General features: G+C 67.4%; 110 protein-coding genes, 2 tRNA genes and 2 pseudogenes (1 of these 114 cut by a window edge). 69 read left to right on the forward strand and 45 right to left on the reverse strand.

The features are described from left to right. The 16 genes from BPET_RS14385 to ggt all read right to left on the reverse strand — a co-directional run. Positions 1-45 carry the start of an O-antigen ligase family protein gene (locus BPET_RS14385; RefSeq protein WP_012249747.1) on the reverse strand. The gene continues 1,215 nt to the left of window position 1, outside the view, so only the first 45 of its 1,260 coding nucleotides appear in the window; it begins with the start codon at positions 43-45; its stop codon lies off the left edge, out of view. Between the two features lie 28 nt (positions 46-73). Next, positions 74-1,063, reverse strand: a complete 990-nt coding sequence (locus BPET_RS14390; protein WP_041863981.1) for a glycosyltransferase family 9 protein — start codon at positions 1,061-1,063, stop codon at positions 74-76. A gap of 308 nt (positions 1,064-1,371) precedes the next feature. Continuing rightward, positions 1,372-1,575: a cold-shock protein gene (locus BPET_RS14395; RefSeq protein ID WP_012249749.1), complete on the reverse strand. Its 204-nt coding sequence runs from the start codon at positions 1,573-1,575 to the stop codon at positions 1,372-1,374. A gap of 341 nt (positions 1,576-1,916) precedes the next feature. Further along, positions 1,917-1,993 (reverse strand) — tRNA-Val (locus BPET_RS14400). A gap of 27 nt (positions 1,994-2,020) precedes the next feature. Further along, positions 2,021-2,683, reverse strand: a complete 663-nt coding sequence (locus BPET_RS14405; protein WP_012249750.1) for a phosphoribosylanthranilate isomerase — start codon at positions 2,681-2,683, stop codon at positions 2,021-2,023. Positions 2,684-2,689: 6 nt separating this feature from the next. Beyond that, positions 2,690-4,357 (reverse strand): TRAP transporter large permease, encoded by a 1,668-nt coding sequence (locus tag BPET_RS14410; protein ID WP_012249751.1) that lies wholly within the window; start codon positions 4,355-4,357, stop codon positions 2,690-2,692. Positions 4,358-4,359: 2 nt separating this feature from the next. After that, complete coding sequence (locus BPET_RS14415; RefSeq protein ID WP_012249752.1) at positions 4,360-4,980, reverse strand: TRAP transporter small permease subunit; 621 nt, start codon at positions 4,978-4,980, stop codon at positions 4,360-4,362. Between the two features lie 210 nt (positions 4,981-5,190). Beyond that, the gene (locus BPET_RS14420; RefSeq protein WP_041862936.1) at positions 5,191-6,288 is read right to left on the reverse strand and encodes a TRAP transporter substrate-binding protein; all 1,098 of its coding nucleotides are present in this window, start codon (positions 6,286-6,288) and stop codon (positions 5,191-5,193) included. Positions 6,289-6,436: 148 nt separating this feature from the next. After that, the gene (gene truA / locus BPET_RS14425; protein ID WP_012249754.1) at positions 6,437-7,243 is read right to left on the reverse strand and encodes a tRNA pseudouridine(38-40) synthase TruA; all 807 of its coding nucleotides are present in this window, start codon (positions 7,241-7,243) and stop codon (positions 6,437-6,439) included. Positions 7,244-7,248: 5 nt separating this feature from the next. Further along, positions 7,249-8,943, reverse strand: a complete 1,695-nt coding sequence (locus BPET_RS14430) for a type IV pilus assembly protein FimV (protein ID WP_012249755.1) — start codon at positions 8,941-8,943, stop codon at positions 7,249-7,251. Between the two features lie 186 nt (positions 8,944-9,129). Beyond that, entirely contained in the window at positions 9,130-10,260 is a 1,131-nt protein-coding gene (gene asd, locus BPET_RS14435) for an aspartate-semialdehyde dehydrogenase (RefSeq protein ID WP_012249756.1), read from the reverse strand. Between the two features lie 636 nt (positions 10,261-10,896). Continuing rightward, positions 10,897-12,768 (reverse strand): dipeptide ABC transporter ATP-binding protein, encoded by a 1,872-nt coding sequence (locus tag BPET_RS14440; RefSeq protein WP_085970213.1) that lies wholly within the window; start codon positions 12,766-12,768, stop codon positions 10,897-10,899. Positions 12,769-12,782: 14 nt separating this feature from the next. Next, positions 12,783-13,661, reverse strand: coding sequence for an ABC transporter permease (locus tag BPET_RS14445; protein ID WP_012249758.1), 879 nt, complete (start codon positions 13,659-13,661; stop codon positions 12,783-12,785). Further along, entirely contained in the window at positions 13,658-14,602 is a 945-nt protein-coding gene (locus BPET_RS14450) for an ABC transporter permease (protein WP_012249759.1), read from the reverse strand. The genes BPET_RS14445 and BPET_RS14450 overlap by 4 nt, the downstream gene beginning before the upstream one ends. 89 nt (positions 14,603-14,691) lie before the next feature. Then, positions 14,692-16,206 (reverse strand): ABC transporter substrate-binding protein, encoded by a 1,515-nt coding sequence (locus tag BPET_RS14455; RefSeq protein ID WP_012249760.1) that lies wholly within the window; start codon positions 16,204-16,206, stop codon positions 14,692-14,694. Positions 16,207-16,287: 81 nt separating this feature from the next. Next, positions 16,288-17,916, reverse strand: coding sequence for a gamma-glutamyltransferase (ggt, locus tag BPET_RS14460; RefSeq protein ID WP_012249761.1), 1,629 nt, complete (start codon positions 17,914-17,916; stop codon positions 16,288-16,290). 113 nt (positions 17,917-18,029) lie between these two features. Between ggt and BPET_RS14465 the strand changes: the two genes are divergently transcribed. The 10 genes from BPET_RS14465 to gspN all read left to right on the forward strand — a co-directional run bounded on the left by BPET_RS14465 (position 18,030) and on the right by gspN (position 24,767). After that, positions 18,030-18,932, forward strand: coding sequence for a LysR substrate-binding domain-containing protein (locus tag BPET_RS14465; RefSeq protein ID WP_012249762.1), 903 nt, complete (start codon positions 18,030-18,032; stop codon positions 18,930-18,932). A gap of 129 nt (positions 18,933-19,061) precedes the next feature. After that, positions 19,062-19,505, forward strand: a complete 444-nt coding sequence (locus BPET_RS14470; RefSeq protein WP_012249763.1) for a general secretion pathway protein GspC — start codon at positions 19,062-19,064, stop codon at positions 19,503-19,505. 87 nt (positions 19,506-19,592) lie between these two features. Next, complete coding sequence (gspG, locus tag BPET_RS14475; protein ID WP_050978245.1) at positions 19,593-20,021, forward strand: type II secretion system major pseudopilin GspG; 429 nt, start codon at positions 19,593-19,595, stop codon at positions 20,019-20,021. Beyond that, positions 19,993-20,484: a GspH/FimT family pseudopilin gene (locus BPET_RS14480; protein WP_012249765.1), complete on the forward strand. Its 492-nt coding sequence runs from the start codon at positions 19,993-19,995 to the stop codon at positions 20,482-20,484. The genes gspG and BPET_RS14480 overlap by 29 nt, the downstream gene beginning before the upstream one ends. Then, positions 20,471-20,848: a type II secretion system minor pseudopilin GspI gene (gene gspI / locus BPET_RS14485; protein ID WP_012249766.1), complete on the forward strand. Its 378-nt coding sequence runs from the start codon at positions 20,471-20,473 to the stop codon at positions 20,846-20,848. Before BPET_RS14480 ends, gspI begins: the two co-directional genes overlap by 14 nt. Continuing rightward, entirely contained in the window at positions 20,848-21,450 is a 603-nt protein-coding gene (locus BPET_RS14490) for a PulJ/GspJ family protein (RefSeq protein WP_012249767.1), read from the forward strand. Before gspI ends, BPET_RS14490 begins: the two co-directional genes overlap by 1 nt. Continuing rightward, positions 21,447-22,388, forward strand: coding sequence for a type II secretion system minor pseudopilin GspK (gene gspK, locus BPET_RS14495; protein ID WP_012249768.1), 942 nt, complete (start codon positions 21,447-21,449; stop codon positions 22,386-22,388). Before BPET_RS14490 ends, gspK begins: the two co-directional genes overlap by 4 nt. Then, the gene (gspL, locus tag BPET_RS14500; protein ID WP_012249769.1) at positions 22,367-23,407 is read left to right on the forward strand and encodes a type II secretion system protein GspL; all 1,041 of its coding nucleotides are present in this window, start codon (positions 22,367-22,369) and stop codon (positions 23,405-23,407) included. Before gspK ends, gspL begins: the two co-directional genes overlap by 22 nt. Further along, positions 23,404-24,018, forward strand: a complete 615-nt coding sequence (gene gspM, locus BPET_RS14505; protein ID WP_041862937.1) for a type II secretion system protein GspM — start codon at positions 23,404-23,406, stop codon at positions 24,016-24,018. The genes gspL and gspM overlap by 4 nt, the downstream gene beginning before the upstream one ends. Further along, entirely contained in the window at positions 24,015-24,767 is a 753-nt protein-coding gene (gene gspN, locus BPET_RS14510) for a type II secretion system protein N (protein ID WP_012249771.1), read from the forward strand. The genes gspM and gspN overlap by 4 nt, the downstream gene beginning before the upstream one ends. Positions 24,768-25,024: 257 nt before the next feature. On the opposite strand, the gene gspE is transcribed toward gspN, so the two are convergent. Together gspE and gspD are read right to left on the reverse strand one after the other, a co-directional pair. Next, positions 25,025-26,455, reverse strand: coding sequence for a type II secretion system ATPase GspE (gene gspE / locus BPET_RS14515; protein ID WP_012249772.1), 1,431 nt, complete (start codon positions 26,453-26,455; stop codon positions 25,025-25,027). Beyond that, a complete protein-coding gene (gene gspD / locus BPET_RS14520; RefSeq protein WP_012249773.1) occupies positions 26,452-29,040 on the reverse strand; it encodes a type II secretion system secretin GspD in 2,589 nt (862 codons plus the stop codon). The genes gspE and gspD overlap by 4 nt, the downstream gene beginning before the upstream one ends. Positions 29,041-29,164: 124 nt before the next feature. Between gspD and gspF the strand changes: the two genes are divergently transcribed. Continuing rightward, entirely contained in the window at positions 29,165-30,367 is a 1,203-nt protein-coding gene (gspF, locus tag BPET_RS14525; protein WP_012249774.1) for a type II secretion system inner membrane protein GspF, read from the forward strand. A 34-nt stretch (positions 30,368-30,401) separates the two neighbouring features. On the opposite strand, the gene BPET_RS14530 is transcribed toward gspF, so the two are convergent. The 3 genes from BPET_RS14530 to BPET_RS14540 are packed head-to-tail and all read right to left on the reverse strand — an operon-like array spanning position 30,402 to position 33,792. Continuing rightward, positions 30,402-30,740 (reverse strand): P-II family nitrogen regulator, encoded by a 339-nt coding sequence (locus BPET_RS14530; RefSeq protein WP_012249775.1) that lies wholly within the window; start codon positions 30,738-30,740, stop codon positions 30,402-30,404. A gap of 40 nt (positions 30,741-30,780) precedes the next feature. After that, on the reverse strand, positions 30,781-32,415 hold the full coding sequence (locus BPET_RS14535) for an NAD+ synthase (protein WP_012249776.1): 1,635 nt from the start codon (positions 32,413-32,415) through the stop codon (positions 30,781-30,783). A gap of 39 nt (positions 32,416-32,454) precedes the next feature. Continuing rightward, on the reverse strand, positions 32,455-33,792 hold the full coding sequence (locus tag BPET_RS14540) for a mechanosensitive ion channel family protein (protein ID WP_012249777.1): 1,338 nt from the start codon (positions 33,790-33,792) through the stop codon (positions 32,455-32,457). A 109-nt stretch (positions 33,793-33,901) separates the two neighbouring features. On the opposite strand from BPET_RS14540, the gene argH reads away from it, so the two are divergent. After that, a complete protein-coding gene (argH, locus tag BPET_RS14545; protein ID WP_012249778.1) occupies positions 33,902-35,317 on the forward strand; it encodes an argininosuccinate lyase in 1,416 nt (471 codons plus the stop codon). 114 nt (positions 35,318-35,431) lie between these two features. Here argH and BPET_RS14550 read toward each other — a convergent pair whose 3' ends face one another. Further along, on the reverse strand, positions 35,432-36,010 hold the full coding sequence (locus BPET_RS14550) for a nitroreductase family protein (RefSeq protein ID WP_012249779.1): 579 nt from the start codon (positions 36,008-36,010) through the stop codon (positions 35,432-35,434). A gap of 110 nt (positions 36,011-36,120) precedes the next feature. Beyond that, the gene (gene cadR, locus BPET_RS14555; RefSeq protein ID WP_012249780.1) at positions 36,121-36,555 is read right to left on the reverse strand and encodes a Cd(II)/Pb(II)-responsive transcriptional regulator; all 435 of its coding nucleotides are present in this window, start codon (positions 36,553-36,555) and stop codon (positions 36,121-36,123) included. 101 nt (positions 36,556-36,656) lie between these two features. On the opposite strand from cadR, the gene BPET_RS14560 reads away from it, so the two are divergent. From BPET_RS14560 to BPET_RS14575, 4 genes are all read left to right on the forward strand, one after another. Further along, on the forward strand, positions 36,657-38,894 hold the full coding sequence (locus tag BPET_RS14560; RefSeq protein ID WP_041862939.1) for a heavy metal translocating P-type ATPase: 2,238 nt from the start codon (positions 36,657-36,659) through the stop codon (positions 38,892-38,894). A gap of 168 nt (positions 38,895-39,062) precedes the next feature. Then, positions 39,063-39,845 carry an amino acid ABC transporter substrate-binding protein gene (locus tag BPET_RS14565; RefSeq protein ID WP_012249782.1) on the forward strand — a complete coding sequence of 261 codons (783 nt, stop codon included), beginning with the start codon at positions 39,063-39,065 and terminating at the stop codon, positions 39,843-39,845. A 57-nt stretch (positions 39,846-39,902) separates the two neighbouring features. Beyond that, the gene (locus BPET_RS14570) at positions 39,903-40,583 is read left to right on the forward strand and encodes an amino acid ABC transporter permease (protein WP_012249783.1); all 681 of its coding nucleotides are present in this window, start codon (positions 39,903-39,905) and stop codon (positions 40,581-40,583) included. Beyond that, the gene (locus tag BPET_RS14575) at positions 40,580-41,320 is read left to right on the forward strand and encodes an amino acid ABC transporter ATP-binding protein (RefSeq protein WP_012249784.1); all 741 of its coding nucleotides are present in this window, start codon (positions 40,580-40,582) and stop codon (positions 41,318-41,320) included. Before BPET_RS14570 ends, BPET_RS14575 begins: the two co-directional genes overlap by 4 nt. 31 nt (positions 41,321-41,351) lie before the next feature. On the opposite strand, the gene BPET_RS14580 is transcribed toward BPET_RS14575, so the two are convergent. The 3 genes from BPET_RS14580 to BPET_RS14590 all read right to left on the reverse strand — a co-directional run bounded on the left by BPET_RS14580 (position 41,352) and on the right by BPET_RS14590 (position 44,402). Continuing rightward, a complete protein-coding gene (locus BPET_RS14580; protein WP_012249785.1) occupies positions 41,352-42,359 on the reverse strand; it encodes a Bug family tripartite tricarboxylate transporter substrate binding protein in 1,008 nt (335 codons plus the stop codon). A 61-nt stretch (positions 42,360-42,420) separates the two neighbouring features. Continuing rightward, positions 42,421-43,230, reverse strand: a complete 810-nt coding sequence (locus BPET_RS14585; protein ID WP_012249786.1) for a citryl-CoA lyase — start codon at positions 43,228-43,230, stop codon at positions 42,421-42,423. Positions 43,231-43,259: 29 nt separating this feature from the next. Continuing rightward, positions 43,260-44,402, reverse strand: coding sequence for a CaiB/BaiF CoA transferase family protein (locus tag BPET_RS14590; RefSeq protein ID WP_012249787.1), 1,143 nt, complete (start codon positions 44,400-44,402; stop codon positions 43,260-43,262). A 117-nt stretch (positions 44,403-44,519) separates the two neighbouring features. Here BPET_RS14590 and BPET_RS14595 point away from each other — a divergent pair, with 117 nt between their 5' ends. The 16 genes from BPET_RS14595 to BPET_RS14645 all read left to right on the forward strand — a co-directional run bounded on the left by BPET_RS14595 (position 44,520) and on the right by BPET_RS14645 (position 55,572). Then, on the forward strand, positions 44,520-45,422 hold the full coding sequence (locus tag BPET_RS14595; protein ID WP_012249788.1) for a LysR substrate-binding domain-containing protein: 903 nt from the start codon (positions 44,520-44,522) through the stop codon (positions 45,420-45,422). Between the two features lie 322 nt (positions 45,423-45,744). Next, the gene (locus BPET_RS14600; protein ID WP_012249789.1) at positions 45,745-46,953 is read left to right on the forward strand and encodes a tyrosine-type recombinase/integrase; all 1,209 of its coding nucleotides are present in this window, start codon (positions 45,745-45,747) and stop codon (positions 46,951-46,953) included. A gap of 90 nt (positions 46,954-47,043) precedes the next feature. Next, positions 47,044-47,247 (forward strand): helix-turn-helix transcriptional regulator, encoded by a 204-nt coding sequence (locus BPET_RS26030; protein WP_012249790.1) that lies wholly within the window; start codon positions 47,044-47,046, stop codon positions 47,245-47,247. Between the two features lie 15 nt (positions 47,248-47,262). After that, entirely contained in the window at positions 47,263-47,655 is a 393-nt protein-coding gene (locus BPET_RS14605; RefSeq protein ID WP_012249791.1) for a hypothetical protein, read from the forward strand. Next, positions 47,649-49,262: a primase-helicase family protein gene (locus BPET_RS14610; RefSeq protein WP_012249792.1), complete on the forward strand. Its 1,614-nt coding sequence runs from the start codon at positions 47,649-47,651 to the stop codon at positions 49,260-49,262. Before BPET_RS14605 ends, BPET_RS14610 begins: the two co-directional genes overlap by 7 nt. 192 nt (positions 49,263-49,454) lie before the next feature. Beyond that, positions 49,455-49,637: a hypothetical protein gene (locus BPET_RS14615; RefSeq protein ID WP_041862941.1), complete on the forward strand. Its 183-nt coding sequence runs from the start codon at positions 49,455-49,457 to the stop codon at positions 49,635-49,637. A 237-nt stretch (positions 49,638-49,874) separates the two neighbouring features. Beyond that, a complete protein-coding gene (locus BPET_RS14620; RefSeq protein ID WP_151208967.1) occupies positions 49,875-50,801 on the forward strand; it encodes a hypothetical protein in 927 nt (308 codons plus the stop codon). Continuing rightward, positions 50,801-51,091, forward strand: a complete 291-nt coding sequence (locus BPET_RS14625; protein ID WP_041862942.1) for a hypothetical protein — start codon at positions 50,801-50,803, stop codon at positions 51,089-51,091. The genes BPET_RS14620 and BPET_RS14625 overlap by 1 nt, the downstream gene beginning before the upstream one ends. Positions 51,092-51,099: 8 nt before the next feature. Then, complete coding sequence (locus BPET_RS26920; RefSeq protein WP_158310082.1) at positions 51,100-51,273, forward strand: hypothetical protein; 174 nt, start codon at positions 51,100-51,102, stop codon at positions 51,271-51,273. Positions 51,274-51,400: 127 nt separating this feature from the next. Beyond that, complete coding sequence (locus BPET_RS26925) at positions 51,401-51,550, forward strand: hypothetical protein (RefSeq protein ID WP_158310083.1); 150 nt, start codon at positions 51,401-51,403, stop codon at positions 51,548-51,550. Further along, the gene (locus BPET_RS26930; protein ID WP_158310084.1) at positions 51,543-51,719 is read left to right on the forward strand and encodes a hypothetical protein; all 177 of its coding nucleotides are present in this window, start codon (positions 51,543-51,545) and stop codon (positions 51,717-51,719) included. Before BPET_RS26925 ends, BPET_RS26930 begins: the two co-directional genes overlap by 8 nt. 100 nt (positions 51,720-51,819) lie before the next feature. Further along, positions 51,820-52,263, forward strand: a complete 444-nt coding sequence (locus BPET_RS26035; protein ID WP_012249794.1) for a terminase small subunit — start codon at positions 51,820-51,822, stop codon at positions 52,261-52,263. Beyond that, positions 52,247-52,504, forward strand: coding sequence for a hypothetical protein (locus tag BPET_RS14630; protein WP_041862943.1), 258 nt, complete (start codon positions 52,247-52,249; stop codon positions 52,502-52,504). The genes BPET_RS26035 and BPET_RS14630 overlap by 17 nt, the downstream gene beginning before the upstream one ends. Further along, on the forward strand, positions 52,497-54,434 hold the full coding sequence (locus tag BPET_RS14635) for a phage tail tape measure protein (protein ID WP_012249796.1): 1,938 nt from the start codon (positions 52,497-52,499) through the stop codon (positions 54,432-54,434). The genes BPET_RS14630 and BPET_RS14635 overlap by 8 nt, the downstream gene beginning before the upstream one ends. Positions 54,435-54,565: 131 nt before the next feature. Next, entirely contained in the window at positions 54,566-55,348 is a 783-nt protein-coding gene (gene xth / locus BPET_RS14640) for an exodeoxyribonuclease III (protein ID WP_012249797.1), read from the forward strand. A gap of 148 nt (positions 55,349-55,496) precedes the next feature. Continuing rightward, positions 55,497-55,572 (forward strand) — tRNA-Ala (locus BPET_RS14645). A gap of 191 nt (positions 55,573-55,763) precedes the next feature. On the opposite strand, the gene BPET_RS27090 is transcribed toward BPET_RS14645, so the two are convergent. The 3 genes from BPET_RS27090 to BPET_RS14655 form a co-directional block, all read right to left on the reverse strand. Further along, positions 55,764-55,934: a hypothetical protein gene (locus tag BPET_RS27090; RefSeq protein WP_012249798.1), complete on the reverse strand. Its 171-nt coding sequence runs from the start codon at positions 55,932-55,934 to the stop codon at positions 55,764-55,766. 15 nt (positions 55,935-55,949) lie between these two features. After that, a complete protein-coding gene (locus BPET_RS14650) occupies positions 55,950-57,032 on the reverse strand; it encodes a YeeE/YedE thiosulfate transporter family protein (protein WP_012249799.1) in 1,083 nt (360 codons plus the stop codon). 224 nt (positions 57,033-57,256) lie between these two features. Beyond that, positions 57,257-58,198 carry a sulfurtransferase gene (locus tag BPET_RS14655; protein WP_012249800.1) on the reverse strand — a complete coding sequence of 314 codons (942 nt, stop codon included), beginning with the start codon at positions 58,196-58,198 and terminating at the stop codon, positions 57,257-57,259. 11 nt (positions 58,199-58,209) lie between these two features. Between BPET_RS14655 and BPET_RS26645 the strand changes: the two genes are divergently transcribed. The 6 genes from BPET_RS26645 (at position 58,210) to pdxK (ending at position 62,612) form a co-directional block, all read left to right on the forward strand. Next, positions 58,210-58,434 carry a hypothetical protein gene (locus tag BPET_RS26645; RefSeq protein ID WP_151208968.1) on the forward strand — a complete coding sequence of 75 codons (225 nt, stop codon included), beginning with the start codon at positions 58,210-58,212 and terminating at the stop codon, positions 58,432-58,434. Continuing rightward, positions 58,425-59,030, forward strand: coding sequence for a flavodoxin family protein (locus BPET_RS14660; protein ID WP_012249801.1), 606 nt, complete (start codon positions 58,425-58,427; stop codon positions 59,028-59,030). Before BPET_RS26645 ends, BPET_RS14660 begins: the two co-directional genes overlap by 10 nt. 91 nt (positions 59,031-59,121) lie before the next feature. Next, the gene (locus tag BPET_RS14665; protein ID WP_012249802.1) at positions 59,122-59,604 is read left to right on the forward strand and encodes an RrF2 family transcriptional regulator; all 483 of its coding nucleotides are present in this window, start codon (positions 59,122-59,124) and stop codon (positions 59,602-59,604) included. 47 nt (positions 59,605-59,651) lie between these two features. Then, on the forward strand, positions 59,652-60,887 hold the full coding sequence (locus BPET_RS14670; RefSeq protein ID WP_012249803.1) for an MFS transporter: 1,236 nt from the start codon (positions 59,652-59,654) through the stop codon (positions 60,885-60,887). Between the two features lie 109 nt (positions 60,888-60,996). Beyond that, positions 60,997-61,779: a YggS family pyridoxal phosphate-dependent enzyme gene (locus BPET_RS14675; RefSeq protein WP_012249804.1), complete on the forward strand. Its 783-nt coding sequence runs from the start codon at positions 60,997-60,999 to the stop codon at positions 61,777-61,779. Continuing rightward, complete coding sequence (pdxK, locus tag BPET_RS14680; RefSeq protein WP_012249805.1) at positions 61,776-62,612, forward strand: pyridoxine/pyridoxal/pyridoxamine kinase; 837 nt, start codon at positions 61,776-61,778, stop codon at positions 62,610-62,612. Before BPET_RS14675 ends, pdxK begins: the two co-directional genes overlap by 4 nt. 167 nt (positions 62,613-62,779) lie before the next feature. Here pdxK and BPET_RS14685 read toward each other — a convergent pair whose 3' ends face one another. Continuing rightward, on the reverse strand, positions 62,780-62,977 hold the full coding sequence (locus tag BPET_RS14685) for a hypothetical protein (protein WP_012249806.1): 198 nt from the start codon (positions 62,975-62,977) through the stop codon (positions 62,780-62,782). A gap of 468 nt (positions 62,978-63,445) precedes the next feature. Here BPET_RS14685 and BPET_RS14690 point away from each other — a divergent pair, with 468 nt between their 5' ends. The 4 genes from BPET_RS14690 (at position 63,446) to BPET_RS14705 (ending at position 67,571) form a co-directional block, all read left to right on the forward strand. Continuing rightward, on the forward strand, positions 63,446-65,317 hold the full coding sequence (locus BPET_RS14690) for an ABC transporter ATP-binding protein (protein ID WP_012249807.1): 1,872 nt from the start codon (positions 63,446-63,448) through the stop codon (positions 65,315-65,317). A 118-nt stretch (positions 65,318-65,435) separates the two neighbouring features. Continuing rightward, complete coding sequence (locus BPET_RS14695; RefSeq protein WP_012249808.1) at positions 65,436-65,807, forward strand: VOC family protein; 372 nt, start codon at positions 65,436-65,438, stop codon at positions 65,805-65,807. A gap of 96 nt (positions 65,808-65,903) precedes the next feature. Continuing rightward, positions 65,904-67,097, forward strand: a complete 1,194-nt coding sequence (locus BPET_RS14700) for an MFS transporter (protein ID WP_012249809.1) — start codon at positions 65,904-65,906, stop codon at positions 67,095-67,097. Positions 67,098-67,238: 141 nt separating this feature from the next. Beyond that, positions 67,239-67,571, forward strand: coding sequence for a YegP family protein (locus BPET_RS14705; protein ID WP_012249810.1), 333 nt, complete (start codon positions 67,239-67,241; stop codon positions 67,569-67,571). Positions 67,572-67,610: 39 nt separating this feature from the next. Here the strand turns inward: BPET_RS14705 and BPET_RS14710 are convergent, their stop codons facing one another. After that, positions 67,611-68,753, reverse strand: a complete 1,143-nt coding sequence (locus BPET_RS14710) for a mandelate racemase/muconate lactonizing enzyme family protein (RefSeq protein WP_012249811.1) — start codon at positions 68,751-68,753, stop codon at positions 67,611-67,613. Between the two features lie 8 nt (positions 68,754-68,761). Next, entirely contained in the window at positions 68,762-69,487 is a 726-nt protein-coding gene (locus BPET_RS14715) for a GntR family transcriptional regulator (RefSeq protein ID WP_041862946.1), read from the reverse strand. An 89-nt stretch (positions 69,488-69,576) separates the two neighbouring features. Here BPET_RS14715 and BPET_RS14720 point away from each other — a divergent pair, with 89 nt between their 5' ends. The 4 genes from BPET_RS14720 (at position 69,577) to BPET_RS14735 (ending at position 73,831) form a co-directional block, all read left to right on the forward strand. After that, positions 69,577-70,344: an ABC transporter permease gene (locus tag BPET_RS14720; protein ID WP_041862947.1), complete on the forward strand. Its 768-nt coding sequence runs from the start codon at positions 69,577-69,579 to the stop codon at positions 70,342-70,344. After that, on the forward strand, positions 70,341-71,156 hold the full coding sequence (locus BPET_RS14725; RefSeq protein WP_012249814.1) for an ABC transporter ATP-binding protein: 816 nt from the start codon (positions 70,341-70,343) through the stop codon (positions 71,154-71,156). Before BPET_RS14720 ends, BPET_RS14725 begins: the two co-directional genes overlap by 4 nt. Positions 71,157-71,515: 359 nt before the next feature. Then, on the forward strand, positions 71,516-72,205 hold the full coding sequence (locus BPET_RS14730) for an ABC transporter substrate-binding protein (protein WP_231852600.1): 690 nt from the start codon (positions 71,516-71,518) through the stop codon (positions 72,203-72,205). A gap of 15 nt (positions 72,206-72,220) precedes the next feature. Next, entirely contained in the window at positions 72,221-73,831 is a 1,611-nt protein-coding gene (locus BPET_RS14735) for a GMC family oxidoreductase (protein ID WP_012249816.1), read from the forward strand. 68 nt (positions 73,832-73,899) lie between these two features. Here the strand turns inward: BPET_RS14735 and BPET_RS14740 are convergent, their stop codons facing one another. Then, positions 73,900-74,904: a Bug family tripartite tricarboxylate transporter substrate binding protein gene (locus BPET_RS14740; protein WP_012249817.1), complete on the reverse strand. Its 1,005-nt coding sequence runs from the start codon at positions 74,902-74,904 to the stop codon at positions 73,900-73,902. A 245-nt stretch (positions 74,905-75,149) separates the two neighbouring features. Here BPET_RS14740 and BPET_RS14745 point away from each other — a divergent pair, with 245 nt between their 5' ends. Next, a complete protein-coding gene (locus BPET_RS14745; protein ID WP_012249818.1) occupies positions 75,150-76,901 on the forward strand; it encodes an IlvD/Edd family dehydratase in 1,752 nt (583 codons plus the stop codon). 21 nt (positions 76,902-76,922) lie between these two features. Here BPET_RS14745 and BPET_RS14750 read toward each other — a convergent pair whose 3' ends face one another. Beyond that, on the reverse strand, positions 76,923-77,825 hold the full coding sequence (locus tag BPET_RS14750; protein ID WP_012249819.1) for a LysR family transcriptional regulator: 903 nt from the start codon (positions 77,823-77,825) through the stop codon (positions 76,923-76,925). A gap of 105 nt (positions 77,826-77,930) precedes the next feature. On the opposite strand from BPET_RS14750, the gene BPET_RS14755 reads away from it, so the two are divergent. After that, positions 77,931-78,896, forward strand: coding sequence for a 3-hydroxyacyl-CoA dehydrogenase family protein (locus BPET_RS14755; protein ID WP_012249820.1), 966 nt, complete (start codon positions 77,931-77,933; stop codon positions 78,894-78,896). On the opposite strand, the gene BPET_RS14760 is transcribed toward BPET_RS14755, so the two are convergent. From BPET_RS14760 to BPET_RS14770, 3 genes are all read right to left on the reverse strand, one after another. Continuing rightward, positions 78,830-79,372: a DNA-deoxyinosine glycosylase gene (locus tag BPET_RS14760; protein WP_407921188.1), complete on the reverse strand. Its 543-nt coding sequence runs from the start codon at positions 79,370-79,372 to the stop codon at positions 78,830-78,832. The two genes, BPET_RS14755 and BPET_RS14760, sit on opposite strands and share 67 nt — an antisense overlap. A 62-nt stretch (positions 79,373-79,434) precedes the next feature. Then, entirely contained in the window at positions 79,435-80,064 is a 630-nt protein-coding gene (locus tag BPET_RS14765) for a class I SAM-dependent DNA methyltransferase (protein WP_012249822.1), read from the reverse strand. Positions 80,065-80,233: 169 nt separating this feature from the next. Continuing rightward, positions 80,234-82,090 carry a phosphoenolpyruvate carboxykinase (GTP) gene (locus tag BPET_RS14770; RefSeq protein ID WP_012249823.1) on the reverse strand — a complete coding sequence of 619 codons (1,857 nt, stop codon included), beginning with the start codon at positions 82,088-82,090 and terminating at the stop codon, positions 80,234-80,236. A gap of 223 nt (positions 82,091-82,313) precedes the next feature. On the opposite strand from BPET_RS14770, the gene BPET_RS14775 reads away from it, so the two are divergent. From BPET_RS14775 to BPET_RS14790, 4 genes are all read left to right on the forward strand, one after another. Then, a complete protein-coding gene (locus BPET_RS14775; protein WP_012249824.1) occupies positions 82,314-83,735 on the forward strand; it encodes an MATE family efflux transporter in 1,422 nt (473 codons plus the stop codon). A gap of 69 nt (positions 83,736-83,804) precedes the next feature. Then, positions 83,805-85,067, forward strand: a complete 1,263-nt coding sequence (locus BPET_RS14780; protein ID WP_012249825.1) for a Zn-dependent hydrolase — start codon at positions 83,805-83,807, stop codon at positions 85,065-85,067. 72 nt (positions 85,068-85,139) lie between these two features. Next, positions 85,140-85,475 carry a thioredoxin family protein gene (locus BPET_RS14785; RefSeq protein ID WP_012249826.1) on the forward strand — a complete coding sequence of 112 codons (336 nt, stop codon included), beginning with the start codon at positions 85,140-85,142 and terminating at the stop codon, positions 85,473-85,475. A 4-nt stretch (positions 85,476-85,479) separates the two neighbouring features. After that, positions 85,480-86,385 (forward strand): DMT family transporter, encoded by a 906-nt coding sequence (locus BPET_RS14790; protein WP_012249827.1) that lies wholly within the window; start codon positions 85,480-85,482, stop codon positions 86,383-86,385. Positions 86,386-86,406: 21 nt separating this feature from the next. On the opposite strand, the gene BPET_RS14795 is transcribed toward BPET_RS14790, so the two are convergent. Continuing rightward, complete coding sequence (locus tag BPET_RS14795; protein ID WP_012249828.1) at positions 86,407-87,120, reverse strand: GNAT family N-acetyltransferase; 714 nt, start codon at positions 87,118-87,120, stop codon at positions 86,407-86,409. 65 nt (positions 87,121-87,185) lie between these two features. Between BPET_RS14795 and pdxR the strand changes: the two genes are divergently transcribed. After that, the gene (pdxR, locus tag BPET_RS14800; RefSeq protein WP_012249829.1) at positions 87,186-88,673 is read left to right on the forward strand and encodes a MocR-like pyridoxine biosynthesis transcription factor PdxR; all 1,488 of its coding nucleotides are present in this window, start codon (positions 87,186-87,188) and stop codon (positions 88,671-88,673) included. 12 nt (positions 88,674-88,685) lie between these two features. Here the strand turns inward: pdxR and BPET_RS14805 are convergent, their stop codons facing one another. Further along, positions 88,686-88,982 (reverse strand): hypothetical protein, encoded by a 297-nt coding sequence (locus tag BPET_RS14805; protein ID WP_012249830.1) that lies wholly within the window; start codon positions 88,980-88,982, stop codon positions 88,686-88,688. 201 nt (positions 88,983-89,183) lie between these two features. On the opposite strand from BPET_RS14805, the gene gorA reads away from it, so the two are divergent. Beyond that, complete coding sequence (gorA, locus tag BPET_RS14810) at positions 89,184-90,542, forward strand: glutathione-disulfide reductase (RefSeq protein WP_012249831.1); 1,359 nt, start codon at positions 89,184-89,186, stop codon at positions 90,540-90,542. Between the two features lie 70 nt (positions 90,543-90,612). After that, positions 90,613-91,245 carry a LysE family translocator gene (locus tag BPET_RS14815; protein WP_012249832.1) on the forward strand — a complete coding sequence of 211 codons (633 nt, stop codon included), beginning with the start codon at positions 90,613-90,615 and terminating at the stop codon, positions 91,243-91,245. A 163-nt stretch (positions 91,246-91,408) separates the two neighbouring features. Here the strand turns inward: BPET_RS14815 and BPET_RS14820 are convergent, their stop codons facing one another. Then, positions 91,409-92,392 carry an IS110 family RNA-guided transposase gene (locus BPET_RS14820; RefSeq protein WP_012247065.1) on the reverse strand — a complete coding sequence of 328 codons (984 nt, stop codon included), beginning with the start codon at positions 92,390-92,392 and terminating at the stop codon, positions 91,409-91,411. A 408-nt stretch (positions 92,393-92,800) separates the two neighbouring features. Here BPET_RS14820 and BPET_RS14825 point away from each other — a divergent pair, with 408 nt between their 5' ends. The 7 genes from BPET_RS14825 to alkB all read left to right on the forward strand — a co-directional run bounded on the left by BPET_RS14825 (position 92,801) and on the right by alkB (position 99,692). After that, positions 92,801-93,928, forward strand: coding sequence for a 3-deoxy-7-phosphoheptulonate synthase (locus BPET_RS14825; protein ID WP_012249833.1), 1,128 nt, complete (start codon positions 92,801-92,803; stop codon positions 93,926-93,928). 132 nt (positions 93,929-94,060) lie between these two features. Continuing rightward, positions 94,061-94,519: a (2Fe-2S)-binding protein gene (locus BPET_RS14830; RefSeq protein WP_012249834.1), complete on the forward strand. Its 459-nt coding sequence runs from the start codon at positions 94,061-94,063 to the stop codon at positions 94,517-94,519. 15 nt (positions 94,520-94,534) lie between these two features. Continuing rightward, positions 94,535-96,796, forward strand: coding sequence for a xanthine dehydrogenase family protein molybdopterin-binding subunit (locus BPET_RS14835; RefSeq protein WP_012249835.1), 2,262 nt, complete (start codon positions 94,535-94,537; stop codon positions 96,794-96,796). A gap of 40 nt (positions 96,797-96,836) precedes the next feature. Then, positions 96,837-97,799, forward strand: a complete 963-nt coding sequence (locus BPET_RS14840; RefSeq protein ID WP_173376874.1) for an AraC family transcriptional regulator — start codon at positions 96,837-96,839, stop codon at positions 97,797-97,799. Positions 97,800-97,881: 82 nt separating this feature from the next. Then, on the forward strand, positions 97,882-98,217 hold the full coding sequence (locus BPET_RS14845; protein ID WP_012249837.1) for an I78 family peptidase inhibitor: 336 nt from the start codon (positions 97,882-97,884) through the stop codon (positions 98,215-98,217). A gap of 68 nt (positions 98,218-98,285) precedes the next feature. After that, complete coding sequence (locus tag BPET_RS14850; RefSeq protein ID WP_012249838.1) at positions 98,286-99,011, forward strand: 2OG-Fe(II) oxygenase; 726 nt, start codon at positions 98,286-98,288, stop codon at positions 99,009-99,011. Positions 99,012-99,041: 30 nt separating this feature from the next. Further along, positions 99,042-99,692 carry a DNA oxidative demethylase AlkB gene (gene alkB / locus BPET_RS14855; RefSeq protein WP_012249839.1) on the forward strand — a complete coding sequence of 217 codons (651 nt, stop codon included), beginning with the start codon at positions 99,042-99,044 and terminating at the stop codon, positions 99,690-99,692. 29 nt (positions 99,693-99,721) lie between these two features. Here alkB and BPET_RS14860 read toward each other — a convergent pair whose 3' ends face one another. After that, entirely contained in the window at positions 99,722-100,555 is an 834-nt protein-coding gene (locus BPET_RS14860) for a ParB N-terminal domain-containing protein (protein ID WP_012249840.1), read from the reverse strand. 101 nt (positions 100,556-100,656) lie between these two features. Between BPET_RS14860 and BPET_RS14865 the strand changes: the two genes are divergently transcribed. Genes BPET_RS14865 through BPET_RS14875 form a run of 3 tightly spaced genes read left to right on the forward strand, consistent with a single transcriptional unit; the run spans position 100,657 to position 103,187 of the window. After that, on the forward strand, positions 100,657-101,076 hold the full coding sequence (locus BPET_RS14865; RefSeq protein ID WP_012249841.1) for a VOC family protein: 420 nt from the start codon (positions 100,657-100,659) through the stop codon (positions 101,074-101,076). A gap of 27 nt (positions 101,077-101,103) precedes the next feature. Continuing rightward, entirely contained in the window at positions 101,104-102,564 is a 1,461-nt protein-coding gene (locus BPET_RS14870) for a DHA2 family efflux MFS transporter permease subunit (RefSeq protein WP_012249842.1), read from the forward strand. After that, the gene (locus tag BPET_RS14875) at positions 102,561-103,187 is read left to right on the forward strand and encodes a DUF937 domain-containing protein (protein ID WP_012249843.1); all 627 of its coding nucleotides are present in this window, start codon (positions 102,561-102,563) and stop codon (positions 103,185-103,187) included. The genes BPET_RS14870 and BPET_RS14875 overlap by 4 nt, the downstream gene beginning before the upstream one ends. Positions 103,188-103,294: 107 nt before the next feature. On the opposite strand, the gene BPET_RS14880 is transcribed toward BPET_RS14875, so the two are convergent. From BPET_RS14880 to BPET_RS14895, 4 genes and pseudogenes are all read right to left on the reverse strand, one after another. Beyond that, the gene (locus tag BPET_RS14880; protein ID WP_012249844.1) at positions 103,295-105,007 is read right to left on the reverse strand and encodes a SulP family inorganic anion transporter; all 1,713 of its coding nucleotides are present in this window, start codon (positions 105,005-105,007) and stop codon (positions 103,295-103,297) included. 26 nt (positions 105,008-105,033) lie between these two features. After that, positions 105,034-105,963, reverse strand: a complete 930-nt coding sequence (locus BPET_RS14885) for a ZIP family metal transporter (protein WP_012249845.1) — start codon at positions 105,961-105,963, stop codon at positions 105,034-105,036. A gap of 36 nt (positions 105,964-105,999) precedes the next feature. Further along, complete coding sequence (locus BPET_RS14890; RefSeq protein ID WP_012249846.1) at positions 106,000-106,446, reverse strand: GNAT family N-acetyltransferase; 447 nt, start codon at positions 106,444-106,446, stop codon at positions 106,000-106,002. Between the two features lie 298 nt (positions 106,447-106,744). Next, positions 106,745-107,564: pseudogene (locus tag BPET_RS14895) on the reverse strand (NYN domain-containing protein); the annotation flags it as partial. Between the two features lie 127 nt (positions 107,565-107,691). Between BPET_RS14895 and BPET_RS14900 the strand changes: the two are divergent. From BPET_RS14900 to BPET_RS14915, 4 genes and pseudogenes are all read left to right on the forward strand, one after another. Continuing rightward, complete coding sequence (locus tag BPET_RS14900; RefSeq protein WP_012249847.1) at positions 107,692-108,045, forward strand: YciI family protein; 354 nt, start codon at positions 107,692-107,694, stop codon at positions 108,043-108,045. Between the two features lie 122 nt (positions 108,046-108,167). Beyond that, positions 108,168-108,544: pseudogene (locus BPET_RS14905) on the forward strand (YciI family protein). A 64-nt stretch (positions 108,545-108,608) separates the two neighbouring features. Further along, positions 108,609-109,019, forward strand: coding sequence for a VOC family protein (locus tag BPET_RS14910; RefSeq protein WP_012249850.1), 411 nt, complete (start codon positions 108,609-108,611; stop codon positions 109,017-109,019). Then, positions 109,016-110,305 carry an RNA polymerase sigma factor gene (locus BPET_RS14915; protein ID WP_041862950.1) on the forward strand — a complete coding sequence of 430 codons (1,290 nt, stop codon included), beginning with the start codon at positions 109,016-109,018 and terminating at the stop codon, positions 110,303-110,305. Before BPET_RS14910 ends, BPET_RS14915 begins: the two co-directional genes overlap by 4 nt. Positions 110,306-110,415: the final 110 nt, after the last annotated feature.

Below are 110,415 nucleotides of genomic sequence, written 5' to 3' on the forward strand. Positions count from 1 at the left end.
TAGCAGCGCGAGTATCGCGACACTACGCAAATAAAAACCAGGCATGGAAGACTATTTCGTCGAAAACTGAGGTCTACTGGTCAGAATGACTAACCGCGGCACGCCAGCCGATATTCTGTTCATGGGTGCGTACGAATCGCTTGAATGCTGAAACCACGCTGCCCGGCCTGAGCCATTCGCGCCAGTAGCGGTCGCGTAGGCGCCCCCCTGGGATATAGGCCGGATAGACGATGCAGGAAGGCGCCCAACCAGGACGCCATGCCTTCGTCCGAGTGGGGCGCCCCGTCAAGGTCAAGGTGGGCACGCCAACATTTGATGCCAGGTGACCTATGCCGGATTCGTTGCCAATGAACCAACCGCACTCATGAATGAATTCGGCCACGCCAGACAATGTTGAAGAGTCGAGCACGCTCAAACCGGCGTCAACCAGGCAAGACCAGCGCTCTCGTTCATGTGCCGCAAGAATATACACCGGATCAAAACCTAGACGGCTAAGCCGATGGCCGAGATCCACGAAATGCCGAGCGGCCCAGCAACGCTGTTCGCTGGTAGATGCAGGGTGTATTGCGACGCGCTGCCGGTGCGAGCGCAGACGCCCAGCCATCAGAGGCCTCAGGCCATTGTCCGTCGACGCATTTGGCAACTTCAATGCGTCGCGACAGTAGTCGCGTATTTGGTTGACTTTGATGAATCCCTTACCCGTCACAACGACGTGCGCATCGTAGTAAAAATAGGAACGCGCCTGATCATGCAGCGCATACGCCGGCCATCCCGCGTGCATCTGCGCGGCGCAATCAAAGTCGATTAGAGTCTGGCGGGCCTCGTTTTGCGGCAACGAGGGCCGGATGTCCATACCTGGAAACCAGGCCCGCAAAGCATAGGCGTAATCACCGAATATGGTCACTTCTCGCCCATGGCTAATCAGATTGCGTGCCATCGTCATCATTAACAGGGTATCCCCCAGACGCGGCGCCATGAGCAGTGCGACCCGCTTGGCCTCGGCCAGAGCGCGCACATGGTCAGGTTTGTTGTAAGGGGGCAAGTCGAGAACGGGCTTGATCATATATGTAGCGCGAAAACTGAGCGGCATTGGCGGGCCGCGCATGCGCCCCCAAAAAAACCACGGATGTAACACTCCGCCCCTAAAAAGCAGCGCTTTCTCAGAATTCTGACCAGAACGCCATTCTCTACTTTTTGAGACTTTTTATATCATAATTGTACTATATTGATTCACCCCCTCTCAGCCGCGCAGAACACCGTTTTGGGCGCTGTAGCCAAGGGCCGCGCACGCGATCCCGCGCCCAGCCTGCTGGTTATGACCTGCCATGAAAAAAGCCCTCCGGAGAGGGCTTTTTAAGGGCGCAGAACCGCTTAAAGAACGCGGATCTTGGTGGCCTGCGGCCCCTTGGCGCCTTGCGTCTGCACGTAGCTGACGCGCTGGTTTTCTTCCAGGGACTTGTAGCCTTCGCTTTCAATGCCGGAGAAATGCGCGAACAGGTCCTTGCCGCCGTTCTCGGGCATGATGAAGCCGAAGCCCTTGTCTGCGTTGAACCACTTGACGATACCGGTTTCCATAGTTACTTCCTTAATTTGACAACATGCGAGCGATCGCTCGGAAAGACGATCAAGGAAGGACTGTGGACAATGATGGCACGTTAACCGTGCATGACCGCACGACGATCACGACACTTGAAGATCAACGGCCACTATGGGCGCCTTATGGCCGGAAGTCAATCGAAGTTTCAAATGCCTTGCCGCGAGGGTAATGCAGCATGACCGCCCGCTTGGGAAGCGCTTCGGACAGTACGCGCATCCATGGCGGGTGGCGAGCATCTTTCTGGCGACGCCAGAAAACAAAAAACCGCCCGGCTGAAGGCCTGGGCGGCAATGTAGCGGGCGGGAGCCCACTGGAATTCTGGTAGGCGGTATTGGAATCGAACCAACGACCTCTACGATGTCAACGTAGCGCTCTAACCATCTGAGCTAACCGCCTGCAAAGAAGAAAGATTATATATGGCTTTTATAGGCCACGCAAGCGGTCATCGGCTTGGCGCACGGCGTCGAGCAGAGCGCGGATTTTGTCCGGCGATTTCTCGCCCGGCGCGGTTTCGACGCCGGAGCTGACATCGACAGCCCAGGGACGGCAGGCTTCGATGGCGGTCCCGACGTTGGCGGCGTTCAGGCCGCCGGACAGGATGAGCGGCCGCGCGGCGGCATCGGCGCGCACACCGGCCAGCAAGGCATGGTCGAAGGCCTGCCCGCTGCCACCGTAGCCGGCGCTGTAGCTGTCGAACAGCCAGCCCGCCGCCGCATCATATGCACGGCAGGCGGCGGCCAGATTGCCGGGCGTATCCAGGCCTGGGGCGCCCGTGCGGAATGCGCGCAGAAAGCGCGTGCCGTAGCGGGCGCATTCGGCCGCGGATTCATCGCCGTGGAACTGGATCAAGTCGGGGCCGACCTGGTCCAGCACGGCCTGCACGTCGGCTGGCGCGGGATTGACGAACAAGGCCACGACGTCAACGAACGCCGGGACCGTGCGGCGCAACCGAGCCGCCAGGACAGGCTGCACATAGCGCTTGCTGCCCGGATAGAACACGAACCCGATCGCGTCCGCCCCGGCCTGCACGGCCGAGGCGATGTCTGCTTCGCGGGTCAGACCGCAGATCTTGACGCGGGTACGCATGGCGATTTACTTGAATGCCGCGGCCGGGTCGGCCGCATCGTTGCCATATATATTAGTACCGTACGTGGACTCGATCTCGATCTTGACCGTGCTGGGATCGACGGTGGACACACCGGACTTGTAGTGCATGACGATGCCGGGGAAGACCATGACCGTGACCACCATGGCCAGCTGGATCACAATGAACGGCACCGAGCCCCAGTAGATCTGCCCGGTAGTCACCGGCTCGATGCGCTGACCCGTGACCTTGTCCCGGTACGCGTCCTTGGGCGCGACCGAACGCAGGTAGAACAGCGCGAAGCCGAACGGCGGGTGCATGAACGAGGTCTGCATGTTCACCGCCAGCAGCACCCCGAACCAGATCAGGTCGATGCCCATCTTGTCGGCCACCGGACCCAGCAGCGGCACGATGATGAACGCCAGCTCGAAGAAGTCCAGAAAGAACGCCAGCACGAAAGTCAGCAGGCTGACCACGATCAGAAAGCCCCACTGCCCGCCCGGCACGCTGGTCAGCAGGTGCTCGACCCACAGATCGCCGCTGACCCCGCGGAAGGTCAGGCCGAACACCGTCGAGCCCACCAGGATGAACACCACGAAGCACGACAGCTTGGTGGTGGTGTCCATGGCCTGGCGCATCAGGTCCAGCGTCAGCCGGCGGCGGATCAGCGCCATGATGATCGCGCCCACCGCGCCCATCGCCCCGCCCTCGGTGGGCGTGGCCACGCCGATGAAGATCGTGCCCAGCACCAGGAAGATCAGCGCCAGCGGCGGGATCATCACGAACGTCACCCGCTCGGCCAGCGCCGACAGCAGCCCCAGCTTGAACACCTTGTTCACAATGGCGATCACGAACGCCGTCAGCCCCCACAGCAGCAGGCTGAGCACCACCTGCTCGTCGACCGGCGCGGTGTCCTTCTCTAGCCACTGCGTCAGCACATAGGCCGAGACTGCCGAAATCAGCATTAGCACCAGCAGCGAACGGCCGCCGCGCGAGCCGTTGGGCTCGCGAAACGCCCGTGCCTCTTCGGGCAGCGCCGGCGCCATCGACGGCTTGATGATCGACACCACCACCACGTACAGAATGTACGACCCCGCCAGCAGGAACCCCGGCACCATCGCCGCGCGGTACATGTCGCCAATCGAGCGGCCCAGCTGGTCGGCCAGGATGATCAGCACCAGCGACGGCGGAATGATCTGCGACAGCGTGCCCGAGGCCGCGATCACCCCTGTGGCCAGCCGCCTGTCATACCCATAGCGCAGCATGATCGGCAGCGAAATCAGCCCCATCGAGATCACCGAGGCCGACACCACCCCCGTGGTCGCCGCCAGCATCGCGCCCACCACCACCACCGCGATGGCCAGCCCCCCGCGCAGCGGCCCGAAGACCTGCCCGATGGTCTCAAGCAGATCTTCGGCCATGCCCGAGCGCTCGAGCACCAGCCCCATCAGCGTGAAAAACGGCACCGCCAGCAGCGTGTCGTTGGCCACGATGCCAAACACGCGCTGCGGCAACGCCTGAAACAGCGACGCGTTGAACAGCCCCAGCTCCATACCCACCAGGCCGTACAGAATGCCGTTGGCCGCCAGCGCGAACGCCACCGGGAACCCCAGCAGCAAAAACACCACCAGCGTGCCGAACATGATCGGCGCCAGGTTCGCAATAAAAAACTCCATGATCAGCGACCCTTGTTTTGTTGTTGCTGGGCCGCTTCGCGCGCCTGCGCTTCACGGGCAATTTCCTCGGCAAGCTGCTCCTCGGCGCTCTTGCCTTCGGCGCGCGCCAGCGGATCGGGCGCCTGTCCGCGCAGATACCCCACGCACTTGATCAGCCGCGAAATACCCGCCAGCACCAGCAGCGCAAAACCCACCGGAATCATCAGCTTGACCGGCCAGCGCACCAGCCCGCCCGAGTTCGACGACTGCTCGTTGCTCACGTACGAATCCATGAACATCGGCCACGACAGGTACATGATCAGGATCGCCATCGGCAACAGGAAAAACAGCACCCCGAAAATTTCGATGTAGATCTGCGTGCGCTTGGACAGCCGCGACGACAGGATGTCCACGCGCACGTGTTCGTTCTTCAGAAGGGTATAGCCCGCCGTCAGCAGGAACATGGCGCCAAACATGTACCACTGCAGCTCCAGCCACGCGTTCGAGCTCATCTCGAACACCTTGCGGACCACCGCGTTGCCGGCGCTGACCAGCACCACCAGCAGCGTGATCCATGTGACAGCCCGGCCAACCCGCAGATTCAGCGCGTCTATGCCGCGCGATAGAGCGAGTAATGCTTTCATGATGGAAATAAATATCTGGAAAGAGAATGAGCCCCGCGCCCGATTTCGGCGGAGGTCTGGGCATGCGGGAGGGCCTCGGGGTGTCCGGCGGCTGGGGTCGGCATGCGGCACCCGTGCAGAACCGGCTTGTGGCGAGCGCTGCGGCGGGCTGAACCGGCGATTTTATAACGCCGAGTCAACCCGCCCGTTTGCTTCCCGTGGGCGGCCCGCCTACTTGTTGCGGCCGATGGTGCCCATGAAGCCGTCGAAGCTGCCTTCGGCGACGCGGAACCAGGGGATTTCGTTGTCGCGGAAAGCCACCATGTCGTCATAGACCTTCTTGAACATGGGGTCTTTGGCCGAGAATTCGGCGTAGACCTTGTTCGCCTCGGCGTAGCACGCGTCCATGACGGCCTTGGGGAACGCCTTGAGCTGCGCGCCTTGCGACACCAGGCGGCGCAGAGCGGCCGGGTTCTCGGCGTCGTACTTGGCGATCATGTCGGCCGTGGCGGCCGCGGAGGCCTGCGCCAGCGCCGCCTGGTAATGCTTGGGCAGCTTGTTGTAGACGTCCTGGTTCACGTACAGCGACACCTGCAGCGTGCCTTCCCACCAACCCGGGAAGTAGTAGTTCTTGGCAACCTTGTGGAAGCCCAGTTTTTCGTCGTCGTACGGGCCGATCCATTCGGCGGCGTCGATGGTGCCCTTTTCGAGCGAGGGGTAGATGTCGCCGCCGGCGATCTGCTGCGGCACGACGCCCAGACGCGACAACACGGCGCCCGCGAACGCGCTGGCACGGAACTTCAGGCCCTTGAGGTCATCGACGGTCTTGATCTCGTTGCGGAACCAGCCGCCCATCTGCGTGCCGGTATAGCCGCAGGGGAAGTTCACGATGTTGTACTTCTGGAACAGTTCGCGGGTGAGCTTCAGGCCGTTGCCATGACGCATCCAGGCGTTCATCTGGCGGGTATTCAGGCCGAACGGCACGGCGCCGTCGAAGCACAGCGCGGGGTCTTTGCCAAAGTAATAATACGAGGCGGTGTGGCCGCACTCGATAGTGTTGTTCTGCACCGCGTCGAGCACTTGCAGCGCGGGAACGATTTCGCCCGCGGGGAAGGCCCGGATGTTGAATTTGCCATCAGTGGCTTCGGCCACGTACTTGGCCAGGTTTTCCCCGCCGGTATAGATGGCATCGGCACTGCGCGGGAAGCTGGAGGCCAGGCGCCAGTTGAGCGTGGGGGATTCTTGCGCCAGGACCGGCGCGGCGAGCGTAGCGCCGCCAGCGGCGGCGGCACCCAGGGTGGCCTTTTTGAGGAACGAACGACGTTGCATTACGGGAGTCTCCTGGTTGGAAGCGGTGCATGCGCGCGCCATTCGTGTAAAACGGCCGCGCAAACGGCAGCTCGTGTAGAGGCTGCCGTTTTTTTTTCGTTCGCAATCATATAGGGATTCTTGATTGGTGCCTTCCTGCTGATAACCCTTAAGCAAATGTAAAAGGCGACAGTAGCTGCCCGCTGCCGTCCGTGTCGTTCAGCTTGTATTCAGGCGGATATTCGATCGCGGACAGATACAGCCCATCGGCCGCGAAGGTGGGCGCGGCCAGGCGGCGATCGCGCGCCGCCAGCACGGCCGGCATCCACGCCACAGGCTGGCGGCCCTGCCCTATTTGAAGCAGCGCCCCCATGAGATTGCGCACCATGTGGTGCAAGAAGGCATTGGCGCGCAGCGTAAAAACCAGGAACGGCCCGCGCTCGTCGATGTCCAGGCGGTGCAGCGTGCGCACCGGGTGACGCGCCTGGCATTGGGACGAACGGAAGCTGGAAAAATCATGCTCGCCCAGCAAGGCGGATGCCGCCTGCCGCATGGCCTGCACGTCGAGCGGCTGAAAGCACCAGCCGGCCCGCCCGGCCCACAGCGGCGGGCGGACCCGGCCGCGCCACAACAGGTAAAGATAAGTGCGCGAACGCGCCGAAAAGCGCGCATGAAAATCGTCGGGCACCGGCTGCGCCCACTGCACCGCGATGCTGGGCGGCAGGAAGGCGTTGACGCCGCGCACCCACGATTCGGCGCGCCGCTCCAGGCGGGTGTCCAGATGCACGACCTGCATGGCCGCATGCACGCCCGTATCGGTGCGGCCCGCGCACACGGTGGGCAGCGAGCCGTCGATGCCGGCGAAGCGGGCCAGCGCGGCTTCGAGCGTGTCCTGCACTGTCTGCCGGTGCGGCTGGGTTTGCCAGCCTTGCCAGGAAGAGCCGTCGTATGCCAGCCCCAATGCCATGCGCGGCATGCGGATCAGCGCGGCCCGCCGGGGCGCGGCTCGTCAGTGGGAGGCTGGTCGAGGTCGAGGCTGATGCCGTCGAGTCGGCGATCAAGCGCCGCTTTGTCGAAGACCGGCTCGCCGTACGATTCGTCTTCGTCGGCGCGGCGCGCGCCGGCTCGACGCAGCAGCCATGCCACGATGAGCACGATGATGGCCAGCGCGGCCGTCACGACGACCAGCAGGTTATCGGCCAGCCAGCCGGGGATCGAACCGGGCACGGCTTCATTCTGCGTCTTGCCTGCCGCCGCTGCGCCATCGGCCTGGGCGGCCGCTGACCCGGGTGCGCCCGTGGAGCCTGAAGCATTGGCGGCACTGGCAGCGCCTGTAGCGCCGGCGTTGCCTGTCGAACCTGCTGCACCGGTACTGCCTGCCGCACCGGTACTGCCTGCCGCACCGGCAGTGCCCGCCGCACCGGTAGTGCCTGCTGCACCGGTAGTGCCTGCTGCACCGGTACTGCCTGCTGCACCGGCAGTGCCCGCCGCACCGGTAGTGCCCGTTGCACCGGTAGTGCCCGCCGCACCGGTAGTGCCTGCCGCACCTGCCGGACCTGCCGCACCTGCTGCGCCAGCCGCGCCTGCCGCACCGGGAGTCCCGGCTGCGCCGGCGGCCCCGCTGCCCGCCGCACCCTCGGAACCGCCATCGGCCGCGGCCCCCTGCCCGTCCGCGGCGCGGTTCAGGGCATCGACGTTGCCTTGCAGCGCATTGACGCGTTGCTGGGCGTCACGCATGGCGTGCTCGCTGGAGGTGCGCGCATCGGATTGCGCCTCGTCGGGCGTCGCCGCGCTCAGGCGCAGGCGGTCTTGGGGCGTCGATCCCGTGGCGGCCTGCTGCGCGGGCGCCTGGCCCACCTGACCCGACGCGGCTCCGCGCCCCGCATTGATGGCCGAGCCGCCGGCGACATCGGCGCCCGCGCGGCCGCGATAGCGTGCAAAGGCCTCGGCCTGCTCGGCGAAAATGCGTCGGGCCTCAGCGGGATCGATGGCACGCACGGTGGCCGCGTCCGGGATGGACAGCGTCTCGCCGGCGCGCACGAGGTTCATGTTGTTCTGGATGAACGCCTGCGGGTTGGCGCGCCACAGCGCCACCAGCATCTGGTACACGCTGGCGTCCGGCACCGCGTTGCGGCGTGCAATGCGAAACAGCGTATCGCCCGATCGCACCGCGACGGAACCGGATGTGGCCGGCTGACTGCTGCCCGTGCCCACTCGCGCCGGCTGCACGCCCGCCGCGGCGCCGCGCTGGGGCACCAGGATGGTGACCTGCACCTGCCGCTGGCCGGCGCTGGACTGCAGATTAAGCAGCAAGTCGACCGCCGGCGTGGCCAGCGGTTGCGACGAGACGATGCGGACGTTCTTGTGCGTGGCGTCGGCCCCGTCCTGGATGGCCACCCGCACGCTGTCCAGCGGCACCGGGGGACGCAGGCCGGCGCGCTGCCACGCCCCGGCATCGGCCAGCGAGACCCGCAGTGAAGCGACTTCTTCGGGGGTCAGGCCGTTAAGGGGAACCACCACCTGCAGCGGCGCGCCCGGCGCGGACACCACGCGCGAATGGCCCACGGTGGCCGCTTGCGCCGCCGTGCCCATTGACGCGCCGATAGCCAGGGCCACGGCCCAGTTCAGGGCTTTGATACGACGGGTGTGGGAATAGCGGCGCGAGCGCAAGGTCATGGTGGGAAATCCTGCTATACGTATCGGTTTACCGGCCAATGCTGGCAAAGTGTAAAGGATCGAACGCGATTCACAAATTGGCAAACCGCCGCACGGCCTGCGGCGCGGCCCATATAGCGCAAAGGCACCCGCAGGTGCCTTTGCCGTGCCCTTGCGGGCCGCGCGGTGCCGGCAGCGCGGCGAAGCTCAGGCTTCGGCCAGCGCAATGCGCAGCATGCGCCGCAGCGGCTCGGCCGCGCCCCACAGCAACTGGTCGCCCACGGTGAAGGCGCCCAGGTATTGCGAACCCATCGACAACTTGCGCAGGCGGCCCACGGGGATATCGAGGGTGCCGGTAACGGCCACCGGCGTCAGCGCGCGCATGCTGTCTTCTTTGGTGTTGGGCACGACCTTGGCCCATTGCGTGCCCTGCGCGATCAGGGCCTCGATTTCGTCAAGCGGGACGTCGCGCTTGAGCTTGATGGTCAGCGCCTGGCTGTGGCAGCGCATGGCGCCGATACGCACGCACAGGCCGTCGATGGGCGTGGCCGGCGTGCCGAACGCCTGGCCGCGGCCGAGGATCTTGTTGGTTTCGGCTTCGGCCTTCCATTCTTCACGCGACATGCCGTCGCCCAGGTCTTTGTCGATCCAGGGGATCAGGTTGCCGCCCAGGGGCACGCCAAAGTGCTCCTGGGGCAGCGCCGGATCTTGCTGGGCCTGCAGCACGCCCCGGTCGATGTCGAGAATGGCCGAGGCGGGGTCGTCGAGCAAAGGCTTGACGGACTGGTTGAGCAGGCCGAACTGGGTAAGCAGTTCGCGCATGTGCTGGGCGCCGCCGCCGGAGGCCGCCTGGTAGGTCATGGAGGTCATCCATTCGACCAGGTCGTTGTTGAACAGGCCGGCCAGGCCCATCAGCATGCAGCTGACGGTGCAGTTGCCGCCGATGAAATTACGCACGCCGCGCTTGAGCGCCGCGTCGATGACCGGGCGATTGACCGGGTCGAGCACGATGATGGCGTCGTCTTTCATGCGCAGGGTGCTGGCGGCGTCGATCCAGATGCCGTTCCAGCCGGCGCCGCGCAGCTTGGGGTACACCTCGGTGGTGTAGTCGCCGCCCTGCGCCGTGACGATGATGGGCAGTTTTTTCAGAGCGTCGATGTCGTAGGCATTTTGCAGCGGGCCCGCGCCGTCGGCCCAGGTGGGCGCGGCGCCACCGGCATTGCTGGTGGAGAAAAATACGGGGTCGATCAGGGCGAAGTCGTTTTCGTCGCGCATGCGTTGCATGAGAACGGAACCGACCATGCCGCGCCAGCCAACCAGGCCTACTGCTTGCGTCATGTTCAATGCTCTTGAAGTGAAAGATGAGAAAAAGCCGTCGATCCCATCACTTTATCAAAATGCGGGGTAGAAATGTTGCACTGCAGGGAAAAATCGGGGACGGGCTTTGGAGGACTGGCCTTTGGGGAGGGCCGAGGAGCGCCGGGGGGCCTGCTTTCGCAGGGGCCGGACACTGTGCGATTGAGGAGGCTCTGCCCGCCTCGGTGTCTGACACCTTACGGAGTCAGACACCTGATGAACTATTGAGATGGCTCCTGCGCATTTCTATGTCTGACACCTTACGGAGTCAGACACCTGATGAACTATTGAGATGGCTCCTGCGCATTTCTATGTCTGACACCTTACGGAGTCAGACACCTGACGAACTATTGAGATGGCCCCTGCACATTTCTATGTCTGACACCTTACGGAGTCAGACACCTGACGAACTATTGAGATGGCCCCTGCGCATTTCTATGTCTGACACCTTACGGAGTTAGACACCTGATGAACTATTGAGATGGCCCCTGCGCATTTCGGTGCCTGACACCTGCGGAGTCAGACAGCTGGTGGGCGCCTGTCCGGCGGGCCGAGGACGCCTGTTCTGCGCGCCGGACACCTGTGCGGCCAGGCTGGGACCGGGGGGCCGGCCTGGGTTCAGGCGTACACGCCCACCGGGTGGCGCGCCACGTAGTGGCCGTCGGCCACCTGCACCAGCGGCGCCACCACTGGCTCGTCGCCCACCTTGCGCACCGGGCTGGGAATTTCGTCGACCAGCAAAGAGCGCGCGCGGTGACGGCGCTGCGGATCGGCGATGGGCACGGCGTCCATCAGTTTGCGCGTATACGGATGCTGCGGATTCTCGAAAATGGCGCGGCGCGGGCCGATTTCGACGATCTGGCCCAGGTACATGACCGCCACCCGGTGGCTGATGCGCTCGACCACCGCCATGTCATGCGAAATGAACAGCAGCGAGACGCCCAGCTCGCGCTGCAGGTCGAGCAGCAGGTTGACGATCTGCGCCTGGATGGAGACGTCGAGCGCCGACACCGATTCGTCGGCCACGATGACCTTGGGGTTCAGGGCCAGGGCCCGCGCGATACAGATGCGCTGGCGCTGCCCGCCCGAGAATTCGTGGGGATAGCGGTCGATCATGTCGGGCGACAGCCCGCATTTGTCCATCAGCCAGCGCACACGCTCTTGCGCGGCCTTGCCCTTGGCCACGCCATGGATCAGCAACGGCTCCATGATGGAATAGCCGACCGTCATGCGGGGATCGAGCGAAGCGAACGGGTCCTGGAAAATGAACTGGATGTGGCGGCGCAGGTGTTGCATGGCCGCGCCGCGCAGCGCGCCGATGTCCTGGCCGTCGAACTCGATGCGGCCGCCCTGGCTCTTGACCAGCTGCAGCAGCGAACGGCCGGTGGTGGTTTTGCCGCAACCCGATTCGCCCACCAGGGCCAGGGTTTCGCCGGGGTAAAGGTCGAAGCTGACGCGCTCGACCGCGTGCACACGCTTCTGCACGCGGCCCAGGAGGCCGCCCGCGATGTCGAAGCGGGTGACCAGGTCTTTGACCCGCAACACCGGCCCGCCGTCGCGGCGCACCGTGCTGGCCGCGCGGGTCGCGCCGGGCGCATCGACCGCTGGCCGGGCGCCGGCCTCGGCATCTTCGACGCGCAGCAGCGGGAACGGCGCGGGTTCGTTGGTGCCCCGCATGGCTCCCAGGCGCGGCACGGCCGACAACAGCGCGCGCGTATAGGCATGGCGCGGCGCGGCGAAAATGGCATCGGACCCGCCTTCTTCGACCTTGTCGCCACGGTACATCACCAGCACGCGGTCGGCCACTTCGGCCACCACGCCCATGTCGTGCGTGATGAAGATCACGCCCATGTCCATTTCTTCCTGGAGCTGGCGGATAAGCTGCAGAATCTGCGCCTGGATGGTGACGTCCAGCGCGGTGGTGGGCTCGTCGGCAATCAACAGTTGCGGCTTGCACGACAGCGCCATGGCGATCATGACGCGTTGGCGCATGCCCCCCGACAACTGGTGCGGATAGCGGTCGAGAATGGCGCGCGCTTCAGGAATGCGCACCCGTTCGAGCATGCGCAGGGTCTCGGCGCGCGCCGCCGACGCATCCAGGCCCTGGTGCAGTTGCAGCGCCTCGGCGATTTGCGCCCCCGCCGTGAAGCTGGGATTCAGCGAGGTCATGGGCTCTTGGAAGATCATGGCGACATCGGCGCCGCGCACCCGTTGCAGCACGTTTTCGCCGGCATGCGCCAGGTCGAGCACGTCGCCATTGCGCCGGCGCAGCTGCATGTCGCCGCGCACGATGCGCCCGCCTCCGTATTCCACCAGGCGCATCAGCGCCAGGGACGTGACCGACTTGCCGGAACCGGACTCGCCCACGATGGCCAGCGTCTCGCCGCGATCGACGTGAAAAGAGACATCGCGCACGGCTTCGACCACGCGCTCCGGAGTGTTGAAGCGGACGGTCAGGCCTTCGACCTGCACCACCCTTTTGGCATCCATGCTAGTCATCGCGTTCATTTCTCTTGCCTGGGGTCGAGGGCATCGCGCAGGCCGTCGCCCAGCAGGTTGAATCCCAGCACCGCCAGGAAAATCGCCGACCCGGGAAAGATCGACATCCAGGGGGCCTGGGTCATGAAGTTCTTGGCCGTGTTGAGCATTGAGCCCCACGACGGATTGGGAGGCTGCAGGCCCAGCCCCAGAAACGACAGGCTGGCCTCGGCAATGATGGCGGTGGCGATGGTGATGGTGGCCTGCACGATCAGCGGCGGCATGATGTTGGGCAGGATATGGCGCACGATGATGCGCGTATCCGATGCCCCCAGCGCGCGCGAGCTTTGCACGTAGTCTTCGTTTTTCACGGCCAGCACCTGTCCGCGCGCCAGCCGGATGAACTTGGGCGCGGCCGACACGCCGATGGCGATCATGGCGTTGGTCAGGCTGGGGCCCAGGAAGGCCGCCAGGGCGATCGCCAGAATCAGGAACGGAATGGCCAGCAGTGCTTCGGTGCAACGCGACACCACGCTGTCGATCCAGCCGCCGAAATAGCCCGATACCAGGCCGAACGGCACGCCGACGATCAGCGCGATCAGCACCGACACCAGGCCTGCCATCAGCGAGGCGCGCGCGCCGAACAGCATGCGACTGTAGATGTCGCGGCCCAGCTCGTCGGACCCCAGCCAGAAGGTCGCCGATGGCGCCTTGCGGATCGACATGAAACTGGTTTGCAGCGGATCGTGCGTGGCCAGCAGCGGCGCGAACAAGGCCAGCACCACCACGGCCAGCACGATGGCGGCGCCCAGCAGCGCGACGCGGTTGCGTTTGAACTTGCCCCAGGCGCGGTTGCGGCTGCGGGGCGGCGTGACGGCAGCGGCCGTGGCAGATTGTGCGCTCATGCGTGCCTCAGGCGGGGGTTGACCAGGATATACAGAATGTCGGCCAGCAGGTTCATGACGATGAAACCCACCGCCACGCACAGCACCACGCCCTGCACCACTGCATAGTCGCGCGTGAACACCGCGTCGACGATCAGCTTGCCGAAACCGGGAATAGTGAACACCTGCTCGGTCAGGACGGCGCCGGCCAGCAGCTCGCCGAACAGCAGCGTGACCAGGGTCACGATGGGCATCAGCGCATTGCGCAGCGCGTGCCGCAGCACCACGCGGCGCGGCGACACGCCCTTGGCGCGGGCCGTGCGCACGTAGTCGGCGCTAAGCGCCTCGAGCATGGCCGAACGCGTATGCCGCATCAGGTACGCCGCGATGGCGGTGGACAGCACCAAGGCCGGCATCAGCATGGTTTTCATCGACATCCAGAAGTCTTCGAAGGGCGAGACATAGCCCGACGCCGGCAGCAACCGCCATTTGACCGACACCAGCATGATGAGCAGGATGCCCAGCCAGAAGTTGGGTATGGACATGCCGGAAAGCGCCGCGACGTTGGCCCCCATTTCAGTGGCGGTGCCTTTGCGCACGGCCGCCACGATGCCCATGGGCACGCCGATGATCAGGGCGAAGAACATGGCCATGGCGGCCAGTTGCAGTGTGACGGGCAGCTTCTGGGCGATCAGCCGGGTGACCGGCACGTCGGTGCGCAGCGACTTGCCCAGGTCGCCCTGCAGCACCTGCGACACCCAGGCGCCGTACTGCACCGGCAAGGGGTCGTTGAGACGGTATTTATCGCGCAGGTAATCGAGCACGGCCGGGTCGCGCTCTTCGCCCGCGAGCGTCAGGACCGGATCGCCGGGCAGGATTTTCTGCAGCATGAAGACGATCATGGACACCAGGATCAGTGTCGGGATCGCCACCAGCACGCGGCGCAAGATGATTTTGAACATGGAAGGAACCTGGAATTCGGGTTGGCGCCAAGCGCGCGGGCCGTGCGTTGCGGCACGGCCCGGCGGTCAGGCGCGCGACTCGGCCCCGCTTATTGCGCGAAGGTCACGCCCTTGAGGCGGATCATGCCGTCGGGATAGGGCTTGAAGCCCTTTACCTTCTTGGCCAGCACGAACGGCCAGGGCTGGTAATAGATATACACCGCCTGGGCGTCGGCCTGCAGGATTTCCTGGGCCTGATCGTAGATGGCCTTGCGCTTGGTTTCGTCGGGCACGGTGCGGGCCTGGGCCAGCAGCTTGTCGACTTCCGGATTGCAGTAGCGGCCATCGTTGAGCGCACCCTTGCAGGTGACGAACTGGTAGATATTGCCGTCGGGATCGACCCGGCCCGACCAGCCGCGCATGAGCAGTTCGAAGTTGCCGCTTTGCGCTTCGTTCAGCAGCGCCGCGTATTCGGTGGGGCGCAGGCTGAGCTGGAAGCCGGCTTCAGCCGCCATGGCCTGCACCATTTCGGCGATAGCCGAGGTGGTGGTGTTGTTGCCGAAGGCCAGCTCCGCCTTGACCTGCTCTTTACCGGCCTCTTTCAGCAAGGCGCGAGCCTTGGCCACGTCGCGCGCGGGAATGGGGAACTTGTCGCTATGGTACGGGCTGGCGGGCGGAAACGGCTGGTTGGCCGGATCGAAAATGCCGCCGCCGACCACTTCGTTGATGACGTTGCGGTCGAGCGTGAGCTCGAAGGCGCGGCGCACCCGTTCGTCGGTGAACGGGTTGGTCTTGGCGCGTTCGCCATTGGCTACGTTGAAATAGAACTGCTGGTAGCCCAGGCCCGAAATGGGCGCGAACTGCAGGCTGGAGTCGGATTTGACCTGCTGAGCGTCCGACGGGTTCATGCGCTCGAGGATGTCGAGCCCGCCGGCGCGCAGGTTGGACAGGCGCACGGTGGTGTCGGGAATCGGCAGGAAGATCACCCGCTTGAACGCGTAGTCTTTCGCGTTGTAGTACTGGTCGAATTTGTCGAGCACGATGCGGTCGTTCTGCACCCGCTCGACGAACTTGTACGGCCCCGAGCACACCGGCTTGCGACCCACCGCGCCAATGTCGTCGGAAAAGATCTTGGGCGACAGCATCATGCCGGCGCGGTCGGACAGCGAGGCGAGCAGCGTGGCGTCGGGCTGCTTGAGCGTCAGCACCAGGGTTTGCGGATCGGGCGTGTCGATCTTGGAGATAGAGGCGAGCTCGCCCTTGCGCATGCTTTCTTTGAGCGTCATGGCGCGTTCGAGGTTGGCCTTGGCTGCGGCCGAATCGAACTTGCTGCCGTCATGGAACAAGGCGTCAGAGCGCAGCTTGAACGTCAGCACGGTGTTGTCGTCGTTCCAGGACCACGATTCGGCCAGTTGCGGCACGAACTGCAGCTTTTCGTTGACGTCGACCAGCTTGTCGCACAACGAGGTAAAGACGATGCGGCCGACATACGTGCGCGCGCGATGGGGGTCGAGCACGTCGGGGTCTTCTTGCAGGCCGATGCGCATGTCCTGCGCCACCGCGGCGCCCGACGCGGCTGCCAGCAGCGCGGCGCACAACCCCAGCTTGAAGTGCGTGAGCTTCATGATTTTTTCCCTTGTGTGAGCGTTATGGGTATGGAACCGGCGCCGCGAGCCCGACGCCGGTTCAGGATGCCATGGTTCGGCCTAGAAACCAACCGCCTGGCCGTCGCGACGGCTGTCGCTGGCGGCGACGTAGCCGTGCTCGTTGTCGCTTTCGTGCAGGCGCCAGATGAACTGGCCCGCGCCGAAGTCCATGTAAGGGTCGTCGACGGATTTCATGACGTGGCCCAGCGCGCGCAGGCCGTCGACGGTGGCGCGGCTCATGGTGGACTCGATGTCCAGCGAAAAGTCGCGGTTGACCTTCCAGCGCGGCGCGCAGCAGGCGGCCTGGGGCTGCTGGTGGTAGTCGAGCATGCGCACCACCGTTTGCAGGTGGCCCTGCGGCTGCATGTCGCCGCCCATGACGCCGAAACTCATGACGGGCTTGCCGCCGCGCGTCAGGAAGCCCGGGATAATGGTGTGGAACGGCCGCTTGCCGCCGTCGACCACGTTGGGCGACTTCGGATCCATGGAAAAGCCCACGCCGCGGTTCTGCAGGCTGATGCCGGTGCCCGGCACCACCACGCCCGAGCCGAAGCCCATGTAGTTGGACTGGATGAACGAGATCATCATGCCGTTTTCGTCGGCGGCGCTGAGATAGATGGTGCCGCCCGCATGCGGCCGGCCGGCTTCGAACTGCGTCGCGCGGTCCAGGCGGATGAGCTTGGCGCGGCTTTCCAGGTAGGCATCCGACAGCATCTGCTGCGGCGTGACGTCCATGGTGCGCGGGTCGGACACATAACGGTACAGGTCGGCGAAGGCCAGCTTCATGGCTTCGATCTGGACGTGCTGCGACAGCACCGAATCGACCTGCATGCTGCCGAGGTCGAAGTGTTCGCAGATGCCCAGCGCCATCAGCGCGGCGATGCCCTGCCCGTTGGGCGGGATTTCATGCAGCTCGTAGCCGCGATACGACTTGGAGATGGGCTTGACCCATTCAGGGCGGTAGTTGCGCAGGTCGTCGAGCGTCATGGCGCCGCCGCATTCTTTGCTGAACGCGGCGATTTTCTCGGCCAGTTCGCCTTCGTAGAAGTCGCGCCCGCCGCTGGCGGCGATGCGGCGCAGCGTGTAGGCCGCGTCGGGAATGCGGAAGTGTTCGCCGATGGCCGGCGCGCGGCCGTTGGGCAGGAAGGCCTGGGCATAGCCCGGCTGGTCGCGCAGTTCGTCGGCGGCGGCCGCCCATTTGTGGGCCACCACCGGCGGCACGGCATAGCCGCGCTCGGCGATTTCAATGGCGGGCTCGAACAGGTCGGCGAACGGCAGCTTGCCCAGTTTCTGGTGCAGCGCGGCCCAGCCGGCCACCACGCCGGGCACCGTGGCGGCATCCCAGCCGCGTTTGGGCTGCTTGGCCAGGCCATCGGGGCCGGTGCCGTACTTGCGCTTGAAGTATTCGACGTTCCAGGCGGCCGGCGCCACGCCCGATGAATTCAGGCCGTGCAGTTCCTTGCCGTCCCAGACGATGGCGAAGCAGTCGCCGCCCAGGCCGCACGAGACCGGCTCGACCAGCACGATGGTGGCGGCCGCGGCAATGGCCGCGTCCACCGCGTTGCCCCCTTTGAGCATCATACGCAGGCCGGCCTGCGCCGCCAGCGGATGCGAGGTGGACACCACATTGCGGGCGAACAGGGGAATGCGCGCCGTGGGATAAGGATTGTTCCAGTCGAAGGTTTTCATGGACGCTGCAGCTCGAGGCTCGAAGTTGGAAAACGGAGAAAAGACGATCGAAATTACTCTTGTGCTCTAATTAAATCAATTTGAATAATTGATTTAACGTACAAAATTATTTTATGAGTAGCATTCGCTTCCTGCGCAGCTTCCTGGCGGTGGCCCATCATGGCTCGTTTTCGGAAGCCGCCGAACAGGTCGCCCTGACGCAGGCGGCCATCAGTTTCCAGATGCGCTCGCTGGAAGCCGAGCTGGGCCGCGAGCTGTTCGACCGCAGCGGCCGGCTGGCCATCCTGAACGCCGCCGGGCGCGAGCTGCTGCCCGACGTCAAGCAGCTTGTCGACCTGTACGACCGCCTGAAATCGCCGCGCAACGCGCCCGGCATGCTGGCCGGCGCCGTGTCCATCGGCGCGGTGGTGTCGTGTATGGGCACGCTGTCGAAGGTGGTGTCCAGCATGAAGCGCGAATACCCGGGGCTGGACGTGCGCGTGTTGTCGGGCAAGGCCAGCGAACTGGCCGGCAAGGTCGAGGCAGGTGAGCTGGACGCCGCCTTCCTGGTAGAAAGCCGCCGCAAGATGGCCAGCACGCACTGGACCCCCCTGTACGAAGAACCGCTGGTCGTGGTGGCGCCGCCGTCGGCCACCGGGCAGACAGCGCTCGCGGTGCTGGCGGCCAACCCGTTCCTGCGCTTTGACCGCACCCAGCGCACGGGCCGCCAGATCGACCGGGTACTGCGCCGCCTGGGCGTGCCGGTCAGCGAGTTCCTGGAACTGAACGCCATTGAAACCTTGGTGGAACTGGTGCGCCAGGAGGTCGGCGTGAGCCTGCTGCCGCTGCTCAATGGCTCGAACTGGCAGGCGAGCCCCGACCTGCGCATCTTGCCGCTGCCCGAAGAGGCCGGGCATCCGGCCCGCTGCCTGGGCATGCTGGAACGGCGCGACCACGCGCGCCAGGACATTACGCGCGAGATCTGCGCGCAAAGCCTGGCGATGTTCCGGCTGCGGATGCAGCCTTTGCCGGCTTGACCACTACGAGCCAATTCGCAGCGTTGCTCCACTTCGCCGCCCCCCGCCGCGCGCTGCCGGAGAACGCTCACATGGTTGTCATGTCGATGGGTTAGGGTCTGGCTTCGTCCGTTGACCTGCCCTGCCCGCATGCGCCTGCTTCCGTCACTGAGCCTGCCTTATGCGCCGCGCGCCTTGCGCGTGCTGGCCATTGCCGCCACGGCCGCGGGAGCCGGCCTGTGGGGCGCGATTCTGCTGGCGCCCCAGCCTGCCGACTTGCCGCCAGCCCTGGCCGCCGCGCCGGAGCCCGTGTCGGACACGCAGGCCCTGGCCGCGCTGTTCGGCCAGGATCGCGCCATCGACACACAGGTTGCGGTGCTGGGCCTGATCGCGGCGGGCGCGCAGGGCTCGGCGGTGCTGAGCGTGGATGGCGGGCCCGCGCGCGCCTACCGGGTCGGCGCGCAGATCGCGCCGGGCCTGGCGCTGGCCGACGTATCGCCGGCGGGCATCGAACTGGATCGCAACGGCGCGCGCGTCAGCGCAGCCGCCCCGGCACGGGCCGCCGCGCCGCCGGGAATCGTGCCCGCGCCCTGAGCTGGACCAGCGTTAAACCGGGCAACAGCATTACTGTCATATTCCTGACGCATCATGTTCGCTTCCATGTATGAGCGGAGAGTCTTCGTGCGTCAATTCCAGCGCCCGCGAGCCAGGCAGCAGGGCTTCACACTGATCGAGATCATGGTGGTGATCGTGATCATGGGCATTCTGGCCGCGCTGGTCGTGCCCCGCGTGCTGGACCGCCCCGACCAGGCGCGGCGCGTGGCCGCGCGCCAGGACATCAGCGGCCTGATGCAGGCCTTGAAGCTGTACCGCCTGGACAATGGCCGCTACCCGAATGCCGCGCAGGGCTTGCAGGCGCTGGTGCGGCGCCCGGATGGCGCGCGCAACTGGCGGCCTTACCTGGACCGCCTTCCCGACGACCCATGGGGTCATCCGTATCAGTATCTGAATCCCGGCGTCAAAGGAGAGATCGACGTATTCACGTTCGGACCCGACAACAAGGCGGGCGGAGAAGAGGACGATGCGGACATCGGTTCGTGGGATCTCTGAACGCGGCTTCACGCTGATTGAAATGCTGGTGGTGGTGGCGATCATTGCCATTGCCGCGTCGATGGTGGGCCTGTCGGTAACGTCGTCTTCGGGGCGTGCGCTGCGCGCCGACGCCGAACGCCTGGTCGATGCCTTTGCCGTGGCGCAGAGCGAAGCGCGCAGCGACGGCCGCGCCATCCTGTGGCGCGCCGACGAGCGCGGCTGGTCGTTCGAGCGCCGCGGCAGGCCGGCCCGCGTGTCGGCCCAGGACGACGGTCCGCAAACGCCTGACCGATTCGTTCATGACGAGGTTCTGCGCGCGCAGGCCTGGAGCGCGCCGCCGGTCGGCGTGCGGCGCACGCCGGACCATCCGGTGGTGTTCGGCACCGAATGGATTGCCGATGCGCTGGCGCTGGAACTGACTTCGCATGGCGAGGCGGTGCGCATCGAACGCGACGCGGCGGGCGGTTATGCCATCCAGTAGACAACAGCGCGGCTTCACGCTGATCGAAGTCCTGGTGGCGCTGGCCATCATCTCGGTGGCCATGGGCGCGGCGATGCGCGCGACCCAGGTCATGCTGGACAACAGCCGGGCCATTCGCGACAAGACACTGGCGCTGCTGGCGGCCGACAACACATTGGCCCGGTTGCGGCTAGAACAGGCCTTTCCACGCGCCGGCACGCAGACCATGCCTTGCCCGCAGGGCGCGCTGGCCCTGCGCTGCGAGATGGAAGTGCGCAACTCGCTGAACCGCAATTTCCGCCAAGTCACCGTGCGGGTGCTCGACCCCGGCCGCAACGGCGCCGTCCTGGCCGAACTGACCGGCCTGCTGTCACGGATACGCTGATGCGCGCCCGCCGCCGTTGCGCCCCGCAGCAGGGGTTTACGCTGATCGAAGTGCTGATCGCCATCGCACTGATGGCGCTCGTGAGCCTGCTGTCGTGGCGGGGCCTGGAACACGTGTCGACGGCGCGCAACTGGCTGGGCGCGCAGGCGCGGGACCAGGCGGTGGTGTTGCGCACGCTGGGCCAGGTCGAGCGCGACTTGAACCGTGCCTATGTTGGCGCGCCGGCCCAGGGCCGCGCCGCTGCGCTGCTGCCGCCCGGCATAGAGGTCGCGCAATCGTCCGGCGCGGCGCTGCTGCTGGACATCGTGCGCGCCACGCCCGACGGCGGCCTGTGGCAGCGCATCACGTGGCGCGTGCGCCCCGAAGGCCTGTGGCGCTACAGCGGCGTGCCGGCGGCGCGCTATCCGTTGCCTGAACCCGCCGACGGCGTGCTGGTCATGCCGGGCGCCACCGGGCTGACGGTGCGCGCCTGGGTGCCCGGTCGTGGCTGGCGCGATCCGCTGCAACCGGAAACCGGGCGCGCCGCCGGGCTTGAAGTGGCGATCGAGCGCCCTGGCCGCGGCCAGCCCGAGCGCTACACCCGCATCGTGGTGCTGCCATGACGGCGCGGGCGGCGCGGCAGCAAGGCATGGCGGTGGTCAGCGCGCTGATCGTGGTTGCCATCGTGGCTGCCCTGACCAGCGGCCTGTTCTTGCGCCAGACGTCCGCCATCCGGCAGATCGAGAACGAGCAGGCGCGCGTACAGGCGCGCTGGCTGCTGCTGGGCGGCATTGACTGGGCGCGCCTGCTGCTGCTCGACAACGCCCGCCAGGAAGCCACCGTCAGGCGCGACCAGCTGTGGTCGACACCCGTGCTCGACACCCGCGTCGAAGGCGACGACAGCGGACGAGCCGCGGTGTTCTCCGGTGGCATACAGGACGAACAGGGCAAGTACAACCTGTACAACCTGGCCAGGCGCGGCATGGTGGACCAGACCCAGGTCGAGGTGCTGGCGCGCCTGCTGGACATGCTGGGCCTGCCCGCCACGCTGGCGCCGCGCCTGGCCGCCCAGGTGGCCCTGACACAGGAGCGCCTGCGCGACGGTGGCGCACAGGCATCGCCCGCGGACACGCGGGGCGGCGCAAGCGCCCCGCAACCGCGCGGCATCGGCGACCTGGCCGCGCAGCTGGGCATGGATGCTGCGAGCCGGCAGGCCATGCAACGCACCATGACGCTGCTGCCGGCCGCCACCAAGCTCAACGTCAATACCGCCGAACCGGAAGTGATCGCCGCGCTGGTGCCGGGCCTGAGCCTGGCGCAGGCCCGCGCCGTCGTGGGCGAGCGCGACCGGGGCCGCTGGTTCAACGACAGCGGCGACTTCGCCAACCGTCTGGCGGCAGGCGGCAAACCCTTGCAAATACCGGCGGTCGCCACGACCAGCGAATGGTTCCTGGCCGACGGCACCGTAGCCTACCAACGCGCCCGCGTCAGCATGCGGGCCCTGCTGGCGATTCCCGGACAGCGTCCTCCTGAAACCGTATGGATAAGAGAAACACCGTAAGAAACGTGTTGCGCGTCGCGCTGCCACCCCTGGCGGCCTGGTCGGACTCTACGCCGCTGGCCTATGCCTGGCTGGACCGGCAGGGACGCGCCGCGCGCGGCGGCTCGCTGCCGGCCGCCGCGCTGGCCGCCGCGTTTGCCCAGGCGCGCGTGCAGGCCATCCTGCACCCCGACGATGTGATCATCGCCCCCATCGCGGTGCCCGCCGTCCCCGCCAACCGCGTTGCCGCCGCCGTGCGCGGCACGTTGGAAGGACTGGTGCTGGGCGACCTGGAAGCGCTGGCGGTGGGACACGGCCCGCGCGCCGCCGACGGTACGGTGCTGGCCGCGTGGATGGCGCGCGATGCGCTGCGCGCGGCATGGCGGCGCCTGTCGTCGGCGGGGCTGGCCGTGCAGGCGTTCTATCCCTTGCAGGTCTGGTCCGAAACGCCCGAACAAGCGCGGCCGGCGGCGCTCGACGACATCCGCGACCCACGCTGGCGGGCGCCCGGGCCGGGTTGGTCGCTGGCGCTGCCGCAACTGGCGCCCCGGCAGCCTTCGCGCTGGCGCGGCGCATGGGCCTGGCTGGCGGCAGCCGCAGCGGTGTGGATCGCGGGCCTGAACCTGTACGCCGCGCAGCTCCGCCACGAAGCCACGCGGCTGCGCGAACGCATGGAACAGGATGTGCGCGACGCGCTTCCGGATATTCCCGTCGTGCTGGACCCCGTGCGCCAGGCCCGGCAGGCCCGCGATGCGTTGCGGGCCGGCCAGGGCGAAGCCGCGGGCAACGATTTGCTGTCACTGGCGCGCGTGGCCGTGCAAGTGCTGCCCTTCGCGGCCGACACGGTCGACCGGCTGGAATACGGCGACGGGATACTGACCCTGCGCCTGCGCGACAGCAACGCCGCCGCATCCGGCGGCGGCAAGGCCGCCGACCGGCTGGCCGACACAGCCGCCATACTGCAACGCGCCGCAGCGTTGAGCGCGCGCGTAGAGCGCGACGACAGCGGCGCGTGGCGCATCCAGCGAGCCCAGCCATGAATGCCATCGCATCCTTGCGCGGCAAACTGGCTCCCTGGGCGGCGCGCGCGGCCGCCTGGCGCCAGCGCGCCCTGTCCTGGTATGCGCTGCGGCCCCGGCGCGAACAGCGGTTGCTGGCCTGCGCCGGCGCGCTGCTGGCCGCCGCGCTGGTTTTCCTGCTGCTGGTTGAACCTGCCTGGTCTACCATGACGCGGACCAGGCAGGAACTGCCCGACCTGCGCGCGCAAACCGCCACGGTGGCCGAACTGACGGCCCAGGTGCGCGCCCTGCGGCGCCGTGATGCGGGCGCCGCAACCGCCAGCCCCAGCCCCGGCGAGCTGACCGCCAGCCTGCGCCGCGAGGGGCTGCCGGACAGTGTCTGGTCGCTGGAACTAAGCACGGCCAAAGCCCCGCAGCCGAACGCTGAAGCCGCCGCACCCGCTTCCGCCATCAGGCTGAACCTGCGCGAAGCGTCCGCGGCCGCGCTGTTCCGCTGGCTGGACACTGCGGCGCGCGACTGGCGGCTGTCGGTGGCGGATGCCGAGCTCGCGCGCGCAACAAACCCGGCAGGCCAACGGTTGCCCGGCCGCCTGAACGGCGCCCTGACCCTGCTGCCCGCCCCTGGCCCATGATGCGCCGCCTGTTGCCCACGAGCTTTTCGCCGCCGCTGGCGGCGTTGGCGCTGTGCTGCGCGCTGCTGGCGGCGCTGGTGGTGCTGCCGGCGCGCTGGCTGCTGCTGGTCCAGCCCGACGACGCGATGGCGGCACTGGCCGATGCCGACGGCACCCTGTGGCGCGGCAGCGCCCGCGTGGCGTTGGGCCCGCCAGGCGCCCGCCGCTTATTGCCCGAGCCGCTGCACTGGCAATGGCGCCACGGCGCGCTGGAAATTTCACATGCGTGGTTGCGCGGCCCCGTGCGCGCGCAGCCAGGTTGGTCCGGCATCGCCGTGTCTGGCCAGAACCTGCGCTTACCCGCCGCAACCCTCGCGGCATTCGGCGCGCCGCTGAATACCGTGGCCCCCGGCGGCCAGCTCGAGATCGACTGGCAGCCCTTCGTGCTGGGCCACCTGTCCGCCGGCGGCGCCCTGGCGACCGCCCGCTGGACCAATGCCAGCTCCGCCCTGTCGCACGTGCGGCCGCTAGGCGACTACACCTTGCGCATTACGGCCGACCAGGACACGCTGCGCCTGGCGCTGGGCACCGATTCCGGCGTGCTGTCGGTCACCGGACAGGGCCGGCTGCGGCATGGCCGCCTGCGCCTGCGCGGCGAGGCCGCCCCAGCCGACAACGCCACCCCACCCCAACGCGCCGCCCTGGCCGGCCTGCTGAGCGCCCTAGGCCCGGTATCGAACGGCAAAACCCACTTCAGCACCCCACCCTGACCCAGCCACAGCCTCGTCAACACCGGCTGGTGCGCCTAACACCCACAGCTGCGCGCGCCCTCTTTGAATACACCGCCCCCAGTCCCGCGGCATCCGGCCACGCGCGGGCGGCGCGTTGGGCGGCGGGGCAGCCTGCGCAGCAGGCCGAGGGCGCGTGGTTGCGCCCGAGCCCGACGCACGGGCGCCGCCCGCGCGTGGCCGGATGCCGCGGGACGACGCAAGAACTCACCCCCCCCGCAAAGAACCCCTCCTTCCCCTTAACCCTCCCGAGTCACCCGCAAAATCTCCTCCGGCGCGGTCACCCCCGCCGCGACCCAGCGCTGCCCATCGTCCCGCAACGTCCGCATGCCGCTGCGCAAAGCCTGAGCCCGCAGCGCCTGCTCGTCGCGCCCCTCGTGAATCAGGCGGCGCACCTCGTCATCCACTTTGAACAGCTCGTGAATTCCCGAGCGCCCGCTATAGCCGGTGTGATTGCAGGCTTCGCAGCCCACCGGCCGGTACACCACCCGCCCGTCCGGCAGCGTGTCGGGCCGGCGGCACTGCTGGCACAAGCGGCGCACCAGCCGCTGCGCCAGCACGCCCAGCAGCGACGACGCCAGCAAAAAAGGCTCGACCCCCATGTCCACCAGGCGCGTCACGGCCGAAGTCGCATCATTGGTGTGCAGCGTGGCCAGCACCAGGTGGCCCGTCAGCGAGGCCTGCACGGCGATCTGCGCGGTTTCCAGGTCGCGGATCTCGCCGATCATGATCACGTCCGGGTCTTGCCGGAGAATGGCCCGCAGCGCCAGCGCGAAGGTCATGTCGATCTTGGCGTTGACCTGCGTCTGGCTGATGCCGGGCAGGTCGTACTCAATAGGGTCTTCTACGGTCAGGATATTCGTGGTGGAGGCGTCCAGCCGCGCCAGCGCCGCGTACAGCGTGGTGGTCTTGCCGCTGCCGGTGGGGCCCGTCACCAGCACGATGCCGTGCGGCTGGCGGATCAGCTCGTCGAGCTGGGCCAGCACCCGCGGGCTCATGCCCAGTTTGTCGAGCCGCAGCCGCCCGGCCTCTTTGTCGAGCAGGCGCAGTACGGCACGCTCGCCATGCCCGGTGGGCAGCGTCGATACCCGCACGTCGATGGGCCGTCCGCCCACGCGCAGCGCAATGCGGCCGTCCTGCGGCAGGCGCTTCTCGGCGATGTCCAGGTTGGCCATGATCTTGATGCGCGATATCAGCGCGGAATGCAGCGCCTTGCGCGGGCTGACCACATCGCGCAGCACGCCATCGACCCGATAGCGCACCACCGAATGATTCTCGTACGGCTCGATGTGCATGTCGCTGGCGCCGTCGCGCGCGGCCTGCGTGAACAGCGCGTTGATCATGCGGATCACCGGCGCGTCGTCCTGCGTTTCGAGCAGGTCGGCCACCTCGGGAATATCCTGCAGCAGCCGGTCGAGGTCGATCTCGTTCTCGGCCACGCCGATCACCGATGCCGCGTCGGCGGTGTCGCTGTAGGCGGTGTTAAGCAGCGTGTCGAGCGCTTCGTCGGACACCTCGATCACCGGCACCTGGCCATGGCAGCGCAAGACCTCGCGCACCGCCCAGGCCGGCGTGCGCGCGCTGACGGTCAATTGCGATGCGCCGGGCCGCAACAACAACACCGCCCGCTGCGCGCGAGCCCAGCTGTACGGCAAGGGATAGGCATTCACAGGTGCGTCACCAGCTCGGCGCGATAGCCCAGCTCTTTGAGCAGCGCCACCGCCGTATCAACCGTGGTGGCGTCGCGCGCCACATCGGATCGCACCACATAGCCCTGCCCGCCCGGGCCAACCTGCACGTAGGCGCTCAGCCCGCTGATGCGCACGCGCCTGGCGATGCCATCGGCTTCGGCCTCGCTGGCCGTCATTGCCACCTGCAAGATCGTGGTGTCCTGGCGGGTTTCGGCATACAGGGCCGACGGGTCGGTAGCGATGCTCACGCCCAGCGGCAGGTTGGCGCGTATCGGGCGGCCAGGGTCCGAACCGCCCGGCGGCGCCGGCAGCTGGCGCACCCGGAACGTCTGCGTGGTGGCCGGCGGCTGGCGTCGCAGCGTGTCGGCCGCGGCCTCGGGACGCAAATCATAGTCGGCGCCGCCCACGGCCTGCACGCGCGCCGGGGGCAACAAGGGCGCCTGCACGTCGGGCAACAGCCAATGCTTGCCTGGTTGCGCCTGGCTTTGCGCGCGGCGCATATAGTCGTAGCGGTTCAGGGTGACATTGGCGCTGTCGCGCGCATCGCGCACCACGAACGGCCGCAAGAAAACCATCAAATTACTCTTGGTGCGCTGGCGCTTGTCGTAGCGAAACAAGGCCCCCAGCAACGGAATCGAACTCAAGCCCGGCACTGCACTGGTGGTGGACGTAACCCGGTCTTCCAGCAGGCCGCCCAGCACAATGATCTGCCCGTCGTCAACCAGCACGCTGGTGTCGATGGCCCGCTTGTTGGTCACCAGCCCGGTGGTCTCGCTGGAGCTTGCCTCGTCGATGCTGCTGACCTCCTGGTAGATATCCAGCTTGACCGCGCCGCCTTCCGAGATCTGCGGGCGAATGTTCAGCTTCAGCCCGATGTCTTCGCGTTCAATGGTCTGGAACGGATTATTGCTGCCGGCGCTGCCGGACGTGACGTACTGGCCGGTGACAAAGGGCACGGTCTTGCCCACCAGGATGCTGGCGGGCTCGTTATCGAGCGTCAACAGGTTGGGAGTGGACAGAATGTTGGCTTCGCCGCTGTTCTGCAGCGCGCGCGCCAGCACGTTCAGGTTGATCACCTGGTTGCCCAGCACGTCGACGGTGCCCTTGACCAGGCCCAGCGTCAGGCCGCGGCCCAGCGCGTCAAGCGTGGTCGCGCCCGTGCCGGCGCTGCCTATACCGCTGCCGCCCAGATTGGTGCCGCCGATAAAGCCGCTGCCGTCCAGGCTGCCGGCGCCCGTCATCCACTGGATGCCGAATTCGGCCGCCTTTTCCTGGCTGACTTCGACGATCAGGCTTTCCACCAGCACCTGCGCCCGGCGCTGGTCGAGCTGGTCGATCACCTCGCGCAGGCTGCGGTACAAAGGCTCGGGCGCCGAAATTATCAGAGTGTTGGTGGAGGGATCGGCCTGCACCGTGGCGCCTCCGCCCGAATAGGACACTGCATCGCCCGCGCCGTCGTCATCGCGCTCGATGGGTTGCTGGTTGAACGCCCCTCCGCCCGAGCTGCCCGAACTGCCGCTGGCCATGCCCACCGGCGTGCCAGAGGTGCGCGGCGCGGACGCACGGCCGCCTGCCCTGCCCGCGACGCCCATGGCGCTGCCGCCAGCCCCGCCGCCCTCGCGCCCCGCGCCGTTCAAGGCCTGGCTGGCCAGCAAGCCGCCCAGCACCTCGGCCATGCGCGAGGCCTGCGCGTTGCGCAGGTACACCACATGCAAATTGCCGGGTCGCGCCTGCTCGGAATCCAGCTTGCGGATTAGGTCGCGCGCCAGGCGGGTGCGGGCCGGGCTGCCCGCGCGCACCAGCACGCTGTTGGTGCGCGGGTCCGCCACCATGGCAATGCGCTGGGCGGTATCGCCGCCCTGCGCATCGAGCAACTGCGTGGCCAGCGAGGCAAGGTCGCTGGCCACCCCATACTTCACCGGCACCACATCGGTATCGATGGCGCTGGGCACGTCCACCTTGGCAATCACGCGGGCGATGCGTTCCAGGTTGTCGGCATAGTCCGTGACGACCAGCGTGTTGTTGCCCGGATAGGCGTTGATGGGATTGTTGGGAGGCACCAGCGGCCGCAGCACCGGCAGCAAGTTGGCGGCGTTCTCGTACTTGAGCGAGAACACCCGCGTTACCACTTCGCTGCCGCGCGCGCCGCGGGCGAAGTCCGCCATGGGCATCGGCCCCGCCGCGCCGCGGGCCGCGTCGGCAACGACCGCGCTGCCTTGCAGCTTGGCGTCGGCCTCGGGCACCACGCGCGTCACCCCGTCGACCTCGACGATGGCAAAGCCCTGCATGCGCAGCGCGCCGGCCAGCATCGTCAACGCCGTGTCGCGATCGACCGGCCGTTCCGACACGAGCGTCAGCTTGCCTTTGACGCGCGGATCCACCAGGTAATTGCGCTGCGTGAACAGCGACAGCGCGCGCAGCACGGCCGGGATGTCGGTGTCGACGAAGTTCAGGCTGACATGCTGATCGGCGGGCCGTGCCTGCGCCAGCGCGGGCAACGGCAATGCCATCGCACACGCGGCGGCAAGCAGGACGGCCAGGGAAGTTTTTCTGAAGCGGCGCATGGGTTCTCGACAGCGAGGACAGTGAATTTGCGGCCGAGTATACGGGGTACCCCTGCAACACTACGGTCATAATTCGCGCTCAATGTGGCGGCTTGAAAACCCTTGAAATCACGAGCTTTTTCGCATGCCGTCGTTCCGCTACGAAGCCACCGACCTGGTGGGAAAAATCATCCATGGCACGCTCGATGCCGACACCGAGCGCAGCGCGCGCAACCAGCTGCGCGCGCGCGGCCTGCTGCCGCTGTCGACCACGCCGGCGGCATCGCGCCAGGGCGGCTCGCGCCTGCAGCGCCGCTTGTCCGACGGCGAACTGGCGTGGCTGACGCGCCAGTTGGCCAGCCTGCTTGCCGCGCGCCTGCCGCTGGATGCCGCGCTGAACGCCACGCTGGAACAGGCCGAAAGCCGGCACGTGGCCGGCGCGCTGGCCGGCGTGCGCGACGAAGTGCGGGCCGGCTACCGCCTGGCCGATGCGCTGGCCACGCGGCCGCGCGATTTTCCCGAAATTTATCGCGCGCTGGTCGCGGCGGGCGAAGAATCGGGCGACCTCGCGCAGGTGATGGAAAAGCTGGCAGGCTACATCGAAGAACGCAATGCACTGCGCGGCAAAGTGATGACGGCGTTCATTTATCCCGCGGTGGTCGCGTGCGTGTCAGTGGTGATCGTGGCGTTCCTGTTGGGCTATGTGGTGCCGCAGGTCATCACGGCGTTCGACCACGCCCACCAGCAGTTGCCGCTGCTCACGCGCATCATGCTGGCGTTAAGCGATTTCGTGCGTCAATGGGGCTGGGTCGCCGCCGTTGGCATTGTCGCGGCAAGCACGCTATGGCGAGCCGCGCTGCGCGCGCCGGCGCGCCGCGAGGCCTGGCATGCCCGTCTGCTGCGCCTGCCGCTGGCCGGGCGTTTCGTGTTGGGCGTGGATGCGGCGCGCTTCGCTTCCACGCTGGCGATCCTGAGCGGCAGTGGCGTCAGCCTGCTGGGCGCGCTGAACGCGGCGCGCCGCACCCTGGGCAATGACCGCCTGCGCCGCGCGGTGGACGAGGCGGCCGAACGCGTGCGCGAAGGCGCTCCGCTGGCCTCGGCGCTGGCCGCGCAAAAAGTGTTTCCGTCGTTGCTGATCCACCTGATCGCCAGCGGCGAAAAAACCGGCCGCCTGCCCGAACTACTGGAGCGCGGCGCGCAGAACCTGTCGCGCGACCTGGAGCGGCGCGCCATGGCCATGACGGCATTGCTGGAGCCGCTGCTCATCTTGCTGATGGGGGGCTTTGTGCTGCTGATCGTGCTGGCGGTGATGATGCCGATTCTGGAGATGAATCAGCTGGTCAGGTAGCCCCCGAAGCGCCGCGCGCTTGCCCGATAACAAGCTACAGGGCTTGCTCGCCGTTTTCGCCGGTGCGGATGCGGATGGCCTGCTCCACCGGGGTGACGAAGATCTTGCCGTCGCCGATCTTGCCGGTGCGGGCCGCCTTGATGACAGCTTCGATGGCGGGCTCGACCATGTCGTCCGCCAGCACGACCTCGACCCGGATCTTGGGCAGGAAGTCCACCACGTATTCAGCGCCCCGGTACAGCTCGGTATGCCCTTTCTGGCGGCCGAAGCCCTTGACCTCGGTGACCGTCAGGCCGCTGACGCCGACCTCGGCCAGCGCTTCGCGCACTTCGTCGAGCTTGAAGGGTTTGATGATGGCAGTGACTTGTTTCACGTTGGTGTGGTCCTGGATGTGAGCGAATGGCGGCGCGGGTTCAAACGGTTTCCCGGAATCCGTTGGTGACAGGATAGCGCCAATCCCGGCCGAAGGCGCGCGGCGTGATGCGCGGCCCTGGCGGCGCCTGGCGGCGCTTGTATTCGTTGATGCGGATCAGCCTTACCACCTGCTCGACCGCCGGCCGCGGGAAGCCCGCGGCCACGATCTCGGCGGCCGACTGGTTGCGTTCCATGTAGCGTTCCATGATGCCGTCGAGGATGTCGTACGGCGGCAGGCTGTCCTGGTCGGTCTGGTCGGGGCGCAGCTCGGCCGAGGGCGGGCGCGTGATGATGCGGCGCGGAATGACTTCGTGCTCGCGGTTGCGCCATTCGGCCAGGCGGTACACGAGCGTCTTGGGCACGTCTTTGATGACCGCGAAGCCGCCGGCCATGTCGCCATACAGCGTGCAATAGCCGGTGGTGAGCTCGGACTTGTTGCCCGTGGTGAGCACCAGGTGGCCGGTCTTGTTGGACAGCGCCATCAGCAGCGTGCCGCGCACCCGCGCCTGAATGTTCTCTTCGGTGGCATCGACCGGCAGGCCGGCGAACTGCGGCGCCAGCATGGCCTCGAAGGCGTCGACCGCCGGGCCGATGGCGATATCGTCGTGGCGCACGCCCAGCCGCTGCGCCATGTCGCCGGCGTCGGTCTGCGAGATGTCGGCCGTGTAGCGCGACGGCATCATCACCGTGCGCACGTTGGCCGCGCCCAGGGCGTCCACCGCCACCGCCAGCACCACCGCCGAATCGATACCGCCGGAAAGCCCGATGATGGCGCCGGGAAAGCCGTTCTTGCCCAGGTAGTCTCGCACGGACAGCACGAGCGCATTCCAGACCTGCTCTTCGAGGCAGTACGGAGCCACGTCGGCATGGCGCGACAGCGGACGCACGGCGCCCGCGGCGTCGACCTCGACCACGTCCACGCCTTCGGTGTAGTCGGGCAGCCGCGCCGCCGGCTGGCCCTGCGCGTCGAGCGCGAACGAGGCGCCGTCGAACACGAGTTCATCCTGGCCGCCCACCAGGTTGGCGTAGACCACGGCGCAACCGGTGTCTTGCGCGCAGCGGCGCGCCACGCGCAGGCGCTCATCCTGCTTGCCGGTGTTGTAGGGCGACGCGTTGGGCACCAGCAGCACTTGCGCGCCAGCCTGCGCCGCGGCGCGCGGGGCGCGCTCGAACCACATGTCTTCGCAGATGTTCACGCCGAAGCGCACACCCTTGACCTCGAACACCAGGGGTTGGTCGGCCTCGGCGAAGTAGCGCTGTTCGTCGAACACCGAATAGTTGGGCAGCTCGCGCTTGCAATACACGCCCACGACCCGGCCCTCGCAGAGCACCGTGGCGGCGTTGTACAGTTTGCCGCCGCGGGCCAGCACGTGCCCCACCAGCAGGTGCAGCCCGGCCAGGCCGGCGGTGTCGCGGCGCAACTGGTCGAGCGCGGCTTCCTGGGTTTCGACGAAGTGCGGCCGCAGCAGCAGGTCTTCGGGCGGATAGCCGGTCAGCACGAGCTCGGGGGTGACCAGCACGTCGGCGCCCTGTTGGTGCGCCGAATGGGCAGACTGCAGCACGCGGGCAGCGTTGCCCTTGATATCGCCTACACAGGCGTTGATTTGCGCAATTGCAACGCGGGCAGCGCTCATGGACGACGGTTCCGGATCGGTTGAGAAATAGAACGAAAATTATCGCACGCCGGCGCCCGCGTCCGCCCCCGGGCGGGCGCCGGCGTCTGCCAGCGCCCGCTCGCGCGCCATGTCGCGCCGCAGCGCCTGGCCCAGGCCTTCGCCCATGGCGCCGATGTCGGCCCCCGAGGGCTGCTGGTACAGCCGCAGGCCCAGCTCGGGCAGGATGGCCAGCAGGTGATCGAACACATCGCCCTGGATGCGCTCGTACTCTACCCAGGCCGTCAACGCGGTAAAGCAATAGACTTCGATGGGAATACCGTCGGACTGCGGTTCCATCATGCGCACCATCATGGACATGTCCTGGCGGATTTCCGGGTGCCGCTTCAGGTAGGCCAGCGCGTAGGCCCGAAACGTGCCGATGTTGGTCAGCCGGCGCCGGTTGACCGGCAACTGGGCCAGTTCTGCGCCCAGTTCGCTGTTGGCCTGCCGCAGGTCGGACTGCTTGGCTTCGAGGTAATCGTGCAGCAGCCGGAAGCGCATCAGGCGCTCGGGCTCGTCGTCGGCCAGGAAGCGCACGCTGGTAGCGTCGACCCTCAGGGTGCGCTTGATCCGGCGGCCCCCGGATTCGAACATGTGGCGGTAGTTGCGGTAGCTTTCCGAGAACAGCTTGTAGGTGGGCACCGTGGTGACGGTGTTATCCCAGTTCTGCACCTTGACGGTGTGCAGCGCGATGTCGCGCACAAAGCCGTCGGCGTTGGACTGCGGCATCTCGATCCAGTCGCCGATGCGCAGCATGTCGTTCGAGGTGAGTTGGGTGCTGGCCACCAGAGACAGCAGCGTGTCTTTGAACACCAGCAGCAGCACCGCCGACAGCGCGCCCAGGCCGGAGATCATCCACAGCGGCGAGCGGTCGAGCAGAATGGACAACACCAGCACCGTGCAGATGGCAACCAGCATCAGCTTGCCGATCTGGATATAGCCCTTAATAGAGCGGGTCTGTGCGCGGGTGGTGGCCGAATACGTATCTTGCCAGGCGCTCAGCCCACCGCTGACCGCCATGAATATGCAGATCCAGGCGCCGGCATGGGCCAGCCGCCCGACCACGGCCACGGCCCGCTCGGCGTGGGGCACCAGGCCGATGCCCACCGACACCACGGCAAAGGGCACGGCGTACCAGAAGTTGTGATACGCCCGCCGGCGGCGCAATGCCTTGTCCCAGTCTTCGCGGCCGGTGAGCACCAGGAGCCGGTGCGCGCAGGCCAGCACGATGCGCGCGCCGACCCATTGCGCCAGCAGCGCCACCACCACCAGCGCGCCTATGCCCACCAGCGTCTGCGCCCACGCCTGGGTGGGCACGTATTCGCCCAGCCGCGTTACCAGCCGATCCCATTCCATCGCCAAAACCGGGCTCCTTTGTATGCCTGCCCGAATTATCCAACAACTGGCCCGCCGCGGGCGTCCCGGCGGCAGGGGAAGCGGGGCTGGCCCTATAATTCCGCCCATCATGGCAAAAACACCCTCTTCCGACCAAAACCAGTTCGCCAACAAGGCGCAAGCCTGGTCCGCCCGGTTCTCCGAGCCGGTTTCCGAACTCGTCAAGCGCTACACGGCGTCCGTGGACTTCGACCAGCGCCTGGCGCGCCACGACATCCAGGGCTCGCTGGCGCACGCCGAAATGCTGGCCGCGCAAGGCATCATCCCGGCACAGGACCTGGCCGACATCCAGCGCGGCATGGCCCAGATCCTGGCGGAAATCGACGCCGGCACCTTCCAGTGGCTGCTCGACCTCGAAGACGTGCACCTGAATATCGAGAAGCGCCTGGTCGAGCTGGTGGGCGACGCCGGCAAGCGCCTGCACACCGGACGCTCGCGCAACGACCAGGTGGCCACCGACATCCGCCTGTGGCTGCGCGCCGAAATCGATACGCTGGTCGACCTGCTGCGCCAGCTGCGCCGCGCCCTGGCCACCGTGGCGCTGGAAAACGCCGCCACTATCATGCCCGGCTTCACCCACCTGCAGGTGGCCCAGCCCGTCACGTTCGGCCACCACCTGCTGGCCTACGCCGAAATGTTCGGCCGCGACGCCGAACGCCTGGCCGACTGCCGCAAGCGCATCAACCGCCTGCCCCTGGGCGCGGCCGCGCTGGCCGGCACCACCTTCCCCATCGACCGCGAGCGCGTGGCCAAGACCCTGGGGTTTGACGGCGTGTGCCGCAACTCGCTGGACGCCGTGTCCGACCGCGACTTCGCCATCGAATTCTGCGCGGCCGCCGCACTGATCATGACGCACGTGTCGCGGCTGTCGGAAGAACTGGTGCTGTGGATCAGCCCGCGCGTGGGCTTTATCGACCTGGCCGACCGTTTCTGCACCGGCAGCTCGATCATGCCCCAGAAAAAGAACCCCGACGTGCCCGAGCTGGCGCGCGGCAAGACGGGCCGCGTCAACGGCCACCTGATGGCCCTGCTGACCCTGATGAAAGGCCAGCCGCTGGCCTATAACAAAGACAACCAGGAAGACAAGGAAGGCCTGTTCGACACGGTGGACACCCTGCGCGACACGCTGACCATCTTCGCCGACATGGCCGGCGGCATCAAGGTCAAGGCCGACAACATGCGCGCCGCGGCGCTGCAGGGCTTTGCCACGGCCACCGACCTGGCCGACTACCTGGTCAAACAGGGCGTGCCGTTCCGCGACGCGCACGAGGTGGTGGCGCACGCCGTGCGCGACTGCGAACAGCGCGGCTGCGACCTGGCCGACCTGCCCCTGGCCGACCTGAAGGCCTACCATCCCACCATTGGCGACGACGTGCATGCCGTGCTGACGCTGGAAGGCTCGGTGGCGGCCCGCAAGCACATCGGGGGCACGGCGCCGGAACGAGTGCGGGAAGAGGCGCAACGGGTATTGCAGGAGACTGCCTGACCCCGCGGTCTGAGCGATCGTTTGTTCTACTGATGGCGCCGGGGCGGGTTAGAGGAAGAGCGTCTTGCGGGCCGGGCCGGCACGATCACGGCCCGGCGGCAACTCGAACCGGGCTTATTCGCCGGTCCACTCGGTGACGAATTCCCTGTAGTCGGGCCGCACGGCTTCGGGCATGGCGCAGGCGGGGGTGCCGATGGCCAGGAAACCCAGGAAGCGGTAGTCCAGGGGATCGAAGCCCAGCGCTTCCTGCACCTCTTCCACGTAGGTGCCCATGCCGGTGCTCCAGAAGGCTCCGTAGCCCAGCATGTGCACGGCGTTCAGGATGTTCATGACCGACGCGCCGGTGGCCAGCAGTTGCTCTTGCTCGGGCACTTTGGGGTTGTCGTGGTCGATTTTCTGGGCCAGGCCTACGAATAGCGGCACCTCGCTCATCCATTGCCGCACCGATTTTTCTTTTTCGGGCGTCATGCGAGGGTCGCCGCTGCGCTTGACCGCGTCCAGCGCGCGGTCGGCCAGGCGGCCGATGGCCGCGCCACGGATCAGCGCGAACCGCCAGGGGCGCAGCTTGCCGTGATCGGGCGCGCTCATGGCGGCCTGCAAAATCTGGTCGAGTTCGTCCGGCTTGGGCGCGGGCGCGCGCAGGAATTTCATCGAGCGGCGGGAAGTCAGGGCGTGCAAGGGGGAAACGGTCATGGAAGCCAAGGTAATGATGGGGTCTATTCGAGAAACGTTCTCATCATACGCCAGGCGAAGGGGCCATCCGGCCTATCTCCCCGCGCCAGCCAAGGTCATCGCGGTGGGGTTCAACCCAGATGGGTATGGCGTTCGGGGCGCTCTTGCACCTGCATTTCCGAAAGACCATGCAAGATGCCGCAATCGTCGGTGTCGGGCCGCGCCGACAGGCAGCGCTGGCGCAGTTCTGTGAGCTGCGCCTTCAGTTGCGCCAGCTCGGCAATGCGCGCGTCCACGTGGGCGATGTGCTCGTCGAACAATTCATTGATCGGCCCGCAGCCGGCGCGGTGGTCGTCGGCCAGTTGCAGAATGGCGCGGATTTCGTCCTGTGTCATGTCCAGCGCACGGCAGTTGCGGATCAGTCGCAGGCGTTCCAGGTGTGGCGCGCCATAGCTGCGGTAATTGTTCAGGCCGCGCTCGGGCGCGGGCAGCAGGCCCTCTTTTTCGTAATAGCGCACCGTTTCGACAGTGGTGCCGGCCGCCTTGGCGAGTTCACCGATTTTCATGGCTGCCTCCGGATAGAATGCGCCGCGACGGACGCCTTGACCCTATAGTAACTCCAGGGTGTGGAATACGGTCATCCCATCCAATCGACCGAAATCCGCCGATGCCGTTCTCTGCCTCCGATACCCCAGCCTGCTGCGGACACGACCACCCGCACCAACACCCGCAAGGCCACGCGCATGATCACGCAGCCGCCTCGCGGGACGATGCCGCGCCGCTGCGCGCCGGCCCCGGCCAGCAGCTGGCGCGGCTGCGCATCGGGCAGATGGACTGCCCCACCGAAGAAACCCTGATCCGCAAGAAACTGGGCCAGCTGCCGGGCGTGCACGACCTGCATTTCAACCTGATGCAGCGCGTGCTCACCGTAGTGCACGCCGATGGCGCGCTCGATCGCGTGGTGGCGGCCATCCGCTCGCTCGACATGACGCCGGAAATCATGGCGCAGGAAGAAGCAGCCGGCGCCGTGCCCGCCGCCGCGCCCCGCCGTGGCCATGCCCTGCTGGCCGCCGCGGGCTTGCTGGCCGCACTGTCGGAAGCCGCGCATTTCGCCGCCCTGCCCATGGCAGTGACCGCCGCGCTGGCGGTGGCGTCGATCCTGGCCTGCGGGCTGGGCACGTACCGCAAGGGCTGGATCGCGCTGCGCAACGGCAACCTCAACATCAACGCCCTGATGAGCATTGCCGTGACCGGCGCGGTGCTGATCGGCCAATGGCCCGAAGCGGCCATGGTCATGTTCCTATTCAACGTGGCCGAAATGATCGAAGCGCGCGCCCTGGACCGCGCGCGCCACGCCGTGCGCGATCTGCTGGACCTGGCGCCGCAGGTTGCCACCACGCGCCAAGCCGATGGCACATGGGTCGAAGCGCCGGTGGCGCAATTGCGGCACGGCGACTGGGTGCGGGTGCGGCCGGGCGAACGCATCGCCGCCGATGGCACGGTGGCGGAAGGCAGTTCGGCGGTGGACCAGTCCGCCATCACTGGCGAAAGCCTGCCGGTGGACAAGGCCGTGGGCGATGTCGTCTACGCCGGCACCGTCAACACCACCGGCGCCTTCGATTACCGCGTCACCGCGGCGGCCGGCGAAACCACCCTGGCGCGCATCATCCATGCCGTCGAGCAGGCCCAGGGCGCGCGCGCGCCCACGCAGCGCTTCATCGACCGCTTCTCGCGCATCTACACACCGGTGGTGGTGGCGCTGGCGGTGCTGGTGGCCGTGGGCCCGCCGCTGCTGTGGGGCCAGCCGTGGCTGGACGCCATTTATCGCGCGCTGGCCCTGCTGATCATCGCCTGCCCCTGCGCCCTGGTCATTTCCACTCCGGTCAGCGTCGTCAGCGGCCTGACCGCGGCGGCGCGGCGCGGCATCCTGATCAAGGGCGGCGTGTACCTGGAAGAAGGCCGCAAGCTGACCTGGCTGGCGCTCGACAAGACCGGCACGCTGACCCACGGCAAACCCGTCTGCACCGACCTGGAAACGCTCGCCGAAGCCCTGCCTGAACCCGCCGCCTTGCTGGCCGCCAGCCTGGCGGCCCGCTCCGACCATCCGGTATCGCGCGCCGTGGCGCAGGCCCATGCCGCCGCCGGATCGGCCGCCTTGCTGGAGGTGCGCGACTTCGCCGCCCTGCCCGGCCGCGGCGTGCGCGGCCGCATCGGCGACACGGTGCTGCACCTGGGCAACCTGCGCCTGATGCGCGAGCTGAACGTGGCCACGCCCGAACTGCAGGACCGCATGCAGGCCCACGAGCAGCAAGGCAAGACGGCCATCGCCCTGACCGACGGCACGCGCGCCCTGGCGCTGGCGGCGGTGGCGGACACCCTGAAGCCCGGCAGCGCCGATGCCGTGGCGGCGCTGCACAAGCTGGGCGTGCGCACGCTGATGCTGACCGGCGACAACGCGCGCACCGCGCAGGCGGTAGCCCGGCAGGCCGGCATTGACGAGGCGCACGGCGAACTCCTGCCCGAAGACAAGCTGCAGGCGGTACAGGCCAAGCTGGGCCCCGCCGGCAAGGTCGGCATGGTGGGCGACGGCATCAACGACGCGCCCGCGCTGGCGCGCGCCGACATCGGCTTTGCCATGGGCGCGGCCGGCACCGGCACGGCCATCGAGACGGCCGATGTGGCGCTGATGGACGACGACCTGCGCAAGATCGGCCAGTTCGTGCGCCTGTCGCGCGCCACGCACCGCGTCCTGGTGCAGAACATCGCGCTGGCGCTGGGCATCAAGGTGGTGTTCCTGGCGCTGGCGGCCACCGGGCACGCCACGCTGTGGATGGCCGTGTTCGCCGACGTGGGCGCCAGCCTGCTGGTGGTGGCCAACGGGCTGCGGCTGCTGCGCGCGCGCTGACGGGAGACCGCCGGGCCAGCCGCGCTCGTTAATAACAAAAAGAAATATTCTTAATAATCTTTATGCTTTGTGGAAGAATGGGCAACTTGTTACAGTGCCGTATTCATTGCCCAGGGCGGCCCACAAGGCCGCTTTCGCGCGCATGATGACATCCCACTGGAGCACCTCATGAAACCCCTGCGTTCCATTCTGCTGGCCGGCCTGCTGCAACTGGCCGTCGCCGCCGGCGCCCATGCCCAGGACGGCCTGGCCGCCATCAAATCGGCCGGCGTGTTCAAGATCGGCACCGAGGGCACCTACGCCCCCTTCACCTACCACGATGCCTCGGGCAAGCTTACCGGCTTCGACGTCGAGATCGGCGAGGCCATCGCCCAGCGCCTGGGCGTCAAGGCCGAATTCGTCGAAGGCAAATGGGACGGCCTGATCGCCGGCCTGGACGTCAAGCGCTACGACGCGGTCATCAACCAGGTGGGCATTACCGATGCCCGCAAGGCCAAGTACGATTTTTCGGACCCCTACATCGCGTCGCAGGCGGTGCTGATCGTGCGCGACGACAACACGGACATCAAGAGCTTCGCCGACCTGAAGGGCAAGCGCTCGGCCAACACCCTGACCAGCAACTTCGGCAAGCTGGCCCAAAAATACGGCGCCCAGGTGGTGGCCGTGCAAGGCTTCAATGAAAGCATCGACCTGCTGACCTCGGGCCGCGTGGACGCCACCATCAACGACAACCTGTCGTTCCTGGACTTCAAGAAGCACAAGCCCAACGCCAAGGTGAAGATCGTGGACAGCGACAAGAGCGCCGAATTCAGCGAATCGGGCGTGCTGATCCGCCAGGGCAACCCGCAGTTGCGCGAAGCCATCAACAAGGCGCTGGCCGACATCAAGGCCGACGGCACCTACAAGAACATCTCGGTCAAGTACTTCGGCACCGACCTGTCCGCCCAATAAGCGCCAGCGCCGCCGTTTCCGCCCCGCCCGCACCGATAACAAGGAACCCACGCCACCGTGCCCGCCTGGCTGCAGTTGATGATCGATTCGTTCTGGCCCCTGCTGCATGCCGGGCTGGTGTTCACGGTGCCGCTGACCTTGCTGTCGTTCGCGGGCGGGCTGGTGCTGGCGTTCATTGTGGCGCTGATCCGGCTGTTCGGGCCGGCGCCGCTGGTGGCCCTGGTGCGGTTCTACGTGTGGCTGATTCGCGGCACGCCGCTGCTGGTGCAATTGTTCGTGATTTTCTACGGACTGCCCAGCGTGGGCATCGTGCTCGACCCGCTGCCCGCCGCCCTGATCGGCTTTACCTTGAACGTGGGCGCGTACAACTCGGAAGTGATCCGCGGCGCCATCGAATCAATTCCGAAAGGCCAGTGGGAAGCCGCGTATTCGCTCAGCATGACGCGCGGCCAGGCCATGCGCCGCACCGTGCTGCCGCAGGCGGCGCGCGTGGCGGTGCCGCCGCTGGCCAATTCCTTCATCTCGCTGGTCAAGGATACGTCGCTGGCCGCCGTGCTGACCGTGCCCGAGATCTTCCAGGCCGCCCAGCGCATCGCCGCGGTCACCTATGAGCCGCTGATCCTGTACACCGAAGCCGCCCTGATCTACCTGGTGTTCAGCTCGGCGCTGTCGGCCGCCCAGACGCGCCTGGAGCGCCGCTACGGCCAGCATGCGGTGTTTTCCGAGAGAAACCGATGATCTCGCTGACGCAGATCGACAAATTCTTCGGCGACAACCACGTCTTGGACAAGGTCGATGTCGCCATTGCCGAGGGCAGTGTCACAGCGCTGATCGGCCCGTCCGGCAGCGGCAAGAGCACGCTGCTGCGCTGCGTGAACCTGCTGGAAATTCCCGAAGGCGGCACGCTGCAACTGGGCGATGAAACCATGCACTTCGCGCCCGGCCACCGGCCCGCGCGCGAGGCCGTCCAGCGGGTGCGCATGCAGACCGGCATGGTGTTCCAGAACTTCCAGTTGTTTCCGCACCAGACTGTCATCGACAATGTCATGGAAGGCCTGGTCACGGTACAGAAGTGGCCCCGGCCGCGGGCCCGTCAACGGGCCGAGGAACTGCTGGCGAAGGTCGGCATGCAGGGCAAGGCCGATGCCTGGCCGCTGAACCTGTCGGGCGGCCAGCAGCAGCGCGTGGCCATCGCCCGCGCGCTGGCGCCGTCGCCGCGCGTGCTGTTGTGCGACGAGCCCACTTCGGCGCTCGACCCCGGCCTGGCGGCCGAGGTGGTCGACGTGCTGAAGCAGCTGGCCGGCGAAGGCATGACCATGCTGATGGCCACGCACGACCTGCGCCTGGCCGCCGCCATTTCACGCGAAGCCGTCTTCCTGCAGGACGGCCGCGTGGTGGAATCGGGCGCGTCCGCCGAGCTGTTCACCCGCCCGCGCGACCCGCGCACCGCGGCGTTCATTTCCACGCTGAAATAAACGCCGCAAGCCGCCGGCCGCGGGGCCGCGCTCAGTTCACCTGCGCGCCGGACTTGCGCACCAGATCCGACCACTTGGCGATCTCGGCCTGCTCGAACTTGTCAAGGTCGCGGGTCGACTCGCCTCCCGGCTCGACGCCCTGCCCGCTCAGCCGCTTGGCCACCTGCGGATCGGACAATGCGGCCTGCGCCGCCTGGCGCAACGCGGCCAGCACCGGCGCGGGAGTGGAATCGGGCGCGTACAGCATGAACCAGGCCACCAGGTCGAAGTCGCTGCCGGTCTGTTCGGCAATGCTGGGCACGTCGGGCGCGGCAATGCTGCGGCGCGCGCTGGACACTCCCAGGGCGCGCAGCTTGCCGGCCTTGATGTGCGGCAGCACCGCGGCGGGATGGTAGAACATGAACTGCACCTGGCCCGACATCACGTCGGATACCGCCAGGCCGCCTTCTTTATAGGGAACGTGCAGCATTTCGCCGCCGAGCCTTGCCTTGAGCAATTCGCCGGCCAGGTGGCCCGAGGTGCCGCTACCCGCCGAGGCAAAGGCCACGCCGGGCGGCTTGGCCGCGGCGGCGGCCAGGTCTTTCAGCGACTCGATGCCCGAGCCGCTGCCCGTCACCAGAAAGGTGGGCGTCTGGCCCACGAAGGCCACGGGCGCGAAGTCTTTCACCGGATCGTAGCCGGGGTTCTTGTACAACGCCTGGTTGATGGCATGCGTGCCGACCGTGCCCATGACCAGCGTATACCCGTCCGCATCCGCGCGCGCCACCTGGGCGGTGCCGATGGTGCCGCCGCCGCCCGACTTGTTCTCCACCACGACCTGCTGGCCCAGCGGCTTGGCCATGGCGTCGGCCACGATACGGGTGATCGTGTCGGTGGTCGTGCCCGGACCGAACGGCACCACGATGCGCACCGGGCGATCGGGAAAATCCGCGGCCTGGACCGGCGCGCCGGCCAGCCCCAACATGGCGGCGGCCAGCGCGGCCCCAAGCAGATTGCGACGCGCCTTGCCGGAGCGGGAAGAATGTTCGAGCGGTTTCATGGTTGTCTCCTTATCGTTGATATATGCGGCGCGCCGCGCGCGGCCCGCCGGTAAGCCGGCGCTATGGCTGCGCCGCCCCGAAGCCGGGGGGAACTGCGCCTTCGTATTGCACTTCGCGCGTAGCCTGGTAAGACAGCGCGAAGCCAATCGGAGTCTCTTGCTCTTCAGTCAGGTGGGCGATAAGCCCGGCCGCGCGCGCCAGTATCGGCACGCCCCGCAGCGCGGACAAGGGAAAACCGATACCCAGCAGCACGGCGGGAATCGCCGCCGAGACATTCAGCCGCAGGTCCTTGCCCACGACTTCTGGAATCACCTGCTCCACCGCCTCGGCAATGGCCACGTACCGCAAGCCCGCGCCGCTATCGCGCGCCACCTCGAACAGCCGCGCCACGCGCGGATCGCGCGCTTTGTGCAGCGGATGCCCATAGCCGGGGATGGCGCGCCGCGCCGCGCGATATTCCGCCACAACGGCGCGCGCCGCGGCCACGACGTCGCCGCCCTGTCCGGCGCGCGCCTCGATTTCATGGAACAGCCGCCCGGCCGTCTCGGAAGCGCCCAGGATCACCGAGCCGCAGCCCAAAATGCCAGCCGCCACGGCCCCCTGCAGCGAGTCGGGCGCGGCCGCCAGCGTCATGCGGCTGGCCTGCACGCTGGGCACCAGCCCGTGCTCGGCAATCGCCACCAGCGTGGCGTTGAGAACCTCGCTGGCCGGCGCATCCGGCCGGCGGCCGGTGACCAGCAGGTAGAAATAATCGCCGAACGCCATCTTGCCGATCAGGTCCTGGCACAGGTCGGCGCCGCGCACCACGATGGTGTGCTCGTCGGATGTGCAGATCGAGGTGCGAGGCACGGTTTCCTTGCCGATTTTCATAAGAAGTCCTTGAACTAATGGGGGGGCGCCTATGCGCGGCCGGCGCGCAACCAGGCGCGGATTTCATCGTTATGCTCGCCCAATTCGGGCGGCGGGCGCACCTGCGTGGGCCGCTGGCCGTCGAACGTTACGGGCGAGCGCACTGTCTTCCAGGGGCCGCGCCGCGGATGGACGCCTTCGATTTCGATCTGCAGGTGGCGCGCCTGCGGGTCTTGCAAAGCTTCACGGGTGTCGTACATGGGCGCGTGCGGCACGTCGCGCTCCAGCAGGCGGGCGCACCAGGCCTCGCGTGTACGCGTGGCGAAGATTTCGCCGAGCATTTCGATTAACTGCTCCTGGTGCGCGATGCGGCCCTCGCGCGTGGCAAAGCGCGCGTCGTCGAAAATGCCTGGCCGCTCGATGGCCTCGGCCAGGCCGCGCCAGAATTTTTCGGGCGACGACATGTGCAGCGCGATCCACTTGCCATCGGCACAGCGCAGCGTGTACGACTGCGAAACACTGGGCCGGCTGTACGGCCCCATGACTTCGCCTTCGGACAGGAAGTGCGTGAAGGCATCCAGGTTGAAGTGGCACATGGCCTCGAGCATGGACACTTCCACGCGCCGGCCCAGCCCGGTGCGGGCACGCTCCACCAGCGCGCCCAGTATGCCGTAGGCCGCGTAGAACCCGGTGAGCGAGTCCGCGATGGCCGGCCCCACCACCCGCGGGTTGGCCGGGTTGACCAGCAGGTTCAGGAAACCGCTGGCCGCCTGCGCCACCGTGTCGTAGGCCGGCCGCCCGGCGGCCGGGCCGCTCTGGCCGAAGCCGCTGATGGCGCAATACACCAGCCCGGGGTTCAGCGCCCGCAGCCGCGCCTCGCCAGCGCCCAGGCGCTCGGCCGTGCCGGGCCGGAAATTCTGGATGTAGACATCCGCGCTCTCGATCAAGGCGTCGAACACCTGGGCGTCGTCCGGGTCGCGCGCGTCGAGCTCGATGCTGCGCTTGTTGCGGTTGTAGGTCTGGTAGTGCGGACTGTACAGCCCGCCCTTGAAAGCCCGGAACGGATCGCCGGTGCCTGGTTGCTCGACCTTGATCACGTCGGCGCCCAGGTCCGCCAGCAACATGCCCGCCGCGGGACCGGTAATGAAGGTGCCCTGCTCGATGACCCGAATGCCTTCCAGCACTTTCCCCATGGGAGCTCCTTACTGCAGATTCCTGTATTGCCGTAAGCCTATCCAACACCACCAAATGATGAAAATGATAAATTTCGTCAGTTATTATTGATACCATCGATTATTCAAGGCGTTTCCATGGAACTGCGGCACTTGCGCTATTTCATCGCCCTGGCGGGCTCGCTGAATTTCACGCGCGCGGCCGAGCGCGTGCATGTCACGCAATCCACGCTGTCGCACCAGATCCGCCAGCTTGAAGAAGAAATCGGCCAGCGCCTGTTCGACCGCGTGGGCAAGCGCGTTGTCATCACGGCCGCCGGCGAAACCTTCCTGGCCTATGCAGCGCGCGCCCTGCGCGAAATCGACCAGGGCCTGAGCGAACTGAAGCAAAGCGCCGCCTCGCTGACCGGCGAGCTGCGGGTAGGCACCACCCATACGTTCAACCAGAGTTTCATCCCCGACTGCATGGCGCGCTTTCTGCAGCACCATCCCACGGTCAGGGTCATCATCGAAGAGCTGGCGGCCGACGCCATCGCCGCGCGCCTGGAGGCCGGCCAGCTCGACCTGGGCGTGGCCTACCGCCCGGAGTCGACCAGCGGCCTGCAGTTCGAGCCGCTGTTCAACGAAGAACTGGTGCTGGTGGTGTCGGCCGCGCACCCGTTGGCCGCGCGCAAGCGCATACGCATGATCGAGCTGCATCGCGAGCCCCTGGTGCTGCTGACGCCCGGTTTTTCCACCCGCCGCCTGCTGGACGAGTGTTTCGCCGCCGCCGGCGCCGAGCCCAGCGTCGTGGCCGAAACCAACACCATCGCCGCCATGTTGGGCATGGTGACGCGGCTGCCGGTAGGCGCCATCGCCGCCCCCAGCGCCGTCGCGCCCAGCCCGGCGCTGCGCATGATTCCCATGGAAAACCCCACGCCCATGCGCACGCCCGGCCTGCTGCTCAATCGCGAGGTGCCGCAAAGCCGGCCAGGGCGGGCCTTTGCCGCGCTGCTGCGCAAGCAGGCGATGCGCGCATACCAGACCCACGCGGTTTCTTGAGTGTTCTTGTGCTCGGAGTTTGCCGCAGAATGCCGGAAGCAGCGTGCGACTAAAGCCAGCGTTTGCTGGCTGCTGGTACCGCCACTGATACTATTGCGCAAAACAACACGCACCAGCCATTGCTCATGAAACTCGCCACCTGGAATCTACACTACATTCATTCCAGATCACGCCGGCTCATCCTGATTCATCGAGGCACACCGGAAAGCTAGTATTCGCGCGGGTTTACGTCTTTCGGTATGTTCAAGGTCGTCTAATGCCGATTATTGAAATCTAGATAAATTGGGGGTACCGTTGGGGGTATCTAACGGATCATCCCCTCATGAGCAAAGACGATTTCGCCCGTGCCCTGTCCGACCGTGCCGTAAAGAACGCCCGCCCCAAGGACGCGCCATATAAACTCGCCGATGGCGGCGGCCTGCACTTGCTGGTGCAGCCGAACGGGTCTCGGCTGTGGCGCTACAAGTTCCGCTTGGGCGGGAAAGAACAGGTATTCGCCATCGGCCGATACCCGGACGTTGGTCTCGCCGAAGCGCGTGAACGTCATCTTGCTGCGCGGCGACTGGTGGCAGATGGGGTTAGCCCGACCGCCCAACGCCGCGATGATCGTGCGCGCATGGCGGAGGACGCCGCGCGCGCCAAGGCCGGAACGTTCAAGGCTGTTCTCGATTCATGGAAGGCGACGCCAGCGCGCGCCCTTGCGCCGGCCACGATCCGTCAGCGGGATCGGGAAATCGACCGATACCTAGAGCCGAAACTAGGTGCGCGCCCAGTCGGCGAAATAACGCGCCGCGAACTGGCTGATTTGCTGAAGACAGTGGCGACCGATACACCAGAAGTCGCGCGGAACCTGCGCACGCACATGAATTCGATTTTCGAGCATGCCGTCGACGTTGGACTGATTGCTGGCAACCCAACACCAGGCCCGCGCGCCCTGCCCGCCCGCAAACAGACCTCTCACCCCGCTGTGGCCATGGACGAGCTAGGCGCCCTGCTCGCGTCCATAGACGCCAGCGCCTGCCAGCCGGCGACAAAGGCGGCGTTTCGCCTGCTGCTGCTCACGGCATGCCGAAAACTGGAAATCACGTCCGGCCGATGGGACGAAATCGACCTTGATGCAGGCGAATGGCTGATCCCGGCTGATCGAATGAAGACCCGGACCGCGCATTGGGTACCGCTGTCACGCCAGGCAGTCGAGCTGCTGCGCGCCGTCCGCGCACATTCTGGCGGCGATTACGTATTCCCGCATCGTGACAAGCCCAACACGCCAATGAGTCCCACCGCGCTTAACGAAATGCTGCGCCGGGTGGGCTATCGCCGGGAAATGACGGTGCACGGCACGCGGTCGATTTTTTCCACCTGGGCGAACGCTCAGCCTGGCGCAAACGTGGACGTGATCGAGCGTTGCCTGGCGCACGCACCCAGGGACAAGGTTCGCGCCGCATATAACCGGCACGCGTACAAAGACGAACGCCGGGCGCTCTTACAGTCATGGGCGGACGTGCTGGACGCTGCAGAATTCGTGGCTTAATAACATTTTGTTACTGGAAAACCCACAAGGGGAACGCATCGTCTTAAGTGTATTTAATCGGTATCGCCAACCACTTTTGAGGCGATACAGATGGAACACCTTCCGCAAATACTCCGCATCACAGACGTAACACGCATCACAGGTCTATCCCGGCCGGCGATTTATTACAACGTCAAACGCGGCCTTTTCCCCCGGCAAATCCAATTAGGCCCGCGTTCGGTCGGCTGGCTCGCGTCCGATGTCGAAGCCTGGTTTCAATCCCGCATCAGCGCTCGCGACGCGCAATCGGCATAAGGGGGCGCGAGCATCATGGACGAAATGAAAAAAGCCGACGCGGGAACGTCGGCTTCCGATACTACATTCGTAAACTGCTACCCGAATTCTACCGCCGTCGATCAGGGCGATCAACTGCTTTTCACGGCCGAAGACTTCCGGGCGTGGCACCAGGCCAACGCCGATCAGCTGGCCGCCAAACGCGCCACAGCCGAAGCCGTGCGCCAGGCCGAGCGAGCCGCACGGCTGGAAGCGTTCACGGACGCGACGATCCGCGCCGTTGCCGCCATGCTGGAAGATGGTCACACGCTGGACGAAGCGTGCAAAAGCCTTATCGGAAATGCTTTCCGGTTCGGCGCCTGCCATGAAACGCTCAACGAACTGGTGGCCATTCTAGAATCGCTGGGCTGGGAGGGTTCGGTATGTTAAGCCTTCATCAGGCGAGGGCCAAACGCGCCGCCGGAGAACTGCCCGCACCAGCTGCTAAACCGTCCCGTGCTGACGTTGTGACCGCTCGACACGCCGCCATATTGGCCGGCCGGCCGGACCCGTACCCGGAAATTGCGGACGACGACCCGCTTTGGCAGAAGACGCCTACGCCTGTGCCAGAGCACGGGCGCGATGAGGCGCGGCGGCGGCACCAGAAAGATGAAAACGCGCGCATTCAAGATGACCCGCAAGCCATTTTGCCGCCTCTAATGAGTGTGGCCGACATGCTGAACGATTGCGTATGGATAGCAGCTGGTGGGCAAGTTGGTCGGCTGAGTGCGCCCAAAACCGTACTGCCGTTCAAAGATTTTTGTGACTTGACGGCGTGCAACACCACCGAAGTAAGCGAGCCAGAAAGCAAAGCCAAGCCTCGCCAAGTGCCGAACGCGATGCTATGGAAGCGCGACCCCAACCGCAAGACGGTCACGACGCGCACATTTCATGCTGGCGCGTCGGCCATCTGTCGTGACCCGGACGGCGAAATGGCGATGAACTCCTGGCGGCCAATCGAGCGCAGCAGACCCACCGCAGACGTGCAACCCTTTCTCGATCACGTCGACTATCTCATCGCGGACACGGCCGAGTGCGAAGTGTTCTTGGACTGGCTCGCGCATATCGAACAACAACCCGGCGTGCTGCCGCACTACGGCTGGCTACACATCGCGGAGAACACAGGTACAGGCCGCAACTGGCTTGCGTCGGTGCTAGCCCGTGTGTGGCGCGGATATGTGGCGCCGAACGTGGACTTGCCCGCGCTGTTGGAAAGTCAGTTCAACGGCATGCTGGCGGGGCGTGTTTTGGCGATGGTGGACGAGGTGCAAGAGGGCGGCGGGGAAAATCCGTTTCGCCACGCCAACCGGCTTAACGCCATCGTCAACGCCGAGGAACGCATCCTCAACCCGAAGTTCGGGCGCCAGCACAAAGAGCACAACTCCTGCCGATGGCTGGTGTTCAGCAACTACGAAAACGCACTGCCTCTGAAAGGCACTGACCGCCGATGGCGCGTGGTCCGCCACAATGCCGCCCCGCGCCCCCCGGAGGAATACACCAGGCTGTACGCGCTCCTGGGAAATGCTGAGTTCATCAATGCTGTTGGTGTTTTCTTGCGGGATCGTGACATCAGTAAATTTAACCCTGGCGAACGTCCGCCCATGAACGACGCAAAGCGGGCCGCTCTAAGTGCATCCCGGTCCATGGTGCAGCAAACAGCAGAGCAACTCATCAAGCATTGGCCGAGCGATGTAATCACAAACCAGGACGCCGCAAGCGTACTGAGCGAGGGGCTGGACGATAAGCTGAACGTCGCCATGCGGCGGGCACTGTTGGAGTCTGGCGCAATCCAGTACCGAGATGGCGTCACGGTCAAAGTTCGCGGACGCGCCGGGAAATGCTGGATTCTCCGTAACGCGGATCGGTGGGCTGACAGGCCGTCATCGGTTGTTGGGGGCGAGGCGGCGCGCGCCCGCGAGCTCCGGGAATACTCCGCCACCGCGCTCGACATCCTCGCTGATTGCACCAGCGACGACGAAGGGCTCCGGCCTTGCTAACCCGGTAACGGTAACGGCGGGTAACGGCTTTTCTGCTAGAGCCAAAATCCCTGCATTTCAAGATGTAACTACCACGGATTTTGGAAGCTAACGGAAAACCCGTTACCCAGCGTTACCGTTACCTAGCACGCCAGGATTTCGGGGGCCTGGTGGGCAAATGAATACGCCCCCGCTTCTCTGGAAACCAACCACATGCGAAACGAACGCTTGTACGAGAACCTCGCCGATCAGCTGGTGCGAACCGCTGTCGATCAAATCGAACCCCTTGCCGGCGAACCGATCTCGGCCAAAACCCGCAAAGCCATTGCCGCCGATCTGGTGGCATCGATGCAGCGACACATGCCACCGTTGGCCAACCTGCAGGCCGCTGGGTAGCCCCGCGCCACCTGTGGTGCAGGTCGGTGCCTGCGCATCGGCCTGCGCCCGCTGGTGGGGCTGTATGGGTCCTTCCTGGGCGGCCCTGGTGGCGCGTGCAACGCCACCGCGCCGTTCAATATTTGGGTGGTTGCAAAAAACAACTACCGGACTGCCGTTCTTTGGAAAACCCACAAGGGGAAACGCGGTTCCGTTCGTCGGATACTGGTTCCGAACTCACCGAAAGGAACCCATCGCATGCTATCCAAACTCATCGCCCAGGCCCGCCAGGCAACTGGTGCCGCAGAGCATTACACGCCCGGTTTCACCGAGCCGACCCATATAACCGCGCAACGCGCCGCATCAGCTGGCGTCGTCCGATTGGCGGACCCCTTGCCTGAATACACGCTCGACCCCCAGCGCCCCACGCAAGCCCTGGTGCAACATCAGGCCGGCCGACGCGTGCCTATGTCAACAGCGATCCTTCAAAACTCCCGCGTCTGCCAAGCCGGCGCGCGCCTGGTGCCAGTCGAGGCTGCGCCTGATGCGGTGCCGATGGGGAATGGCGAAATGGTGTGGCAGCGCCGTGCATCCCGGTTCAGCGTGATCGAGGCCGGCGTTTTCCAGCCAGTCGAAGACGGCGACGACGCGACGGCAACAGCACTACCGATCCTTTCGACAGAAATCGCCCCGGGTGATTCGGCTACACATGGCCTGCGCCTCGAGATTCCACGCACCATGCTGAAAGAACACGGCGACGAATGGGTCGAACACGTCGCCATGACCGCCCTTGCGCTGGGCTTGTCAAATCTCGCTGACGCCGTGTTGCTGGCCGCGATCAAATCCGCAACGCCTGGTGCATTTTCAATTGGCGCCGCCGCTGCACGTGGTCTGCGCTTCGGTGAATTGCGCGGCATCGTTGGCACGGCCGGAAACGGCGCCGCAGTCGGCGCTGATGGCGCCCTGCGCGCAGCTGGTGTTGCGGCTGAATTGAGCGACCAAATCGACGCTACGTTCGTCGGGTCGTTCGCCCGCGCCGGTGTGGCGGTCAACGAAGAAATTTTCTTGATTGTTGACCGCGTGAATGTCGCCGGCGCCATGGCGTTGACCGCCTGGGTCAATTTGCAGCCGCTGCTGCCCGACGCCACTGCGTTCTGGAACGTGCCGGCGGTCGAGGCAGCGTGATGACTGCGCCCACTGATAAAGGCCTGCCCGCCGACCTGGCCGACGCGATTGAAACCGCCTGGCCGCTGGTTCGCTCCGCTCAAAACGATGACGGGCTGCCGCGTGTGCTAATCCACATGGGCGGCGCGCGGTTCCACGCAGAGAACGCGGACCAAAACATCCGCCAGCTATGGCCGGGGCTTAGTGAAGGGCAGTACCGCCGCGCTGTGCGCTGGCTGGATTCTCGCGTCGCCTGGTGTTTACGCCCCGAAGCCCCGCAGCGTCGGCGCGGCTGGGTTCACGATTTTTGAGGGACATCATGCAAAACCAACACAGCCAAAAGTTCAGTATCGCGCTACCCGGTGACGTGCTGCGCGCCGTGCACCAGCGGCAGCAGCAAGTTGCCGAGCAGACCGGACTCCGACCGAGCCGCACCGCAATTATTGGCGCCATTCTGAGAAAAAGTTTGTTGTCCGACCCGCGCGGGGGTTAACCGCGACCAGTTCCGCGTTGCTGGTGGGGTTCAACGCGGGCGCGGCTGGCCACCGACGCGACATTTGAAACGGCCACGCCGGCCGGGGTTACCGCCCCGGTCGGCACCCACCGAATACGGAAAGCCCATGAACACGCCCGACAGAAAGCGCCCCAGGTACCGATCACGCAAGACCCGCAACGCACGCCGCCACCCGCCGCCTGGTGTGCAGTTCCTGCACCCCGACGAACCGATCTTGGCGCAGATTCGCCGCTTAAAGGGGCAGAACGATGGTTGAACAGGACCTGTTCGGCCGCCTGGTCGGGTTGCAACGCATGGCCGAGGAAATCGCGGCCGATTCGAGGCTGGACCAACGGACACGGCAGGCCATCAAAAGCCTTGCCGGCGCTTGCGAGTCGTATCGTGGAACCGCCTTTGAACTTCGCTCATGGAGTCCCGAGAAATGAGAATCTTCGACAACGAACAGCTGGTGTGCTTGGCCTTTCTGGCATCTGTGATCTTGAGCCTGGCGCCGTTGTGATTGCACCAGACACAACAGTCACCGACATGCAACTTGCTGCTCTTGCAGGCGTTTCAGCGCGCCGTATCCGCCAGCTGGCCGAGCAAGGCACGCTTGAACGCGTCGGACGCAACGAATACGCGCTTGGCCCGAGCATCCGAGCATTGATCGACGACGCCGCCGGTACCGGAAGTGTCCTGCAGCGTGAGCGCACCCGACTTGTGCGCGCCCAAGCCGACGAAGCTGAACTACGGCTCGCAGAAGCCAAAAAACTGGTGGCGCCCATCGAACAGTATGCCGAGGTCTGGGCGCATCGCTGTGGAATCATCCGCGCCAACATGCTTAACGTACCCGGCCGCGTGGTATCGCAGCTTTTAGGGGAGAACGACGAATCCCGGTTCAAAGCCACACTGCGAGCCGAAATTATCGAAGCACTAAAGGCCTCGGCCGACCCAAACTTTGGAGATGAGAATCTTGGACCAACGAATTGAAGATGCCCTGTACGCCGCCCGCGGTCGCCTGCTGGTACCACACGACAACCCCGAAGCGCGCCGCGATGCAGTCCTTATGGCCCGGGTGAAACTCGACGAAGCCATCGCCGCCATGCTGGAAGCGAGCCGCGAGCTATGCAAGGCGGATCGACACGACATCGCTCAACTGGTGGACGACGCTCGCCGCGCTGCTGGTCTGGCTGACGCGGTGATTTCCGACGTGGAGCCGCGCCATGAATAAGCGGCTATCGGCAACCATCACCATCGGCGGCGCTGTCGCTGGCTCGTTCAAGCGCACCGTCACCAGCGCCAAGACCAGCATCACCAGCTTGGGCAGTACCGTCAAGCGCTTGAACGCGGAGCAACGCACGCTCGGGGGCGCGATCCAGAAGCTGGGCCGATCCGGCGCCAACATTGATGGCCTGCGGTCCCGCTACGCGGCCGTTACTGCCGAACTGGAAAAGCAACGCGCTGTCCTGGGACGACTGCAGCGCATCGAGGAACGCCGCGACGCCGCCCTGGCCAAGCGCCAGGTTTTGGTGGGGCAACTGACCCGAGTGCTGGCCGTAGGTGCCGCGTATTCAGCAGCGGTGTTCAAGGTGGGGCGAGACGCGGCCGCACACCAAAAAGAACTGGTGACGATTCAGAACACAGGCGGCCTGACCGACGCCGAAACCCGCGACCTCGACCGCCAGATATTCGAAACCAGCCGGAAAACTGGGCAGTCTGTTGAGAGCGTTACATCCGGTGTTGGCAGCCTGGTGGCGTCTGGCCTAGCCGTCGGCGAAGCCATAGCGACGGCCGAAACCCTCGGCAAAGCCGTTACCGCGACCGGCGGCACCATGGAGGATATGGCGCAGACCGCGTTCAGCTTGAACCAGCAGCTTGGCATCACCGCCAAGCAGGCCGGCGTCGCATTCGACATCTTGAACACTGCCGGCAAGGCCGGCAACTTCGAATTGGCGGAAATGGCCAAGCACGCCCCGAAGGTGGGTTCGTTGTTCAAGGCGCTGGGCATGCAAGGCCTGGACGCCGCCGCCAGCATGGGCGCTGCGTTCCAGATCGTGCGCACTGGCGCCGGCAGCAGCGACGAGGCCGCGACCAATCTAAGCAACCTGCTTGGCAAAATGGTGGCGCCGGAAACGCTGAAGCGATTCCAGAAGCTGTACGGCGTGGACATGTTCGGGGAGATTCAGGAGGCTCAGAAGCGCGGTGAGGATGTGCTGCAGTTCTTCGTTGACCGAACCCGCCAACTCACTGGTGGCCGTGCGGACCTGGTTGCCGAGCTGGTGCCGGATGTACAGGCCGGTAGCGCACTTCGGGCACTGATGACTGAGCGCGAACAGTATCAGCGCATCAAACGTGACGCGCTGAACTCTGCCGGCTCGGTAGACGCTGATTTCAGCAAGATGATGGGCACGGCGGCCACCCAGGCCGAGAACCTGTCGAACTCGGTGGGCCGTCTTAGCAAAACCATCGGCCAAACGTTGCTGCCAGCGATTGGCAACGTGGCAGGCGGGCTGGTCACCGTCATAGATCGAGTCACCGCCTGGACGGCAGCAAACCCGCGACTGACGCAGGGCATTGTCGCCGTTGGCGGCGCTGTGATCGGCTTGGGGGCAGCGTTCACTGCGCTGCGAATCGCCGCGACGTTCCTGTCGCCAGTTGGCGCGATCATCGGTGCCTTGGCTGGTGCTGCTGTGCTGGTCTACAAAAATTGGGAGCCGATCAAAGCTTTCTTCACCGACACCTGGAATTCGGTCAAAGCTACAACCATCGGCGTATGGGACGGGCTGAAAGGTTACTTCACCAGCCTGTGGGATAGCATCAAACTAACCGCGTCCGGCGCCCTGGATTGGCTGATCGATAAGATTTCCGCTGTCGGCAGTGCCTGGACCAAGACAAAGGAATTCTTCGGGGTCGGTGACGAGAATCCCAACGCCAGCGTGATGGACGGCTATACGCCGCCCGCCCCGCCTCAGGCACCGCCCATGGCCACGGCACGCGGCGGCGCATCGGGCACGTGGCAGGACAACCGGAGCATCACTCTGAATGTGAATCCGGCGCCAGGTATGGACGAAAACAAGCTGGCCGAACTGGTGGTGGACAAGATCAACCATCGGGACGCGGTTAGGCGGCGCAGCTTTATGTTCGATGGTGTGACCCAGTAGAGTGACGCGCTACACTATCAAGCAGCCTATACCCCCACCTGTTCCGGTGGGGGTATTTGTTGGGGTATCGACACCGACAACCAGAAGAAATATCCAGATTTCTTCTTTGTTTTCAATATATTATAAATTATATGAAACTCGCCACCTGGAACGTCAATTCCCTGAAAGTGCGTCTGCCGCAAGTCCTAGACTGGCTGGCCGCCAACCCCGTGGACGCGCTGTGCCTGCAGGAACTGAAGCTCACCGACGAGAATTTCCCGCTCGATGCCTTCACGCAGCTTGGCTACCACGCCGCGTGGGCCGGCCAGAAAACCTATAACGGCGTGGCCATCCTGTCGCGCGAACCGGGCGCGGCCATGGTGCGCAACATTCCGGGCATGGACGATCCGCAGCAACGGTTGCTGGCCGTGACGCTGCCCTCGCCCGCGGGCGACGTGCGCGTCATCAGCGCCTATTGTCCCAACGGCCAGGCGCTGGAATCCGACAAATACGCGTACAAGCTGAACTGGTTCCAGCAACTGCGCGACTGGCTGGCCCAGGAGATACAGACCTACCCGCGGCTGGCCCTGCTGGGCGACTACAACGTGGCGCCCGCCGACGAAGACGTGCACAACCCCGCCAAATGGGAAGGACAGGTGCTGGTGTCCGAGCCCGAGCGCGCGGCCTTTCGCGCCCTGCTCGACCTGGGCTTGGCCGATTCGTTCCGGCTCTTCGAGCAGCCCGAGAAATCATTCAGCTGGTGGGACTACCGCCAGTTCGCCTTCCGCCGCAATGCGGGGCTGCGCATCGACCACATATTGTTGTCGCAACCGCTGGTGCCGCACTGCGTGGCCTGCGTCATCGACAAGGCGCCGCGCGCCAACGAACAGCCATCGGACCACGCGCCGGTAGTGGCCACGCTGCAGCTGGCCTGAGCAGGCCGGCCCCGACGTTCGCGTCGGCCTCCACCGGCGCGGGCCGCGGCAAAGAATAAGCGCCCGCAAGCCGGGCAACGCGTAAAGCGAATCCGCCCATGTCGAATTGCTGACCGGCTTTGGAATGTGCTATATTTCTGCGCTTGTTGGGGCGGTAGCTCAGCTGGGAGAGCGTCGCGTTCGCAATGCGAAGGTCGGGAGTTCGATCCTCCTCCGCTCCACCAAAATTCCAGATGGAAAAGCCTTGGAAACACCATGTGTTCCAAGGCTTTTTTGTTTCTGGACCAGATTGTTTCTGGACCTGATTACGAACGCCGATTACATCGGACCTGATTACGGACGCCGATTACCTCGGCTTGGCGGCCGGCGCCGCCACCACGGCGCGGCCTGGCATGAAGCCATGGCCGCGCCGCCGCTAGAACGTCGATGCGCAATGCCCGCCCGTCGGGGCCTGGCCGGACCCGGCGGCGATGAGGGGGGGTTCCTGCCTGACGTTGACGGGATCGGACGTGGCCCAGTCCCACGCGAAGAAGGCGATCAGCACCAACCAGAACGCAACGGCCAGCTTGGAAACGTGTTTTTTCATGGTGGGCCCGTCCCGTCAGAAAGCGTAGTGGCGACGAATGCGCACGCCGATCAAAGAACCGCAGAATGCCACTGGCACCCAGATCCAGCCGTGCAGGCTGCCAGTGGAAATGCCGCTGACCATGGCGCCGATATTGCAGCCGAAGGCCAGCCGCGAGCTGTAGCCCAGCAGGAAGCCTGCCACGATGCCAACCACCCATTGCTGGCCCGTCAGCGGCGCGCGTTGCGTGGCAGACGAATTACCCGCGGCGACCAGCAAGGCGCCGGCCAGGATGCCGATGTTGGTGATCGAGGTGACATCCAGGAATACCGACTGCGACAGGTTGTGCAGATTGACGGGCTGGCTCCAGAACGCATTGGCGGCCGGATCGAACACGCCAGCGGCCGTGGCGACCTTGGCCGCCCACAAGCCGAAGCCGTACACCACGCCCCACGGCTGGCCGGCGATGACCAGATTGAGCATCGCCAGCGCGGCCAGCAGGATGGCGCCGATGAATAGGCGCCGGTTGAACCAGCTGGCGCCCTTGCCTACCCAGGCGCGCGCGGCCAGGCCCAGCAACAGCAGGCCGGCGCACGTCATGCCGAAGGCTTCCCAGGGGCCGAAGGTGGCCACCAGGCTGACGGGGCGCGTGGCGCCCAGTTGCAGCCATTGCTCCAGTTGAGCCGAACCCAGGAAGCTGCCGATGGCGAAGATGGGCAGGATGGTCATGTTCAGCGGCACGCCCATGCCGGCCTTGTACAGTGTGCCCGAGCCGCAGCCATCGGCCACCTGCATCGCGGCGCCGAAAACGAAAGCGCCCACCAGCAGGCTGATGCTGGGCGGCCCCAGTGCCGCGCCCAAATCGGTGGGAAACGCCGCCAGCAAGGGCATGCACACCGCGGCGGCAACTGCCAGCAGCACGAGTTGCGCCATGACGCCGCTGGGATCACGCTGCTCGATCAGGCGACGCCAGCCGGTAGTGAAACCGAAGCGCGCGCCGGCAAGCACAGCGCCCATGCCGATGCCAACCAGGAACAACACGGCCTGGCGCAAGGAAACGAACCAGGCCAGGGCCAGAAAAAAGGCGGCCAGCAGGGCCGCAAGAGGAAAGCGCGTCATGTAGGGATGCTGCGAGAATCTGGATTGGACGGATACTGCCGGGTGTCAGGCTTTACAAGGCGCCTACACCGCACCAACACGGCAGCAACAAGGCGCCTGGCACAGTGGGTTGCAGCCACTGTCTCGGTGATCCGGTGTCTGGCACCCTGGCGGGAGCCAGACACCTGGCCTGAAAGTGGCGTCTGAAAGTGGCGTGTGAAAGCGACGTGTGAAAGCGGCGTCAATCAGCTGACCAGGTCTTTCAGGCTTTTCAGGATCTGCTGGCCGCGGCTGGGCACGTTGTCCATCGGCAGCTCCTTGGACGACTGCGTCCAGTCGGCCAGCGAGGCGGGATACAGCATCACGTTCTTCTGCCCCACCACTTCGGACAGCGCGAACCAATCGGTGGCGGCCCAGTGGCCGGTATTGCAGAACGAAATGGTTTCGTCGGCGGGCTCGGGCAGCGACTGCGCGGCGATGGCCTTGGCCTCTTCGGGCGACACGAAAATCGCGGTGCCGGGCTTGAACCACTTGCTGTGCTCGAGGTTCAGCGCGTTGTGGATGGTGCCGGGCACCTTGGCGGTGGGCGCTTTAACCTCGCCGCGGAAGAAGTTGGACGGCCGCGCGTCGACCAGATGCACCTTGGGGTTGTCGATTTGCGCCAGCACGTGGTCTTGCGTGGCGATCAGTGAACGGTCGAGCACCGGCGTGTAGCTGCTGGCCGCCACCGACGGCACGGCCTGGTCTTGCGGCAGGCCGGCATCGACCCAGGCCTTGACGCCGCCGTTCAGGATGGACAGTTCGGACAGGCCCAGGTATTTCAGCGTCCAGTACACGCGGGCCGAGCTGCCGAAATCGGTATCGTTGGCGCCCGACGACACCACCACGGCATGCACGCTCTTGTCCACGCCCAGGCTGCGCACCAGTTCGGCCAGCTTGTCGACCGGCGGCAACTGCCCGGGGTTGTCGGCCGGGCCGCGCCATTGCGCGTAGGGGGCCGATACCGCGCCGGGAATATGGTTGGCGGCGTATTCCTGCGGCGGCCTGATGTCGATGATGCGCACCGCGCTGTCGGCGCGGGCCTCGTTCAGTTCGGCGGGGGTCAGCAGGGGCGCGGCGGCTTGCGCGCCAAAAGAAGCGCCGGCCGTGATAGCCGCGGCGGCAAACATGAGAGAAATGCGTTTCATACGGGAGCACCATGAAGAATCAAGCCCAAGGCTCGATTCTTTCATTATCCGAATATATAAGAAAATACATTTTAATCATTTTCATATATATAAAAGCCCACCCTTTTACCCCTCTTTTCCCGTGGGGAATGCCGGAAATGCCCGGCGAGCCGCCCGCCGGCACAGGCCTTGCTGCGCCGACGCGAACCGGCGGCATGGCGCTGCCGGACCCTGCCAGGAGCCCGCTATGTCGCTAACCGCCATCGGCATCAATTGCACGCTGAAAAGCTCACCCGCCTCGTCATCCTGCGACAAGCTGCTCGACGTGGTGGAGTCGGAATTGCGGCGTCTGGACATTGCCTGCGAACGGGTGCGGGCGGTGGACCACGCCATCGCGCCTGGCGTGACGTCGGACGAGGGCCCCGGCGACGCCTGGCCCGAACTACGCCGCCGAGTGCTGGCGGCCGACATTGTCATCCTGGGCACACCGATCTGGCTGGGCCACCCGTCCAGCGTTTGCCAGCGGGTGCTGGAACGCATGGACGCCTTCCTGGGCGAACTGGACGACGGCGGGCGCATGGCTCCCTACGGCCGCGTGGCGGGCGTTGTGGTGGTCGGCAATGAAGATGGCGCCCACCACGTGAGCGCCGAGCTGTTCCAGGCCCTGAACGACGTGGGCTTCACGCTGCCCGCCAGTGCGGTGACATACTGGGTGGGCGAAGCCATGCACAAGACCGACTTCCAGGACTTGCCCGCCACGCCCGAAAAAACCGCCCAGGCCGCGCGCGAACTGGCCTTGAATTGCGCGCACCTGGCGCGGCTGCTGCACGCATCGCCCTACCCGCCGCGCTGAACCCGCGCGGATTCCTTCGTGCCGATGCAGGTCTTGACGCTGCGTTTTTAATCTGGATATTATTTATCTTAATTAAAGCGCGGACCTGCACATGAAAATGAGCGAAGGGGTCGAATGGGCCCTGCATTGCTGCCTGACACTGGCGTGGCTGGACAACGACGGCGCATCGGTGCCGACAGCCCGGCTGGCCGCGGCCTTCGAGCTGCCCCCGGCCTACCTGAACAAATGCCTGCAATTGCTGGTGAAGGCCGGCATCCTGGTCTCTACCGCCGGCGTCAAGGGCGGGTTCCGGCTGGCTCGCGCGCCGGCGCGCATCACGCTGCTGGACGTGGTGACGGCCATCGAAGGCCCCGAAGGCGCGTTCCGTTGCGCCGAGATCCGCCAGCGCGGAGCGGGCGCAAGCGCCTCGCCGCGCGAGTTCGTGCGCCCCTGTGGCATTGCCGTAGCCATGCGCCGCGCCGAAACCGCCTGGCGGCGCGAGCTGGCGGCGCAGACGGTTGCCGACCTGCTCGACGCCGCGCCGCCTTCGGCGTCGGAACGCATGCGTTGCTGGCAGCTGACACAGGTCCACTGATCTTCCCTCCCCCACCCGGTCAACAATTTTTCACGGAGCAAATCTGGATGTTTTATATCCACAATTCACGGACTGCGGCCACCCCTGCCGCGCCGGCCATTCCGGCGCCCGGTCTGGGCCTGGGCGCCATCCTGGTGCTGGCGCTAGGCACCTTCGCCGTCGGCACCGACGCTTTCATTGTGGCGGCCTTCCTGCCCCTGATGGCCGCCGACCTGGGAGTCACGCCATCCGTGGCCGGACATTCGGTCACGGCGTTCGCCGTGGCCTATGCGTTGCTGGCGCCGGTGATCGCCACGCTGACTGCCCGCGTGCCGCGCCGCACTTTACTGTGCGTGTCGCTGGCGCTGCTGGGCGCGGCCAATATCGGCTCGGCCCTGGCCACGTCGATGCCCTGGCTGATTGCTTCGCGCATCGCGGCGGCCGCCACCGCTGCCGCGTACACGCCGAACGCGGGCGCCGTGGCCGCCGCGCTGGTGCGCACAGACTTTCGGGCCCGGGCGCTGGCCATCGTGATCGGCGGACTGACGGTGGCCACCGCGCTGGGCGTGCCGCTGGGACGCGTGGCAAGCACCATGCTGAGCTGGCGCGCCGCGCTGGTGGCGGTGGGCGGCGTGGCGCTGCTGGCGTCCGCCGGCGTGCGCGCCAGCCTGCCGCGCCTGGGCGGCGCGCCCGCCATGTCCCTGGGCGGCGCGCCCGCCATGTCGCTGGCGCAGCGGCTGCAGGTGCTGCGTCAGCCCGCGGTTCTCAAGGTGCTGCCGCTTACCGTGCTGGGCATGGCGGCGGCCTACGTGCCTTATGCCTATACCGTGCAGGTGCTGCAGGCGCTGGCCACGCCCGCAGGCTGGGTGACGGGCATGCTGCTGGGCTATGGCCTGGGCGCGATGGCGGGCAATTATTTGTCTGGCGTGGGCACCGACCGGCGCGGTGCGCGGCGCGTGCTGTTGACCGCGTACCTGATCATGGCTGTGGCGCTGGGCGGACTGGCCTGGCTGGCCGCGAGCGCGGAGCCGATGCTGCCCATCACTGCCGCGCTGGTCGGGTTATGGGGCGCCAGCAGCTGGGCGCAAAGCCCGGCGCAGCAGCACCGCCTGATCGCCAGCGCGCCGCAGCATGGCGCGCTGGTGGTGGCGTTGAATGCCTCCGCCATCTACTTCGGCATTGCGCTGGGCACGGCCATCGGCGCGCGCCTCGTCGAGACCGGCGCGGTGGCGTTGCTGGCGTGCGGCGCGGCGCTGGCGCTGCTGTCATGGGTGTACGCGGCGGCCACGTGCCACGAACGCTGATTGCGACGCCGCAACGCCACCGGCGCGCCGGCTCGACGCGCGCGCGGAATTGCGGCATGCTGAGATATACCTTGCGCAAGCGTGCGCGCCGTTTCATCGTTCGCAACCCATGACCGACTCTCCCGCCTATCCCACCGCCACGTCCATTGACGATTTCCGCCGCAACCTCGCGCGGGTGCGCGAGCACATCGCCGCCGCCTGCCAACGCGCCGGCCGCGATCCGGCCGAAGTCCGCCTGTTGCCGGTCAGCAAGACCGTCGACGAAGCCCGCATCCGGCTGGCCTATGCGGCGGGCTGCCGCGAACTCGGCGAAAACAAGGTGCAAGAGGCGCACGCCAAATGGGAAGCCATGGCCGACCTGCCCGACCTGCGCTGGGCGGTCATCGGACACCTGCAAACCAACAAGGCCAAGCTGGTGGCGCGCTTTGCCAGCGAGTTCCAGGCGCTGGACAGCCTGCGCGTGGCCGAGGCCCTCGACCGGCGCCTGCAGGCCGAAGGCCGCGCGCTCGATGTATTCGTGCAGGTGAACACGTCGAATGAAGCCAGCAAGTTCGGGCTGCCACCCGAGCAGGCAGCCGCCTTCGTGCGCGAGTTGCCGGCCTACTCCAGCCTGCGCGTGCGCGGCCTGATGACCCTGGCGCTGTTTTCGCCCGATCCGGCCCTGGTGCGGCCCTGCTTCGTGCGGCTGCGCGAACTGCGCGACCGCCTGCGGCAGGAAGCGCCGGCCGGCATCGCGATCGACGAGCTTTCCATGGGCATGTCGGGCGACTATGCCCTGGCCATCGAAGAAGGCGCCACCACGGTGCGCGTAGGCCAGGCCATTTTCGGAGCGCGCGCGCTGCCCGACAGCCACTACTGGCCCGGCCTGGCGTCGGCCGGCCCGCAATCATGAATACGCCGCCCCCGGGGCGGCCGCTGCCCATCGACGTCATCTCCATTCAATCGCAGGTGGTGTATGGGCACGTGGGCAACAACGCCGCCTTGCCCACACTGCGAGCAATGGGGTTGCGAGTCGCCGCGGTGCCAACGGTGCTGTTCAGCAATACGCCGCACTATTCCAGCCTGCACGGCGGCGCCATCCCGGCAGATTGGTTCGCCGGCTATTTGCGCGACCTGATCGCGCGCGGCGCCGTGGCGCGTGCCCGAGCCATATTGGTGGGTTTTCTGGCCGACCCCGACCAGGCCGCCCTGCTCGGCGAATGGCTGGACGAAGCCCTGGCCGCCAATTCTGCGCTGCGCGTCCACGTTGATCCGGTCATCGGCGATTTCGACCACGGCGTCTACACCGATCCCCGCCTGACGCAGGCCTGGCGCACCCAGCTGCTGCCGCGCGCGCATGGGCTCACGCCCAACCACTTCGAGCTCGAACAACTGGCCGGCGCCACGCTGGACACGCTCGACGCCACCCAGGACGCGGCCGCGCGGCTGCTGGGCGGCGGCACCGAATGGGTCGTGGTGACCAGCGCCGCTCCGCGAAGCTGGCCCGCGGGCCAGATGCACGTGGCAGTAGTCACGCGCGCCCGGCGGCACGTGATCAGCCACCCCGTGGTGTCTTGCGCGGCCAAGGGCGTCGGCGACCTGTTCGCCGCGCGCCTGGCCGGCCACATGCTGGCGGGCGTCCCGCTAGAGCGCGCCGTGGAGCAGGCATGCAGCCATGTGGTGGAGGTACTGCGCGACACCGCCCGGCTGGGCTGGGAAGAGCTGGCCCTGCCGGTGGGGACATGATCGCCGAGACGGGTCGAGTTGCAACCCCGTCCCGCGTCATCAGCCGGCCTTGCCATTTACATCGAGATAGCCGCTGCGCACGGCGCTGTCAGGCACCTGCGCAGCCTGACACCTCGCAATGGATTCGATCACGCCCATTCGGCCCGACGCCGCCGGGCGCGCATGGCTCACGCCGGCTGGCTGCGCGCCTGCTCGATGAGTACGTCGACCTGCCCGCGCATTTTGTCCTCTACGTCTCGCAGCGCCTTCCACTCGGCGAACTTGTCCGGTTCGAGGACATTGCTGGCCTCGTAGAAATCCATCACCGCGGTATGGGCTTCGTGCCACAAGCGCATGGCGGCTTGCACATCGTTGATGTCGGTCATGGGATGCTCCTGGGCGAGACAACGAGCCGCCCCTTTCGCAAATTGCATTCCCGCCGGCGCGTACCGCCGCACGGCGCGGGCGTATCGGGCGCTCGCCCCGTTTTTAAAACACCACGATCGAGTAGGCAAATATTGCCAATGTCAATACTGCCCTGATAAGATTGCCGCTCGGGTATTCACCTACCCACCTCTTCCAATTCTCTTCACTCAACCACCAGGGAGGCGTTCGATGTCTGTATTGCGCACCGCGTTCCCCAGCGTGGCCCCGCGACACTATTAAGTCGTCGCAGGCGCTGGGCCGCCCGCTTGTTTTTTCTGGCACGTAAGCACGCGCTTACGGCAGGTCCTCGCCCGTTCCACAGGCAATTCTGATTTCGCATGCCGGCCAATCGCTGGCACGCCGGATTGTCTGTTCCTTATGCTTTCGACCGAAGTCCCGGCGCGCACCGCCGCGCCGGGCCGTGACAAATGACTCGAAGAAAAATCGATTTGCGCGGACAGGCCTTCAAGGATGTCCTGGGTTTTACCTTCCGGCACTGGGGTGAACAGCCCTGGCGCATTATGTTGATCGTGGTGCTGGTGCTGCTGTCGGCAGCGGCCGACGTACTGACGCCGCTGTTTGCCGGCCGCCTGGTCGACGCCGTGGCGGCCGGCATGGACGGCGGCGCGGCAACCTGGGATCGCGCCACCGCGGCGTTCTGGACGCTGGCGGCGCTGGGCCTGGCCAGCACTGCGTTGCTGCAGATGGTGTACTTCAACATCATCGCGCTGACGCTGAAGATGATGAGCGCCATCGCGGGCCGGGCGTTTCACCGCGTGCAGCGCCTGTCTACAGACTGGCATGCCAACAGCTTCGCCGGCTCGACCGTGCGCAAGATCACGCGCGGCATGTGGGCGCTGGACCTGCTCAACGACACGCTGCTGGTGGCGCTGCTGCCGTCGGTGGCCATGCTGGTGGGCGCCACCCTGGTGCTGGGTTTGCACTGGCCGGTGATGGGCATGGTGGTCGGCCTGGGTTCGCTGCTGTATGTGCTGGTGACCGCCGCCCTGTCGCTGGGCTTCGTGGCGCCGGCCGCACGCCTGGGCAATGCCTGGGACACCCGCCTGGGCGGCGTGCTGGCCGACGCCATCACCTGCAACCCGGTCGTCAAGGCGTTCGGCGCGGAACGGCGTGAGGAGACGCGGCTGGCCTGGACGCTGGCCAAGTGGCGCCACCGCACCCGGCGCGGCTGGGTGCGCGGTTCGGTCAACGGCGGCGCGCAGGGCGTGATGCTGGCGGCCATGCAGGCGGCCATCCTGGGCTCGGCGCTGCTGCTGTGGCGGCGCGGCCAGGCCAGCGTGGGCGACATCACGTTCGCGTTGACCATGTTCTTCATCCTGCAGGGCTACCTGCGCGACATCGGCATGCACATCCGCAACCTGCAGCGCTCGGTCAACGACATGGAAGAACTTGTGTCGCTACACGCCCAGCCGCTGGGCGTGGCGGACGCGCCCGCCGCGCGCGACATCGTCATCGAGCGGGGCGAGATCTGCTTCGAGCACGTAACCTTCCGCTATGGCGCGCATGCCACGCCGCTCTACGACGATTTCTCGGTCCGCATCGCGCCGGGCGAGCGCGTGGGCCTGGTGGGGCACTCAGGCTCGGGCAAGACGACGTTCATCAAGCTGATCCAGCGCCTGTACGACATCGACGGCGGCCGCATCGTCATCGACGGCCAGGACATCGCCCAGGTGCGTCAGGATTCGCTGCGCAGCCAGATCGCCATCGTGCAGCAAGAGCCCGTGCTGTTTCACCGCACGCTGGCCGAGAACATCGCCTATGCCCGGCCGGGCGCCAGCCGCGCCCAGGTCGAACAGGCGGCGCGGCTGGCCAGCGCCCACGACTTCATCATGGCCTTGCCCAAAGGCTATGAAACGCTGGTGGGCGAACGCGGCGTGAAACTATCGGGCGGCGAACGCCAGCGGGTCGCCATCGCGCGCGCCTTCCTGGCCGACGCGCCGGTGCTGATCCTGGACGAAGCCACCTCCAGCCTGGACAGCGAAAGCGAGGCCCTGATCCAGCAAGCCATGGAACGCCTGATGGCCGGCCGCACCACCCTGGTGGTGGCGCACCGCCTGTCGACGGTGCGCGCCATGGACCGCCTGCTGGTGCTGGACAAAGGCCGCATCGCCGAGCAAGGCAGCCATACCGTGCTGGTGCAGCGTCCTGGCGGGCTGTACCGCCGCCTGCTCGAACGCCAGGCGCTGGACCTGGCGCGGGGGCTGGACCTGCCCGCGGCGGCGCAGCGCCCCCCGCAGCACCCGGCCCCCGAGGCGCTACGCGTGATGGCGCCGCCCTGACATGCCCACACACGCCCTCGTTCCACTGACAGTTTCTGACAGCATGCATCTTTACGATGCGTCCGCAGGCGCGACTCGCGACGCGCCCGCTGGCGTCATCGCCATTGCGGAGCATTCCATGACCGATCCCAACCTGATCATCCTGTATGTCGACAGCCCGGACCGCAGCGCCCGGTTCTACACCGAACTGCTGCGCAAGCCGCCGGTGCACGCCACCCCCAGCTTCGCCAAATTCAAGCTCGACTCGGGCCTGATGCTGGGCCTGTGGGCGCGGCAGACCGTCACGCCGCGCGCCATCTCGGCCGGCCGCGGCGGCGAGCTGGCCATTCCGGTGGCCAACCGCGAGGCCGTGCGGGCGCTGCACGCCGACTGGACCGAGCGCGGCATTCCCATCGCACAGCAGCCCACCGATCTCGATATCGGCCACACCTTCGTGGGTCTCGACCCCGACGGCCACCGGCTGCGCGTGTTCGCCCGCAAGCAGGAATGACCGTAGCCGCCCTCGCGCAGGGTGGCTACAATTCTCCGCTTGCCGCCCGTGGGAGCCCACCCGCGGGCCGATCACAACCCGCATGACTCCTTCCCCATGACTTCCGCTGTTTCCGGGCCCCGCTCGCCCGGCCTGGTGCTGTTCGCGCTGGCCATCGGCGCCTTCGCCATCGGCACCACCGAATTCGCCACCATGAGCCTGCTGCCGTATTTCGCGCACAGCCTCGGCATCGACGCCCCCACCGCCGGCCACGTCATCAGCGCCTATGCGCTGGGCGTCGTGGTGGGCGCCCCGCTGATCACCGTGGCGGCCGCGCGCCTGCCGCGCCGCGCCCTGCTCATACTGCTGATGACGCTGTTCGCGCTGTTCAATGGCCTGTGCGCCTTCGCGCCCAGCTACGCATGGCTGATGACCCTGCGCTTTCTCAGCGGCCTGCCGCATGGGGCGTACTTTGGCATCGCGTCGCTGGTGGCGGTGTCGCTGGTTCCCGAGCACCGCCGCACCCAGGCCGTGGGCCGCATGTTCCTGGGCCTGACTGTGGCCACCATCGTCGGCGTGCCGCTGGCCAACTGGCTGGGCCATGCGGTGGGATGGCGCTGGGGCTTCGCCCTGGTGGCCGCGGCCGGCCTGCTCACCGTGGCGCTGGTGGCCGCGTTCGCGCCCGCGACGCCGGCCGACCCGCAAGCCAGCCCGCTGCGCGAACTGGGCGCGCTGCGACGCACGCAAGTGTGGATTACGCTGGGCATCGGCGCCATTGGCTTCGGCGGCCTGTTCGCCGTGTATACCTACCTGGCCGACATCCTGCTGACAGTCACCGGCGCGGCGCCCGACACGGTGCCGCTGGTGCTGGGCGTGTTCGGCATCGGCATGACCATCGGCAACCTGGTGATTCCGCGCTTCGCCGACCGCGCGCTGATGCCCACCGCCGGCGGGCTACTGCTGTTCAGCGCCGCCGCGCTGGCGCTGTTTACCTTCAGCATTGGCAATATCTGGGCCATCACGGCGGCCGTGTTCCTGGTGGGCATGGGCGGCGCGCTGGGCACCGTGTTGCAGACGCGCCTGATGGACGTGGCCGACGACGCCCAGGGGCTGGCGGCGGCGTTGAACCATTCCGCCTTCAATACCGCCAACGCGCTGGGCCCGTGGCTGGGCGGGCTGGCGCTGGCCCACGGCCATGGCTGGCGCGCGCCGGGCTGGGTGGGCGCCCTGCTGGCGCTGGGCGGATTCACGCTATGGCTGATGTCGGTGTCGCTGGACCGGCAGCGCCGCGCGCTGGGCCAGGCGGCCTGAAAGAATTGCAAAGGCGCGGCGCGCCCACGCCAAAAACCTAGGCAAAACCGGCACCATTCCCTATGATCGGAATACCCTGGCGGGCGGCGCGCCGCCCCAGGGCGCTGTCCCGCCCATCGCTTCAATCCAAGGAGTCCCATCATGGCAGGCTGGTTTGAATTGAAAAAAGCAAGCAACGGACAATTCCACTTTGCCCTGAAAGCCGGCAACGCGGAAACCATCCTGACGAGCGAGATGTATACCGCCAAGGCCTCGGCCGAGAACGGCATCGCCTCGGTGCAGAAAAACAGCGGCGATGCATCGCGCTACAACCTGGCTACGGCCTCGAACGGCAAGTTCTATTTCACGCTGCGCGCCGCCAACAACCAGATCATCGGCAACAGCCAGATGTACAGCACTGAAGCCGCGCGCAATGCCGGCATCGAATCCGTCAAGCAGAACGGCTCCACCCAAGAAATCCGCGACAACAGCTGATTGCCTCGCGGGCGGCGTGGCGCCCGGACACGCCTGGCGTCAAGCGGCGCATTGCGCCCGTAGCGCGTCCAGGTCGGGTTCCACGCCGATGCCGGGCGCGTGCCCCAGGCGCGCCACGCCCTCTTCCAGCTGCAGCAGCGGCGCGCTGAGCAAGGTGCGCAGCGGGTTGGCATTGGAATCGATCTCCAGCAGGCCGCCGTGCCGCGTGCCGTCGACGGCGGCCAGCAGGTGGGCCGACGCCATCAGCCCCACCCCGGCGCCCAGGTAGTGCGGGCAATAGCGCAGGCCGGCCGCGCGCACCGCGCGGATTACCGGCAGGCAGCCCGAAATGCCGCCCCATTTGGCCAGATCGGGCTGCACCACCCGTAAAAAGCCAGCCTCGATGACCGCGTGAAAGGCCGCGCTGCCCAGGCAGTTCTCGCCGGCGGCCAGCGGCACTGGCGACTGGCGCGCCAGGGCCAGCCACTGCGCCAGAGGCTGGTCGGCGCGCAGTGGCTCTTCCAGCCAGGCGATATCCAACTCGCCCATGGCCGCCGCCATGGCGGCCGCATCCTCTGGGCCCCAGCCCTGGTTGGCGTCGGCCATCAGCGGCACGCCGGGCCCCAGCAGCTGGCGCACCTGGCGCAGGTTGCGCAGGTCGCGCTCATGTCCGAACCCCAGCTTCAATTTAAAGGCGCGGTAGCCTTCAAGGTGCTTCTGCCGCACCACGCGTTCGGGGTCGTCGGGGTTGATGCCGCTGGCATACACCTCGACGCGGTCGCTTGTGCCGCCCAGGTACGCCCATAGCGGCTGGCCCGCGCGGCGCGCGCACAAATCCCATAGCGCCAGGTCGATGCCGGCGATGGCCTGCGCCATGGGTCCCGGCTCGCCGGACTGCAACGCCAGCACCTCGGTGGCCGCGGTGAGATGCGCCCAGGCCGCCGCCGGCCCGTCGTAGGTTCGCCCGAGCAGCAGCGGCCGCAGCACCGTTTCCACCAGGCGCGCGCGATGCTCGGCGCCGCAGGCCGGGAAGTTGCACCAGATTTCGCCCCAGCCATGCGCGCCGTCGCGGTCTTGCACGCGCACGAATACCGCCGGGCGGTCGTGCATGATGCCGAACGAGGTGCGCACCGGCTGCTCGATGGGATAGCGCAGCACGTGCACGCTGAGCTCGGCGGGGGACACGCTGCTGGCATCGCCCATGGCAGGCCTCATGGAATCAGGTTCATTTCGACGTGGATGAAGTCGCCGCGATACGTGACTTCGCTCAGGTAGATGACCTGGCCGCCATCGTCGACGAACACCCGGCGCACTTCGGCGATGGGCGTATTGACGGCCACTTGCAGCTGCTGCGCCACTTCGGCGTCAGCCGTGCTGATGGTGAGCGTCTGGCGCGCCTGCGCGATGTGCAGACCGGGCATGGACACCAGCAGCGGAATGACGGTTTCGTTGCGGAAGCGGACCGGGTCCTGGCGGAAGATGCGTTCGGCCAGGTAGATGTTGATGACGCAATACGGCTGGCCGGCGCGTTCGTGGATGCGGCGCATGAACACATATTGCCCGGCCGTCGCGCCGTCTTGCGGGGTAAGCGGCGCGGAATGGATGGACTCGTCGATCGTGACGATCTTGGGCTGGGTGTCGCGGTAGACCTCGGCCAGTTCGGCCAGCGTGGTCTGCACCCGCAGCCAGCGGTCGTTGGGGGGCAGCCCGGTGACGAACGTGCCGCGCCCCTGCTGGGGCGACACCAGCCCTTCGCGGGTAAGCACGTCGACGGCCTGGCGCACGGTGACGCGCGCCACGCCGAATTCGGCTACCAGCTCTTCCAGGGACGGCACTTTCCGGCCCTGTTCCCAGATGCCGCGCGCAATGCGCTGGCGCATCAGGTCGGCCAGCTGCAAATAGCGAGGAATGGGGCTGTCGTGGAACTTGATAGCCATAAACAAATAGCCATATATTGTTTGCTGAACGTATGGTCTACAGTACGATTTGACCATTAAAAGGTCAAGCGCCATATGGAGGAGGCATTTTGCGCAACCGTTCCCTGCCGCGGCGCGCGGCCCTGATCGCCGCCCCGTGGGTGCTGATCGTGCTGGCCTGGTATGGCGTGCGCGCCAGCGGGCTGGTCAGCCCCGCGCTGGTGCCCAGCCCGCACGAAGTGTTGTCCAAATTCCTGGCGCTGATGCAGACGCGGCTGCCGCACGACATTCTCATGTCGACCCAGCGCGTGTTGCTGGGCGTGCTGCTGGGCATCGTGCTGGCGGTGCCGGTGGGATTCGTGCTGGGCTGGTACAAAAGCGTGCGCAGCTTTGTCGACCCGGTTATCAATTTCTTTCGCGCCCTCCCCCCCATCGCGCTGATCCCGCTGGTGATTGTGTACTTCGGCATCGGTGAATCCGCCAAGATCGCGATTCTGTTCTACGCCTCGTTTTTTGCGGGGGTGATCGTCATGTACGAAGGCATCGCGCAGATCAACCCCATTTACGTGCGCGTGTCGCGCACCCTGGGCGCCAGCGATGGCGAGATCTTCCGCAAGGTCATCGTGCCGCTCACCATTCCCCACATGCTCACTGCCCTGCGGGTGGCGCTGGGCGTGGCCTGGGCCACGCTGGTGGCCTCGGAACTGATCGCCGCGCAACAGGGCCTGGGCGCGCTGATCCAGGATGCCTCGTCGTTCTTCCAGCTCGACATCATTTACGTGGGCATCATCTGCATCGGGCTGATCGCCCTGGTCATGGACCTGATCCTGCGCGCCGCGGCGCGCCGCCTGGTGGCCTGGCAGGAGCGCATCGCATGACGACAGACACTTCCGCGCGCATCCAGTTTTGCAACGTCGCGGTCGACTACCCCACGGCCGACGGGCCGATGCGGGTGCTCGACGGCATCGACTACGAAATCCGGCAGGGCGAGTTCGTATCGGTGATCGGCCCGTCGGGTTGCGGCAAGACCACGATGATGAACATCGTGGCCGGCTTCGTGCAGCCCACCGAAGGCCAGGTGCTGCTCGACGGGCGGCCCATCGCGGGCCCCGGGCCGGATCGCGGCGTGATCTTCCAGGAATATGGCGTGTTTCCGTGGCTGACGGTCAAGGAGAACATCGCCTTCGGCCTGACGCTGCGCGCCAACCAGACAAGCCGCGCCGAACGCGACGAGATCTGCCAGCGCTACATGGAACTGATGGGGCTGGCCGACTTCGCCAACCATCACCCCAAGCACCTGTCGGGCGGCATGCGCCAGCGGCTGGCGCTGGCGCGCGCGTACGCCGTGAAGCCGCAGTTCCTGCTGATGGACGAGCCCTTCGGGGCGCTGGACGCACAGACCCGCTCGGCCATGCAGGACCTGCTGCTGCAGGTGCTGCTGGCCGAAGACAAGACCGTGATGCTGATCACCCACTCGGTGGAAGAGGCCATTTACCTGTCGTCGCGCATCGTGGTGGTGACGGCGCGGCCGGCGCGCATCCGCACCGTGATCGACGTGCCGTTCGGCTATCCGCGCGCCGAGAACCTGCATGAAGACCCGCGTTTCGGCGAACTGCGTTCGCAGATCCGCAGCCTGGTCATGGAGGAATACGCCAGGCAAGCCAGCCAGGTCGTGCGCCTGGCCGATTGACCCACACCATTGAACCCATTCCCCGCAAGAAAGGAGTCCCACCATGAATCCGCAGCGCAGAACCTTGTTGAAGACCGGCGCCCTGGCGGCGGCCATGTCGGGCATCGGCATGCCCCTGCTGGCGCGAGCCGCCGAGAAAGTGCGCGTGGGCTACCTGCACACGCCCGCGGTCGACGGCCAGATCTGGACCGGCCTGGAAACCGGCGCCTTCGCCAAGCAGGGCCTGGACCTGCAGATGATCAAGTTCACAACGGGCCTGGAACTGTTCCAGGCCATGATAGGCGGCAGCCTGGACGTGCTGTCCACCGGCGCGGTGGTATCGAACTTCCCGGCGCGCGGCCAGGGCCAAGGTGTTCCTGGTGAACAACGTGGAATACGCCACGGCGCAATTGTGGGTGCGCGGCGACTCGGGCATCAAGAGCGCCGCCGACCTCAAGGGCAAGAAGATCTCGACCACGGCCGGCACGACCGCCCATGTGTTCCTGGACCGCGTGCTGCAAAGCGCCGGACTGCAGGAAGGCAAAGACGTGCAGATCGTCAACCAGCGCATGACTGAAGCGGTGACCTCCTTCATTTCGGGCGCGGTGCCGGCGGTGGCCCTGTGGGTGCCGTTCGACGTGACCGTGCGGCAGAAGGTGGAGGGCGCGCGCATGCTGGTGGATGCTTCGGCGTTCTATCCCGAGGCGGCCATCGTGGGAGGCTGGGCGGCGCGCAACGAATACTACGACCAGAATCCGAAGTTGATCGCGTCGCTGATCAAGGGCTGGGTCACGGCCAATGATTATCTGCTGTCGCATACCGACGAGGCAGTGGCGACCCTGCAGAAAAAACACTACCCGGAAGTGCCGCTGGAAGACCTGAAGAACCAGTACAAGGCCTCGAAGTACTTCACGTCGGCGCAATGGCGCGCCAAGTATGCCGACGGCACGGTCACCAAGTGGCTGCAACAGGTCACCGACTTCTTCGTGCACACGGCCAAGATCTCCAACCCGGTGCCGGCCAGCACCTACTTCGACCCCAAGCCCTATCTCGACATCGTCAAGGCCTGAGCCGCGCGCCGCGCCATGACCTCTGCCTACGACTACATCATCGTCGGCGCCGGTTCGGCCGGCTGCGTGCTGGCCAACCGCCTGAGCGCCGATCCGGCCTGCCGCGTGCTGCTGCTGGAGGCCGGCGGCGCCGACCGGGGCTTCTGGCTGAAGCTGCCGGTGGGGTACTTCCGCTCGATCTACGATCCGCGCTATTCGTGGCAGTTCGCGGTCGAGCCGCAAGCCGAGACCGGCCATCGCGCCATCGTCTGGCCGCGCGGCCGGGTGCTGGGCGGGTCCAGCTCGATCAACGGGCTGATCTACATTCGCGGCCAGCACGCCGACTACGATGACTGGGCGCGCCTGGGCGCGGCCGGCTGGGGCTATCGCGACGTGCTGCCGCTGTTCAGGCGCTCGGAATGCTACGCGGGCGGCGCCAGCGAATACCATGGCGACAGCGGCGAACTGCACGTCTCGGACCTGCGCAACGACCACCCGCTGTGCGATGCCTGGCTGCAAGCGGGCGCGCAGGCCGGCCTGCCGGCCAGCCCCGACTTCAACGGCGCGATCGACAGCGGCCTGGGCAGCTATCAGCTGACGCTGCGCGGCCACTGGCGCGACAGCGCCGCCACCGCCTTTCTGCACCCCGTGCGCGGCCGCCCCAACCTGACGGTGACGACCGCCGCGCACGTGACCCGCCTGCTGATCGAACGCGGCGTGTGCCGTGGCGTGGCCTGGCTGCAAGACGGCCAGCAGATGCGCGCGCACGCCGCCGGCGAAGTCATTCTGGCAGCCGGCGCGCTGCAATCGCCGCAGCTGCTGCAGCTGTCGGGCGTGGGGCCGGCCGCCCTGCTGCACAAACACCGCATCGCCGTGCACGTGGACGCGCCCGAAGTGGGCCGCAACCTGCAAGACCACTATCAGGCGCGCGTCATCGTGCGCGTGAAGAACAGGCTGTCGCTCAACGACGACGTGCGCAACCCGCTGCGGCTGGCGCGCATGGGCGCGCGCTGGCTGTTCGGCCAGGAAGGCCCGTTGACGGTAGGCGCGGGCCAAGTGGGCGGCATGGTGTGCACGGAACACGCCCGCGACGGCCGCGCCGATGTGCTGTTCAATGTGATGCCGCTGTCGGTGGACAAGCCCGGCGACCCGTTGCACGGGTTCTCGGGCTTCTCGGCCTCGGCCACCCAATGCCGGCCCGACTCGCGCGGCACGGTCGAGATCCGTTCGGCCGACCCACTGCAGCCGCCGCGCATCGTGTCCAACTACCTGACCGAACCGCGCGACATCAAGGTGCTGGTGGCGGGCCTGCGCATGCTGCGCGACATTTATCAGCAGCCCGCATTCCGCGCGTTTATCGGCGGCGCCGAGTACATGCCGGGGGAAGACGTGCGCAGCGACGGCGAACTCGCCGAGTTCGCGCGGCAGCGCGGCGGCACCGTGTTCCATGTGTCGGGCAGCTGCCGCATGGGCAGCGACGCGGCCTCGGTGGTCGACCCCGAACTGCGCGTGCGGGGCGTCGAGCGCCTGCGCGTCATTGACGCATCGGTGATGCCCGCGATGGTGTCGGCCAACACCAACGCGGCCACCCTGCTCATTGGCGAAAAAGGCGCGGAGCTGGTGCGCCAGGCGCGCGGCGGCGCCTGAAGCGAAACGCGGGCGCCTGACCGCCGCAAGGTGTCAGGCGCCCGCTGCTGCAACCGCGGCTCGCCTGCCTACTCGGCCTTGACCCCGGCGTCGCTGATGACCTTGGCCCATTTGGCGCGCTCGGCGGCAATGCGCGCCGCGGCGTCGGCCGGCGTGGTCCAGGTGGCCACGGCGCCCTGGTTCAGCAGCGCGGCCTTGACCTCGGTCTTGGCCGTGATTTGCTTGAGCGCGCCGTTGAGCTTGTCCAGCACCGTCGCCGGAGTGCCGGCTGGCGCCACGATGCCGAACATCGAGCTGACCTGGAAATTGGGCAGGCCTGCCTCGGCGGTGGTGGGCACCTCGGGCAGCGCCTCGGCGCGCTGGGCCGAGGCCACGGCCAGCGCGCGCAGCTTGCCGCCCTTCACGTGCCCCTGCGCCGCCGGCACCGTCTCGATCATGCTCAGCACCTGGCCGCCCATCAGGTCGGTCATGGCGGGGCCGCTGCCCTTGTACGGCACGTGCAGCACATCCACGCCGGCCACGCTCTTGAACATTTCGGCGGCCAGGTGTTGCGGCGAGCCGTTGCCGGCCGACGCCATCGTCAGGTAGCCCGGACGAGCCTTGGCCAGCGCGATGAATTCCTGCAGCGTCTTGGCCTGCACCGACGGGTGCACCACGAACACCAGCGGCACCGTGCCCACGATGGACACCGGGGCGAAGCTCTTCTCGATGTCGTACGGCACCCTGCCCTTGTAGAGTTCGGCGTTGATCGAATGGCTGGTCAGCGCGCCCATCAGCAAAGTGTAGCCGTCGGGGTCGGCCTTGGCGACCTGGTCGGCGCCGATATTGCCGGCCGCCCCGGCGCGGTTCTCGACCACGAACTGCTGACCCAGCGCGGTGGACAGTTCCTGGGCCAGCACGCGGCCGATCACGTCGGTGGCGCCGCCGGGCGGATACGGCACCACCAGCCGTACGGGACGTTCGGGATAGGCGGCCGCCGCGGGCGCGGCGTGCAGGGCGAAGCCGGCGCACAAAACCAGGGCTGATGCCAGGAAGGCGCGGCGCGCCGGCGTGGGCTTGCTGAAAAGGGACATGCGTGGTCTCCTGGCCGGGATGGTTGTTCGGATGGATCTGGCGCCCGGCTCGTTGTTGCGCCCTGAGTGTAGGGGGTGCATCCTGATAGAAGAATCAGAACTTTTCTATTGAACGATCTGTTTTATCGATCAATAGATTGTCCGGCCTGCACAGGGCGGCACGCGAAGAACCTTGTACTTGCACGCCTTTGTACCGGGCGGATATGATGCAGGCGCATATTATCAATAATATTATTGGAATCAGCATGGCTGTAAACAAATCCCCCGCCCCCGTCGTCAGCGGCCTGAGCAAGGGCCTGACCAACTACGGCGACACAGGCTTTTCGCTGTTCTTGCGCAAAGCCTTCATCAAGGGCGCCGGGTACACCGACGATGCCCTGGCGCGCCCGGTGATCGGCATCGTGAATACCGGCAGCAGCTACAACCCGTGCCATGGCAACGCGCCGCAACTGGTCGAGGCGGTCAAGCGCGGCGTGATGCTGGCCGGAGGCCTGCCGGTGGACTTTCCCACCATCTCGGTGCACGAAAGCTTTTCGCAGCCCACCAGCATGTACCTGCGCAACCTCATGTCGATGGACACCGAAGAAATGATCCGCGCGCAGCCCATGGACGCGGTGGTGCTGATCGGCGGCTGCGACAAGACCGTGCCGGCGCAACTGATGGGCGCCGCCTCGGCCGGCGTGCCCGCCATCGAATTGGTAACCGGCGCCATGCTGACCGGTTCGCATCGCGGCGAGCGGGTGGGCGCCTGTACCGATTGCCGCCGCTATTGGGGCCGCTACCGCGCCGAAGAGATCGACGCGGCCGAGATCTCGGACGTCAACAACCAGCTGGTGGCCAGCGTGGGCACCTGTTCCGTGATGGGCACGGCCAGCACCATGGCCTGCCTGGCCGAAGCGCTGGGCATCATGGTGTTCGGCGGCGCGTCGGCGCCCGCCGTCACCGCCGACCGGATCCGCGTGGCCGAGCGCACCGGCACCACGGCCGTGGCCATGGCGGCCAGCCGCCTGACGCCCGATCGCATCCTGACCGGCAAGGCGTTTGAAAATGCCTTGCGCGTGCTGCTGGCTATCGGCGGCTCTACCAATGGCATCGTGCACCTGACGGCCATGGCCGGACGGCTGGGCATCGATATCGATCTGGCCGGGCTGGACCGCCTGAGCCGCGAAACGCCGGTGCTGGTGGATCTGAAGCCTTCAGGCCAGCACTATATGGAAGACTTCCACAAGGCCGGCGGCATGCCCGCCCTGCTGCGCGAACTGCGCCCGCTGCTGCACCTGGATGCGCTGACGGTCTCGGGCCGCACGCTGGGCCAAGAGCTGGACGCCGCGCCGCCGGCTTTCGCGCAAGAGGTGATCCGCCCATTCAGCTCGCCCATCTACCCGGCCGGCGGCCTGGCGGTGCTGCGCGGCAATCTGGCTCCCGGCGGCGCCATCATCAAGCAATCGGCCGCCAACCCCGACCTGATGGAACACGAAGGCCGGGCCGTGGTGTTCGAGGACGCCGAAGACATGGCCCGCCGCATCGACGACGATACGCTCGACGTGCGCGCCGACGACGTGCTGGTGCTCAAGCGCATCGGGCCCACCGGCGGCCCGGGCATGCCGGAAGCGGGCTACATGCCGATTCCCCGCAAGCTGGCGCGCGCCGGCGTGAAAGACATGGTGCGCATTTCCGACGGCTGCATGAGCGGCACCGCGGCCGGCACCATCGTGCTGCACGTCACGCCTGAGGCGGCCGTGGGCGGCCCGCTGGCGCACGTGCGCAACGGCGACCGCATCCGCCTGTCGGTGCAGCGCCGCGAGATCGCCTTGCTGGTCAGCGATGAAGAACTGGCCCGGCGCGCGGCCGAACACCCCATCGAGCGGCCGCAGGGCGAGCGCGGCTACCACAAGCTGTACCTGCAAAGCGTGACGCAGGCCGACCAGGGCGCCGATTTCGATTTCCTGCGCGCCTCCGCCACGCGCGAGACGGTGCCGGGCAAGCCCACGCGCTGATGGCAAGCCTGGCGGTTGGGATCACCCCGCCGTCAGGTGCTCGCGCAGCACCTCGAGCAGCGCCGCCGCGGCCGGCGACAGGCTGCGATGGCGCGCCGTCACCAGGCCGATAGAGCGCTCGGCCACCGGCCCGACCAGCGGCCGCTCGACCACGCCGCGGTGCGCCACCGCGCCCGCCGCGATGGCCGGCAGGGCCGCCACGCCAAAGCCGCACTCGACCATGGCCACGATGGTGGTCAGGTGCTCGGCCTCGAAGGCCGGCTGGAAACGTATGCGGTTCTGCAGGAAAGCCCATTCGGCGTACTGCCGCACGCTGCTCGGGTGCACCATCGACACGTGCGCGGCGTCCACTGTGTCGGTCCAGCGCAGCGGCCCCTTGCGGCGCGCCAGCGGGTGACTCTCCGGAATCAACAGCAGGAAGCTGTCGGACAGCATGGGCACATAGTGCAGGTCGGCCTGCTGCGGATCGGCCGCGGTAATGGCGAAGTCCACCTCGCCGGCGCGCACCAGGTCGAAGGCCGGCCCTGTCAGCGTGTCGTGCACTTTCAGCGCCACGTGCGGGTGCGCCTGGCGGTAGGCCATCAGCACGCGGGGCAGCATGCGTGCCGCCACCGACGGCAGCGCGGCTACGGTCACCGACCCGCGCTCGGCATTGGCGATGCCCCCTACTGCGTCGATGGCCTCACGGAACGCCACCTGCAGGTTGGCCGCCTGCTGCAGGAACACCTGGCCGGCCGCGGTCAGCCGCACCGTGCGGGTGGTGCGGTCGAACAGCCGCACGCCCAGGGCGTCTTCAATACGCAGCACCTGGGTGGACAACGCCGACTGCGACAGATGCAACTGCGCGGCGGCCTGCCGGAAGTTGAGCGTGCGGCCCAGCACCAGCACGGTTTCGACGTCACGCATCGACAGATTGATCTTCATTTCATTGATCTCGTTTTTTGATCATTCTATCCAAAAAATCTGATTCATCAATCAAACGACCTTCTCTACACTGGCGCCCATCCCCCGACCGATTAAGGAAACATCATGAACGCACCCCAGCCCGCCCGCCTGGCCAATCCGGCCGCCACCCATGCCGTGGTGGTGGGCGGCGGCACCATGGGCGCCGACGTGGCGGTGGTGCTGGCGCGGGCGCGCTGCCGCACCACGGTGGTCGAACCCGACGCCGCCCGCGCCGGCGCGCTGCCTGCCCGCGTGGCCGGCAACCTGGAGGCCGCGGGCCGGGCCGACGCCGCCGGCCCGGTGCAGACGGTGGCCAGCCTGGACAACGTCGACTGGAGCAGCGTGGGCCTGGTGATCGAGTGCATTCCGGAACGGCTCGACCTGAAGCAGGCCCTGTTTGCCGAGCTGGAGCGCCGCGCCCCTGCCGACGCCATTCTGGCAAGCAACAGTTCCAGCTTTCCCATCGGCGCCATCGGCGATGGCCTGGCCACACGCGCGCGCATGCTGGGCCTGCATTTCTTCATGCCCGCGCACCTGGTGCCGCTGGTCGAGGTGGTGCTGTGCGAGGCCAGCGAAATGGCGTACGCCGACGCGCTGATCGCCTTCATGCGCCGCTGCGGCATGGTGCCCGTGAAGGTGCGCAAAGACCTGCCCGGCTTCCTGGCCAACCGCCTGCAGCATGCGCTGTCGCGCGAGGCCTTCGACCTGATCGACCGCGGCATCGCGTCGCCCGAAGACGTGGATGCCGCGGTGCGCTTCGGCTTCGGCTTCCGCTTCCTGGCCGCGGGGCCGGTCCTGCAGCGCGATCACGCCGGCATCGACGTGCACGCGGCGGCCGGCGCCACCATGTACCCGTCGTTCTGCAACAGCGACCGGCCGGCCCGCTGCCTGACCGAGCGCGCGCAAGACGGCCGGCACGGCATGAAGACCGGCCAGGGCTTCTACGACTGGACGCCCGAAACGATAGCGGCCGAGCGTGCCCGCTACGACCGCCTGCTGCGCGCCGGGCTGGCGCTGATCGCCGACGAGCTGCCGCCGCTCGAACCCTGACCGCGCTGCCCCTGGCAGTCCGGGCTGCCAGGGCCATAAGCCGTATCAAGGGCCTGCCGCCAGGCGGCCAGCTTGGCCTGCGGGCTCATGGCGGCGTGCGCCGGGCTGGTGGACGGCAGGTCTACATATTGCAGCCCGCGCGCGCGCGCCGAATGCGGCAGCACGCGGCGCCGGAACAAGGCGGCCGCCTTGCCGCCGTTAAAGCACACGCGCTCGATGCCGGGGTGTGCGCGGAAAAAGGTGTTGAAATCGTTCGGCTCGGCCGTGGCAGGGTCGATGTCGGCATCCAGACTACCGGGGCGCTCGCACGCCTGCAGCACGTCCCACAACGCCACGCCGGCCGCCGTCAGCGCGGCCACGCGCGGCGCGTACGCCGCCGCGGCGTCGAAACCGAATACCGCCGCGGCGATAGGCCAGAATGCATTGCGCGGATGCGCGTAATACTGCTGCTGGCGCAGCGAGGCCACGCCCGGCATCGAGCCCAGCACCAGCACGCGCGCGTGCGGCGCGGCCAGCGGCTCGAAGCCCCGCACGCGCGTCACGGCCGGGGCCGCCATACGCTGGCCAGCCACGGCTGCTGCTCGCGCGGCAGCCCGGCGGGCCGGTAATAGTGCTCGAGTTCGCCGAAACCCGCCTCGTTCATCAGCGCACGCCAGGCGGCCAGGTCGTGATACGCGCCGTAGCGCCCGCGGTTCCACCCTTCCTGGTTGTCGCCGCGGGGGTTCGAGCAGAATAGCGCGCCGTCGGGACGCAGGGCCGCGCGCAGTTGCCGCAGCACGCGGGGCAGTTCCTGGCCGGGCACATGGAACAGCACCGCGTTGGCGTAGATGCCGTCGAAGCGGCCGGCCGGCAGGTCGAGCGCCAGCAGGTCCTGCTGCCATACCTCGCAGCCCGAGGCCTGGCGGGCCATGGCCACGAAGCGTCCGGCGCCATCCAGCCCCACCGCGCGATGGCCGAGCGCGGCGAAGGTTTTCAGGTCGCGGCCCGGGCCGCAGCCCAGATCCAGGATGTCGTATGGCGGCGCGCCATGCAGATGGCGCAGCAGCGCGGCGATGTTCTGGCTGACGTCATGGTCGCGCGTGCCGGCCTCGAAGCTGTCGGCGCGCTCGTTATAGTGCGCGAGCGTCAGCTCGCTGATCTGGCGCAGCTCGTCGGGGGTGAGCGACATGGATATGTTCAGGTGTCAGGCACCGCAGGCGGATCAGGTGTCTGACTCCCGCCTGGCGGGTGTCAGACACCTTGATGGTTGACACAGGCGCGGCACGCTTCGGCGTCAGGCCCTGCGGAGCCTGACACCTGATCAGAGGAAAGCGCGCGGCGCATCGGAGGGCGGGCTATCAGGCCGCGAGGCGGCCCTGGATGGCCGACTTCACGCCGGGCAGTTCGTCGGGCAACCGGTCGGCCAGCTTCTCGAACAGCGTGTCGTGCAGCGCTAGCTCGTCGCGCCACGATGCCGCGTCCACCGAGATCACCTGCTGGAACTTATCGGGGCTGAATTCGAGCCCGGTCCAGTCGATGTCCTGGTAGGTGGGCGACACGCCGAACACCTGTTCGACGCCGCCGGCCGTGCCGTCGATGCGGCCCAGCATCCACTTCAGCACGCGCATGTTGTCGCCGAAGCCCGGCCATACGAACTTGCCGTCGGGCCCCTTGCGGAACCAGTTGACGCAGTAGATGCGCGGCAGCACGGCGCCGGCGGCCTGCAAGCGCTTGCCCAGCTTCAGCCAGTGGCCGAAGTAGTCGCTCATGTTGTAGCCGCAGAACGGCAGCATGGCGAACGGATCGCGGCGCACCACGCCCTGCTGCCCGGCGGCGGCGGCGGTGGTTTCGGAACCCATGGTGGCGGCCATGTACACGCCTTCGACCCAGTTGCGCGCCTCGGTGACCAGCGGCACGGTAGTGGAGCGGCGTCCGCCGAAAATGAAGGCGTCGATCACCACGCCTTCGGGGTTTTCCCATTCGGGGTCGATGGACGGGCACTGGGCAGCGGGCGCGGTGAAGCGGGCGTTCGGGTGCGCGGCCTTGCGGCCGGTTTCCTTGGCGATCTGCGGGGTCCAGTCCTGGCCCTGCCAGTCGATCAGGTGGTCGGGCGGGGTGTCGGTCATGCCTTCCCACCAGACGTCGCCGTCGTCGGTGAGCGCCACGTTGGTGAAGATGACGTTGGCCTTCAGGGTGGCCATGGCGTTGAAGTTGGTTTTCTCGCTGGTGCCCGGGGCCACGCCGAAATAGCCGGCCTCGGGGTTGATGGCGCGCAGCCGGCCGTCGGCGCCCGGCTTGATCCAGGCGATGTCGTCGCCGATGGTGGACACCTTCCAGCCGTCCATGCCCTGGGGCGGAATCAGCATGGCGAAGTTGGTTTTACCGCAGGCGGACGGGAACGCCGCAGCCACATGGTATTTGCGTCCCTTGGGCGAGGTCACGCCCAGGATCAGCATATGCTCGGCCAGCCAGCCCTGGTCGCGGCCCATGGTGGACGCAATGCGCAGCGCGAAGCACTTCTTGCCCAACAGCGCATTGCCGCCGTAGCCCGAGCCGAAGCTCCAGATTTCGCGGCTTTCGGGATAATGCACGATGTACTTGGTGGGATTGCAGGGCCAGGACACGTCGGCCTGGCCTTCGGCCAGCGGCGCGCCCACGCTGTGCACGCAAGGCACGAATTCGCCGTCGGCGCCCAGCACGTCGAACACGGCGCGGCCCATCCGGGTCATGATGCGCATGTTCACCACAACATAGGGGCTGTCGGAGAGCTCGACGCCGATGTGGGCGATGTTGGAGCCCAGCGGCCCCATCGAGAACGGCACCACATACATGGTGCGGCCGCGCATCGAGCCGTCGAACAGCCCGTCGAGGGTGGCGCGCATTTCGGCCGGATCGGCCCAGTTGTTGGTGGGGCCGGCGTCTTCGGCGCGTTCGGAGCAGATGAACGTGCGGTCTTCGACCCGTGCGACGTCGGAAGGATCGGAACACGCCAGATATGAATTGGCGCGCTTGGCCGGGTTCAGGCGGCGCAGCGTGCCCGACTGGACCATCTGTTCGCAGAGCCGATCGTATTCTTCCTGGGAGCCGTCGCACCAGGTAACGCGATCGGGCTTGGTCAGCGCGGCGACCCGCGCTACCCAGTCGATCAGCCCCTGGTGCTTGACGTACGCGGGAACATTGAGCGAAGCGATCCCGCCGTCGAACGGTTTATTCATCGGGCCCATCTCCTAAAAGTAAAAGACCATGCGGGCCCGCAAGGGACCCGCATCGTTGTGTGAATCAGTGGCGTCATATTACTTGCCTACGGCATGGCCTGGCCATTCCACGCCGCAAGGAATGAAACATCGTATGTCTGTTATCGCCCCTGTGTTGCGGCCCCGTAATTTAGGGAAAACCCCAAGCAAGGCTTATCATGCCGCCTTGACGATGGAACGCCTCATGCCGCACCGCCTTGCCGCCCGCGCCGCCTGGACGCGGGAGATCCGCGCCACCCTTGCCCTGAGCCTGCCCCTGGTGCTGACCAGCCTGGCGCAGATCGCCATGACGGCGACCGACGTGATCTTCATCGGCCGCCTGGGATCGCAGGCGCTGGCCGCCAGCGCGCTGGGCGCCAACCTGTACGCCGCGTCCGCGTTTTTTTCGCTGGGCCTGGTGACGGCCACCGCGCCGATGGTGGCGCGCGAACTGGGCGCCCGCCGCCACTCGGTGCGCGACGTGCGCCGCACCGTGGCGCAGGGGCTGTGGGCCGCCGCCCTGATCTCGGTGCCCGGCTGCCTGGCGCTGTGGTACGGCGAGGCTATCCTGCTGGCCATTCGCCAGCCGCCCGAGCTGGCCGCGCAGGCGGGCGTATACCTGCGCGCGCTGCTGTGGGGGCTGCCGCCCTTCCTGGGTTTCCTGGTGCTGCGCTCTTTCACCGCCGCGCTGCAGCGGCCGCGCGCGGCGCTGTGGGTGGCGCTGGCAGGCATTCTGTTCAATGCGCTGGCCGACTGGGCGCTGGTGTTCGGCAAGCTGGGGCTGCCGCCCCTGGGCCTGGTGGGCGCAGGCATCGCCAGCGCGACCGCCAGCCTGTTCCTGTTCGCGGGCATGACCGTAGTGGTGACGTGCGACCGGCGCTTTCGCCGCTACCGGCTGTTCGGCCGGGTCTGGCAGCCCGACTGGCACCGGCTGGCCGCGCTGTGCAAGCTGGGTCTGCCGATCGCGGCCGCCACGGCTTTCGAGGTGACGATCTTCAACGCGGCAGCGTTCCTGATGGGCTGGCTGGGCGAAGCCGAGCTGGCCGCGCACGCGGTGGCCATCCAGATCGCCAGCATCAGCTTCATGGTGCCGTATGGCATCGCCCAGGCCGCCACCGTGCGCGTGGGCCTGGCCTATGGCGCCCGCGACGCGGCCGCCATTCAGCGCGCCGGCTGGACGGCCTACGGGCTGGGCGTGGGCTCGATGGTCATCGCCGCGCTGTTGATGGTGGCCGTGCCGCACTGGCTGCTGGCGGCGTTCTTCGACGTGCGCGCCCCCGCCAATGCCGCGCTGTTGGCACTGGCCTCGTCATACCTGGCCGTGGCGGCCGTCTTCCAGATCGTCGACGGCGCGCAGGTCATGGGCGCAGGCATGCTGCGCGGCCTGCACGACACGCGCGTGCCCATGCTCTATGCCGCCATCGGCTACTGGGGCCTGGGCCTGCCGGCCGGCGCGGCGCTGGCCTTCTGGGCGGGCTGGCGCGGCGTGGGCATCTGGAGCGGCCTGGCTATCGGGCTGGGCGTGGTCGCCGTGCTGATGACGCGCCGCTGGCTGCGCCGCGAACGCGAGGGCCTGGCGCCGCCGCTGCGGCGGCCCGCGCCGGTGACGCGCGCCACCATGCCATAATCGTCGCAGGCTGCGTACCGGGGCTTGCCGCCCCGCGATGCGCGCCCAGCATGTTTTTCCAGGATGTCTATGCCCCCAGCTTTCCCCCCCTTGAACGCCGACCGCCTCTGGTCGCGCGTTGAAACCCTTGCCCGCCACACCCTGCCGGATCTCCCCTGGACCCGCCGCGCCTTCTCGCCGCAGTTCGAGCAGGCACGCGCCTGGCTGGCCCGGGAATTCGCCGACGCCGGCCTGGAAGTCCGCCTGGACGCCGGCGGCAACCTGATAGGCCGCCGCGCCGGCCGCAACCCCGCGCTCAAGCCCATCGTGACCGGCTCGCACTGCGACACTGTCATGAGCGGCGGCCGCTACGACGGCATCATCGGCGTGCTGGCCGGCATCGAAGTGGCACGCACCCTGCACGAACAAGGCATCGAGCTGGAACACCCGTTCGAAGTCATCGATTTCCTGTCCGAAGAACCCAGCGATTACGGTATTTCCTGCGTGGGCAGCCGCGCCCTGTGCGGCCAGCTCGACGCCGCCATGCTGGCCGCCCGCAATCCGCAAGGCGAAACGCTGGCCGAGGGCCTGCGCCGCATTGGCGGCGACCCGGACGCACTGACGGCGCCGTTGCGCGGCGCCGGCGACACGGCGGCCTTCGTCGAGCTGCACATCGAACAAGGCCCCGTGCTGGAAAGCCGCCAGCTGCCCATCGGGGTGGTGACTCATATCGTGGGCATCCGCCGCGTGCGGATCACGGTGCAGGGCCAGCCCGACCACGCCGGCACCACGCCCATGGACATCCGCCGCGATGCCCTGGTGGGCGCCGCCCGGGTGATCGACGCCGCGCACCGCGAGGCCAGCCGCCTGAGCGGCCAGCCCCACTACGTGGTGGCCACGGTGGGCCGCATCGAAATCACCCCCAACGCCGCCAACGCGGTGCCCGGACGCGCCGAACTGATGCTGGAAGTGCGCAGCGACAGCGACGACGTGCTGGACAGCTTCCCCGAGACCATCATGGCCAGCCTGGCCGCCGGCCTGGCGGAACTGCGCCTGCAAGCCAGCATGGCGCCGGCCAGCCGCGCCCGCCCCACCGCCTGCTCGCCGCTGGTGATGCAGGCCATCGAGGCGGCGGCGGATCGCCTGGGCTATGCATCGATGTCCCTGCCCAGCGGCGCGGGCCACGACGCCGTATACATGGCGCCCACCGGCCCGATCGGCATGGTGTTCATTCCCTGCCTGGGCGGGCGCAGCCATTGCCCCGAAGAATCTATCGAACCCGCCCAGTTGCTGGACGGCACGCGCGTGCTGTACGAAACCGTGCGCGAGCTCGACCGCCGCCTGGCGGGCTGAATCCGCGCGGCGCCCGGCTGGGCGCCGCCGGATGCGCTATCGTCCGTATTCCCTTCTACCGCCGCCCGCCGCATGCAGCAGATCGACCTCACCGACAGCACCGCCGACCGCTATCTGCTCGACGCCCCGGGCTTGTCACTGCTGGCTTTCCACAGCCGCACCTGCGCCACCTGCAAGATCGCGCGCGAGCAGTTGCCGCAACTCGACCTGCCGGTCGAGCGGCTGTGCTGGGTAGACGCCGGCGACAACGGTGGGCTGGTGGCGCGCTACGAAGTCTTTCACCTGCCCGCCCTGTTCCTGGTGCGCGACGGCGCCTTCTACGGCCCGGTCAATGCCTCGCTGGCCGAATGGGACCTGCGCCAGCAGATCGGCCTGGCGCTGGACAGCTACCCGGCCGAGCTGCCCTGAAACCATGCAGTCCGCCGCCCGCCTGCCGCTCGATGGCCGCGCTACGGGGCTGATGATCCTGCTGTGCCTGTGCTGGGGCTTCCAGCAGATCGCCATCAAACTGGTGGCGGCCGACATCTCGCCCACGCTGCAGATCGGCCTGCGCTCGGCATTCGCCGCCGTGGTACTGGCCGCCCTGGTGCTGCGCAAAGAGGGCCGCACGATCTTCGCCGACGGCACCCTGGCCCCGGGCCTGCTGGCCGGCGCGCTGTTCGCCGCGGAATTCCTGCTGGTGGCCCAGGGCCTGCTGTACACCACTGCCTCGCACATGTCGGTGTTTCTTTACACCGCCCCCATCTTCACGGCACTGGGCCTGCACCTGGCCTTGCCCGAAGAGCGGCTGCGGCCGGCGCAGTGGCTGGGCGTGGCTCTGGCCTTTGCCGGCATCGCGCTGGCCTTCCTGGGCCGCGGCCAGCAAACCGCGGCGCCCGCCATGCTGCTGGGCGACCTGTTGGGCGTGCTGGCCGGCGCGTCGTGGGGCGCCACCACCGTGGCCATCCGCAAGTCGCGCCTGTCTGAAACCCCCGCTGCCAAGACGCTGCTGTACCAGATGGCCGTGGCAGGGGTGGCGCTGCCATTATTCGCCTGGGCCACCGGCCAGGCCGCGCCGGTGTTCTCGCCAGCGGCCGTGGCCAGCCTGGCCTTCCAGGCGCTGGGCGTGGCGCTGTTCAGCCTGTTGGTGTGGTTCTGGCTGCTGCGCCGCTACCTGGCCACGCGCCTGTCCATCCTGTCGTTCATGACGCCCCTGTTCGGCGTGGCGTTCGGCGTGCTGATCCTGCACGAGCCGCTGGACGCGGCATTCGTCGCGGGCGCCATCATGGTGATGGCCGGCATCCTGATCGTCATAGGCGTGAAGGGAATAGCGCGATAAGACACCGCCGGGCCAAGCCCCTCAACGCGCCTGCGCAATAAGCTCCCCCAGCCGCCGCCGCTGCTTGCCCTGCGCATCGAAATTGTCTGGCGCCAGCCATTGCTCCAGCCCGCTGCGCACGGCCGGCCATTCGCCGTCGATGATCGAGAACCAGGCCGTGTCGCGGTTGCGGCCCTTGTACACCACCGCCTGGCGGAAGATGCCCTCGAACTGGAAACCCAGCCGTAGCGCGGCGGCGCGCGACGGCGCGTTCAGGCTGTCGCACTTCCATTCATAACGGCGATAACCGAGCTGGTCGAACGCGCGCCGCATCAGCAGATACTGCGCCTCGGTCGCGGCCGGCGTGCGCTTGAGCCGGCGCGAATAGGCCACGCTGCCCACCTCGATCACCCCATTGGCCGGGTCGATGCGCATGGCGGCCAGCGTGCCCACGGCGCGCCCGCTGGCCAGGTCGATAACGGCGTAATGCTGCGGGTCGTCGGTTGCCTGCGCGGAGCGTGCGTAAGCCAGGTAGCTGGCTTCATCCGGAAACGGACCCGCATAGGTGTAGGTCCAGTCGCTGCCGTCCGGGGTCTGGCTGAAGGCCTCGTACAACTCGGCCCCATGGCGTTCCGCATCCAGCGGCTCGAGCCGGCAATAGTGGCCGGCCATGGGCTCGCGCGGCGGATACGGCCGGGCGGTCCAGTTGGGAATGAGATGGCCGACGGGCTGCTGCGGCGACTGGGAAGTGGACATGCTGGAGATCCTTTTTCAAGTACGGCGTACAAGCGCCACGGCCTCTACGCTAGCGGAATCGTGGCATGCTAAAAAGCACCAGACAATGCTTATTTCGTGGTGCCATGAACACCTCCGCCGCCCTGCTCGACAGCCCCCTGGCCGCGCCCGACGGGCGCCACACCCTGCAACGCCAACTGCTGCAACGCCTGAAGCAATCGATTCTGGACGGCCGCCTGCCGCCAGGCAGCCGGCTGCCCGCATCGCGCACGCTGGCCGAGCAACTGGCCATCTCGCGCAACACTGTACTGCTGGCCTATGCGCAACTCAGCGCCGAGGGCTATGTGCGCGCCGACCGCCAGGGCACCCGCGTGGCGCCGCTACCGTCCGCGCCCGATACCGGCGCCCTGCCGCCGCCGTGCGCGCCGGCGGCGCAGCGCGTGGCGCGCTTCGCACCATCGGCCCGGCACGCCGAGCCGGGCATGGCATTGCGGCCCGGCACGCCCGCGCTCAGCCACTTTCCGCTGGGCGCCTGGCGCCGCACCCTCGATCGCGCCCTGCGCGACATGCCCAACGCCACGCTGGGATACGGCGACCCGGCCGGCGAGCCGGCGCTGCGGCAGGCCATCGCCCAGCACCTGGCCGTATCGCGCGGCGTGCGCTGCCACGCCGGCCAGGTCGTCATCACCGAGGGCGCGCAGGAAGCGCTGGCGCTATGCGTGCGCCTGCTGGGCAACCAGGGCGACACGGCATGGGTGGAAGACCCGGGCTATCGCGGCGCCAAGGCGGCCTTCCAGGCGGGCGACCTGCGCATCGTGCCGGTGCGGGTCGACGCGCAGGGTCTGGCCGCGCCCGCGGCGCTGTGGCGCGCCCGGCCCCCCCGCCTGATCTACACAACGCCGTCGCACCAGTACCCCACCGGAGCCGTGCTGAGCGCGGCGCGGCGGCTGGAATTGCTGGAGCATGCGCGCCGCGCGGGCGCGTGGATCATCGAGGACGACTACGACAGTGAATTCCGGCACCATGGCGAGCCGATACCGGCCATGCAGGGGCTGGCCGACGACGCACCGGTGCTGTACATCGGCACCTTCAGCAAGACCATGTTTCCGGCCCTGCGCATCGGCTTCCTGGTGCTGCCGCCGGCGCTGGCGCAATCGCTGCGCACGGCCGTGGACGAACTGCTGCGCGGCGGCCACCGGCACGAGCAACTGGCCCTGGCCGCCTTTATCGACAGCGGCCAGTTCGCCCGCCACCTGGGACGCATGCGGCGCCTGTACCGCGACCGGCAGCAGGCCCTGCGCGCCGCGCTGGCCCGCCACCTGCGGGTGCAACATGAAGTATTGGGCGGGCATGGCGGCCTGCACCTGGCCGTGCGGCTGCCGCCCGAATGTGACGACCGCGCCGTTGCCGCGGCGGCGCGCCGTGCGGGGCTGGCGCCGGCCGCCCTGTCGGCCTTCGCGCTGCGTCCTACCGAGCGCGACAACGGCCTGGTGCTGGGCTATGGCAATACATCGGCGGAACTGTTCGAACCGCTGGTCAGGCGCCTGGCGCAGGTGATGACCACGCCCCCCTAGGGCCCGTGCGCCCTAGCCGATCAGGCCGCCCAGCAGCAGCATGGCCAGCACCAGCCAGAAAATGCCGGCCACGATAGCGCGCCGCAGGAACGCCTTCACGGCCGCCCACAGCAGCAGCAGGCCCAGCACCAGCAGCGCAAAATTGAACACCGACGGGCTCATGCCCAGCGCTCCCGCCAGGCCGGCGAAAAAATCGCCCAGCGCCGAGCCCAGGCCGCCAAATACATAGCGCAGGCCCGCCACGATGCCGCGGATGATTTCACCCAACAGTGCGCCCGCCGATCCGAAAAAACTGTCTTCAGTCTGCATGCGTTCCCAGTGCGTTCCCAGTGCGGGGCCCTGCCCCGAACGCGGGCCGCGCAACATCGCGGCCCTTGCCAGAATGTATCCGATCCGGGCCGGCCCTGCCCGGCGCCGCTGCGGGCGCCGGCCAATTAGGGGTTTAATACGGGTCTTGTCAGATTTCTCGTACGGCGCCGGGCGCCGCCGAAGACTCCACAAAGGACGAAGATGGCTTTCGATTTTGACTTGTACGTAATTGGCGCGGGATCGGGCGGCGTGCGCGCCGCGCGCTTTGCCGCCGGATACGGCGCGCGCGTGGCCGTGGCCGAAAGCCGCTATCTGGGCGGCACCTGTGTAAACGTCGGTTGCGTGCCCAAGAAGCTGCTGGTGTATGGCGCCCATTACCGCGAAGACCTCGAACACGCCGCCAGCTACGGCTGGACCACCGGCCAGCCGAGCTTCGACTGGGCCACCCTCATTGCCAACAAGAACCGCGAAATCGAGCGCCTTAACGGCATCTACCGCAACCTGCTGACGGGCAGCGGCGTCACCCTGCACGAAGGCCATGCCCGCCTGCTGGACCCGCACACGGTCGAAATCAACGGCCAGCGCCACACGGCCCGGCACATCCTGGTGGCCACCGGCGGCTGGCCCAACGTGCCCGACATCCCCGGCAAAGAGCACGCCATCACCTCGAACGAGGCCTTCTTCCTGAAAGCCCTGCCGCGCCGGGTGCTGGTGGTGGGCGGCGGCTACATCGCGGTGGAATTCGCCTCTATTTTCAACGGCATGGGCGCGCAGACCGTGCAGGTGTACCGGCGCGACCTGTTCCTGCGCGGCTTCGACGGCAGCGTGCGCGAGCACCTGCGCGACGAGCTCATCAAAAAAGGCCTGGACCTGCGCTTTAACGCCGACGTGGCGCGCATCGACAAGCGCCCCGACGGCAGCCTGGCGGCCACGCTGAAAAGCGGCGAGGTCGTCGAAACCGATTGCGTGTTCTACGCCACCGGCCGCCGCCCCATGCTCGACAACCTGGGCCTGGAAAATACCGGCGTGAAACTGAACGACGACGGCTTCATCGCGGTGGACGACGAATACCGCAGCAGCGAGCCGTCGATTCTGGCGCTGGGCGACGTCATCGGCCGCATTCCGCTGACGCCGGTGGCGCTGGCCGAGGGCATGGCGGTGGCGCGCCGCCTGTTCCGCCCCGACGAATACCGCAAGGTCGATTACAACCTGATTCCCACGGCGGTGTTCAGCCTGCCCAATATCGGCACCGTGGGCCTGACGACCGAAGCCGCGCTGCAGGCCGGCCACCGCATCAAGCGCTACGAAAGCCGCTTCCGTCCCATGAAGCTGACGCTGACCGGCGACCAGGAAAAAACGCTGATGAAGCTGGTGGTGGACGCCGATACCGACCGCGTGCTGGGCTGCCACATGGTAGGCCCCGACGCCGGCGAGATCGTGCAGGGCCTGGCCGTGGCCCTGAAGGCCGGCGCCACCAAGCAGGTGTTCGACGAAACCATTGGCATCCACCCCACGGCGGCCGAAGAATTCGTCACCCTGCGCACGCCGGTGCAAGAATAGGCGGCTGTTCCGGTACAGATTTGCGGTAGGCTCCGGTAAATAACCCGTCCCGTCATTTCCGGAGCCCCGCATGCCCGAGCTTTCCAACCTGCTGGCCTTCGCCCTGCTGTCGCTGGGCATGGTGCTCACCCCCGGCCCCAACATGGTGTACCTGGTCTCGCGCTCGATCTCACAGGGCGCGCGCGCGGGCCTGGTATCGCTGGGCGGCGTGGCGGTGGGCTTCGTGTTCTACGTGCTATGCGCGGCGCTGGGCATCACCGCCCTGCTGATGGCGGTGCCCTTCGCCTACGACGCCCTGCGTCTGGGCGGCGCCCTGTACCTGGGCTATCTCGCCTGGCAGGCGCTGCGCCCGGGCGGCCGCTCGCCCTTCCAGGTGCGCCAGCTGCCGCACAGCAGCCCGCGCCAGCTGTTCACCATGGGCCTGGTCACCAACCTGCTCAACCCCAAGATCGCCATCCTGTACCTGTCGTTGCTGCCGCAATTCATTTCGCCCGGGCACGGCAGCGTGCTGCTGCAATCACTGACGCTGGGTTTCACCCAGGTCCTGATCAGCCTTACCGTCAACGCGCTCATCGCCCTGGCCGCGGGCTCGATCGCCGGCTTCCTGGGCGAACGCCCCCTGTGGCTGGCGATGCAACGCTGGCTGATGGGCACGGTGCTGGCGGGCCTGGCCGTGCGCATGGCGCTCGATTCGCGCCGCTGATCCCGGCCGGATTGCGACCTCGCCAGCAGTCCAGGCCAGGTGTCACAGGCTGGTGTCGCAGGCAGGTGTCGCAGGCTGGTGTCACAGGCAGGTGTCGCAGGCTGGTGTCACAGGCTGGTGTCACAGGCCAGGTGTCTGACTCCCGCAGATACCGTCTTGGCAGTCAAGCGGGTAACGCGTAATCGCTGCGATAAGGGGTGCGGTTTTTAAGCACGCCGAAGCATAAGTGAGCGAGCTTGCGCATGGCGGCGCCGAGAGCAGCCATCTTGCTCTTGCCGGCGGCCAGCAGGCGGGCATAGAGCGCCTGTATGTGGGGGTTATGGCGCACAGCCACGACCGCGGCCATGTACAGGGTGGCCCGCACCCGAGCCGGCCCGGTCTTGGACAGCCGAGGCCGGCCGTTCAGGCTGGTGCCGGACTGGCGCTGTACGGGCACCAGGCCCAGATAGGCCGCCAACGCCTGCGGCGATTCAATGCGCCGGTTATGCATGATCGACAGCAACGCGTTGCCGGTCTGTGGGCCGACCGCCGGGATGCTGGTCAGCAGGTCCCGGTCCTCTTTCAGGTCGGGATGGCGGTCGATATGGTCGTTGATCGCGCGCTCCAGACGCTTGATCTGCTCGGTCAGGAACGCCACGCTTTTGTCGATCGAGCCGGTGACCGGCTCGGGCGACTGGCCGAACTGGGCCTTCTCCTGCCGGTTGAGCTCACGCTGCAGATCCTTGGCCAGCGCCTCGTGCCGGGCCAGCAGCGCGCGCAGTTGCCGCGCGTGCAGCGGCGCCGGCTGCCAGGCCGGCGGGCACAGCGCCTGGCCATAGCGGGCCAGCACGTAGCTGTCGAGCTCATCGTTCTTGGTGCGCACCGCCAGCGCACCGGCAAAATCGCGCGCCTGCGCCGGATTGATCATCGAGACCGTGGCCCCCGCCTCATGCAACGCGGTGCCCGCCTGCTCGTGGTACGGCCCGGTCGGCTCGAGCACCACGTGCAACTGCTCGGGCTGCGCGCCTTGCTTGGCGCACCAGCCTAACAGCGCCTGAATCCCGGCCACCGTATTAGCCACCACCTTGGTCTTGCGCTTATCGCCCTCGGCGCCGACCAGCGCGCAGTTGAGCTTGGCCTTTGAGACGTCAATTCCCAGAAAAAACATCGACTTGGACTCCTAGTGAAATGGCCCCCAAGCCCACTGCGCCCACTTGCCTTGTTCATGCAGGGTCACTATGCCCTAGGCTACCGTCCAGCATCCAGTCGGCTCTCAGAGGCGCGAATCCGGGGCCTAATCTGCGTCACAAAGTCCAGGCTTTCCGTGTCAGAACAAACTCACCGGATCCGCTAGTAGCGATAGCTAATCACTACCGCGCTCAAGATACAAGGGTGTCAGACACCGCGATAGCGAGACAGTCTGCCTACTTCGGTGTCAGGCACCCTGCGGGAGCCTGACACCTGGCGAAGCGCCTGGCAATGCGCCTGGCAATGCGCCTGGCAATGCGCCTGGCAAAGCCGGACACGACCGGGCGCGGTGCGATAATGCGGCAGCCCTGCTAATACGAGACTTGCCATGACCCGCATCGACGACCCCCTGCATGACCGCGAAGCCGGCCACGCGGACTCCACTCAAGACACCACCCGCATTGACGACGTCCGCATCGGCGCGGTGCGTCCGCTGATTTCCCCGGCCCTGCTGCAAGACGAACTGCCGGTGCCCGCCGCTACGCTGGCCCTGGTCGAAGAAGCCCGCGCTCGCATCGCCGACGTGCTGCATGGCCGCGACGACCGGCTGGTGGTGGTGGTGGGCCCCTGTTCCATCCACGACCACGACCAAGCGCTGGAATACGCCAGCCGCCTGAAGGCCGCCGCCCAAGCGCTGCAAGACGATCTGCTGGTGGTCATGCGCGTATATTTCGAAAAGCCGCGCACGACCGTGGGCTGGAAGGGCTACATCAACGACCCCCGCCTGGACGGCAGCTTCCGTATCAACGAAGGCCTGCGCCGCGCGCGCGAACTGCTGCTGGAAATCGGCGGCCTGGGCCTGCCCATCGCCACCGAATTCCTCGACCTGCTCAGCCCGCAGTACATCGCCGACCTGATCGCCTGGGGCGCCATCGGCGCGCGCACCACCGAAAGCCCCAGCCACCGCCAGCTGGCCTCGGGCCTGAGTTGCCCGCTGGGCTTCAAGAACGGCACCGACGGCGGCATGCAGGTGGCCGCCGACGCCATCGTGGCCGCGCGCGCCCGCCACGCCTTCATGGGCATGACCAAAATGGGCATGGCGGCCATCTTCGAGACGCGCGGCAACGACGACACCCACGTCATTCTGCGCGGCGGCAAGCAGGGTCCCAACTACGACGCCGCCAGCGTGGCGGCCTGCTGCGCCGCGCTGAAGGCGGCCGGCCAGCGCGAACAGGTCATGATCGACTGCTCGCACGCCAACTCCAACAAATCGCACCAGCGCCAGGTCGATGTGGCGCGCGACATCGCCGCGCAACTGGCCCAGGGCGAATCGCGCATCATCGGCGTCATGATCGAAAGCCATCTGGAAGAAGGCCGCCAGGACTTGAAGCCCGGCGTGCCGCTGCGCCACGGGGTGTCCATCACCGACGCCTGCCTGGGCTGGACGCAGACCGGGCCGGTGCTCGAATTCCTGGCGCAAGCCGTGCGCCAGCGCCGCGCGCGCCGGCAGGGCTGAGCCGCACCTGCCTGCACATTCGCAGGATCAGGCAAGAATGGCGTAGTAATCGGCATTGCTGCTGCCGGCGCGGATTTCTTATCCTGCACGTCTGTGGGGCGCGGGCCCCGCCAGTCCAGGAAGACATCCGCCATGGCCAGCTTGAACATCAATGGCAAAGATACCGCCCTCGATGCACCCGATGAAATGCCCCTGCTGTGGGCGCTGCGCGACGTCGCCAACCTGACCGGCACCAAGTACGGCTGCGGCATGGCGTTGTGCGGGGCCTGTACGGTGCACGCCGACGGCGTCCCGATCCGCTCCTGCGTGACGCCGCTGTCGGCCGTGACGGGCAAGCAGATCACCACCATCGAAGGCGCGGGCTCAGACAGAGTCGGGCAAGCCGTGCAGGCGGCCTGGCGCAAGCTCGACGTGGCCCAGTGCGGCTACTGCCAGTCGGGCCAGATCATGTCGGCCACCGCCCTGCTCGCCCAGAACAAGCAGCCCAGCGATGCGGATATCGACAATGCCATGGCCGGCAATGTGTGCCGCTGCGCGACCTACGTGCGCATCCGCGCCGCCATCCACGAAGCCGCGCGCGCGCTGGCCTGAACCCAGGAGCCCTACATGCATCCCCTCGTGCGTTCCCACGCCGCGGCCATCCCGGCCGTGCGCAACGTCAGCCGCCGCCGCTTCATGCAGGGCGCGGGCGGCCTGGTGCTCGGCATCGCGCTGGCCCCCGCCGCCACGCGCGCCGCCACAGGCGCGGCCGCCACGGCCGGCGATGGCGCCTTCGCCCCCAATGCCTTCGTGCGCATCGGCACCGACGGCAGCGTCACGGTGCTGTCCAAGCACCTGGAAATGGGCCAGGGCGCCTACACCGGCCTGGCCACGCTGGTAGCCGAAGAACTCGACGCCGATTGGGCCAGCGTGCGCGTCGAAGGCGCGCCCGCGAACACGGATCTGTACAAGAATCTGGCGTTGGGCTTGCAGGGTACCGGCGGCAGCACCGCTATCGCCAACTCGTACGAGCAGATGCGGCGGGCCGGCGCCACGGCGCGCGCCATGCTGGTGGCCGCGGCGGCCCGCCAGTGGCAGGTCGACGCCAAAGACATCACCGTGTCGGCCGGCGTGGTGCGCCATGCCGCCACGCAGCGGCAGGCCGGCTTCGGCGACCTGGCTGCCGCGGCGGCCAAACTGCCCGTGCCCGAATCCGTGCCGCTGAAAGCGGCCGCCGATTTCCGGCTGATCGGCAAAGAAGCGCCGCGCCGCGTCGACGGCCTGGCCAAGACCGACGGCACGGCCATCTTCACGCAAGACATGAAGCTGCCCGGCATGCTGGTGGCCATGGCCGCGCACCCGCCCCGCTTCGGCGGCAAGGTGGCCAGTTTCGACGCCAGCAAGGCGCGCGCCGTGCCGGGCGTGCGTCACGTCGTGCAGTTCAGCGGCACCGGACACAATTTCGAAGGCGTGGCGGTGCTGGCCGACAACACCTGGGCCGCGCGCACCGGGCGCGATGCCCTGCAGGTGCAATGGGACGACAGCCAGGCCTACCGCAAGGGCTCGGACGAGATCCGCGCCCAATACCGCGCGGCGCTGGACCTCCCCGGCGCCGTGGCGGCCAGCCATGGCGACGCAGAAGCCGCGCTGGCGCAGTCGGCCAAGGTAATCGAGGCCGAATACGAAGTGCCCTACCTGGCGCATGCCGCCATGGAACCCATGAACTGCCTGGTGCGGCTGGGCGACGACCGCTGCGACATCTGGAACGGCGAGCAGTTCCAGACAGTCGACCAGGCCGTCGTGGCGAAAGTGCTGGGCCTGGCGCCGGAACAGGTGTTCATCAACCAGTTGTACGCCGGCGGCAGCTTCGGCCGGCGCGCCACCCCGCATGCCGACTACATCGCCGAAGCCGCGCTGATCGCCAAGGCGGCGCGCGACCAGGGCGTGCGCGCGCCCATCAAGCTGGTATGGACGCGCGAAGACGACATGCGCGGCGGCTACTACCGGCCGCTGAACGTGCACCGCGCGCGCATCGGCCTGGACGCCGACGGCAAGCTGCAGGCCTGGCACGTGCGCCTGGCGGGCCAGTCGATTTTCCTGGGCAGCCCGTTCGAAGGCGCCATGCAGAACGGCATCGACCCCACCTCGGTGGAAGGCCAGGCCGACCTGCGCTACAGCGTGCCCAACCTGCACGTGGAGTCGTACACGCCGCAAGACGTCGGAGTGCCGGTGCTGTGGTACCGCTCGGTGGGCCACACGCACACGGCGTTCTCGGCCGAAAGCCTGATCGACGAAGCCGCGGCGGCGGCCGGCCAGGACCCGGTCGCCTACCGCATCGCCCTGCTCGACCAGCACCCGCGCCACCGCAAGGTGCTGGAACTGGCGGCCGAACGGGCCGGCTGGTCGCAGCCGCTTGCGGCCGGCGCGCAGGGCCTGCGGCGCGGCCGCGGCGTGGCGCTGCACGAATCGTTCAACACCATCGTGGCGCAAGTGGCGGAAGTCACCGTGCAGGCCGATGGCTCGTTCAAGGTGGACCGCATCGTGTGCGCGCTGGACTGCGGCGTGGTCGTCAACCCCGACGTGGTGCGCGCGCAAATGGAAGGCGGCATCGGCTTCGGCCTGTCCACGGCGCTGCATGGCGCCCTGACCCTGAAAGACGGCGTGGTCGAGCAGAGCAACTTCCACGACTACGCGGTGCTGCGCATCAACGAAATGCCGGCCATCGAGGTGCACACCGTGGCGTCCACCGCCAAGCCCACCGGCGTGGGCGAGCCCGGCGTGCCGCCGGTGGCGCCGGCGGTTGCCAACGCGCTGTATGCCGCCACCGGGCAGCGCATTCGCACCTTGCCCTTCGCGGCCCAGCTCAAGCCGCTGGCCAAGCAGGCGTAAGATGTCGCTATCCCCGTTGTCCAGCCCGCCGGCTATGCCCATGGCGCCCGCCTCCACCAACACCGCAAGCTGTCCGCCCGCGCTGGCCGCCGGCCTGGCCGAGCTGGCCGCGCTGGTCAACCGGCATGCGGCGGCCGACGGCCTGCACCAGACCGCCATCGAGGGCCTGTCGTTCTTCCGATCGTCGCAGCCCAGCGAGCTGGCCTTCTGCGTGTACCGGCCTTCGCTGGCGCTGCTGGTGCAGGGCGCCAAACGCGTTGAAGTCGGTGAAGACGTCTACGAATATAGCGCGTCGCACTACCTGCTTACCTCGATCGACCTGCCGGTCGCCTCGCGCGTGACCCTGGCCAGCCCCGGCACGCCATACCTGTGTTTCGTACTCGACCTGGACCCGCGCGACACCGCCGGCCTGATCGCCGAAACGGGCCTGCCGCAGCCGGCCGACACCGACGCCGGGCGCGGCCTGGCGGTGGCCCAGCTCTGTCCGCCGCTGCTGGACGCCGCGCTGCGCATGGCCCGCCTGCTCGACGCACCGCAAGACATCCAGGTGCTGGCGCCACTGCTGCGGCGCGAAATCATCTACCGCCTGCTGACCGGCGCGCTGGGCGGGCGGCTGCGCCACATCGCGCGGCACGAAGGCCCCACCCACCAGGTGCGCCAGGCCATCGAATGGCTGCAGGCCCACTTCGACCGGCCACTGCGCATCGAGCAGTTGGCGCATACCGTCAACATGAGCACCTCGTCGCTGCATCACCACTTCAAGGCAGTTACCGCGATGAGCCCGCTGCAATACCAGAAGCAACTGCGCCTGCAGGAAGCCCGCCGCCTGCTGCTGGCTGGGCTGGCCGATGCCGGGGCGGCGGCGCGCCAGGTGGGCTACGAAAGCGCCTCGCAATTCAGCCGCGAATATAGCCGCCAGTATGGCGCGCCGCCTCGGCGCGACGTGGCGCGGCTGCGCGGCGCGTCGGCCGAGCCGCTGGCGCTGGCGACCAGCCCCGGCTAGCGCCCGCCCGGGCCGGCCCGGTGAACGAATCGGCGGGCCGGCTGGTCTATCATGGATGTCTGTCCTGACTGAAGGAGCCTCCATGATCCGCAAGCTGATCCCCGTCTTCCTCGCCGCCGGCCTCACTGCCTGCGCCACATCAGGAACGCAGCGCGCCTCATCCGATGCCCCGGCCGCGGGCAATGCCGGCGCGGCATCCAGCAGCGTCCCCTCTGCCGCCTGCGACGCCCAACCCGTGCAAGACCTCATCGGCAAGAAATATTCCGAATCCGTGGCCAGCGACGCCCGCACGCGCTCGCAATCGTCCCAGTTGCGCGTCATGCGTCCGGGGCAGGTCATGACCATGGAATACAACCCCGCGCGATTGAACATCATCCTGGACGGCGGCGACGTCATCACGGCGCTGCGCTGCGGCTGAGCCAGACCGCCGAATTCGGGCGCAAAAGCCGGGGTGCCGCGCGCCCGCGCGCGGCCTACACTGGGGCCATGACCCCTGCCAACCCGACCGCCATCGCCGACCGCCTAACCGCCCACGACTGGCCTGCGCTGGACGCCGCCCTCGACCGCGATGGATACGCGGTCATGCCCGCCCTGCTCGAACCCGTCGAATGCGCGGCGCTGGCCGACGCCTACCACGACGACGCGCGCTATCGCAGCCGCGTGGTCATGGCGCGGCATGGCTTCGGCAGCGGCGAATACAAGTATTTCGCCTACCCCTTGCCCGCGCTCGTGGCGCAACTGCGCACCGCGCTCTACCCGCGCCTGGCGCCGCTGGCCAATCGCTGGAACGAGGCCATGGGCGTGGCGGTGCGCTATCCCGCCGACCACGCGCAGTTCCTGCGCCGCTGCCATGCCGCCGGCCAGTGCCGCCCCACGCCGCTGCTGCTGGCCTACGGGCCGGGCGACTACAACTGCCTGCACCAGGATCTCTACGGCGAGCATGTGTTTCCGCTGCAGGTCGCCATCCTGGTGTCCGAACCGCAACGCGATTTCACCGGTGGCGAGTTCGTGCTGACCACCCAGCGCCCGCGCATGCAGTCCTGCGCCGCCGTGGTGCCGCTGCGCCAGGGCGACGCCGTCGTGTTCGCCGTGCGCCATCGGCCGGTGCGCGGCGCGCGCGGCCACTATCGGGTCAACCAGCGCCACGGCGTCAGCCAGATTCGCTCGGGCCGGCGCCATACGCTGGGCATTATCTTCCATGATGCGCAGTAGCGCCCTGCCGCGCCCATTTCTCTCTAGCTCATGAACCTGGAACTGTTCGAACCCGATGCTATCGGCCCGACCCGCGTCGAACTGGGGCCCGCCGCCACGCTGCTACGCGGCTGGGCGCTGCCACGGGTCGATGCACTGCTGCCGGCGCTGGATGCGGTGCTTGCGGCCGCGCCGTTTCGCCACATGGAAACCCCGGGCGGGTTCCGCATGTCGGCGGCGCTGACCAATTGCGGCATGCTGGGCTGGACGTCCGACCGCCACGGCTACCGCTATACCCGGCTGGACCCGCAAACCGGCCAGCCGTGGCCCGCCATGCCCGCGCCGTTTCTACGGCTGGCGCAGGACGCCGCCGAGGCGGCCGGCTTTGCCGGCTTCCGGCCCGATGCCTGCCTGGTGAACCGCTATGCGCCTGGCGCCCGCATGAGCCTGCACCAGGACAAGAACGAACGCGATTTCAGCGCGCCCATTGTGTCGGTGTCGCTGGGCATTGCCGCGGTATTCCTGTTCGGCGGCAGCCGGCGCGGCGATTCGGCGCGGCGCGTGCCGCTGCAGCATGGCGACGTCGTGGTGTGGGGCGGCCCCGACCGCCTGCGCTACCACGGCGTGCTGCCGCTGAAAGACGCCACCCACCCGCGCCTGGGCGCGGCCCGCGTCAACCTGACGTTCCGGCAGGCCGGCTGAAGCGGCCCTCAGCCGGCTTGCCCGGCCGCTTATTCGTGGTTGCTGTTGCGCGCCTCGGCCAAGGCTACCGTCAGGTGCATGACTTTCTTTTTCAGCGCATCGCGCTCTTCGGTCAGGGCGGCCACCAGGCGGCGCAGGCGCGCGACTTCGGCCGGGTAGTCTTCAATGGCCTCGGCCGGTGCGTCGGCCGCTGGCGGCGCGCCGGTTTCGTCGCGGCTGGCCGCCCTGGCCTGGCGAGCCTGGCGCGCCAACTCGCGCAGCGCCTTGCGGCCTTCGGCGGCGGCGGCCACCTGCTGCTGCGCCGGCAGCGATGCCACCGCGGCGGCCGCGTTAATGGAAATATCGCCGGCCTTCACCGCCCGCACCAGTTCAGGCGCGGCGGCCTTGTGGATTTTCTCGATCTGCCCCAGCGTGTTGCTGCTGACGCGCGCCGCGCGCGCCAGCGCCTGGCGGCTGAGCGCCGGCGCCGGCTCGGCGGGCTGCGCGGCCGCCTCGCCCTGGCTCGCGTCCTGCTCGGCCTGCGCCTGCTGGGCCTGCCGGCGCGCCTGCAGAATTTCTTTCTTGCGCAGCGCCAGCACGCCGCGCTGAAAGTCCGACACGCTGCGGCGGCCCAGGTGATTCTCGATCATCCACAATTTGACATCTTCAAGCGAAGCAAAGCGGGTATTCTGGATAGTCTTGAACTCGATACCGTGCTTGCGGCACAGCTCGTAGCGGTTGTGCCCGTCAACCAGCACGTCGCCCCACAGCACCAGCGCGTCGCGGCAGCCCTCGGCCAGCAAGCTGCGCTCCAGCGCGGCATATTCATCGGCGCTGAGCGGGTCGATATAGGTTCGCAATTCTTCGTTAATCTGGATGCTCATCGTGACGCTTCATCGGTAGTTTCATCGGCGCGACCGCCATTACAACACCCGGCGCGCACTGCCGGCCAGCCAGGCCAGCCGCCCGCCTCAGGAGAACCATCATGCCCCAGCTCTGCGCCTACCTGACCTTCGACGGCAACTGCGCCGAAGCCATGCGCTTCTACGAGCGCACACTGACCGGCCGCATCGAAGCCATGCTGACCTACGCCGAAGCGCCGGACGGCGGCGGAGCGCCGCCCGAGATGCGGGACCGCATCATGCACGCCCGCCTCAGCCTCGACGGCCAGACGCTCATGGCATCCGACGCCGCGGGCCACCAGCCCTACCAGGGCCAGCAAGGCGTCTCGCTGGCCCTGGTGTTTCCCACGGTGTCCGACGCAACCCGCATTTTCAATGCGCTGGCCGAAGGCGGCACTGTCACCATGCCGCTACAGAAAACCTTCTGGGCCGAGGCCTTTGGCGCGCTCACCGACCGCTACGGCACCTCGTGGCTGATCAACGGCGGCCAGACGGCCGGCTGATCCCTCTATTTGCTTACGGAGCCCTGCATGCAGCATCCGCTCACCGACAGGCAACGCTGGCTGGCACTGATGGTGCTGTGCCTGGGCGTGCTGATGATCGTTCTGGACACCACTATCGTCAACGTCGCGCTGCCGTCCATTCGCGCCGACCTGCAGTTTTCGGAAACCGCGCTGGTATGGGTCGTGAACGCCTATATGCTGACCTTCGGCGGCTTTCTGTTGCTGGGCGGCCGGCTGGGCGACCTGTACGGCCCGCGCCGCGTATTCCTGGCGGGGCTGACCCTGTTCACCGCGGCCTCGCTGGCCTGTGGCGTGGCGGGCAGCCAGCAGTTGCTGGTGGCCGCGCGCGCCGTGCAAGGCCTGGGCGGCGCCGTGGTGTCGGCGGTGTCGTTGTCGCTCATCATGAACCTCTTTTCCGAGCCGGCCGAGCGCGCCCGCGCCATGGGCGTATACGGCTTCGTGTGCGCCGGCGGCGGCAGTGTGGGCGTGCTGCTGGGCGGGGTGCTGACCAGCGCCTTGAGCTGGCACTGGATCTTCCTGGTGAACCTGCCCATTGGCGCCGCCGTGTCCGGCCTGTGCATGCTGTTGCTTCCAGGCGGACGCGCCGCCGGCGGCGAGGCCCGGCTCGACGTGGCGGGCGCGGTCAGCGTAACGCTATCGCTGATGCTGGCGGTATACGCGGTGGTCAACGGCAACGAGGCCGGCTGGACCTCAACGCATACCATCGGCCTGCTGGCCGCGAGCGCGGCGCTGCTGGCGACCTTTCTGGTGGTCGAGTCGCGCACCAGCGCGCCGCTGATGCCGCTGGGCCTGTTCCGGCTGCGCAACCTGGCCATCGCCAACGTCGTGGGCGTACTGTGGGCAGGCGCCATGTTCGCCTGGTTTTTCATCTCGGCGCTGTACATGCAATTGGTGCTGGGCTACAGCGCCATGCAGGTGGGCCTGGCCTTCCTGCCGGGCAACCTCATCATGGCCGTCTGTTCGCTGGGCGTATCGGCCAGGCTGGTCATGCGCTTCGGCATCCGCGCGCCGCTGGCGGCCGGGCTGGCCATCGCCGCCGTGGGCCTGGCGCTGTTCGCCCAGGCGCCCATCGACGGCCGCTTTGCCCTGCACATCCTGCCCGGCATGCTGTTGCTGGGCCTGGGCGCCGGCATCGCGTTCAACCCGCTGCTGCTGGCCGCCATGAACGACGTGCCCGCGCACGAATCGGGTCTGGCATCCGGCGTGGTCAACACGGCCTTCATGATGGGCGGCGCGCTGGGCCTGGCCATCCTGGCCAGCCTGGCGGCGGCGCGCACCGGCATGCTGGCCGCGGCGGGCGCCGCCCTGCCCCTGGCGCTCAACGGCGGCTACCGCCTGGCATTCCTGCTGGGCGCGGCCTGTGCCGCCGCGGCCGCGGCGCTGGGCGGACTGCTGCTGCGCAACGCGAACTCCGCCGCCAGCGGTGGTACGCTACCTTCACCCGTTCATCAGGAAGACACGCCATGAACTCTCCCGCCACGCTATCCGACGAGCTCTTCGCGCAACTGCAGGGCGCGCCGATGCAACAGCTATCACAGCAACTGGGCACCGATCCCGGCCAGACGCGCGATGCCGTCGGCGCGGCCCTGCCCATGCTGCTGGGCACCCTGGGCCATAATGCCGCGCAGCCGCAAGGCGCCGAAGCCCTGTTCGGCGCCTTGCAGCGCGACCACGCGGGCGCGGGCGCCGATCTCGGCGGCCTGCTCGGCTCGCTGCTGGGCGGTGCGGGCGGCGCAGGCGCTGCCCAGGCCGACGGCGGCGCCATCCTGGGCCATATTTTCGGCGACAACCAAGAGCGCGCGCAGGACAACCTGGGCCAGGCCACCGGCCTGGGCGGCGGCAACGCCGCCAGCTTGCTGAAGCTGCTGGCGCCCATTGTCATGGCCTTCCTGGCGCAGCGTATGCAGGGCGGCGGCATGGACGCCGGCAGCCTGAGCGCCACGCTCGGCCAGGAGCGCGACGCCGCCCGCCAGCAGGGCGGCCTGGGCGGCGGGCTGCTGGGTTCGCTGCTCGACCAGGACGGTGACGGCCAGGTCGGCCTGGGCGATCTGCTCAAGATAGGCGGCGGCCTGCTCAACGGCCGCCGGTAGAGGCGCCTGTCGCGACAGCGTCGCGCCCACCACGCGTCGCACGACCCTGCGCAAATACAACGCGAAGGCGCCTGAGCATCGCCACGGGCGCCTGGAAGCGATAATAGTCAGGCCGCCGGCGCCTTGCCCTCCAGGCCGTGGTCCAGGTGCGCCGGGCCCGGGCTGGCCGGTTCCGGGGCGCGGGTGGCGCCGCAAGCCGCCAGCGCCTGCCCCAAGGTGTCGAACAGCGCATCCTCGCCCACCAGATCAGCGATTCCCGCCTTGTGCAGCTTTCCGCGCACGCGCGCATTGGCCTCGGCCAGCAGCACCCGCACGCCGCGCCGGTGCAGGCGCCCGATGACGTCTTCCAGCATCTGCAACCCCGTCGCATCCATGAACGGCACCCGGCGCAGGCGGATCACCAGCACGCGCGGGTCGGTGCGGGTACTGGCCAGCGCCTGCTCGAAGTTCTCGACCGCGGCGAAGAACAAGGGGCCGTCGACCGTGTACACCAGCACGTCGTCGGGCAACTGGGCTATGCCGCTGGCGGCCAGTTCCTGGCGCAGCTCGGCGCCTTCAATGGGCTGCACACCCACGCTGGAAGCCATGCGGCGCAGGAAATGCAGCGTTGCCAGTATTACGCCGATGTTCACCGCCACCACCAGGTCGGCAAAGACCGTCAGCAGGAACGTCACCAGCAGGATGACCACGTCGGCGCGCGGCGCGCGGCGCAGCATCTTGACCACGTGCCGCACATCGCTCATGTTCCACGCCACCATGAACAGGATCGCCGCCAGCACCGCCAGCGGCACGTTCTCGGCCAGCGGCGCCAGCAGCACCACGATGGCCAGCAGCGTCGCCGCGTGCACCATGCCCGCCAGGGGGCTGGTGCCGCCATTGCGGATATTGGTGGCGGTGCGCGCAATAGCCCCCGTGGCCGCGATGCCGCCGAACAATGGCGCGGCGATATTGGCGATGCCCTGACCGATCAGTTCCTGGTTGGACTGGTGGCGCGTGCCCGCCATGCCGTCGGCCACCACGGCCGACAACAGTGATTCAATGGCCCCCAGCATGGCGATGGCGAAGGCGGGTCCGATCAGTTCAATAACGCGCGACAGCGTGACATCCGGCCATTGCCACGTAGGCAACCCCTGCGGCACGCCCCCGAAAGCCGAGCCGATGGTGGCCACGCCGTCGAAGTGGAACATCGCCTGCAAGGCCGTCGCCACGACCAGGGCCACCAACGGCCCGGGCACCCGGCGCAGGTAAGGCACCCGCGCCGTGCCGATCAGCAGCGCCAGGCTGAGCACGGCCAGACCCGTGGTAGCCGCATGCAGGTGCGGCAGGGCCTGCAGCAATTGCCAGAGCTTCTCGTGGAAATGGGCGCCCGTCACGCCGGGCAGGCCGAAGAAGTCTTTCCACTGCCCTACCCAGATGATCACGCCTATACCCGCGGTGAAGCCCGCGATCACCGGCGCGGGAATGAACTTGATGACCGCGCCCATGCGCCCCACGCCCAGCAGCACCAGGATGACGCCCGCCATCAGCGTGGCGATCTGCAGCCCGGCCACGCCGTGCTCGGCCACGATCCCGGCCAGGATGACGATGAACGCGCCGGTCGGGCCGGCGATCTGCAGCCGGCTGCCGCCGAACATCGCCACCAGCAGCCCCGCCACGATCGAGGTGTACAACCCCTGCTCGGGCTTGACCCCCGAGGCGATGGCGAACGCCATGGCCAGCGGCAGCGCCACCACCCCCACAATGACCCCTGACACAATATTGGGCAGCCAGTGCCGCCGTTGAAACAGCCCGGCCCGTTGGGCCTCGAGCAGCGCAATCACGATCGACCTCGCGAAAAAAAGAAACCTTATCCCAGCGCGGTGTCCAGGAACATCATCACCGCGAAGCCGGCCATCAGGCCGACCGTGGCCGGCGTCTGGTGGCCGTTGCGGTGGGTTTCCGGAATGACTTCATGCGACACCACGAAAATCATCGCGCCGGCGGCCAGGCCCAGGCTGACCGGATAGGCCAGCGCCAGGCCGCTGGACATGCCCAGCCCCACCAGCGCCCCCAGCGGTTCCATCAGGCCCGAGCCCACCGCCACCAGCGCCGCGCGCAGCGGCGTCAGGCCGGTGGCCCGCAGCGCCATCGCCACGGCCAGGCCTTCTGGAATGTCCTGGATGGCAATGGCCGAAGTCAGGGGAATGCCGACCTGCATGTCGCCGTTGGCAAAGCCCACGCCAATGGCCATGCCTTCGGGCAGGTTGTGCAAGGTAATGGCCAGCACGAACAGCCACACCCGGTTGACGCGCTCGGCCTGCGGACCGCATGGTCCGGTGCTGTCGTGCTCGTGTGGCGTGAAGACGTCCAGGCCCAGCATCAGCAGCACGCCGAGCGCCAGCCCCAGCACCACCACGCCGGCGGCCATGGGACCGTCGCCAACCAGGCCGCGCGCGGCCTGCAGGCCGGGTAGGATCAGCGAAAAAGCGCTCGCCGCCAGCATCATGCCGGCCGCGAAACCCAGCATGATGTCCTGGGTGCGCGCATGGATGGTGCGCATGCCGATGGCAGCCAGCGCGCCCGCCGCCGTCGCGCCGAAGCCGGCCAGGCCGCCCACGAAGGCATAGCGGACGTAACTGCCTTCGACACCGGTCAGACCCTGGTACAGGCCCGAGGCCAGCAGCCACAGCACGGCCAGCGTCGCCGCCCCCAGGCCCAGGGTAACCAGCGGACGCGCCTGCGCCTGGGCCAGCCAGGCGGCGCGCCAGTCGTGGGCAACCGTGTCGGTGTGATTCATGGCGGTGCGGGGTCGGTAACTCGAACAAACAGCAGTTTACTGGCCGGCGTCGCCGCCGGCAGGGCGTTCCATGTGGAATTCGGCCCCGCTCTCGGCCACGACGCGGAAACCCAGCCGTTCGTACAGCCGGCGGGCGGGGTTGGTTTTGAGTACGTCGAGCTGCGCGGGCAGCCCCGCCGCGTCGGCCTGCTCCAGCACGCCGCGCAACAGGCGCGCCCCCAGCCCCTGCCCCTGGTGGTCCGGCGCCACCTGCACCTGCACCACATGCCATGCCGATGGCCCGCGATACGACTTCAACAGACCCGCCGGCGCGCCATCGAGCAATACGATCCGCGCGTCTTCCCAGTGATAGCGGATGCGCGCCAGGTGCGCGGCATCGTCGGCGGGCAGGCCGCTGCTGGCCAGGTGTTCATCCATGGTCTGGCGCCGCAGCGCCAGCAGATACGGCAGGTCGGATTCAAGTACGGGGCGCAGCGTCAGCATGACGAAAACAGCAATGAAAGAATCTGGGAAGGTGGCAGTCTACTGCGTCGGAGCCGCCCGGTCGAAATGGTCAAGGCGCGCCCGCCACATCATGCTTCAGCAGTTTTGCGGGTCCGCCGGCTGCGGCTGGGGCTCTTGCGGGCGGGCGGCGCGGCTTCGTCGGCCGCCGGCGCAGGGGCTGCGGGCTCGGGCGCCACGCCCGCCGCGGCCTCGCCCTGCCGCGAAGCCGCGGCCTTGCGGACCGGTGTCTTGCGCGAGGCCCGGCCAGCGCCACGGGGGGCCGCGGGTTCGGGCGGCGCCTCGCGGTACACATACGCGCCCGACTTCTCGTCGCGCCCGAACGCCAGCAGGCCGCGCGCCTGGGCCTCTTCGAGCAGGTTGCCGAAGGCGCGAAAGCCGTAGTACGACTCGTTGAAATCGGGCTTCCTGCGCTTGATGGCCTCTTTCAGCACCGAGGCCCAGATCTTGCCGCCATCGCCCCGCTCGGACACCAGGTCGTCGAAGGTTTCGACGGCGATCTCGATGCCCTGGGTGCGGCGCGCTTCGAGCTCTGCCTTGCGATGGGTGTCGTCGTCGCCCGCGCGCCGTGCCGCGCCGCCCGGCTCGCGCGGCACGCCGGCCTTGGGCTCGGCGCGCGGGCGCTCGCGCACCAGGTCGTCATAGAAAATGAACTCGTCGCAGTTGGCGATAAGCAGATCGGACGTCGAACGCTTCACCCCCACCCCGATCACCTGCTTGGCGTTCTCGCGCAGCTTGGACACCAGTGGCGAAAAATCGGAATCGCCGCTGATGATCACGAAAGTATCGACGTGCAGCTTGGTGTAGCAGAGGTCCAGCGCGTCGACCACCAGCCGGATGTCGGCGGAGTTCTTGCCCGATTGCCGCACGTGCGGAATCTCGATGAGCTCGAAATTCGCCTCGTGCATGGTGGCCTTGAATTCACGATACCGCTCCCAGTCGCAGTAAGCCTTCTTGACCACGATGCTGCCCTTGAGCAGCAAGCGTTCCAGCACCGGCTTGATATCGAACTTCTGGTAGTTGGCGTCGCGTACGCCCAATGCGACGTTTTCAAAGTCGCAGAAAAGCGCCATGTTGATGCTTTCCTGGGTGGCGGTCATGAGGTTCTCCGTAAGGCAACAGGCTGACGATACACCTGAATACCATGCGGGGCCTTCCATCGCCGCAAGCCGGCCGTATAAACTCGGCGAACCCGTCCCCCGGCCATCTTTCCCCGCGGAGCTTTCCATGCCCTACATGCTGCTCATCGTCGAACCCATCGGCCAGCGGGCCCAGCGCACGCCCGAGGCCGGCCGCGCCGCCTACGACAGCATGCTGCGCTACGCCGAGGGCTTGAAAGCCCGCGGCCTGCTGCAGGATGCCCAGTCGCTCAAGTCGGAGGCCGAAGGCGTGAAGCTGCAGGTGCGCGACGGGCGCCCGCGCCTGCTCGACGGCCCCTACGCCGAGGCCAAGGAAATGATCGGCGGATTTTTCTTGCTTAACTGCGCCACCCGCGAAGAAGCGGTCGCCATCGCGGCCGACTGCCCGGCCGCGCAGTGGTGCACGGTCGAAATCCGCGAACTGGGCCCCTGCTTTGCCTGATCGCGGCCCCTGACCAGGGGTTTTCCCTTATTCGACGGCTTCGAGGTCGAATCGGCTGGCCGCCCTTCGTCGTGTCCATGACAGCCGCCATACCGGCTGCTGCCCCGACCGGAGACACCCTCATGCGATTCATGATCATCGTCAAAGCCAACGCCGACACCGAGGCGGGCCGCCTGCCCGACGCCGCGCTGTTCGCCGAAATGGGCGCCTATAACGAAGCCCTGGCGCAGGCCGGCGCGCTGCTCGACGCGGCCGGGCTGCAACCCAGCTCGGCCGGCTGGCGCATCCGCTACGCCGACGGCCAGCGCAGCATCATCGACGGCCCGTTTACCGAAAGCAAAGAACTGGTGGCGGGCTACACCCTCATCCAGGCGCGCTCGCGCGAAGAAGCGCTGGAATGGACGCGCCGCTTTCCGGCCCCCATGGCCCCGGCGTCCCGGCCGAGATCGAAGTGCGGCCGCTGTACGACATCGACGACCTGCGCCGGGCTCTGGCCTGACGCCGCGCGTATCTGATTTCCGGCAGCATGACCTGCCCCGTTTCCCGCTGAACGAGCCTCTACCATGCACAAGCAAATCTTCGTGAACCTCGCCGTGGCCGACCTGCCCAAGTCCATGGCCTTCTTCCGCCAGCTGGGCCTGGATTTCGACAAACGCTTCACCGACCAGAATGCCGCCTGCCTGGTGCTGGGCGAAAACCTGTATGCCATGCTGTTGACCCGCGACTACTTCAAGACCTTCGTCAACAAGCCGCTGTGCGATCCCAGGCAAAGCACTGAAGTGCTGGTCTGCCTGTCATGCGAAAGCCGCGCCGAGGTCGACGACCTGGTCTCCCGCGCCGTGGCGGCTGGCGGGTCGGTGCCGCGCGAGCCGCAAGACTATGGCTTTATGTACGGACACGCCTTCGAAGACCCCGACGGCCACATCTGGGAACTGATGTACATGGACCCCAACGCCGAGATCCTGCAGCAATGAGTTCGCGCGATGCCGTCCACCAGGCCATCGGCGCCGTGTGGCGCATCGAGTCGGCACGGGTCATCGCCGGCGTGGCGCGCCTGGTGCGCGACGTGGGCCTGGCCGAAGAACTGGCCCACGACGCGCTGGTCACGGCACTGGAACGCTGGCCCGGCGACGGCATTCCCGACAATCCCGGAGCCTGGCTGATGACCGCCGCCAAGAACCGCGCGCTGGACCGGCTGCGGCAAGACTCGCTGCGCGCCCGCAAGCACGAGCAGCTGGGCTACGAAATGGATGCCCTGCAGGCGCATGTCGAGCCCGATTTCGTCGACGCGCTGGATGCGGCGCGCCAGGACGAGATCGGCGACGACCTGTTGCGCCTGGTGTTCACCGCCTGCCACCCGGTGCTGTCCACCGAGGCCCGCGTGGCGCTGACGCTGCGCCTGCTGGGCGGGCTGCGCACCGATGAGATCGCGCGCGCCTTCCTGGTGTCCGAGTCCACTATCGCCCAGCGCATCGTGCGCGCCAAGCGCACCCTGCGCGAAGCCGGCGTGCCGTTCGAAGTGCCGCGCGGCGGCGAGCTGGCGGCACGCCTGGCCTCGGTGCTGGAAGTGGTGTACTTGATCTTCAATGAGGGCTATGCCGCCACGGCGGGCGATGACTGGATGCGGCCGGCGCTGTGCGACGAGGCCCTGCGGCTGGGCCGCATCCTGGCCGGCCTGGCCCCTGCCGAAAGCGAAGTGCACGGCCTGGCGGCCCTGATGGAAATTCAGGCTTCACGCCTGCCGGCCCGCGTCGATGCGGAAGGACGGCCGGTGTTGCTGATGGACCAGGACCGCGCCCGCTGGGACCCGCTGCTGGTGCGCCGCGGCCTGGCGGCGCTGCAGCGCGCGCAAGAGCAGGCCGGCGCGCTGGGCCAGGGCCTGGGCCCTTATGCCCTGCAGGCCGCCCTGGCCGCCTGCCACGCCCGCGCGGCGCGCCCCGAAGACACCGACTGGCTGCGGATCGTGGAGCTGTACGACGCGCTGGCCCGTGTCGCGCCGTCACCCGTGGTGGAATTGAACCGCGCGGTGGCGGTGGGCATGGCTCATGGCCCGCAGGCGGGGCTGGCGCTGGCCGATGCGCTGGCGGCCGATCCGGCGCTGGCCGGCTACCACCTGCTGCCCAGTGTGCGCGGCGACCTGCTGGCGCGGCTGGGCCGCCGCGACGAGGCCAGCGCCGAATTCCTGCGCGCCGCGGGCATGGCGCGCAACGCGCGCGAACGCGAACTGCTGCTGGCGCGCGCCCGGGCGCTGAAGTCCTGATCCCCCTTGAAACGCCCCGTAACCCGGCCGCCCCCGAGGCCGACACATGCGCAAACATCGCAAGGCTTGTAACAGGCCCGCGGGGCTTGTCATCATGCGGTTTACGCAGT

Source organism: Bordetella petrii (assembly GCF_000067205.1).
GTDB classification, from domain to species: Bacteria; Pseudomonadota; Gammaproteobacteria; order Burkholderiales; family Burkholderiaceae_B; genus Bordetella_A; species Bordetella_A petrii.

Excerpts from the sequence above, each read along its gene's own strand:
- BPET_RS14390 (WP_041863981.1), bottom strand. The coding sequence starts at position 1,063 with ATGATCAAGCCCGTTCTCGACTTGCCCCCTTACAACAAACCTGACCAT.
- BPET_RS14395 (WP_012249749.1), bottom strand. The coding sequence starts at position 1,575 with ATGGAAACCGGTATCGTCAAGTGGTTCAACGCAGACAAGGGCTTCGGC.
- BPET_RS14405 (WP_012249750.1), bottom strand. The coding sequence starts at position 2,683 with ATGCGTACCCGCGTCAAGATCTGCGGTCTGACCCGCGAAGCAGACATC.
- BPET_RS14410 (WP_012249751.1), bottom strand. The coding sequence starts at position 4,357 with ATGGAGTTTTTTATTGCGAACCTGGCGCCGATCATGTTCGGCACGCTG.
- BPET_RS14415 (WP_012249752.1), bottom strand. The coding sequence starts at position 4,980 with ATGAAAGCATTACTCGCTCTATCGCGCGGCATAGACGCGCTGAATCTG.
- BPET_RS14420 (WP_041862936.1), bottom strand. The coding sequence starts at position 6,288 with ATGCAACGTCGTTCGTTCCTCAAAAAGGCCACCCTGGGTGCCGCCGCC.
- truA (WP_012249754.1), bottom strand. The coding sequence starts at position 7,243 with ATGCCGCGCATGGCATTGGGGCTGGCATACGACGGCTCTTCCTGGCAA.
- BPET_RS14430 (WP_012249755.1), bottom strand. The coding sequence starts at position 8,943 with ATGACCTTGCGCTCGCGCCGCTATTCCCACACCCGTCGTATCAAAGCC.
- asd (WP_012249756.1), bottom strand. The coding sequence starts at position 10,260 with ATGACGCAAGCAGTAGGCCTGGTTGGCTGGCGCGGCATGGTCGGTTCC.
- BPET_RS14440 (WP_085970213.1), bottom strand. The coding sequence starts at position 12,768 with ATGGATGCCAAAAGGGTGGTGCAGGTCGAAGGCCTGACCGTCCGCTTC.
- BPET_RS14445 (WP_012249758.1), bottom strand. The coding sequence starts at position 13,661 with ATGAGCGCACAATCTGCCACGGCCGCTGCCGTCACGCCGCCCCGCAGC.
- BPET_RS14450 (WP_012249759.1), bottom strand. The coding sequence starts at position 14,602 with ATGTTCAAAATCATCTTGCGCCGCGTGCTGGTGGCGATCCCGACACTG.
- BPET_RS14455 (WP_012249760.1), bottom strand. The coding sequence starts at position 16,206 with ATGAAGCTCACGCACTTCAAGCTGGGGTTGTGCGCCGCGCTGCTGGCA.
- ggt (WP_012249761.1), bottom strand. The coding sequence starts at position 17,916 with ATGAAAACCTTCGACTGGAACAATCCTTATCCCACGGCGCGCATTCCC.
- BPET_RS14465 (WP_012249762.1), top strand. The coding sequence starts at position 18,030 with ATGAGTAGCATTCGCTTCCTGCGCAGCTTCCTGGCGGTGGCCCATCAT.
- BPET_RS14470 (WP_012249763.1), top strand. The coding sequence starts at position 19,062 with ATGCGCCTGCTTCCGTCACTGAGCCTGCCTTATGCGCCGCGCGCCTTG.
- BPET_RS14480 (WP_012249765.1), top strand. The coding sequence starts at position 19,993 with ATGCGGACATCGGTTCGTGGGATCTCTGAACGCGGCTTCACGCTGATT.
- gspI (WP_012249766.1), top strand. The coding sequence starts at position 20,471 with ATGCCATCCAGTAGACAACAGCGCGGCTTCACGCTGATCGAAGTCCTG.
- BPET_RS14490 (WP_012249767.1), top strand. The coding sequence starts at position 20,848 with ATGCGCGCCCGCCGCCGTTGCGCCCCGCAGCAGGGGTTTACGCTGATC.
- gspK (WP_012249768.1), top strand. The coding sequence starts at position 21,447 with ATGACGGCGCGGGCGGCGCGGCAGCAAGGCATGGCGGTGGTCAGCGCG.
- gspL (WP_012249769.1), top strand. The coding sequence starts at position 22,367 with ATGGATAAGAGAAACACCGTAAGAAACGTGTTGCGCGTCGCGCTGCCA.
- gspM (WP_041862937.1), top strand. The coding sequence starts at position 23,404 with ATGAATGCCATCGCATCCTTGCGCGGCAAACTGGCTCCCTGGGCGGCG.
- gspN (WP_012249771.1), top strand. The coding sequence starts at position 24,015 with ATGATGCGCCGCCTGTTGCCCACGAGCTTTTCGCCGCCGCTGGCGGCG.
- gspD (WP_012249773.1), bottom strand. The coding sequence starts at position 29,040 with ATGCGCCGCTTCAGAAAAACTTCCCTGGCCGTCCTGCTTGCCGCCGCG.
- gspF (WP_012249774.1), top strand. The coding sequence starts at position 29,165 with ATGCCGTCGTTCCGCTACGAAGCCACCGACCTGGTGGGAAAAATCATC.
- BPET_RS14535 (WP_012249776.1), bottom strand. The coding sequence starts at position 32,415 with ATGAGCGCTGCCCGCGTTGCAATTGCGCAAATCAACGCCTGTGTAGGC.
- BPET_RS14540 (WP_012249777.1), bottom strand. The coding sequence starts at position 33,792 with ATGGAATGGGATCGGCTGGTAACGCGGCTGGGCGAATACGTGCCCACC.
- argH (WP_012249778.1), top strand. The coding sequence starts at position 33,902 with ATGGCAAAAACACCCTCTTCCGACCAAAACCAGTTCGCCAACAAGGCG.
- BPET_RS14550 (WP_012249779.1), bottom strand. The coding sequence starts at position 36,010 with ATGACCGTTTCCCCCTTGCACGCCCTGACTTCCCGCCGCTCGATGAAA.
- cadR (WP_012249780.1), bottom strand. The coding sequence starts at position 36,555 with ATGAAAATCGGTGAACTCGCCAAGGCGGCCGGCACCACTGTCGAAACG.
- BPET_RS14560 (WP_041862939.1), top strand. The coding sequence starts at position 36,657 with ATGCCGTTCTCTGCCTCCGATACCCCAGCCTGCTGCGGACACGACCAC.
- BPET_RS14565 (WP_012249782.1), top strand. The coding sequence starts at position 39,063 with ATGAAACCCCTGCGTTCCATTCTGCTGGCCGGCCTGCTGCAACTGGCC.
- BPET_RS14575 (WP_012249784.1), top strand. The coding sequence starts at position 40,580 with ATGATCTCGCTGACGCAGATCGACAAATTCTTCGGCGACAACCACGTC.
- BPET_RS14580 (WP_012249785.1), bottom strand. The coding sequence starts at position 42,359 with ATGAAACCGCTCGAACATTCTTCCCGCTCCGGCAAGGCGCGTCGCAAT.
- BPET_RS14585 (WP_012249786.1), bottom strand. The coding sequence starts at position 43,230 with ATGAAAATCGGCAAGGAAACCGTGCCTCGCACCTCGATCTGCACATCC.
- BPET_RS14590 (WP_012249787.1), bottom strand. The coding sequence starts at position 44,402 with ATGGGGAAAGTGCTGGAAGGCATTCGGGTCATCGAGCAGGGCACCTTC.
- BPET_RS14595 (WP_012249788.1), top strand. The coding sequence starts at position 44,520 with ATGGAACTGCGGCACTTGCGCTATTTCATCGCCCTGGCGGGCTCGCTG.
- BPET_RS14600 (WP_012249789.1), top strand. The coding sequence starts at position 45,745 with ATGAGCAAAGACGATTTCGCCCGTGCCCTGTCCGACCGTGCCGTAAAG.
- BPET_RS26030 (WP_012249790.1), top strand. The coding sequence starts at position 47,044 with ATGGAACACCTTCCGCAAATACTCCGCATCACAGACGTAACACGCATC.
- BPET_RS14605 (WP_012249791.1), top strand. The coding sequence starts at position 47,263 with ATGGACGAAATGAAAAAAGCCGACGCGGGAACGTCGGCTTCCGATACT.
- BPET_RS14610 (WP_012249792.1), top strand. The coding sequence starts at position 47,649 with ATGTTAAGCCTTCATCAGGCGAGGGCCAAACGCGCCGCCGGAGAACTG.
- BPET_RS14615 (WP_041862941.1), top strand. The coding sequence starts at position 49,455 with ATGCGAAACGAACGCTTGTACGAGAACCTCGCCGATCAGCTGGTGCGA.
- BPET_RS14620 (WP_151208967.1), top strand. The coding sequence starts at position 49,875 with ATGCTATCCAAACTCATCGCCCAGGCCCGCCAGGCAACTGGTGCCGCA.
- BPET_RS14625 (WP_041862942.1), top strand. The coding sequence starts at position 50,801 with ATGACTGCGCCCACTGATAAAGGCCTGCCCGCCGACCTGGCCGACGCG.
- BPET_RS26920 (WP_158310082.1), top strand. The coding sequence starts at position 51,100 with ATGCAAAACCAACACAGCCAAAAGTTCAGTATCGCGCTACCCGGTGAC.
- BPET_RS26925 (WP_158310083.1), top strand. The coding sequence starts at position 51,401 with ATGAACACGCCCGACAGAAAGCGCCCCAGGTACCGATCACGCAAGACC.
- BPET_RS26930 (WP_158310084.1), top strand. The coding sequence starts at position 51,543 with ATGGTTGAACAGGACCTGTTCGGCCGCCTGGTCGGGTTGCAACGCATG.
- BPET_RS26035 (WP_012249794.1), top strand. The coding sequence starts at position 51,820 with ATGCAACTTGCTGCTCTTGCAGGCGTTTCAGCGCGCCGTATCCGCCAG.
- BPET_RS14635 (WP_012249796.1), top strand. The coding sequence starts at position 52,497 with ATGAATAAGCGGCTATCGGCAACCATCACCATCGGCGGCGCTGTCGCT.
- xth (WP_012249797.1), top strand. The coding sequence starts at position 54,566 with ATGAAACTCGCCACCTGGAACGTCAATTCCCTGAAAGTGCGTCTGCCG.
- BPET_RS27090 (WP_012249798.1), bottom strand. The coding sequence starts at position 55,934 with ATGAAAAAACACGTTTCCAAGCTGGCCGTTGCGTTCTGGTTGGTGCTG.
- BPET_RS14650 (WP_012249799.1), bottom strand. The coding sequence starts at position 57,032 with ATGACGCGCTTTCCTCTTGCGGCCCTGCTGGCCGCCTTTTTTCTGGCC.
- BPET_RS14655 (WP_012249800.1), bottom strand. The coding sequence starts at position 58,198 with ATGAAACGCATTTCTCTCATGTTTGCCGCCGCGGCTATCACGGCCGGC.
- BPET_RS26645 (WP_151208968.1), top strand. The coding sequence starts at position 58,210 with ATGAAGAATCAAGCCCAAGGCTCGATTCTTTCATTATCCGAATATATA.
- BPET_RS14660 (WP_012249801.1), top strand. The coding sequence starts at position 58,425 with ATGTCGCTAACCGCCATCGGCATCAATTGCACGCTGAAAAGCTCACCC.
- BPET_RS14665 (WP_012249802.1), top strand. The coding sequence starts at position 59,122 with ATGAAAATGAGCGAAGGGGTCGAATGGGCCCTGCATTGCTGCCTGACA.
- BPET_RS14670 (WP_012249803.1), top strand. The coding sequence starts at position 59,652 with ATGTTTTATATCCACAATTCACGGACTGCGGCCACCCCTGCCGCGCCG.
- BPET_RS14675 (WP_012249804.1), top strand. The coding sequence starts at position 60,997 with ATGACCGACTCTCCCGCCTATCCCACCGCCACGTCCATTGACGATTTC.
- pdxK (WP_012249805.1), top strand. The coding sequence starts at position 61,776 with ATGAATACGCCGCCCCCGGGGCGGCCGCTGCCCATCGACGTCATCTCC.
- BPET_RS14685 (WP_012249806.1), bottom strand. The coding sequence starts at position 62,977 with ATGACCGACATCAACGATGTGCAAGCCGCCATGCGCTTGTGGCACGAA.
- BPET_RS14690 (WP_012249807.1), top strand. The coding sequence starts at position 63,446 with ATGACTCGAAGAAAAATCGATTTGCGCGGACAGGCCTTCAAGGATGTC.
- BPET_RS14695 (WP_012249808.1), top strand. The coding sequence starts at position 65,436 with ATGACCGATCCCAACCTGATCATCCTGTATGTCGACAGCCCGGACCGC.
- BPET_RS14700 (WP_012249809.1), top strand. The coding sequence starts at position 65,904 with ATGACTTCCGCTGTTTCCGGGCCCCGCTCGCCCGGCCTGGTGCTGTTC.
- BPET_RS14705 (WP_012249810.1), top strand. The coding sequence starts at position 67,239 with ATGGCAGGCTGGTTTGAATTGAAAAAAGCAAGCAACGGACAATTCCAC.
- BPET_RS14710 (WP_012249811.1), bottom strand. The coding sequence starts at position 68,753 with ATGGGCGATGCCAGCAGCGTGTCCCCCGCCGAGCTCAGCGTGCACGTG.
- BPET_RS14715 (WP_041862946.1), bottom strand. The coding sequence starts at position 69,487 with ATGGCTATCAAGTTCCACGACAGCCCCATTCCTCGCTATTTGCAGCTG.
- BPET_RS14725 (WP_012249814.1), top strand. The coding sequence starts at position 70,341 with ATGACGACAGACACTTCCGCGCGCATCCAGTTTTGCAACGTCGCGGTC.
- BPET_RS14735 (WP_012249816.1), top strand. The coding sequence starts at position 72,221 with ATGACCTCTGCCTACGACTACATCATCGTCGGCGCCGGTTCGGCCGGC.
- BPET_RS14740 (WP_012249817.1), bottom strand. The coding sequence starts at position 74,904 with ATGTCCCTTTTCAGCAAGCCCACGCCGGCGCGCCGCGCCTTCCTGGCA.
- BPET_RS14745 (WP_012249818.1), top strand. The coding sequence starts at position 75,150 with ATGGCTGTAAACAAATCCCCCGCCCCCGTCGTCAGCGGCCTGAGCAAG.
- BPET_RS14750 (WP_012249819.1), bottom strand. The coding sequence starts at position 77,825 with ATGAAGATCAATCTGTCGATGCGTGACGTCGAAACCGTGCTGGTGCTG.
- BPET_RS14755 (WP_012249820.1), top strand. The coding sequence starts at position 77,931 with ATGAACGCACCCCAGCCCGCCCGCCTGGCCAATCCGGCCGCCACCCAT.
- BPET_RS14760 (WP_407921188.1), bottom strand. The coding sequence starts at position 79,372 with ATGCCGGGCGTGGCCTCGCTGCGCCAGCAGCAGTATTACGCGCATCCG.
- BPET_RS14765 (WP_012249822.1), bottom strand. The coding sequence starts at position 80,064 with ATGTCGCTCACCCCCGACGAGCTGCGCCAGATCAGCGAGCTGACGCTC.
- BPET_RS14770 (WP_012249823.1), bottom strand. The coding sequence starts at position 82,090 with ATGAATAAACCGTTCGACGGCGGGATCGCTTCGCTCAATGTTCCCGCG.
- BPET_RS14775 (WP_012249824.1), top strand. The coding sequence starts at position 82,314 with ATGCCGCACCGCCTTGCCGCCCGCGCCGCCTGGACGCGGGAGATCCGC.
- BPET_RS14780 (WP_012249825.1), top strand. The coding sequence starts at position 83,805 with ATGCCCCCAGCTTTCCCCCCCTTGAACGCCGACCGCCTCTGGTCGCGC.
- BPET_RS14785 (WP_012249826.1), top strand. The coding sequence starts at position 85,140 with ATGCAGCAGATCGACCTCACCGACAGCACCGCCGACCGCTATCTGCTC.
- BPET_RS14790 (WP_012249827.1), top strand. The coding sequence starts at position 85,480 with ATGCAGTCCGCCGCCCGCCTGCCGCTCGATGGCCGCGCTACGGGGCTG.
- BPET_RS14795 (WP_012249828.1), bottom strand. The coding sequence starts at position 87,120 with ATGTCCACTTCCCAGTCGCCGCAGCAGCCCGTCGGCCATCTCATTCCC.
- pdxR (WP_012249829.1), top strand. The coding sequence starts at position 87,186 with ATGCTAAAAAGCACCAGACAATGCTTATTTCGTGGTGCCATGAACACC.
- BPET_RS14805 (WP_012249830.1), bottom strand. The coding sequence starts at position 88,982 with ATGCAGACTGAAGACAGTTTTTTCGGATCGGCGGGCGCACTGTTGGGT.
- gorA (WP_012249831.1), top strand. The coding sequence starts at position 89,184 with ATGGCTTTCGATTTTGACTTGTACGTAATTGGCGCGGGATCGGGCGGC.
- BPET_RS14815 (WP_012249832.1), top strand. The coding sequence starts at position 90,613 with ATGCCCGAGCTTTCCAACCTGCTGGCCTTCGCCCTGCTGTCGCTGGGC.
- BPET_RS14820 (WP_012247065.1), bottom strand. The coding sequence starts at position 92,392 with ATGTTTTTTCTGGGAATTGACGTCTCAAAGGCCAAGCTCAACTGCGCG.
- BPET_RS14825 (WP_012249833.1), top strand. The coding sequence starts at position 92,801 with ATGACCCGCATCGACGACCCCCTGCATGACCGCGAAGCCGGCCACGCG.
- BPET_RS14830 (WP_012249834.1), top strand. The coding sequence starts at position 94,061 with ATGGCCAGCTTGAACATCAATGGCAAAGATACCGCCCTCGATGCACCC.
- BPET_RS14835 (WP_012249835.1), top strand. The coding sequence starts at position 94,535 with ATGCATCCCCTCGTGCGTTCCCACGCCGCGGCCATCCCGGCCGTGCGC.
- BPET_RS14840 (WP_173376874.1), top strand. The coding sequence starts at position 96,837 with ATGGCGCCCGCCTCCACCAACACCGCAAGCTGTCCGCCCGCGCTGGCC.
- BPET_RS14845 (WP_012249837.1), top strand. The coding sequence starts at position 97,882 with ATGATCCGCAAGCTGATCCCCGTCTTCCTCGCCGCCGGCCTCACTGCC.
- BPET_RS14850 (WP_012249838.1), top strand. The coding sequence starts at position 98,286 with ATGACCCCTGCCAACCCGACCGCCATCGCCGACCGCCTAACCGCCCAC.
- alkB (WP_012249839.1), top strand. The coding sequence starts at position 99,042 with ATGAACCTGGAACTGTTCGAACCCGATGCTATCGGCCCGACCCGCGTC.
- BPET_RS14860 (WP_012249840.1), bottom strand. The coding sequence starts at position 100,555 with ATGAGCATCCAGATTAACGAAGAATTGCGAACCTATATCGACCCGCTC.
- BPET_RS14865 (WP_012249841.1), top strand. The coding sequence starts at position 100,657 with ATGCCCCAGCTCTGCGCCTACCTGACCTTCGACGGCAACTGCGCCGAA.
- BPET_RS14870 (WP_012249842.1), top strand. The coding sequence starts at position 101,104 with ATGCAGCATCCGCTCACCGACAGGCAACGCTGGCTGGCACTGATGGTG.
- BPET_RS14875 (WP_012249843.1), top strand. The coding sequence starts at position 102,561 with ATGAACTCTCCCGCCACGCTATCCGACGAGCTCTTCGCGCAACTGCAG.
- BPET_RS14885 (WP_012249845.1), bottom strand. The coding sequence starts at position 105,963 with ATGAATCACACCGACACGGTTGCCCACGACTGGCGCGCCGCCTGGCTG.
- BPET_RS14890 (WP_012249846.1), bottom strand. The coding sequence starts at position 106,446 with ATGCTGACGCTGCGCCCCGTACTTGAATCCGACCTGCCGTATCTGCTG.
- BPET_RS14900 (WP_012249847.1), top strand. The coding sequence starts at position 107,692 with ATGCCCTACATGCTGCTCATCGTCGAACCCATCGGCCAGCGGGCCCAG.
- BPET_RS14910 (WP_012249850.1), top strand. The coding sequence starts at position 108,609 with ATGCACAAGCAAATCTTCGTGAACCTCGCCGTGGCCGACCTGCCCAAG.
- BPET_RS14915 (WP_041862950.1), top strand. The coding sequence starts at position 109,016 with ATGAGTTCGCGCGATGCCGTCCACCAGGCCATCGGCGCCGTGTGGCGC.